The 115343-nt window shown below is 37.6% G+C and carries 98 protein-coding genes and 9 pseudogenes (2 of these 107 only partly in view); 92 read left to right on the top strand and 15 right to left on the bottom strand.

Features of this window, described 5'->3' with window-relative positions:
• Positions 1-6868, top strand: the 3' portion of a protein-coding gene (locus J6L97_RS04015; RefSeq protein WP_216786122.1) for a mucin-binding protein. 5069 nt of this gene lie to the left of the window's left edge; 6868 of the gene's 11937 nt are visible here — the last part of the coding sequence; its start codon lies off the left edge, out of view; it ends in the stop codon at positions 6866-6868.
• A gap of 131 nt (positions 6869-6999) precedes the next feature.
• Positions 7000-8112 (top strand): annotated as a pseudogene (locus J6L97_RS04020) (alpha-amylase family glycosyl hydrolase); the annotation flags it as partial.
• 33 nt (positions 8113-8145) lie between these two features.
• Here J6L97_RS04020 and J6L97_RS04025 read toward each other — a convergent pair.
• Together J6L97_RS04025 and J6L97_RS04030 are read right to left on the bottom strand one after the other, a co-directional pair.
• Positions 8146-9180 carry an IS30 family transposase gene (locus tag J6L97_RS04025; protein ID WP_123811765.1) on the bottom strand — a complete coding sequence of 345 codons (1035 nt, stop codon included), beginning with the start codon at positions 9178-9180 and terminating at the stop codon, positions 8146-8148.
• Between the two features lie 67 nt (positions 9181-9247).
• Positions 9248-10106 (bottom strand): annotated as a pseudogene (locus J6L97_RS04030) (IS982 family transposase).
• A 134-nt stretch (positions 10107-10240) separates the two neighbouring features.
• Here J6L97_RS04030 and J6L97_RS04035 point away from each other — a divergent pair.
• The 22 genes from J6L97_RS04035 to J6L97_RS04140 all read left to right on the top strand — a co-directional run bounded on the left by J6L97_RS04035 (position 10241) and on the right by J6L97_RS04140 (position 30160).
• The gene (locus tag J6L97_RS04035; RefSeq protein WP_057726648.1) at positions 10241-11350 is read left to right on the top strand and encodes a M24 family metallopeptidase; all 1110 of its coding nucleotides are present in this window, start codon (positions 10241-10243) and stop codon (positions 11348-11350) included.
• Positions 11351-11430: 80 nt separating this feature from the next.
• On the top strand, positions 11431-12000 hold the full coding sequence (gene efp / locus J6L97_RS04040) for an elongation factor P (RefSeq protein ID WP_005719407.1): 570 nt from the start codon (positions 11431-11433) through the stop codon (positions 11998-12000).
• A gap of 18 nt (positions 12001-12018) precedes the next feature.
• Entirely contained in the window at positions 12019-12450 is a 432-nt protein-coding gene (locus J6L97_RS04045) for an Asp23/Gls24 family envelope stress response protein (RefSeq protein ID WP_054832802.1), read from the top strand.
• Complete coding sequence (gene nusB, locus J6L97_RS04050) at positions 12450-12845, top strand: transcription antitermination factor NusB (RefSeq protein ID WP_054832803.1); 396 nt, start codon at positions 12450-12452, stop codon at positions 12843-12845. Before J6L97_RS04045 ends, nusB begins: the two co-directional genes overlap by 1 nt.
• A 54-nt stretch (positions 12846-12899) precedes the next feature.
• Positions 12900-13751 carry a bifunctional methylenetetrahydrofolate dehydrogenase/methenyltetrahydrofolate cyclohydrolase gene (locus tag J6L97_RS04055; RefSeq protein ID WP_057726647.1) on the top strand — a complete coding sequence of 284 codons (852 nt, stop codon included), beginning with the start codon at positions 12900-12902 and terminating at the stop codon, positions 13749-13751.
• Positions 13738-15105, top strand: coding sequence for an exodeoxyribonuclease VII large subunit (gene xseA / locus J6L97_RS04060; RefSeq protein ID WP_057726646.1), 1368 nt, complete (start codon positions 13738-13740; stop codon positions 15103-15105). Before J6L97_RS04055 ends, xseA begins: the two co-directional genes overlap by 14 nt.
• Complete coding sequence (locus J6L97_RS04065; protein ID WP_005719397.1) at positions 15086-15328, top strand: exodeoxyribonuclease VII small subunit; 243 nt, start codon at positions 15086-15088, stop codon at positions 15326-15328. Before xseA ends, J6L97_RS04065 begins: the two co-directional genes overlap by 20 nt.
• 2 nt (positions 15329-15330) lie before the next feature.
• Complete coding sequence (locus J6L97_RS04070) at positions 15331-16200, top strand: polyprenyl synthetase family protein (protein ID WP_057726645.1); 870 nt, start codon at positions 15331-15333, stop codon at positions 16198-16200.
• Positions 16201-17013 carry a TlyA family RNA methyltransferase gene (locus tag J6L97_RS04075; protein ID WP_005719393.1) on the top strand — a complete coding sequence of 271 codons (813 nt, stop codon included), beginning with the start codon at positions 16201-16203 and terminating at the stop codon, positions 17011-17013.
• Positions 17014-17023: 10 nt separating this feature from the next.
• On the top strand, positions 17024-18706 hold the full coding sequence (recN, locus tag J6L97_RS04080) for a DNA repair protein RecN (protein WP_057726644.1): 1683 nt from the start codon (positions 17024-17026) through the stop codon (positions 18704-18706).
• Entirely contained in the window at positions 18699-19136 is a 438-nt protein-coding gene (locus J6L97_RS04085; protein WP_005719391.1) for an ASCH domain-containing protein, read from the top strand. The genes recN and J6L97_RS04085 overlap by 8 nt, the downstream gene beginning before the upstream one ends.
• Before the next feature lie 107 nt (positions 19137-19243).
• A complete protein-coding gene (gmk, locus tag J6L97_RS04090; protein WP_005719389.1) occupies positions 19244-19858 on the top strand; it encodes a guanylate kinase in 615 nt (204 codons plus the stop codon).
• Positions 19859-19863: 5 nt separating this feature from the next.
• Entirely contained in the window at positions 19864-20088 is a 225-nt protein-coding gene (gene rpoZ, locus J6L97_RS04095) for a DNA-directed RNA polymerase subunit omega (RefSeq protein WP_003547927.1), read from the top strand.
• Between the two features lie 50 nt (positions 20089-20138).
• Positions 20139-22538, top strand: coding sequence for a primosomal protein N' (priA, locus tag J6L97_RS04100; protein WP_057726643.1), 2400 nt, complete (start codon positions 20139-20141; stop codon positions 22536-22538).
• Between the two features lie 12 nt (positions 22539-22550).
• Positions 22551-23495, top strand: coding sequence for a methionyl-tRNA formyltransferase (fmt, locus tag J6L97_RS04105; protein WP_057726642.1), 945 nt, complete (start codon positions 22551-22553; stop codon positions 23493-23495).
• Positions 23446-24807, top strand: coding sequence for a 16S rRNA (cytosine(967)-C(5))-methyltransferase RsmB (gene rsmB, locus J6L97_RS04110; protein ID WP_005721985.1), 1362 nt, complete (start codon positions 23446-23448; stop codon positions 24805-24807). Before fmt ends, rsmB begins: the two co-directional genes overlap by 50 nt.
• 4 nt (positions 24808-24811) lie before the next feature.
• Positions 24812-25567, top strand: a complete 756-nt coding sequence (locus tag J6L97_RS04115; protein ID WP_005723144.1) for a Stp1/IreP family PP2C-type Ser/Thr phosphatase — start codon at positions 24812-24814, stop codon at positions 25565-25567.
• Positions 25557-27587 (top strand): Stk1 family PASTA domain-containing Ser/Thr kinase, encoded by a 2031-nt coding sequence (gene pknB / locus J6L97_RS04120; protein WP_057726641.1) that lies wholly within the window; start codon positions 25557-25559, stop codon positions 27585-27587. The genes J6L97_RS04115 and pknB overlap by 11 nt, the downstream gene beginning before the upstream one ends.
• Positions 27588-28478, top strand: coding sequence for a ribosome small subunit-dependent GTPase A (gene rsgA, locus J6L97_RS04125; RefSeq protein WP_057726640.1), 891 nt, complete (start codon positions 27588-27590; stop codon positions 28476-28478).
• Positions 28479-28490: 12 nt separating this feature from the next.
• Positions 28491-29141 (top strand): ribulose-phosphate 3-epimerase, encoded by a 651-nt coding sequence (gene rpe, locus J6L97_RS04130; protein WP_005719376.1) that lies wholly within the window; start codon positions 28491-28493, stop codon positions 29139-29141.
• Positions 29141-29815, top strand: a complete 675-nt coding sequence (locus tag J6L97_RS04135; protein WP_005726270.1) for a thiamine diphosphokinase — start codon at positions 29141-29143, stop codon at positions 29813-29815. Before rpe ends, J6L97_RS04135 begins: the two co-directional genes overlap by 1 nt.
• Before the next feature lie 135 nt (positions 29816-29950).
• Positions 29951-30160: a hypothetical protein gene (locus J6L97_RS04140; RefSeq protein WP_005726272.1), complete on the top strand. Its 210-nt coding sequence runs from the start codon at positions 29951-29953 to the stop codon at positions 30158-30160.
• Between the two features lie 116 nt (positions 30161-30276).
• Here J6L97_RS04140 and rpmB read toward each other — a convergent pair whose 3' ends face one another.
• Positions 30277-30462 carry a 50S ribosomal protein L28 gene (rpmB, locus tag J6L97_RS04145; protein WP_005719372.1) on the bottom strand — a complete coding sequence of 62 codons (186 nt, stop codon included), beginning with the start codon at positions 30460-30462 and terminating at the stop codon, positions 30277-30279.
• 167 nt (positions 30463-30629) lie between these two features.
• Between rpmB and J6L97_RS04150 the strand changes: the two genes are divergently transcribed.
• The 10 genes and pseudogenes from J6L97_RS04150 to J6L97_RS04195 form a co-directional block, all read left to right on the top strand.
• Positions 30630-30992, top strand: coding sequence for an Asp23/Gls24 family envelope stress response protein (locus J6L97_RS04150; protein ID WP_005719370.1), 363 nt, complete (start codon positions 30630-30632; stop codon positions 30990-30992).
• A 21-nt stretch (positions 30993-31013) separates the two neighbouring features.
• A complete protein-coding gene (locus J6L97_RS04155) occupies positions 31014-32675 on the top strand; it encodes a DAK2 domain-containing protein (RefSeq protein WP_005719368.1) in 1662 nt (553 codons plus the stop codon).
• 2 nt (positions 32676-32677) lie between these two features.
• A complete protein-coding gene (gene recG / locus J6L97_RS04160; RefSeq protein WP_057726639.1) occupies positions 32678-34714 on the top strand; it encodes an ATP-dependent DNA helicase RecG in 2037 nt (678 codons plus the stop codon).
• Positions 34715-34733: 19 nt separating this feature from the next.
• Positions 34734-35735 (top strand): phosphate acyltransferase PlsX, encoded by a 1002-nt coding sequence (gene plsX, locus J6L97_RS04165; protein ID WP_057726638.1) that lies wholly within the window; start codon positions 34734-34736, stop codon positions 35733-35735.
• Between the two features lie 30 nt (positions 35736-35765).
• A complete protein-coding gene (acpP, locus tag J6L97_RS04170; RefSeq protein ID WP_057726637.1) occupies positions 35766-36008 on the top strand; it encodes an acyl carrier protein in 243 nt (80 codons plus the stop codon).
• Positions 36009-36126: 118 nt separating this feature from the next.
• Positions 36127-37143 (top strand): ABC transporter ATP-binding protein, encoded by a 1017-nt coding sequence (locus J6L97_RS04175; RefSeq protein WP_057726636.1) that lies wholly within the window; start codon positions 36127-36129, stop codon positions 37141-37143.
• Positions 37144-37146: 3 nt separating this feature from the next.
• Positions 37147-38133: an ATP-binding cassette domain-containing protein gene (locus J6L97_RS04180; RefSeq protein ID WP_005723128.1), complete on the top strand. Its 987-nt coding sequence runs from the start codon at positions 37147-37149 to the stop codon at positions 38131-38133.
• 2 nt (positions 38134-38135) lie between these two features.
• Positions 38136-39095 carry an oligopeptide ABC transporter permease gene (opp4B, locus tag J6L97_RS04185; protein WP_005719359.1) on the top strand — a complete coding sequence of 320 codons (960 nt, stop codon included), beginning with the start codon at positions 38136-38138 and terminating at the stop codon, positions 39093-39095.
• A gap of 14 nt (positions 39096-39109) precedes the next feature.
• Positions 39110-40039 (top strand): ABC transporter permease, encoded by a 930-nt coding sequence (locus J6L97_RS04190; RefSeq protein WP_057726634.1) that lies wholly within the window; start codon positions 39110-39112, stop codon positions 40037-40039.
• A 211-nt stretch (positions 40040-40250) separates the two neighbouring features.
• Positions 40251-41876: pseudogene (locus tag J6L97_RS04195) on the top strand (oligopeptide ABC transporter substrate-binding protein); the annotation flags it as partial.
• 63 nt (positions 41877-41939) lie between these two features.
• Here the strand turns inward: J6L97_RS04195 and J6L97_RS04200 are convergent.
• Positions 41940-43118, bottom strand: a complete 1179-nt coding sequence (locus J6L97_RS04200; RefSeq protein WP_005728142.1) for an IS256 family transposase — start codon at positions 43116-43118, stop codon at positions 41940-41942.
• A gap of 132 nt (positions 43119-43250) precedes the next feature.
• Between J6L97_RS04200 and J6L97_RS11330 the strand changes: the two are divergent.
• The 9 genes and pseudogenes from J6L97_RS11330 to J6L97_RS04240 form a co-directional block, all read left to right on the top strand.
• A pseudogene (locus J6L97_RS11330) lies at positions 43251-43382 on the top strand (oligopeptide ABC transporter substrate-binding protein); the annotation flags it as partial.
• Between the two features lie 198 nt (positions 43383-43580).
• Positions 43581-45350: an oligopeptide ABC transporter substrate-binding protein gene (locus J6L97_RS04205; protein WP_054832830.1), complete on the top strand. Its 1770-nt coding sequence runs from the start codon at positions 43581-43583 to the stop codon at positions 45348-45350.
• Positions 45351-45456: 106 nt separating this feature from the next.
• On the top strand, positions 45457-46146 hold the full coding sequence (rnc, locus tag J6L97_RS04210) for a ribonuclease III (protein WP_057726617.1): 690 nt from the start codon (positions 45457-45459) through the stop codon (positions 46144-46146).
• 12 nt (positions 46147-46158) lie between these two features.
• Complete coding sequence (gene smc, locus J6L97_RS04215; RefSeq protein ID WP_057726616.1) at positions 46159-49728, top strand: chromosome segregation protein SMC; 3570 nt, start codon at positions 46159-46161, stop codon at positions 49726-49728.
• The gene (gene ftsY / locus J6L97_RS04220) at positions 49729-51027 is read left to right on the top strand and encodes a signal recognition particle-docking protein FtsY (RefSeq protein ID WP_057726615.1); all 1299 of its coding nucleotides are present in this window, start codon (positions 49729-49731) and stop codon (positions 51025-51027) included. It abuts the gene before it with no gap.
• Positions 51028-51071: 44 nt separating this feature from the next.
• The gene (locus tag J6L97_RS04225) at positions 51072-52493 is read left to right on the top strand and encodes a C69 family dipeptidase (protein ID WP_013086515.1); all 1422 of its coding nucleotides are present in this window, start codon (positions 51072-51074) and stop codon (positions 52491-52493) included.
• A 65-nt stretch (positions 52494-52558) separates the two neighbouring features.
• Positions 52559-52966, top strand: coding sequence for a MarR family winged helix-turn-helix transcriptional regulator (locus J6L97_RS04230; protein WP_057726614.1), 408 nt, complete (start codon positions 52559-52561; stop codon positions 52964-52966).
• 131 nt (positions 52967-53097) lie between these two features.
• A complete protein-coding gene (locus J6L97_RS04235; RefSeq protein WP_013086514.1) occupies positions 53098-53844 on the top strand; it encodes an ABC transporter ATP-binding protein in 747 nt (248 codons plus the stop codon).
• Between the two features lie 14 nt (positions 53845-53858).
• Positions 53859-55685 carry an FtsX-like permease family protein gene (locus J6L97_RS04240; protein WP_005719335.1) on the top strand — a complete coding sequence of 609 codons (1827 nt, stop codon included), beginning with the start codon at positions 53859-53861 and terminating at the stop codon, positions 55683-55685.
• Positions 55686-55741: 56 nt separating this feature from the next.
• Here J6L97_RS04240 and J6L97_RS04245 read toward each other — a convergent pair whose 3' ends face one another.
• Positions 55742-57172, bottom strand: a complete 1431-nt coding sequence (locus J6L97_RS04245; protein ID WP_013086513.1) for an APC family permease — start codon at positions 57170-57172, stop codon at positions 55742-55744.
• 172 nt (positions 57173-57344) lie between these two features.
• Here J6L97_RS04245 and ylxM point away from each other — a divergent pair, with 172 nt between their 5' ends.
• The 9 genes from ylxM to J6L97_RS04290 all read left to right on the top strand — a co-directional run bounded on the left by ylxM (position 57345) and on the right by J6L97_RS04290 (position 64249).
• Positions 57345-57686 (top strand): YlxM family DNA-binding protein, encoded by a 342-nt coding sequence (gene ylxM / locus J6L97_RS04250; RefSeq protein ID WP_005719331.1) that lies wholly within the window; start codon positions 57345-57347, stop codon positions 57684-57686.
• A 3-nt stretch (positions 57687-57689) separates the two neighbouring features.
• A complete protein-coding gene (ffh, locus tag J6L97_RS04255; protein WP_057726613.1) occupies positions 57690-59120 on the top strand; it encodes a signal recognition particle protein in 1431 nt (476 codons plus the stop codon).
• An 87-nt stretch (positions 59121-59207) separates the two neighbouring features.
• Positions 59208-59480: a 30S ribosomal protein S16 gene (gene rpsP, locus J6L97_RS04260; protein ID WP_054832829.1), complete on the top strand. Its 273-nt coding sequence runs from the start codon at positions 59208-59210 to the stop codon at positions 59478-59480.
• A 66-nt stretch (positions 59481-59546) separates the two neighbouring features.
• Positions 59547-60062: a ribosome maturation factor RimM gene (gene rimM / locus J6L97_RS04265; protein WP_057726612.1), complete on the top strand. Its 516-nt coding sequence runs from the start codon at positions 59547-59549 to the stop codon at positions 60060-60062.
• Positions 60052-60771 (top strand): tRNA (guanosine(37)-N1)-methyltransferase TrmD, encoded by a 720-nt coding sequence (gene trmD, locus J6L97_RS04270; protein ID WP_057726611.1) that lies wholly within the window; start codon positions 60052-60054, stop codon positions 60769-60771. The genes rimM and trmD overlap by 11 nt, the downstream gene beginning before the upstream one ends.
• Positions 60772-60884: 113 nt before the next feature.
• Positions 60885-61232 carry a 50S ribosomal protein L19 gene (rplS, locus tag J6L97_RS04275; RefSeq protein WP_005722007.1) on the top strand — a complete coding sequence of 116 codons (348 nt, stop codon included), beginning with the start codon at positions 60885-60887 and terminating at the stop codon, positions 61230-61232.
• A 111-nt stretch (positions 61233-61343) separates the two neighbouring features.
• Positions 61344-62468 (top strand): SLAP domain-containing protein, encoded by a 1125-nt coding sequence (locus tag J6L97_RS04280; RefSeq protein WP_057726610.1) that lies wholly within the window; start codon positions 61344-61346, stop codon positions 62466-62468.
• A 349-nt stretch (positions 62469-62817) separates the two neighbouring features.
• Positions 62818-63477: a uracil-DNA glycosylase gene (locus tag J6L97_RS04285; RefSeq protein WP_023488729.1), complete on the top strand. Its 660-nt coding sequence runs from the start codon at positions 62818-62820 to the stop codon at positions 63475-63477.
• Positions 63470-64249: an SGNH/GDSL hydrolase family protein gene (locus J6L97_RS04290; RefSeq protein WP_013086507.1), complete on the top strand. Its 780-nt coding sequence runs from the start codon at positions 63470-63472 to the stop codon at positions 64247-64249. Before J6L97_RS04285 ends, J6L97_RS04290 begins: the two co-directional genes overlap by 8 nt.
• Before the next feature lie 38 nt (positions 64250-64287).
• Here the strand turns inward: J6L97_RS04290 and lexA are convergent, their stop codons facing one another.
• A complete protein-coding gene (lexA, locus tag J6L97_RS04295; RefSeq protein ID WP_005719307.1) occupies positions 64288-64914 on the bottom strand; it encodes a transcriptional repressor LexA in 627 nt (208 codons plus the stop codon).
• A 156-nt stretch (positions 64915-65070) separates the two neighbouring features.
• Here lexA and J6L97_RS04300 point away from each other — a divergent pair, with 156 nt between their 5' ends.
• From J6L97_RS04300 to J6L97_RS04330, 7 genes and pseudogenes are all read left to right on the top strand, one after another.
• The gene (locus tag J6L97_RS04300; RefSeq protein WP_013086506.1) at positions 65071-65337 is read left to right on the top strand and encodes a DUF896 domain-containing protein; all 267 of its coding nucleotides are present in this window, start codon (positions 65071-65073) and stop codon (positions 65335-65337) included.
• Between the two features lie 69 nt (positions 65338-65406).
• Positions 65407-65625 (top strand): YneF family protein, encoded by a 219-nt coding sequence (locus J6L97_RS04305; protein WP_057726609.1) that lies wholly within the window; start codon positions 65407-65409, stop codon positions 65623-65625.
• Positions 65626-65705: 80 nt separating this feature from the next.
• Positions 65706-67472, top strand: coding sequence for an ABC transporter ATP-binding protein (locus J6L97_RS04310; protein WP_057726608.1), 1767 nt, complete (start codon positions 65706-65708; stop codon positions 67470-67472).
• Positions 67465-69264, top strand: a complete 1800-nt coding sequence (locus J6L97_RS04315) for an ABC transporter ATP-binding protein (protein ID WP_057726607.1) — start codon at positions 67465-67467, stop codon at positions 69262-69264. The genes J6L97_RS04310 and J6L97_RS04315 overlap by 8 nt, the downstream gene beginning before the upstream one ends.
• A gap of 89 nt (positions 69265-69353) precedes the next feature.
• Positions 69354-71297, top strand: a complete 1944-nt coding sequence (locus J6L97_RS04320; protein ID WP_057726606.1) for a M13 family metallopeptidase — start codon at positions 69354-69356, stop codon at positions 71295-71297.
• 44 nt (positions 71298-71341) lie between these two features.
• Positions 71342-71569, top strand: a pseudogene (locus J6L97_RS04325) (FAD-dependent oxidoreductase); the annotation flags it as partial.
• A 34-nt stretch (positions 71570-71603) separates the two neighbouring features.
• On the top strand, positions 71604-72071 hold the full coding sequence (locus J6L97_RS04330) for a Dps family protein (protein ID WP_025006478.1): 468 nt from the start codon (positions 71604-71606) through the stop codon (positions 72069-72071).
• Positions 72072-72518: 447 nt separating this feature from the next.
• Here J6L97_RS04330 and J6L97_RS04335 read toward each other — a convergent pair whose 3' ends face one another.
• Positions 72519-74270: an oligopeptide ABC transporter substrate-binding protein gene (locus J6L97_RS04335; protein WP_057726605.1), complete on the bottom strand. Its 1752-nt coding sequence runs from the start codon at positions 74268-74270 to the stop codon at positions 72519-72521.
• Between the two features lie 179 nt (positions 74271-74449).
• Here J6L97_RS04335 and J6L97_RS11335 point away from each other — a divergent pair.
• Positions 74450-74638 (top strand): annotated as a pseudogene (locus J6L97_RS11335) (hypothetical protein); the annotation flags it as partial.
• A 177-nt stretch (positions 74639-74815) separates the two neighbouring features.
• Here the strand turns inward: J6L97_RS11335 and J6L97_RS04340 are convergent.
• Positions 74816-75658: an SLAP domain-containing protein gene (locus J6L97_RS04340; protein WP_054833043.1), complete on the bottom strand. Its 843-nt coding sequence runs from the start codon at positions 75656-75658 to the stop codon at positions 74816-74818.
• Positions 75659-75802: 144 nt separating this feature from the next.
• On the opposite strand from J6L97_RS04340, the pseudogene J6L97_RS04345 reads away from it, so the two are divergent.
• Positions 75803-76661, top strand: a pseudogene (locus J6L97_RS04345) (IS982 family transposase).
• Between the two features lie 77 nt (positions 76662-76738).
• Here the strand turns inward: J6L97_RS04345 and J6L97_RS04350 are convergent.
• Positions 76739-77773 (bottom strand): IS30 family transposase, encoded by a 1035-nt coding sequence (locus J6L97_RS04350; RefSeq protein ID WP_123811765.1) that lies wholly within the window; start codon positions 77771-77773, stop codon positions 76739-76741.
• Positions 77774-77968: 195 nt separating this feature from the next.
• Between J6L97_RS04350 and J6L97_RS04355 the strand changes: the two genes are divergently transcribed.
• The 6 genes and pseudogenes from J6L97_RS04355 (at position 77969) to J6L97_RS04375 (ending at position 82294) form a co-directional block, all read left to right on the top strand.
• Positions 77969-78409, top strand: a complete 441-nt coding sequence (locus J6L97_RS04355; RefSeq protein WP_057726522.1) for a YSIRK-type signal peptide-containing protein — start codon at positions 77969-77971, stop codon at positions 78407-78409.
• Positions 78388-80010, top strand: a complete 1623-nt coding sequence (locus J6L97_RS04360) for an SLAP domain-containing protein (RefSeq protein ID WP_054832695.1) — start codon at positions 78388-78390, stop codon at positions 80008-80010. The genes J6L97_RS04355 and J6L97_RS04360 overlap by 22 nt, the downstream gene beginning before the upstream one ends.
• Positions 80011-80199: 189 nt before the next feature.
• Positions 80200-80376, top strand: a complete 177-nt coding sequence (locus J6L97_RS04365; RefSeq protein WP_164477100.1) for a hypothetical protein — start codon at positions 80200-80202, stop codon at positions 80374-80376.
• Positions 80373-80720, top strand: a complete 348-nt coding sequence (gene tnpB / locus J6L97_RS04370; protein ID WP_004897519.1) for an IS66 family insertion sequence element accessory protein TnpB — start codon at positions 80373-80375, stop codon at positions 80718-80720. Before J6L97_RS04365 ends, tnpB begins: the two co-directional genes overlap by 4 nt.
• Positions 80721-80808: 88 nt before the next feature.
• Positions 80809-81012: pseudogene (locus tag J6L97_RS11050) on the top strand (transposase domain-containing protein).
• Entirely contained in the window at positions 80966-82294 is a 1329-nt protein-coding gene (locus tag J6L97_RS04375; protein WP_191088329.1) for an IS66-like element short variant transposase, read from the top strand. The pseudogene J6L97_RS11050 and the gene J6L97_RS04375 overlap by 47 nt, the downstream one beginning before the upstream one ends.
• An 80-nt stretch (positions 82295-82374) precedes the next feature.
• Here J6L97_RS04375 and J6L97_RS04380 read toward each other — a convergent pair whose 3' ends face one another.
• The 3 genes from J6L97_RS04380 to J6L97_RS04390 form a co-directional block, all read right to left on the bottom strand.
• Complete coding sequence (locus J6L97_RS04380; RefSeq protein ID WP_057726520.1) at positions 82375-83604, bottom strand: MFS transporter; 1230 nt, start codon at positions 83602-83604, stop codon at positions 82375-82377.
• Positions 83605-83754: 150 nt separating this feature from the next.
• Positions 83755-85287 (bottom strand): YfcC family protein, encoded by a 1533-nt coding sequence (locus tag J6L97_RS04385; RefSeq protein WP_054832696.1) that lies wholly within the window; start codon positions 85285-85287, stop codon positions 83755-83757.
• Positions 85288-85410: 123 nt separating this feature from the next.
• Positions 85411-86190: a hypothetical protein gene (locus J6L97_RS04390; RefSeq protein WP_054832697.1), complete on the bottom strand. Its 780-nt coding sequence runs from the start codon at positions 86188-86190 to the stop codon at positions 85411-85413.
• 136 nt (positions 86191-86326) lie between these two features.
• On the opposite strand from J6L97_RS04390, the gene J6L97_RS04395 reads away from it, so the two are divergent.
• The 3 genes and pseudogenes from J6L97_RS04395 to J6L97_RS04405 form a co-directional block, all read left to right on the top strand.
• The gene (locus J6L97_RS04395) at positions 86327-86659 is read left to right on the top strand and encodes a putative quinol monooxygenase (RefSeq protein ID WP_054832698.1); all 333 of its coding nucleotides are present in this window, start codon (positions 86327-86329) and stop codon (positions 86657-86659) included.
• Positions 86660-86661: 2 nt separating this feature from the next.
• Positions 86662-87084: an N-acetyltransferase gene (locus tag J6L97_RS04400; RefSeq protein WP_057726519.1), complete on the top strand. Its 423-nt coding sequence runs from the start codon at positions 86662-86664 to the stop codon at positions 87082-87084.
• Between the two features lie 448 nt (positions 87085-87532).
• Positions 87533-87721, top strand: a pseudogene (locus J6L97_RS04405) (transposase); the annotation flags it as partial.
• A gap of 22 nt (positions 87722-87743) precedes the next feature.
• Here J6L97_RS04405 and J6L97_RS04410 read toward each other — a convergent pair.
• Together J6L97_RS04410 and J6L97_RS04415 are read right to left on the bottom strand one after the other, a co-directional pair.
• The gene (locus tag J6L97_RS04410; RefSeq protein ID WP_057726518.1) at positions 87744-88919 is read right to left on the bottom strand and encodes an SAM-dependent methyltransferase; all 1176 of its coding nucleotides are present in this window, start codon (positions 88917-88919) and stop codon (positions 87744-87746) included.
• A 123-nt stretch (positions 88920-89042) separates the two neighbouring features.
• A complete protein-coding gene (locus J6L97_RS04415; RefSeq protein ID WP_057726517.1) occupies positions 89043-89657 on the bottom strand; it encodes a lysophospholipid acyltransferase family protein in 615 nt (204 codons plus the stop codon).
• Positions 89658-89721: 64 nt separating this feature from the next.
• Between J6L97_RS04415 and J6L97_RS04420 the strand changes: the two genes are divergently transcribed.
• The 22 genes from J6L97_RS04420 (at position 89722) to dnaJ (ending at position 115248) form a co-directional block, all read left to right on the top strand.
• Positions 89722-90753 carry a GIY-YIG nuclease family protein gene (locus tag J6L97_RS04420; RefSeq protein ID WP_057726516.1) on the top strand — a complete coding sequence of 344 codons (1032 nt, stop codon included), beginning with the start codon at positions 89722-89724 and terminating at the stop codon, positions 90751-90753.
• A 164-nt stretch (positions 90754-90917) separates the two neighbouring features.
• On the top strand, positions 90918-91691 hold the full coding sequence (gene rpsB / locus J6L97_RS04425) for a 30S ribosomal protein S2 (RefSeq protein ID WP_005719291.1): 774 nt from the start codon (positions 90918-90920) through the stop codon (positions 91689-91691).
• 33 nt (positions 91692-91724) lie between these two features.
• Positions 91725-92750, top strand: coding sequence for a translation elongation factor Ts (tsf, locus tag J6L97_RS04430; RefSeq protein WP_057726515.1), 1026 nt, complete (start codon positions 91725-91727; stop codon positions 92748-92750).
• Between the two features lie 144 nt (positions 92751-92894).
• Complete coding sequence (gene pyrH, locus J6L97_RS04435) at positions 92895-93620, top strand: UMP kinase (RefSeq protein WP_005719286.1); 726 nt, start codon at positions 92895-92897, stop codon at positions 93618-93620.
• Complete coding sequence (gene frr, locus J6L97_RS04440; RefSeq protein ID WP_005719284.1) at positions 93620-94177, top strand: ribosome recycling factor; 558 nt, start codon at positions 93620-93622, stop codon at positions 94175-94177. Before pyrH ends, frr begins: the two co-directional genes overlap by 1 nt.
• Positions 94178-94179: 2 nt before the next feature.
• Entirely contained in the window at positions 94180-94914 is a 735-nt protein-coding gene (locus J6L97_RS04445; RefSeq protein ID WP_057726514.1) for an isoprenyl transferase, read from the top strand.
• 2 nt (positions 94915-94916) lie between these two features.
• A complete protein-coding gene (locus tag J6L97_RS04450) occupies positions 94917-95732 on the top strand; it encodes a phosphatidate cytidylyltransferase (protein ID WP_023488787.1) in 816 nt (271 codons plus the stop codon).
• A gap of 12 nt (positions 95733-95744) precedes the next feature.
• Positions 95745-97001, top strand: coding sequence for an RIP metalloprotease RseP (gene rseP / locus J6L97_RS04455; protein ID WP_057726513.1), 1257 nt, complete (start codon positions 95745-95747; stop codon positions 96999-97001).
• A 27-nt stretch (positions 97002-97028) separates the two neighbouring features.
• Positions 97029-98726: a proline--tRNA ligase gene (locus J6L97_RS04460; protein WP_057726512.1), complete on the top strand. Its 1698-nt coding sequence runs from the start codon at positions 97029-97031 to the stop codon at positions 98724-98726.
• A 5-nt stretch (positions 98727-98731) separates the two neighbouring features.
• Positions 98732-103042, top strand: a complete 4311-nt coding sequence (locus J6L97_RS04465; RefSeq protein WP_057726511.1) for a PolC-type DNA polymerase III — start codon at positions 98732-98734, stop codon at positions 103040-103042.
• Between the two features lie 110 nt (positions 103043-103152).
• On the top strand, positions 103153-103629 hold the full coding sequence (gene rimP, locus J6L97_RS04470; RefSeq protein WP_057726510.1) for a ribosome maturation factor RimP: 477 nt from the start codon (positions 103153-103155) through the stop codon (positions 103627-103629).
• Positions 103630-103648: 19 nt separating this feature from the next.
• Positions 103649-104842, top strand: coding sequence for a transcription termination factor NusA (gene nusA / locus J6L97_RS04475; RefSeq protein ID WP_013086493.1), 1194 nt, complete (start codon positions 103649-103651; stop codon positions 104840-104842).
• A 9-nt stretch (positions 104843-104851) separates the two neighbouring features.
• The gene (rnpM, locus tag J6L97_RS04480; protein ID WP_005719270.1) at positions 104852-105148 is read left to right on the top strand and encodes an RNase P modulator RnpM; all 297 of its coding nucleotides are present in this window, start codon (positions 104852-104854) and stop codon (positions 105146-105148) included.
• A gap of 2 nt (positions 105149-105150) precedes the next feature.
• A complete protein-coding gene (locus J6L97_RS04485) occupies positions 105151-105462 on the top strand; it encodes a L7Ae/L30e/S12e/Gadd45 family ribosomal protein (RefSeq protein WP_005719268.1) in 312 nt (103 codons plus the stop codon).
• 4 nt (positions 105463-105466) lie between these two features.
• Complete coding sequence (gene infB / locus J6L97_RS04490) at positions 105467-108070, top strand: translation initiation factor IF-2 (protein WP_013086492.1); 2604 nt, start codon at positions 105467-105469, stop codon at positions 108068-108070.
• A gap of 19 nt (positions 108071-108089) precedes the next feature.
• Positions 108090-108455, top strand: coding sequence for a ribosome-binding factor A (locus J6L97_RS04495; RefSeq protein WP_013086491.1), 366 nt, complete (start codon positions 108090-108092; stop codon positions 108453-108455).
• A gap of 55 nt (positions 108456-108510) precedes the next feature.
• The gene (gene truB / locus J6L97_RS04500; RefSeq protein ID WP_023488779.1) at positions 108511-109404 is read left to right on the top strand and encodes a tRNA pseudouridine(55) synthase TruB; all 894 of its coding nucleotides are present in this window, start codon (positions 108511-108513) and stop codon (positions 109402-109404) included.
• Between the two features lie 5 nt (positions 109405-109409).
• Positions 109410-110360, top strand: coding sequence for a riboflavin biosynthesis protein RibF (ribF, locus tag J6L97_RS04505; RefSeq protein WP_023488778.1), 951 nt, complete (start codon positions 109410-109412; stop codon positions 110358-110360).
• A gap of 137 nt (positions 110361-110497) precedes the next feature.
• A complete protein-coding gene (hrcA, locus tag J6L97_RS04510) occupies positions 110498-111547 on the top strand; it encodes a heat-inducible transcriptional repressor HrcA (RefSeq protein WP_005719259.1) in 1050 nt (349 codons plus the stop codon).
• Positions 111548-111559: 12 nt separating this feature from the next.
• Positions 111560-112144 carry a nucleotide exchange factor GrpE gene (gene grpE / locus J6L97_RS04515; RefSeq protein ID WP_057726509.1) on the top strand — a complete coding sequence of 195 codons (585 nt, stop codon included), beginning with the start codon at positions 111560-111562 and terminating at the stop codon, positions 112142-112144.
• Between the two features lie 16 nt (positions 112145-112160).
• Entirely contained in the window at positions 112161-114014 is a 1854-nt protein-coding gene (gene dnaK, locus J6L97_RS04520) for a molecular chaperone DnaK (protein ID WP_013086488.1), read from the top strand.
• Positions 114015-114096: 82 nt separating this feature from the next.
• Entirely contained in the window at positions 114097-115248 is a 1152-nt protein-coding gene (gene dnaJ, locus J6L97_RS04525; protein ID WP_057726508.1) for a molecular chaperone DnaJ, read from the top strand.
• A 59-nt stretch (positions 115249-115307) separates the two neighbouring features.
• Here the strand turns inward: dnaJ and J6L97_RS04530 are convergent, their stop codons facing one another.
• Positions 115308-115343, bottom strand: the final stretch of a protein-coding gene (locus J6L97_RS04530; protein ID WP_013086487.1) for a bis(5'-nucleosyl)-tetraphosphatase. It continues 420 nt past the right edge of the window; 36 of the gene's 456 nt are visible here — the last part of the coding sequence; its start codon lies off the right edge, out of view — the gene reads right to left on this strand; its stop codon occupies positions 115308-115310.

The following is a 115343-nucleotide window of genomic DNA, read 5'->3' on the forward strand; positions in this document are numbered from 1 at the left end:
ACACGGAACTAAGAATATTACTCCAACTGATCCAAGTGTTAACCCAACTGATCCTAAATACAAGGATATGTTCACTAGTGTAAGTCGTGACATTTACCAAACTAAACCAGGTGAAACTAGGACTAAGATTGATACTCAATACGTTGATTTTGGACGTAATGGTGTTGAAGACCTAGTAACTGGTGTAGTAACTGGTACCGGAGACTGGAAAGTTGGTAAGATTGAAAACAACAAGTTCGTTGAAGGTGGCAAAGCAGAATTTGCTTCAGCTAGCGTAGAACAAATTAAAGGTTATGATTCATACGTAGATGGAACAAAGGCAACTGAAGTTTCAGCAGCTGCAGTAACAGAAAAAGATGGTGTCCCACAAAATGGTGCAGCTGTTAATGTAACTTACACTGCTAACGAACATACTTTAGTAATTAATTATGTTGATGGTAACGGTACTGTAGAAGGTACTTACAATGTTCCTGGTAAGACTGATGAAACTGTTAATGTTGATGTACCTGGACATGTTCCAACTAACTGGAAACTAGTTCCAAATCAACAAACTATCAGTTCTTACAAGTTCGGTTCAGATGATCCACGACCTGTAGATTACAATGTTAAACACGGAACTAAGAATATTACTCCAACTGATCCAAGTGTTAACCCAACTGATCCTAAATACAAGGATATGTTCACTAGTGTAAGTCGTGACATTTACCAAACTAAACCAGGTGAAACTAGGACTAAGATTGATACTCAATACGTTGATTTTGGACGTAATGGTGTTGAAGACCTAGTAACTGGTGTAGTAACTGGTACCGGAGACTGGAAAGTTGGTAAGATTGAAAACAACAAGTTCGTTGAAGGTGGCAAAGCAGAATTTGCTTCAGCTAGCGTAGAACAAATTAAAGGTTATGATTCATACGTAGATGGAACAAAGGCAACTGAAGTTTCAGCAGCTGCAGTAACAGAAAAAGATGGTGTCCCACAAAATGGTGCAGCTGTTAATGTAACTTACACTGCTAACGAACATACTTTAGTAATTAATTATGTTGATGGTAACGGTACTGTAGAAGGTACTTACAATGTTCCTGGTAAGACTGATGAAACTGTTAATGTTGATGTACCTGGACATGTTCCAACTAACTGGAAACTAGTTCCAAATCAACAAACTATCAGTTCTTACAAGTTCGGTTCAGATGATCCACGACCTGTAGATTACAATGTTAAACACGGAACTAAGAATATTACTCCAACTGATCCAAGTGTTAACCCAACTGATCCTAAATACAAGGATATGTTCACTAGTGTAAGTCGTGACATTTACCAAACTAAACCAGGTGAAACTAGGACTAAGATTGATACTCAATACGTTGATTTTGGACGTAATGGTGTTGAAGACCTAGTAACTGGTGTAGTAACTGGTACCGGAGACTGGAAAGTTGGTAAGATTGAAAACAACAAGTTCGTTGAAGGTGGCAAAGCAGAATTTGCTTCAGCTAGCGTAGAACAAATTAAAGGTTATGATTCATACGTAGATGGAACAAAGGCAACTGAAGTTTCAGCAGCTGCAGTAACAGAAAAAGATGGTGTCCCACAAAATGGTGCAGCTGTTAATGTAACTTACACTGCTAACGAACATACTTTAGTAATTAATTATGTTGATGGTAACGGTACTGTAGAAGGTACTTACAATGTTCCTGGTAAGACTGATGAAACTGTTAATGTTGATGTACCTGGACATGTTCCAACTAACTGGAAACTAGTTCCAAATCAACAAACTATCAGTTCTTACAAGTTCGGTTCAGATGATCCACGACCTGTAGATTACAATGTTAAACACGGAACTAAGAATATTACTCCAACTGATCCAAGTGTTAACCCAACTGATCCTAAATACAAGGATATGTTCACTAGTGTAAGTCGTGACATTTACCAAACTAAACCAGGTGAAACTAGGACTAAGATTGATACTCAATACGTTGATTTTGGACGTAATGGTGTTGAAGACCTAGTAACTGGTGTAGTAACTGGTACCGGAGACTGGAAAGTTGGTAAGATTGAAAACAACAAGTTCGTTGAAGGTGGCAAAGCAGAATTTGCTTCAGCTAGCGTAGAACAAATTAAAGGTTATGATTCATACGTAGATGGAACAAAGGCAACTGAAGTTTCAGCAGCTGCAGTAACAGAAAAAGATGGTGTCCCACAAAATGGTGCAGCTGTTAATGTAACTTACACTGCTAACGAACATACTTTAGTAATTAATTATGTTGATGGTAACGGTACTGTAGAAGGTACTTACAATGTTCCTGGTAAGACTGATGAAACTGTTAATGTTGATGTACCTGGACATGTTCCAACTAACTGGAAACTAGTTCCAAATCAACAAACTATCAGTTCTTACAAGTTCGGTTCAGATGATCCACGACCTGTAGATTACAATGTTAAACACGGAACTAAGAATATTACTCCAACTGATCCAAGTGTTAACCCAACTGATCCTAAATACAAGGATATGTTCACTAGTGTAAGTCGTGACATTTACCAAACTAAACCAGGTGAAACTAGGACTAAGATTGATACTCAATACGTTGATTTTGGACGTAATGGTGTTGAAGACCTAGTAACTGGTGTAGTAACTGGTACCGGAGACTGGAAAGTTGGTAAGATTGAAAACAACAAGTTCGTTGAAGGTGGCAAAGCAGAATTTGCTTCAGCTAGCGTAGAACAAATTAAAGGTTATGATTCATACGTAGATGGAACAAAGGCAACTGAAGTTTCAGCAGCTGCAGTAACAGAAAAAGATGGTGTCCCACAAAATGGTGCAGCTGTTAATGTAACTTACACTGCTAACGAACATACTTTAGTAATTAATTATGTTGATGGTAACGGTACTGTAGAAGGTACTTACAATGTTCCTGGTAAGACTGATGAAACTGTTAATGTTGATGTACCTGGACATGTTCCAACTAACTGGAAACTAGTTCCAAATCAACAAACTATCAGTTCTTACAAGTTCGGTTCAGATGATCCACGACCTGTAGATTACAATGTTAAACACGGAACTAAGAATATTACTCCAACTGATCCAAGTGTTAACCCAACTGATCCTAAATACAAGGATATGTTCACTAGTGTAAGTCGTGACATTTACCAAACTAAACCAGGTGAAACTAGGACTAAGATTGATACTCAATACGTTGATTTTGGACGTAATGGTGTTGAAGACCTAGTAACTGGTGTAGTAACTGGTACCGGAGACTGGAAAGTTGGTAAGATTGAAAACAACAAGTTCGTTGAAGGTGGCAAAGCAGAATTTGCTTCAGCTAGCGTAGAACAAATTAAAGGTTATGATTCATACGTAGATGGAACAAAGGCAACTGAAGTTTCAGCAGCTGCAGTAACAGAAAAAGATGGTGTCCCACAAAATGGTGCAGCTGTTAATGTAACTTACACTGCTAACGAACATACTTTAGTAATTAATTATGTTGATGGTAACGGTACTGTAGAAGGTACTTACAATGTTCCTGGTAAGACTGATGAAACTGTTAATGTTGATGTACCTGGACATGTTCCAACTAACTGGAAACTAGTTCCAAATCAACAAACTATCAGTTCTTACAAGTTCGGTTCAGATGATCCACGACCTGTAGATTACAATGTTAAACACGGAACTAAGAATATTACTCCAACTGATCCAAGTGTTAACCCAACTGATCCTAAATACAAGGATATGTTCACTAGTGTAAGTCGTGACATTTACCAAACTAAACCAGGTGAAACTAGGACTAAGATTGATACTCAATACGTTGATTTTGGACGTAATGGTGTTGAAGACCTAGTAACTGGTGTAGTAACTGGTACCGGAGACTGGAAAGTTGGTAAGATTGAAAACAACAAGTTCGTTGAAGGTGGCAAAGCAGAATTTGCTTCAGCTAGCGTAGAACAAATTAAAGGTTATGATTCATACGTAGATGGAACAAAGGCAACTGAAGTTTCAGCAGCTGCAGTAACAGAAAAAGATGGTGTCCCACAAAATGGTGCAGCTGTTAATGTAACTTACACTGCTAACGAACATACTTTAGTAATTAATTATGTTGATGGTAACGGTACTGTAGAAGGTACTTACAATGTTCCTGGTAAGACTGATGAAACTGTTAATGTTGATGTACCTGGACATGTTCCAACTAACTGGAAACTAGTTCCAAATCAACAAACTATCAGTTCTTACAAGTTCGGTTCAGATGATCCACGACCTGTAGATTACAATGTTAAACACGGAACTAAGAATATTACTCCAACTGATCCAAGTGTTAACCCAACTGATCCTAAATACAAGGATATGTTCACTAGTGTAAGTCGTGACATTTACCAAACTAAACCAGGTGAAACTAGGACTAAGATTGATACTCAATACGTTGATTTTGGACGTAATGGTGTTGAAGACCTAGTAACTGGTGTAGTAACTGGTACCGGAGACTGGAAAGTTGGTAAGATTGAAAACAACAAGTTCGTTGAAGGTGGCAAAGCAGAATTTGCTTCAGCTAGCGTAGAACAAATTAAAGGTTATGATTCATACGTAGATGGAACAAAGGCAACTGAAGTTTCAGCAGCTGCAGTAACAGAAAAAGATGGTGTCCCACAAAATGGTGCAGCTGTTAATGTAACTTACACTGCTAACGAACATACTTTAGTAATTAATTATGTTGATGGTAACGGTACTGTAGAAGGTACTTACAATGTTCCTGGTAAGACTGATGAAACTGTTAATGTTGATGTACCTGGACATGTTCCAACTAACTGGAAACTAGTTCCAAATCAACAAACTATCAGTTCTTACAAGTTCGGTTCAGATGATCCACGACCTGTAGATTACAATGTTAAACACGGAACTAAGAATATTACTCCAACTGATCCAAGTGTTAACCCAACTGATCCTAAATACAAGGATATGTTCACTAGTGTAAGTCGTGACATTTACCAAACTAAACCAGGTGAAACTAGGACTAAGATTGATACTCAATACGTTGATTTTGGACGTAATGGTGTTGAAGACCTAGTAACTGGTGTAGTAACTGGTACCGGAGACTGGAAAGTTGGTAAGATTGAAAACAACAAGTTCGTTGAAGGTGGCAAAGCAGAATTTGCTTCAGCTAGCGTAGAACAAATTAAAGGTTATGATTCATACGTAGATGGAACAAAGGCAACTGAAGTTTCAGCAGCTGCAGTAACAGAAAAAGATGGTGTCCCACAAAATGGTGCAGCTGTTAATGTAACTTACACTGCTAACGAACATACTTTAGTAATTAATTATGTTGATGGTAACGGTACTGTAGAAGGTACTTACAATGTTCCTGGTAAGACTGATGAAACTGTTAATGTTGATGTACCTGGACATGTTCCAACTAACTGGAAACTAGTTCCAAATCAACAAACTATCAGTTCTTACAAGTTCGGTTCAGATGATCCACGACCTGTAGATTACAATGTTAAACACGGAACTAAGAATATTACTCCAACTGATCCAAGTGTTAACCCAACTGATCCTAAATACAAGGATATGTTCACTAGTGTAAGTCGTGACATTTACCAAACTAAACCAGGTGAAACTAGGACTAAGATTGATACTCAATACGTTGATTTTGGACGTAATGGTGTTGAAGACCTAGTAACTGGTGTAGTAACTGGTACCGGAGACTGGAAAGTTGGTAAGATTGAAAACAACAAGTTCGTTGAAGGTGGCAAAGCAGAATTTGCTTCAGCTAGCGTAGAACAAATTAAAGGTTATGATTCATACGTAGATGGAACAAAGGCAACTGAAGTTTCAGCAGCTGCAGTAACAGAAAAAGATGGTGTCCCACAAAATGGTGCAGCTGTTAATGTAACTTACACTCAAACTTTGCAACCAACTGATCCAACAATCAATCCAAACAAGCCAGGCGACAACAGTGACATGTTTGCTAGTCCAACTAGAACAATCAATGTTGAAAACCCAGTAACTGGTGAAACTGAAACTACTCATCAAACCGTATGGTTCGGCCGTACCAAGACTGTTTCAACTGATCCAAATGTCAAACCAACTTATGGTAAGTGGCAATTAGGTAAGGTTGAAAATGATAAGTTTGTTGCTGATCCAACTGGTAAAGCTGAATGGCCTGAATTTACTGCTCCAACATTTAGTGGTTACACTCCAAGTCAAAGTACAGTTGCTAAAAAGACAGTATCTGCAGAAACTCCAGCTGAGACTGTAACCATTACCTATACTAATGACAATAATGGTGGTGGAGATATTACTGGCCCAACTGAAGGTCAAGTAACTATTATCTACCGTGATGCTAATGGCAATGAAGTTGGCAGAACTACTATCTCAGGTACTGAAGGTTCAACTATTGATCCTTCAAGTGCCATTAAAAACGGTGTGCCAGCCGGATATAAGATCAAAGATGGTTACAATGCTCCAACTTCAGCTTCAGTAAGTTCATCAATTACTGTTCCAGTTGTTAAGACTGATAATGGAGGTAATACTACACCTTCAGATAATAACCCAACTGATAAGACACCTGAAAAAGATGATAATTCGGGTAAGAAAGTAGATCATCATAAAGCCAAAAATAATGGTCAAAATATTCGGACCGAGACTAAGCATAATTCAGGGAATAATCAGGCCGCAGGATTGAATAGTGAAAATCACAGCTACAATAGCAATGTTCATGGTAAGCGCGCAAACAGTAATAATACTGCTGTTCAAGCTGAAAAGAATGCTAAGACATTACCACAAACCGGTGAAAAACAAGACAGAGTATCTATTATTGGTTTAGCATTAGCTTCAATTGCAGGTCTTTTAGGCTTTGGTGTTGATCGGAAACGTAAGCACAACTAAAAGTTAGTAATTGAATAGAAGAAAAGGCACAACTCAAAAGCGAGTTGTGCTTTTTTGATACCGATAACAGTAGATACGATATTGAAAACGGTTTCTTCAATCCGTTCCACTATGCGTGGAGGAAATTAATTATGGCACATTGGTACGATCACGCAATTATATATCAAATTTATCCTAAGTCTTTTCAAGATAGCAATGGCGATGGCGTTGGTGACCTTAATGGTATTCGCAAACGCATCCCTTATTTGAAAAATCTAGGAGTTAACGCTGTTTGGCTAAATCCGGTGTTTGTTTCACCACAGGTGGACAATGGCTACGACGTTTCAAACTACTTCGCAATCGATCCACACATGGGAACAATGGAAGATATGGAGAACTTAATCAAGGATCTACATCGAGCAGGAATTCACCTCATCATGGATTTTGTCTTGAATCATACATCTGATCAACATCCTTGGTTCCAAGATGCCATCAAGAACCCCGATAGCCTTTATCGAGACTACTATATTTTCGCTGGTCATGATGGCAAGCGACCTAATAACTGGGGTTCATTCTTTGGTGGCAGTGTATGGGAGCCAGATCCAGCAGGCACAGGTCAATCTTACTTTCACTTGTTTGATAAACGGATGCCTGATTTGAATTGGAAAAATCCCGAAGTTCGACATGCTATGTTGGAAGTGGCAGAGTATTGGCTGAAAAAAGGGATTGATGGTTTGCGTTTAGACGCTTTTATCCATATTGGCAAGGCAGATTTGCGACAAAATTATCCAACTGGAGATGGGGACGTGAACAAGCCAATTGTTGCGGAACCATTTTTCGCTAACTTACCACAGGTGCAGGAATGGATGCGGCCTTTCTGTGAGCAGATTAAGCAGGATTATCCAGATACGCTTTTATTAGGTGAAGCTGCAAGTGCTAGTGTCAATCTAGCTGTTGATTACACGACTAAGCGTAATCACCTAATGGATAGTGTAATTACCTTCCGGTACTTTACCGATGATGATTCTAATTGTGATCAGCGTTTTTCAAAGCAATATCAGCCTAAAAAGTTAGACTTGACGGCCTTTAAACAAAATCAAGTGGTTTGGCAACAAACATTAGCAGGCGTATCGCAGCCTACTCTTTATTGGAATAATCATGATATGGCCCGTTTGGCTACACGCGTAGCTAGAACACAGACTCAGGCTAAGAGCTTGGCGATGTTGATGTATTTGCAACGCGGAATTCCAGTAATTTATTACGGTGCCTGAATTGTCAAATTAAGTGCAACAGTTAGGCTATGAGGAAATATATTGCTTGAAGAGTTCTTCTGCTGTGTGATATTGAAGGATTCGACGATGTTTGCGGTTAATGGCATCAGTTGCCTGTTGAACATAAGCAGCTGACTTATCTTTCATGCTTTTGCCTTTAGGGAAGAATTGACGCAGAAGTCCATTGCAGTTCTCATTGGTGCCTCTTTCCCATGGAGAATATGGGTGGGCGAAGTAGATCTGGCAGCCTTTGATCTTGGTCATATCCGCAAACTCAGAGCCATTGTCAAACGTGATCGATTTAAACCAGGCAGGATGTCTGTCAATCTCATTTTGAAGCAGCCTTTGGCATGTGCTTGCCCGATAGTCAGGAATCTTGATAACTACTTCAAAGCGTGTGGTTCTTTCGGTCAAAGTCATTAAAGCAGGCTGATTCTTGCGTCTGACGCCTTTAACCAGATCTCCTTCCCAGTGCAGCGGCGTTTTTCTGTCTTCAATCTCTTTAGGACGCTGTTCAATGGAATTGCCAAGATTCTTCTTGTGCAAAGCATGACCGCTCTGGCCGTGATGACGCTTGTTCCTGCGTCTTTTGAGCTTCATAGGCAGATCAATATTGCTTATGTCCAGCAAGCCCTGATCAATATAGCGATAGACAGTTGGTGTGCTGGGACAAGGGTAGCCTGGCATAGTCCTTTTGAATTCACCAACGAATTCATCGATGCTGGTGGCATCAAATTTAGCTTTGAAGCGTCTGGAGAGCATTCTCAAAAAGACAGCATAATGCTTCAATGGATTGCGCTGATAGCAGTTTTTGCGACGCTTCTCATAATAAAGCTGTGCAGTATCAGCGTAATAGTGCTCATACAATAAATAGCTGCTGTCTCTTTGCAGGACGCTTCCGCGTTTGATTTCGCGACTGATTGTCGACTTATGGCAGCCGACTTCTTGAGCGATAACAGTACGGGAAGTTATGCCGGAATCCAGCATTGCTTGAATTTGTCCACGTTGTACGCTGGTTAATTGATGATAGTGCTTAGAAATGCTAGAATTTGAATTGGTCATGAAGATCTTCCTTTCTTGATTTTTCGTCACTTCAAGTTTAGGTCTTCATGGCCTTTTTGTTTAACACTTAGTGTTGCACTTCAATTTTAAATCGTTCTAGACAATATGCCATATTATAAGCTAAAATAGCTATTTCTAGCCGCTGTTGAAAGCCTACTGGACTTCTTGCTCGATTATTCTCAGCGTTGTAATAACTAAGCAAAGAAAAGTCGCTTTCAATGCTTCTTCTAATTGCCATCAATTGATGATCATTATGCCTTCTAGCTCCTTGCATATTTTTACGATATGGCGTCCAAAGCACATATCCCATGCGCTTTAGATTAGTAGCTAGATTTTTGCCTAAATAACCTTCATCTCCTAAAAGATAATGGTTGGCTGGATGAGCATTGATCATCAATTCTACTGTCTCTTTGGCATCATGTACTGACGCTTTAGTAACTGCATAGTCAAGCAGATAGCCATCATCGCTTACTATTGCGTGGACCTTGAAGCCATAATAATAGACTTTCTTGGTTGCTTTATAACCAATATCAGCTACGCCCCGAAAGATCTTGACACGATAATTGCGAACAGGCTGGGAAACTATCAATAATCAAAAATTCTCCAGCTGTCTTTACTTCTTGATTCCAAGCCTGACGGATACAACGAATTAGAGGCAAGAGCATTCGAGCTCGACGGTTAAAACGAGAATGAGATAAGCCAACGAAGAATTTACAGAATCTTCGTTGAGATTCAATTCCAATTTCAGTTTGCCAAATGAGCATCGCTAAGATAGAACTATTAGGAAGCTTGGTCTGATCAACATTTTTACGATGTTTAAGTCCATCAGGCGCATAAAGCTTATACAGCGAGCGACAAATCACATTTAACCGATTAAAACTAACTTGTAAATGGTGAGAAAAACGCTTAAGCTTGAGATAGTTCATTTAGATCAGACTCTTTTCTATTTAAATTACTTACAACTTGAGTCTAGTCTAATTGGACTTTTTTATTAACTAAAACGATTTAACTAGCACCACGCGTAATTAAACCAATATCATACAAAAAGAGGGTCTCTGAGATGGAAAATAGGCAAGAATTATTATCCTTAATTAACCAGCGAATTGAGCATGTAACTGATTTAATTAAAGAAGCAAATGCAGATGCATTGATTATTTTTAATCAAGCTAATTATCGATATCTAACCAATTTTACAGGGGAAGAAGCACAATTAATTTTGACTGCTAGTGGCGAACGGGTACTTTTATCAGATTCTCGTTTTGCTGGACAGATTAAAGCACAAGCACCTGGCGAAATGGATGTTGTAATGAAACATTCTAGTGATTATGAAGAACTTACTAAGGCCTTGAAAAAAATGGACGTCAAGAGGGTCTTAGTTGAAGGTGAATTCGTTTCAGCGAGTGAATATGAAAAACTTAAGCAACTAAATCCAGAACTTGAATTTGTGATGGTTGAAGAATTGGTTGAACGAGTACGTAATATTAAAGATGATCTTGAAATTGCGGCATTGCGCAAAGCAATTGATATTTCAATGGAAAGCTTTAAAGGTATTTTGCCGATGATTAAGCCTGGCGTTAAAGAACGTGCAATTGGTGCTAAATTGGACTACCTATTTAAAGTTAATGGCGGCGATGGCCCTGATTTCGATACAATTGTAGCTTCCGGTGTGCGTTCGGCCTGGGCTCATGGCGTTGCTAGTGACAAAGAATTAGCCGAAGGCGATATGATTGTCATTGACTTTGGTAGTTTTTATCACGGTTATGCGGCAGATATTACTAGAACTGTTTCATTAGGTGAAGTTGATGCTGAAATGCATAAAATCTATGATATTGTACATAAAGCACAACGCCGTGGCATTGCCGCGGCAGTTGCAGGTAATACTGGATATGATGTTGATAAAGCAGCACGTGATTATATTACAGAACAAGGTTACGGTCAGTATTTTGGACACGGTATCGGTCATGGCATTGGTCTTGAAATTCACGAATTGTGTCAACCAGCTTTACCTTTTAGAACTACTAAATTGGTCAATAATATGGTTCATACCGTAGAACCAGGAATCTACTTGCCAGACAAGGGCGGTGTTAGAATCGAAGACGATATTTTGGTCCATGATCAAACGCCTGAAACTTTATCCACTTTGCCAAAGGATGAATTGATTTCCCTATAATAGCTATTTAATTTATCGTATTTATGGTAAAAACGCTTCAAGATTGGTAAGATAATAATTGTAGAAATGAGGGACTTAATATGACAATGATTTCAGTAAACGAATTCAAGAATGGCTTGACTATTCAATACAACAACGATTTATGGCGCATTGTTGAATTCCAACACGTAAAACCAGGTAAGGGTAGTGCCTTTGTACGTTCAAAGCTTAAGAGTTTGAGAACTGGTGCTGTACAAGAATATACTTTCCGTTCAACTGCTAAGGTTGAAACTGCAGACATTCAAACTAAGTCAATGCAATACTTGTACAATGATGGCTCAAGTTATGTATTCATGGATACTTCTACTTACGATCAATTAGCAATTCCAAATGAACAAATTGGCGATGAAGCTAATTACTTATTGGAAAACATGATTGTTAACGTAGTTATGCACGAAGGTGAAACTTTAGGTATCCAATTGCCTAACACGGTTGATTTGAAGGTTGCTAAGACTGAACCTAACATCAAGGGTGATACTTCATCAGGTGGTGGTAAGCCAGCTACTATGGAAACTGGTTTAGTAGTTAACGTACCATTCTTCATTAACGAAGGTGACGTTTTAACTATTAACACTGCTGATGGTACTTACGTATCACGTGCAAATAAGTAGTTTATTTGAGGTAACAAAATGGCAGATAGTTCAAAAATTCTTTTAAGTGGTGAAGAAAACAGCGAACAAATTAAAATTGATCCAAGTGTTCTAGAAGTTATTTTGGGTATTGCTGCAGAAAAAGTTGATGGTGTTGCCGGAATGCGCGGCAGTTTGAAATCAGGCTTAAACTGGGTTTTCGGTCGTGAAGATCATGGTAAGGGCGTAAATATTAGTGTTGATGACGATGATAAGCTAATTGCTGATATTTATGTTTATCTTGAAAGCGGCGTTAACGTTCCTAAGGTTGCAATGACGTTGCAAAAGAAGTTGAAGGCACAATTATTGCAAATGACTGATCTTGAGCTGAAGGCAATCAACGTTCATGTTGTCGGTTTAGTTTTCCCAGAAGATGAAAATACTGACCAGACTACATCAGAGCTGTTTCCGGAGGACGAAGAAGAAAAATAATGAACCAACACGAAAGTCGAAAAGTTGCTATGCAAGCCGTTTATTTGGCTAATCAGGAGCCAGATTTAACTGCCGAAGAAGTTGAAGCAAAAGTCGTTGCAACGCTTAATTTAAAACAGCTTTCTGCCTATTCTAAGAAGTTAATCGAAGGCGTACTAGAAGATCGCAAAAATTTACAGTCTGAACTAACTAGTCATTTGAAAAAGGGCTGGCGTCTTGAACGTGTAAGTCAAACTGTGGTAGCTATCATGGAAGTCGCTTTGTTTGAAATCAATCATAGTGATGAGATTGATGCTAAGCCAGCAGTTAACGAAGCTTTAAATTTATGTGACGAATTTGCTGAGCCTAAAGAGAAACCATTTATTAATGGGATGTTAGCAAACTTTGTTAAATAGCGATGAATAGCCGGCAGTTTTGCCGGTTATTTTTTTATAAAGGAGACAAAATTAATGGGAGAAATTCTTGATGGTAAAGCATTTGCAAATGAATTGGGACAAAATCTTAAAGAAAAGGTTAAGAATTTAAAAGAAAAAGGAATAACGCCACATTTTTGCGTAATAAATATTGGGGATGATCCTGCTAGCAAGATCTATGTCCGTACTAAAAAACGGCGTGCTAAAAAAATGGGCATCATTCAAGATATTTATCAAATGCCTGCTGATACTGAGCAAGCAGAAGCATTGGCTTTGATTGATAAATTAAATGCCGATCCGACGATTAATGGAGTAATGGTACAGTTACCAGCTCCAAAGCAAATTGATGCAGATGAGTTACTAGAGAGAATAGATCCTAATAAAGATGTTGATGGGTTAACGCCAGCTAACATTGGTCGTTTGTGGATGGAAGATCATTTTATTGAACCAGCTACAGCTGAGGGAATTATTGCTCTATTAAAGCACTATCAAATTAAGCTTGATGGCAAAAATGTTGTGGTTGTTGGGCGCAGTAATATTGTAGGTAAACCACTTGCAGCTCTAATGCTTGAGCAAAATGCAACTGTTACTATTTGTCACTCACATACTCAGAATTTAGGGGAAATCACAAAAAAAGCTGATATAGTTGTATCTGCTACTGGACAAGCATTTTTGATCACTGCTGATATGGTTAAAGATGGAGCAGTTGTTGTTGATGTGGGCATGAATCATGTTAATGGTAAATTAGTTGGTGATGTTGATTTTGACAATGTAAAAGAAAAGGCTAGCTACATTACTCCCGTTCCTGGTGGGGTAGGCCCACTTACAGTACAATTTTTAATGGAAGCAGTAGTTAAATTGACTAGGAGACAAAATGGCCGAGAATAAATATTTAACGGTTACTGATTTAAATTATTATATTACGCAAAAATTTAAGAATGACCCATATTTGCACAAAGTCTTCTTACAAGGCGAGCTATCTAATTTTCGCTATCGCCGTAATTCGCACCAGTATTTTTCGTTAAAAGATGAAAAATCGAAGATTAATGTAGTAATGTTCCATTCGTTCTTTGAAAAGGTGAAATTTAAGCCAGAAGAGGGAATGAAAGTCTATGTGGTTGGCTATGTTAGCGTTTATGGACCACAGGGCTCGTATCAGTTTTATGCTGAGCAGATGGAACCAGCAGGTCTTGGAGCATTATATGAGCAATTGAAGCAATTACAAGCCAAATTAGCTAAAGAAGGATTATTTGATCCTGCTCATAAAAAGCCATTACCCCATTTTCCTGATCGAATTGCAGTAGTTACTAGTGCTTCTGGGGCCGTTATTCATGACATCATGGTTACTGCTAATCGGCGATTCCCACATGCAGAAATTGACCTGTATCCTGCACAAGTACAAGGTGATACTGCGGCAGATTCTTTGATAAGGGCGATGCAGCAAATTGCAGCACAAGGTGACAAGTATGACGTAATGATTATTGGCCGTGGTGGTGGTTCACTAGAAGATTTGTGGCCATTTAATGAGGAAAAAGTTGTGCGTCAAGTCTATGCTATGCCAATGCCGGTAATTTCTTCGGTAGGTCATGAAACAGACACTACTTTATGTGATTTGGTTGCCGACGCACGTGCGGCGACTCCGACTGCGGCGGCTGAATATGCTACGCCAAATACGCTGGATGAACTTGCTCATATTAAGCAATTAACTAGTCAATTAGTTGCTAGTATGCAAAATATTATTCGGTCAAAGCGTGATCGTTTAAGCCGGGTGCAAAATTCTGTTATCATGCGAGAACCAACTAGGTTATATGACCAACAAATTCAGCAGGTTGATCAATTAAAACAACGTTTGCAAAATAGTATGCAAAATCGCGTAACGCATTCTGCACAAAGTTATCAATTATTAAAACAGCGTTTATTTAGTGTCAGTCCTGATAAAAAAATTAATCAGCTGCAGCAGCAAAAACAATTTTTGCAGCAGCGGATGATTGATAATATGCAGCATTATTTAAAGAATAAGCGCAATGTTTTTACTCAAGTAATGCAACAGTTAGATGATTACAGTCCCTTGAAGACATTAGAGCGTGGCTTTGTTTATTCAACTAATGAGCATGGTGAAACAATCAGTTCTGTTAAACAAGTGCAAAAGGATGATCGTTTGTTATTGCATTTTAAAGATGGACAAGTTGATGCGGTAGTTACAAAGATAAAGGAAGAACAAAATGGCAGTAAAGAAAAATAATTTTGAAGAACAGTTAACTAGTTTGGAACAAATTGTACAAAATTTGGAAAATGGTAATGTCCCTTTGGAAGATGCCTTGAAGGAATTTCAAGAAGGCGTAAAGATTAGTCGTGATTTGGAAAAGAAACTCAATAGTGCAGAAGAAACTGTAGCTAAGTTAATTGATAGCGATGGGACAGAACACAAGCTGGATCCAAATAATGCATCAGCACCAGAGGAATAATTATGACAGCATTCACTTATTTTAAAGATCAATGGACACCAATAATTGATGATTATTTAGCTAAGCATTTGGCTAGTGAAGTGAAAGATCAGAAAATTAGCCAGATTATGGCTTATTCAGTGATGGCTGGTGGCAAACGCTTGCGTCCATTATTGTTTTTAGCAACACTTAACACATTAGGTAAAAAAATTGAGGAACCTGAAGTTCGAATTGCCTGTGGAATTGAATTGATTCACACTTATTCACTGATTCATGATGATTTGCCTGCTATGGATAATGATGATTACCGTCGTGGCAAGTTGACCAGTCATAAAAAATGGGGTGAAGCCGAGGCTATTTTGGCCGGGGATGCGCTCTTGCCAATGGGAATTCAATGGATTGCTGAAGGTAGTAATTCAGCTCAATTGGTAGAATTAATTACTAAGGCAGTGGGTCCAAACGGAATGGTTGGTGGACAATATTTGGATATTGATTCAACCAATAATGCTAGTGTTTCTGGAGACGCTAAATTCATTAACAAGATGGAATGGCTAAAAACAGGATGCTTAATTCAAGCTAGTGTCGAAATGGCTGCTATTTTTGCAAAAGCTAGTAACATTGAAAAAGTAAAATTGATTGACTTTGCTAAAGTTTTTGGCCGATCATACCAAATTTATGATGACTTGGTTGATGTGGTTGAGACTAGCGAAGAAGCTGGTAAAGCTACGCACAAGGATGAAGCTGAAGGAAAGAATAATACTTTAACTTTGTTAGGAATTGATCAAAGTCGCAAAGAACTAACTGACTTAATTAAGCAAGCACAAGATGATTTGCATGGACTAAATGGCGAAGTGCTAACTGGCTTTTTAGATCTTTATCAAAAGGTGTTATAAATGACAAAACAAAGAGCAGATATTTTATTAGCAGAACAAGGCCTTTTTCACTCCCGCTCAGCTGCACAAAGAGCGATTATGGCAGGGCTAGTTTCTGATCATAATCATCAACGCATTGACAAAAGTGGAACTAAGTTTCCTGAAGGCGAGAAGTTCTATGTTAAAGATGATGGCAAGAAGTATGTTTCCCGTGGTGGCTTTAAACTGGAAAAAGCATTGAAGGTTTTTAACATTGATTTGACAGATAAAATTTGTTTGGATATTGGTGCATCAACCGGTGGATTTACCGATGTTGCTTTGCAAAATGGTGCTAAGATGGTTTACGCTTTGGATGTTGGTTATAACCAGTTAGCTTGGCAGTTGCGGGACGATCCACGTGTGGTTGTGATGGAAAAGCAAAATTTCCGCTATTCTAAACCAGAAGATTTTGACCAAGGTTTGCCAGATTTTGCCATGACTGATGTATCCTTTATTTCGTTGGACTTGATTATGCCACCAATGTACGCGATTTTGAAAGATCAATGTGATGCAGTTTGTTTGATTAAGCCACAGTTTGAAGCTGGTCCTGAAAATGTAGGCAAGCACGGTATTGTTCATGACCATGAAGTACATAAAGCGGTAATCGAGCATACAATGCGTAAGGCATTAGAGACAGGCTTTAATGTCCTAGGCGTTGATTATTCACCAATTAAAGGTGGCAAAGGAAACATTGAATTTTTGATCTATTTGCAAAAAGATGAAGCAAATGGTGGACGCAACTTATGGCAAGGCAGTCCAGCTGAAGTGGTTGAACGTGCCATAAGTGGCCTATAGGAGTGAAATTATGCTAGTTGAGCTGGATATCAAAAACTTTGCAATTATAAAAAGCTTAAAAGTTCGTTTTCAAGAAAAAATGACAGTGATCATCGGTGAAACTGGTGCGGGTAAGTCAATTATTATTGATGCGGTTTCACTATTAATGGGTGGTCGTGGTCAAAAAGAAATGATTCGTTCAGGTGAGCCCAAGTCAATTATTACCGGCTTGTTTGAATTGGATAATCAAAAAGAGAAAATTGCGGAATTATGTGATCAATATGGATTGCCCCATGATGATGATCAATTAGTAATTAGTCGTGAATTAGCAGTAAAAGGCAGAAATGTAGTTCGCATTAATGGTCAACTAACTACAATTAATGTTTTACGCGAAATAGGTAACTATTTAGTCGATATTCACGGCCAGCATGATCAGCAAATTTTAATGGACCAAGATCGTCAGATTGATTTGGTGGATAACTATGCCCCAGATTCTTTTAAGACGGATTTAACAACTTATCAGAAAGATTTTACTGAATGGCAAAAGTTGACTAGTCAATTGCGACATTTGCGTCAAGATGCTCAAGAATTGGCACAAAAACAGGATATTTTGCAATTTCAAAATAAAGAACTTGAAGCAGCTGATCTAGAGGATCCACAAGAGGATGAAAAGCTTGAAGAAGAATATAATGAGCTGAATAATTATCAAAAAATTGCGGATACTGCCAATTATTTCATGCAATTGTACGATGATGATGAGCATGGTATTGCAACTTTACTTGGAGATGCGCAAAATGCTGCGACTGATTTAACTGAATTTGGTTCAAAATTTAAGGATTTTGCTAAGACAGTTGATGATGGAGTTTATGCTTTAAATGACGCCCGCAGTGAATTATCGAACTTAATGGATGCAATGGACTTCGATGAGGAACGTTTTCAATACGTGACTAACCGCTTGGATACCTTGAATTCATTGAAAAAGAAGTATGGCCCAACCTTGGCTGATGTGTTTGCTTTTTATCAAAAAGTACAAAAAGAACTCAGTCAATTTGAAACAGGCGGCCTTGATGAGGAAAAATTGCAAGCAGAAGTTGCCAAGATTGAAGAAAGAATGACCCAAGAAGCTAGAGATCTGCATTTAATACGCGAAAAAGTGGTTCATTCTCTGGAAGAGCAGATTAAGCAAGAGTTAGCTGATCTCTACATGGAAAAAGCTCGCTTTTCTATTAATTTTGATGAAACAAAGACATTTACCGATAAGGGAACTGATGCGATTGTTTTCTTAATTGCACCTAATCCAGGTGAAGATTTAATGCCATTAGTTAAAATTGTTTCTGGTGGTGAACAATCAAGATTGATCTTAGCTTTGAAGGCAATCTTCAGCCGAGTTGAACCAGTGGGTACCATGATTTTTGACGAAATTGATACGGGAGTTTCTGGCCGAGTATCGGCTGCTATCGGGAAAAAGATGCACTCAATCGGTCGCAACAAGCAGGTAATTGCAATTACGCACTCACCGCAAGTGGCTGCCGCGGGTGATCAACGCTACTTGGTAGCTAAGCAAGTAAAAGATGGTTCAACCTTTACTCAAATAGGCCCACTTAGCAAGGAAGAAACCATTACAGCGATTGCACAGATGATGGCTGGACAAGATGTAACCGATGCAGCAAAGAAGAATGCTGCAGATTTGATTAAGAGTATTAAAGATGACTAGTATTAGTAAATTTTGGCGTGATTTTTGTGTAGAACATCAAGTAAGTCCTACAGCATTAGAAGGTGCTTTTGCTTTTGGAGCTAATAGCCGGGATGCAGATATTCTTAGTGATTTGGTCAAAAGTGGAATTAAGACGGCAACGACTAGCCTGTATTCTGCGCAAGAAGATGTACCGGTTGTAGGGATGTACGCAATTGTTTTAAATGGACGAAATGAACCAGTTTGTGTGATTCAAAATAAGACTGTTGAGATTATGCCATTTAAAAATGTCTCAGCTGAGCATGCCTATTTAGAAGGCGAGGGCGATCGCTCATATGAATCTTGGCGTAAAGTACACGAGAAATTTTTTGCGCGCGAATGTCAAGAACTGGGACGAGAGTTCACAGATGAAACTGAAGTAGTGTGTGAGACATTCGAGAAAATAATTTAGTAAAGGAGCAGACGATTTTGTCTGTTTTTTTGTATGCAAAGAGAAAACTTGAAAAAGAAACAATTTTAGTGCAAACTAGATATATTACAAGTTAAGAGGAGTTCAGCATGGCAGATAAAGGTTTATTACTTGTGCTTTCTGGTCCTTCCGGCGTTGGTAAAGGAACTGTTAAAAGCGCGATTGTTGAAAACAAAGTCTTTCCATTTGAATATTCAGTTTCAATGACTACGCGTCAACCGCGACCAGGTGAGGTTAATGGCCAAGATTATTTTTTTGTTAGTGAAGATCGCTTTCAAGAGGCTATTAAAAATGGTGAGTTGTTAGAATATAATAAATATGTCGGTCACTATTATGGTACACCTCTTGCACCAGTGAAGAAGATGCTTCATGATGGCAAAGATGTTTTACTTGAGATTGATGTTAATGGGGCACAAAAAGTACGTGAAAAGATGCCCGATGGCGTGTTTATCTTTTTAACCCCACCAGATCTACATACGTTACATTTGCGTTTGGAACACCGTGGCACCGAGTCAGAAGATGTAATTCGTGGTCGAATTAAGCAAGCGCGCAATGAAATTTTGGAGATGGAAGACTATGATTATGCAGTAGTTAATGATACAGTAGCTAATGCAGTTGATCATATTAAAGCGATCGTCGATGCAGAACATGTCAGTGTTAAACGTGTAATTGATGACTATCGTAAGATGGTCAAGGAGGATTAATTATTATGAGAATTACTTACCCATCAATTGATAAATTATTGTCACGTGTTGATTCACGCTATTCATTATCTGTTCTTGCCGCTAAGAGAGCACATGAACTTGAAGCTGGTGATCCACCAACTTTGGAACATTTTAAGTGTGATAAGGCTGTTGGTAAGGCACTTGAAGAAATTGCTGCTGGTAAAGTTACTGTTGACCCAGCTCATGCCGAGGTTAACCTCGAAGATTAATTTATTGACCTTCATCCTTTGGGGTGAAGGTCTTTTTTACAGGTGATTAAATGATTGCTCAGGTTATTGTTGATGTAGCTGCACGGCAAACAGACCGTATTTTTGAATATCATATTCCAACAGAATTAGAAAAGGATATTGCGATTGGATCAAGAGTAGTTGTTCCGTTTGGTCCTCGTAAAGTGCAAGGTTTTGTGGTGGGGATCACTGATCAAAGTGAATTTAAAGGTAAACTTAAGGATTTGCTAGTTGTGGTAGATGAGATGCCACCGCTTACGCCAGAGTTGGTAAAGTTATCTGCTGATTTAGCAAAAAATATTTTTTCTTACAGAATTAAAATTTTACAAGCGATGCTACCTTGGGTAATGCGAGCAAATTATCGCAAATTGCTAGTGCCAGCTAATGATAGAGCTGCCAAAATGCCGCTGTTTCAGGGTGATCCAATTGATTTAAATAAAATTACGGATCTGGCGGAGATTAAGCAATTCCGCAAATTATTGCAAGATGATCAAGCAAAGATTGAGTATGTGGTAGAAAATCGAGCCAAGAAGAAAAAAGAAAATCAATATGAACTAGCATTAAAAAAAGAGGAATATCCCAAAATTTACAATACTTTACGTCAAAATGCGGTAAAGCAAAAAAAGTTATTGATGGATATCATTGATAATGCAGCGGATTATCCCAAAAGCCAAAGCCAGCTAGAAAAACAGCTTGGATTGACGGTGGCGAGTTTGAATTCTGCGATTACCAAAGGTTGGTTGAATAAAAAAAGTGTTGAAGTTTATCGCGATCCGCTATCCGGATTTGATGACGGAGAACATAAAACAGCGGTTACCTTAAATGGTGAGCAGCAAGGTGCTTTGAACCAGATCACCCAAGCAATTGAACAGCGCCAGGCTGAGACTTTTTTGTTGGAAGGGATTACTGGTAGCGGGAAGACTGAAGTGTATTTACACGCTATTAGCAAGGCTCTTAAACAGGGGCGAAATGCATTAATGCTGGTGCCAGAAATTTCCTTGACGCCGCAAATGGTTCGTCAGGTTAAGGCACGTTTTGGTCAAGAGGTAGCCGTTTTACATAGTGCCCTATCTGAGGGAGAAAAATATGATGAGTGGCGCCGAATTCGTCGTGGCGAGACTAAGGTGGTCGTTGGCGCTCGGAGTGCAGTTTTTGCTCCACTAGATAATATTGGTTTAATCGTGATCGATGAGGAACATGAGTCTTCATATAAGCAAGAAACCGATCCACGTTATAATGCACGTGATGTGGCTATTTGGCGTAGTAAATTTCACAATTGTCCGTTGGTTTTAGGAAGTGCAACACCATCGTTGGGTAGCCGTGCACGCGCCCAAAAAAATGTCTATCATCTTTTACGGTTAACTGAAAGGGCTAATCAAAAGAAATTGCCTAAAGTTAATTTGATTGATCTAAAGCACGTGCAGTTTGCTGGTGGTCAATTTGATTTATCTGTTGAGCTAGTAGATGCAATAAAAAAGCGTTTGGCAAAAAAAGAGCAGGTTATTTTAATGCTCAATCGACGTGGTTTTGCTAATTTTATGCTTTGCCGTGAATGTGGTTTTGTATTAAAATGTCCTAATTGTGATGTTTCTTTAAATTTGCATAAGGATACTAACAGTATGCAATGTCACTATTGTGGTCATACTGAGCCAGTGCCCACACGTTGTCCTAATTGCCCAAGCTCGCAAATTCGTTTTTTAGGTGCAGGTACACAGAAGGTACAAGAAGAATTAGAAGAGCTTCTGCCTGGTGCACGAATCTTGCGGATGGACGTTGATACAACTAGAAGAAAGGGTAGCTATAAGAAAATTCTAGATGCCTTTGGTGCTCATGAAGCTGATATTTTGTTAGGTACGCAAATGATTGCTAAAGGATTAGATTTCCCTAATGTAACTTTAGTTGGAGTAATCAATGCCGATACAGGATTATGGCTTTCTGACTATAATGCTTCTGAAAAGACTTTTGAATTATTAACTCAAGTAGCTGGCCGTGCAGGTCGTGCTGATAAGGAAGGAGAAGTCTTAATTCAAACTTATAATCCAGAGCATTATGCTATTCAACTAGCTCAAACTCAGGACTACGAACGATTTTATGGCTATGAGATGAATATGCGGCATGCTGGTAACTATCCACCATATTTTTATACCGTGCTGATTTCCATTGCTGCTAAAAAAGAACAGAATGCAGCTCGTGAGGCTTTTAGGATTAAGAGGTATTTGAATGAGCACTTGCATGAGCCAACGATTATTTTGGGACCAACGCCAAGTGCAATTTCTCGTGTAAAAAATCAATATTATTATCAAATACTGGTAAAATATAAAAAAGAACCAAATTTAAATGAATTATTACACCATGTTCAAGATTCCGCACAGGAAGCTAAGAAATATGGTTTAAGTATTTTTATTGATAATGAACCAGAGAGAATTATGTAAGGGGATGCTTTAATGACATCAATAATATTTATGGGAACACCGGAATTTTCAGTTCCAGTACTTGAAGGGTTAATTGATGAAGGCTATGAGATTAAAGCCGTGGTCACTCAACCTGATAAAAAGGTAGGACGTAAGCAGAAAATTACTAAGTCACCAGCCAAGATCGCAGCAGAAAAGCATGATTTGCCAATCTTTCAACCGGTTAAGTTGTCTGGATCAGACGAAATGCAGAAATTAATTGATATGCATGCAGATTTGATTGTAACTGCAGCATATGGGCAATTTTTACCAACTAAGTTTTTGAATTCGGTTAAAATTGCAGCAGTTAATGTTCACGGCTCACTTTTACCTAAATACCGTGGCGGTGCACCAATTCAATATTCACTAATTAACGGTGATAAAGAAACTGGAATTACCATTATGGAAATGGTTAAGAAGATGGATGCCGGTGATATTTATGCTCAAGAAGCAATTAAGATTGAGCCTGATGATAACGCTGGCACTTTATTTAGTAAATTATCAATTGTTGGGCGGGACTTATTGCTTAAGACTTTACCAGCAATTATTGATGGCTCAATTAAAAAAGTTCCACAGGATCCAGAAAAGGTCGTCTTTTCACCTAACATCACTAAAGAACAAGAAAAACTTAATGTTGATATGACAGCAGAAGAGGCCAACGATATGATTCGTGCTTTGAATCCAGATCCTGGTGCTTATTTGATGATTGAAGGCAAACGTTTCAAGATCTGGAAGGCAGAAGTTGCATCTGATTCATCAAGTTTAAATGCCGGCTCTGTTGTTGCTAACAAAGGACGTTTTGCCATTAGTTTTGCTGATAATTCAGTACTTAACTTACTTGAAGTTCAACCAAGTGGCAAAAAGAGAATGGACATCAAGAGCTTTTTAAATGGTCAAGGTAGTAAGTTTGTCCCAGGTGAAGAAATTGTCGATCGATAAGAGTGCACGTGCAGTCAGCTTAGAGACATTGATCAAGGTCTTAGATCAAGGCTCCTATTCTAATATTAGTTTGAATAACAGCTTAAAGCACTCTAACTTGTCAATTGCAGACCAAAATTTAGCTACTAATATTGTTTATGGCACGATTCAGTATCGATTGTTTTTAGAATATCAGTTAAAAGGCTTAGTTAGGACAAAACTGACCGAAAAATATATTAAGCCATTATTGTTAATGTCACTTTACCAGTTGATTTTTTTGGATAAAGTGCCTGATCGTGCTGTACTTGATGAGGCTAATAAACTTGCTAAGCAATATGGCAAGCGACATTCAGCTGGCTTTCGGTTGGTAAATGGAATTTTGCGTTCGTTTACTAGGCGCGGGGTGATTTTACCAGCTGAAAATAATCCAGTTAAATATTTAAGTGTCAAAGAAAGCGTACCTGAATGGTTAGTTCAATATTTAATTGATAACTGGGGCCTAGACAAGGCAAAATCAGTTTTAAACAGTATTAATGAGCCAGCTAAAAACAGTGTACGTATTTCAAAGTTGGCAGATAAAGAGCAAGTTTTTGCCCAGTTAGAGCGGGATAACTATCAACCACAATGGTCTAAGTTATCAAGCGATGATGTGATTTTGAGTCACGGTGGCATTAGCGAAAGTGATTTGTTTGAAGAAGGCAAGTTAACAATTCAAGATGAAGCTGCCAGTTTAGTCGTAGAAGCTTTTGACTTTGAACAAGATGAGCATGTGCTTGATGCTTGTTCTGCTCCCGGTGGGAAAACCGTGCAAATTGCCGAAAGCATTGTTAATGGTGATGTGACTGCCTTAGATATTCATGATAAAAAATTACGTTTAGTACGAGATAATGCCCAGAGAATGCACGTTGCAAATAAGGTAAAGACTAAGGCATGTGATGCACGTAAGGCTACAGAGATTTTTGCGGCGGGTGAATTTACCAAAATTTTAGTCGATGCCCCTTGTTCTGGGCTTGGATTATTGCGTCGTAAGCCTGAAATTCGCTATACTAAGAGACAACAGGACTTACAAAATTTACAAAAAATTCAATTGGCAATCTTAACTGCAGTAAGTTCACTCTTAAAAAAGAATGGCGAGTTGGTTTATTCAACTTGCTCAATTTCAATGGAAGAAAATGAAGAGGTAGTTAAGAAGTTTTTGCAAGCACATCCTGACTTTGAACTAGTTCCATTTAAGTTAACTAAACTTGAATCAAAGACAGGGATGTTGAAAATAATGCCTGATCTAGATGGCAATGATGGATTTTTCATTGCTAAATTTAAGTTACGAGGTTAGATTTTTGATTGAAACAGCATACGCTTCGAGTATTGGTAAGGTACGGAAAAGCAATCAAGATTTTGTAAAAGTTTTTAAAAATCAAAAGGGAATTGTCTTAGCAATTGTCTGTGATGGTATGGGCGGCCATCAAGGTGGTGACGTTGCTTCAACAATGGCAGTCACCCATTTAGGACATAATTTTAGTATGACTGACTTTGCAGATGCTAATCTTGCTCATAAATGGCTTGATGTGCAATTAAATTCTGAAAATGAAACAATTTTAAAGACTGCTGATAAGTTTCCTGACTTAAATGGAATGGGGACAACGATTGTATTGGCGTTTGCATTTGATAAAAATGCCTTAATTGCTCATTTAGGTGATTCTCGGGCTTATAGTTATTCTGAAGGTAAATTTGTCCAATTAACTGAAGATCATTCTTTGGTTAACGAATTAGTTAAGATGGGTCAGATTACTAAAGAACAAGCTAAACACCATCCCCAGAAAAATATTATTACGCAAGCATTAGGCGTCTCAAGTACGATTGATCCTGAATTTGATGAGATCAAGATGGGGGAAAACGACATTATTTTGCTCTGTACTGATGGCCTAACCAATTCACTTAGCGATCCACAAATCCAACAAATTTTGGCAACTAAGGAGCTTAGCTTAAGAGAACGTTGTAATAAATTGATTAGTGAGGCCAATCGATTAGGTGGTGGTGATAATATTACTGTCTGCCTAATTTGGAACAAGGAGGACGAGAGCAGTGATCGATAAAGGTTATCTGCTTGGGGAACGTTACCGCATCATCGATACCTTAGGTGAAGGCGGAATGGCCAATGTCTATCTAGCGGAAGATATTATCCTGCAACGTAAGGTGGCAGTTAAAATTTTACGCCTTGATTTGCAGAATGAACCGCAAACCCAAGCTCGTTTTCAAAGAGAGGCATTAGCTACAAGTGAATTAAGTCATCCTAATATTGTTTCTGTACTTGATGTAGGTACCGATCATGGTTTGCCATACATGGTAATGGAGTATGTTGATGGTCCTAATCTAAAAGAATATATTCAAAAAAATTCACCTTTGGATTTAAATGAAATTATTCGAATTATGGATCAGATATTGAGTGCAGTTGCATTAGCTCATAAGCACAATGTTATTCATCGTGATCTAAAACCACAGAATATTTTGATGGATAAGCGCGGCAATATTAAAATAGCTGATTTCGGAATTGCCGTTGCTTTGAATCAAAGCTCGATTACACAAACTAATTCAGTAATGGGTTCAGTTCATTATATGTCTCCTGAGCAAACGCGTGGCGGAATGGTTACTAAACAATCTGACATCTATTCCTTGGGAATAATTTTATATGAATTGATCACAGGAACTGTTCCGTTTAACGGTGATACACCAGTGGCAATTGCACTGAAGCATGCGCAAGAACCAATTCCTTCAATTCGCAAGAAAGATTCAAGTGTACCACAGGCGCTGGAAAATGTTGTTTTAAAGGCAACCGCGAAAGATCCACGAGATAGATATGCTACAGCTCAGGAAATGAAAGCAGATTTGGATAGTAGCTTGGATCCTGAACGGGCAGATGAACCGGTTTTTGTACCATATCATGGTAATAACGATGATAAAACAATTGTATTGCCTGGATTTAAGCCACAAAAGGAAGAAAAAGAAGTGGTGGAGCCAGCAAAAACCGAATCAGTAGAATCAAGCAAGCCAGTAAAGAAAAAGACTTTTTTACAGAATGTCAAAAGTCACAAATGGTGGTGGCTGATCTCAATTATTGCCGCGGGTTTAATCATTTTTATGATGATTTTCGCTTTAAGTGGTGCTGGAAATAAACGACAGGATGTTAATATTCCTGATGTAACTAATATTGCAGAAAAAGCAGCTGAGAGTAAACTTGAAGCAGCAGGCTTACAGGTTGGAAAAATTATTAGGCGACAGTCAGATGATATAAAAAAAGGCCGGGTTATTGCGACAAAACCAACTGCAGGCAATAGTCTAGAGCGGGGAAAGAGCGTTGATTTAATTGTTTCCAGCGGTTCTAGCATGGTTAAAGTTCCTAATATGGTTGGGAAGAACTATGACGAAGCGGCAGAAAAATTAGAAAATATGGGCTTTAATGTAGTTAGAGAGGACCAATATTCTAATAAAGTTGACGAAAATCAAGTTATTTCTCAAAGCATTGCTGCAGGTGTAGAGGTTAAGCCGACGCAGACTACAATTACGTTGATAGTTTCACGTGGCAAGCAGGCTAGATCACATTCAAATATGGTTACCTTGAAAGACTTAAGTAATTATTCTTTGAAGAGTGCTCAAGACTATGCCAAAGAACATGGCCTGACTTTACAAATCAATCAAGAATATTCTGATGATGTTGAGAAGGGCTTAGTAATTTCGATGGAGCCAGGTCCGGGTACTAAGGTTGAGCGTGGTTCAACTGTTACCATCAAGGTCTCGAAAGGTCCAAAGGAAGACAAGGAAACTACTGTAACTAAGACCTTTACCGTTAACTATGTTGGTGATGATCTTTCTAAGAGTGAGAAGCCTGATAATGATAAAGGAAGCAATGACTCTGAGTCAGAATCCGTTAATGGCAAGGGTGATCATGTCCAGATCTATATTAAGGATGATGATCATTCCTTGAACAATATTTATCGTGACTTGTATATTAAGCATGATATGAGTTTTTCGATTCCATTTAACATTAGAGAAGGCAGTGGACAATTAAAGGTTGTGCGCAATGGCGATACAGTTTTGAATGAAAAGGTGACTAAATAAATGAAACTAGCGCAAGGAACCGTCGTTGGTTTGATTGCTGGTTATTATGATGTAGAAACCGCTGCGGGTATCGTGAGAACGCGTGCTCGCGGCGTTTTTCGTCAAAAAAAGCAAAAACCAGCAGTTGGCGATCATGTGGAAATTCAGATAGATGATAAAGGAATGAGCTATCTGGTGAAAATTTTGCCGCGGATTAATCGAATTGGGCGACCAGCAGTTGCTAATGTAAGTCATGTTTTGTTAGTAATTTCTGCAGTAGAACCGGATTTTTCTGTAGAGCTGTTAGATCGTTTTTTGACTTTCTTTTCTTGGCAAAAAGTTGGTGTAACAATTTACTTGTCTAAAGCAGATTTGCTATCAGAAGCAAAGTTAAACACAATCAAGCAAGCTTTAGCATATTATCAAAAAATAGGTTATCTTGTTTTCACTGATTATCATGAAATGCAAATTCAGATTCCTAAAATGATTGAAAAAAATCAAATTTGGACTTTAGCAGGACAGTCAGGTGCTGGTAAGTCAACTTTGCTTAACCATTTAAAAAAAGATGCTAATCAAGCGACTGGTGCGATATCAACTAGCTTGAATCGTGGGAAACATACTACTAGAAAGGTCGAACTTTTTAAGTTAGGCGCGGGCTTTTTAGCAGATACGCCAGGTTTTTCGTCAATTGATTTGACACCAATCAAGTTGAATGAGTTATGTAATTACTTTGTTGAGTTTAAAAAGGCAAGTATTCACTGTAAGTTCCGCGGATGTCAGCATTTGCAGGAGCCAGGCTGTGAAGTAAAGAAGTTACTTGAAGCCGGAAAAATTCTGGCAAGTAGATATGAAGATTATTTGGCTATGCGGACTGAGATTAGTGAAGGTCGCATACCGGAATATTTAAAATAGAGGTAATAGCTGATGATGATTGCACCCTCAATTTTGAACGCAAATAATATTGATCTTAAAAATGATATTGAAAATGCAGTCCAGGCCGGAATTAGCCGTTTTCATATTGATATTATGGATGGACATTTTGTGCCTAATTTATCTTTTGGACCGCAACTAATCAAAGATTTCAAGCGTGAATTTCCGATGACAGATGCTGAAATTCACTTAATGAGTGATGCCCCAGATAAGTTGGTACCAGCTTTTGTTAGTGCAGGAGCAGATTTGGTCGAACTACACTATGAAGCAATGGACAAGCCTAAGTTATATTATTGGTTTGATTATTTAGCTTCTAATGGCGTTGATGCTGCTTTGGCAATTAGTCCAGATACACCAGTTGAAGTGGTTGAACCGTATTTGCCATTACTGAAACAAGTATTAGTAATGACGGTCAAGCCGGGATTTGGTGGACAGAGTTTTCTTCCTGAATCAGTTAGTCGAATTAAGTCAGTTAGAGAGATTGTCGGCTCTGATTTTGATATTGAGGTCGACGGCGGTATTAATGATCAGACTATTAAATTAGCTGAAAATGCTGGCGCTAATATATTTGTTGTTGGTTCATACTTGTATGAAAATGGTGATGTTGGCAGTCAAGTACATAAATTAGAAAAGATTATTAAGTAATGAAAGCATATGCATTGTTGGGCGGTCCAACTGAATTGTGGCCTGAAGATATTGAAGAAAAGCTGGCTCAAGCTGATTTAGTTATTGGGGTTGATCGTGGTGCCTTGTTTTTAGAAGAACTGGGAATAATACCTGATGTGGCAGTAGGTGACTTTGATTCTTTACACGAAAATGACTTAAGCCAAATAGAAAGTAATGTTCAAGACATTCGTTATTCTAATCCTGTCAAGGATTGGACTGATTCTGAGCTAATGTTACAGATTGCTTTTGAAGATTATCATGTGGATGAATTAGTGATTTTTGGTGCTACAGGTGGAAGATTGGATCATTTTTTGATCAATCTATTAATGTTGCTAAATCCTGAAATGAGATTATATGCGAAAAAAGTAACGTTGATTGACCAACAAAATCTAATTTGCTTTTTTAATGCAGGCACGCATGTTGTTGAAAAAAGAAAAAATTACTCTTATATTGGTTTTGCAGCTTTAACAGCAATCGAAGATTTTAATATTATCGGTGCAAGATATGAGTTGAAGCACTATTCTGGGAACTATCCTCGTGTTTTTTCATCAAATGAATTTTTGCCTAATAGTAATGAATTCAGGATTAGCTTGCAAAATGGTATGATTGCAGCAATTTATTCTAAAGATATTAATCGTTTTCATGATTTATAGGTTAAAATAGAACTATAGAAAAGAAACAAGGGAATTCAAATGAAATATATTGACTTTGAAAAAGATATTGCTGGTTTCGAAAATGGTCGCTACGAAGCAAGACTTGACCGTGCAAAATAAAATGTAGAAGACTACATGTACAAGAACCACGTTCACATTTTTGATAAAAAGAAGAAGAAGGAAGTAGCTACTATCAATGGCTTAGCTAGAAATGTAACTTATCAAGATTTGGACTTGCCAACTAAGTTGGGTGAAATGATTACTGAGTATGCATACACGCCAATTGATGAAAGAATGGCCGACGAAATTCCTGATGACGATAAGCATCACAATATTATGAAGTAAAGTAAAACGGTAAGAAGACAAAATAAAATGGTCTTCTTACCGTTTTTTATATAAATCATTAAAATAAGTAAAAAAATAAGCTTGCAAGATCAGTGATCTAACAAGCTCTTGGTCTATTAGGCACGAGTAACTTTACCAGACTTTAAAGCCTTGGTTGAAACCCATACGCGCTTTGGCTTACCGTCAACAAGAATGCGAACTTTTTGAAGGTTTGGCTTCCAAGCACGACGAGTTGAGTTCAATGAGTGTGAACGTTTGTTACCGAATGTAGTCTTCTTACCTGTTACGTAATCTTTTGCCATTTGCTAAACCTCCTTTATTTGTGATGTCATACTTAATTAGATTATCATATGTTTTCGCGCAATTCAATACTAAAAGGATTTTTTCAGGTGTATTTTAATTATTGATTATGTCGTTACTATGATAAAATAATAAACGTATATATAGATAATAAGACGGAGGACGAAACATGGCTGTTAAGATCAAGACAAAAGATGGTTTGATTGATATTTCAAACGGTGTAATCGCAACTGTTGTTGGTGGCGCAGCTACGTCTAACTATGGCGTTGTAGGTATGGCATCAAAGAATGCCATTCGCGATGGATTTGACGGGATTCTTAATCGTGCCAATTATAAGCGCGGTGTTGTTGTCAAGTCAGAAGATAACGAAATTACGGTTGATGTGTACATTATTGTTGGTTATGGTTTGAAGATTTCTGAAGTAAGTAAGAATGTTCAAGATAGTGTTAAGTTCAATTTGAAGAATCAATTAGGAATAGACACTAAGGCCGTTAATGTCATTGTACAAAGCGTTAAGGTACTTGACGAATAACACAAGCGGAGGTTTTAAATAGTGGTTTTAAATGAGATAGATAGTAAGCAATTTAGAGATATGGTACGTGTTGCCACTCATCGAATTGGTAAAAATGCGGAGTTTGTTAACTCTTTGAATGTTTTCCCAGTTCCTGATGGTGATACTGGTACTAATATGAACTTAACCATTGAAAGTGGTGCTAAGGCTGTTTCGGAAAATCCAAGTACTAGTGTTAGTGATTTAACTGAAAGCTTGGCTAAAGGTATGCTAATGGGTGCCCGTGGTAACAGTGGGGTTATCACTTCACAATTATTCCGTGGCTTTTACAAGGCTACCCAAGGGATGAAGACCTTAACTGCACAGGAATTAGCAAATGCTTTTTCAAATGGTGTTGCTACTGCTTATAAGGCTGTAATGAAGCCAGTTGAAGGTACTATTCTTACTGTAGCTCGTGTTGCTGCACAAGCCGGTGCTACTAAGGCCAATGACACCGACGATGTAACTGAAGTAATGAAAGCTGTAGTTGAAGGTGCTAAGAAGGCTCTTAAGTCAACTCCAGATTTATTGCCTGTTTTGAAGCAAGTTGGTGTAGTTGACTCAGGTGGTCAAGGCCTTTTGTTTATCTATGAAGGCTTTTTGGAAGGCTTAATGGGTGAAAACTTTGCAGATCAATATCAACCTGACGAAAATGAAATGGATGAAATGATCAATGCAATGCACCACCAATCTTCAGTTCAAAGCCAATTGGCTACTCAAGATATTAAAAATGGTTACTGTACTGAAATCATGGTTGATCTTGATGCCGATGTGCCAAATAAAAAGAAGTTTGATTTGGAAGAATTTAGAAAGCACTTGTCTGGCTTGGGCGATTCATTATTAGCTGTTTCTGATGGTGAAATTGCTAAGGTTCACGTTCATACTGAACACCCTGGTGATGTTTTCCAATACGGTAGTCAGTTTGGTCAATTAGGCAAGATCAAGATTGATAACATGAGAATCCAACACGAAAGCATCGTTGACCAAGATGAAGAACAACAAGAAGCAGTTGATTTTGCAGTGATCGCAGTTGCTTCAGGTAACGGTATTCGTAAGTTGTTTGAAAGTGAAGGGGTAAATCGTATTATCTCGGGTGGGCAAACGATGAACCCATCAACTCAAGACTTTATTGATGCAATCAAGAAGTCTGGTGCGAAGAAAGCTATTGTCTTGCCAAACAACGGTAATATTGTTATGGCTGCTAAGCAGGCTGCTGAAGTTAGTGATATTCCGGTTGGTATTGTACCAACTAAGACTATTTCTCAGGGTTTAACCGCAATGCTTTCATTCAATCCAGATGCATCTGTTGATGAAAATGTGGAAGCTATGACAGAGGACTTAGATACGGTTGTTTCAGGTGAAGTTACTCAAGCTACCCGTGATACTGAAATCGATGAAGTAGAAATTCATAAGAATGACTACTTGGGAATTGTTGATGGCAAGATTAAGGTTGACAATGCTGATTTAATTAAGACTACTGTTGATATGATTGAAAAGATGCTGGATGAAGATTCAGAAATTATCACAATTATGTTTGGCCGTGATGCTAGTGAAGAGCAAGCACAAGAAGTAGTTGAACAACTTGAAGCCAAACATGATGATCTTGAATTTGAAATTCATGATGGTGGTCAACCTGTATATCACTTCTTAGTATCAGTTGAATAACAATGATTGATAATGCATTATTTGCTCCTGTCACAGACTTAAAGGGTGTAGGGACAAAGACTACAGCTGCATTAGGAAGCTTAGGCATCTATAGTATTTATGATTTGCTTTTTTACTTTCCTTTTCGTTATGACGAATTACAAACATTACCGTTAGATCAAATCATGGATGGTCAAAAAGTAATGCTAAAGGGAATAGTAGCCACTGAAGCGTTTGTTAGTAGTTTTGGCTATAAGAAAACGCGCTTAAGTTTCAAGATGAGAATTGACCATGATGTGATCATGGTCAATTTTTTTAATCAGCCGTGGTTAAAAAATAAAATTGAGATCGGACAAGAAGTAGCTATTTATGGTAAATACAATGTTGCCCGGCAAAGTTTAACGGCCTTTAAATTCGTAGCAGCCAAAGAAAATGATAGTGGTATGGCGCCGATTTATCCGGTTAATCGACATGTTAAGCAAAAAAAATTAGTAGATCTAATTAATGTGGCTATTGACGATTTTATTGATCAAGTGCAGGATATTGTTCCGGAAAAGTTGCGGCAAGAATATCGTCTTTTAAAAGACCAAGTAATTATTGAAAAAATGCACCACCCTAAGAATAGTCATGAGGCTGAACTAGCTAAGAGAAGTGCAATTTTTCGTGAGTTTTTTATTTTTGAATTACAATTAGCTTTATTGACCCGTAATGATGGTAAACAAATGGGTTATGCAAAGAAATACGATCTGACAGAAATTGCTCAATTAACTAAATCTCTGCCATTTGAATTATCAGATGATCAAAAGCATGTGGTTAATGAAATCTTTGCTGATATGCATTCTGATGGTCAAATGCGGCGACTTTTGCAGGGTGATGTTGGTTCTGGAAAAACTGTTGTAGCCGTTTATGCGATTTTTGCAGCCATTACAGCTGGCTATCAGGCGGCTTTGATGGTGCCAACAGAAATTCTGGCAACTCAGCATTTCAAAAAAATCGATGAATTGTTGCGTCCTTTAGGTGTGCGAGTAGCTCTTTTAACAGGCAATACAAAAACACTGGAGCGGCGTGAGATCTACCGTGAATTAACTGATGGCACGATTAATGTGGTAATTGGCACTCATGCTTTAATTCAAGATAGTGTTATCTTTAAAAAATTAGGTCTAGTCATTATTGATGAGCAGCACCGTTTTGGTGTAGGACAACGACAAGCTTTGATTAATAAAGGCGATCAACCAGATATTTTGGCAATGACCGCTACGCCAATCCCGCGGACGCTGGCTTTGACAGTTTATGGTGATATGACAGTCTCTGAAATACATCATTTACCAGCCGGAAGAAAGCCAATTATTTCCACATGGAAAACAAGTAGTCAAATGAAGGAAGTCTATCGACAAATGCAAGAGCAGCTAAATCAAGGCTTTCAGATTTACGCTGTGACACCATTGATTACCGAGTCAGAGACGTTAGACTTAAAAAATGCAGAAGAATTGCATGAAAAATTAAGCCATGATTTTCCTAATCACAAGGTAGTCCTGCTTCATGGTCAAATGCCAGGTGCGCAAAAAGATGAGATTATGACTGCATTTGCAGCTGGTGAGATCGATATTTTAGTAACTACCAGTGTGATTGAAGTTGGAGTTGATGTGGCTAATGCCAATATGATGGTGATTTATAATGCTGATCGTTTTGGCTTAAGTCAATTGCACCAACTGCGTGGTCGAATTGGTCGAGGACAAACACAAAGTTATTGTGTCTTTCTAGCTGATCCTAAGACCGATTCAGGTAAAGCAAGAATGAAAATTATTGCGTCGACCAATGACGGCTTCAAATTAGCTGAAGAAGATTTAAAGATGCGCGGTGAAGGTGATTTGTTTGGTAAGGCTCAGTCAGGATTGCCAGAATTTCGTGTGGGTGATGTAGTAAATAACTACGATACATTGGTCGTTGCGCAAAAAGAAGCACGAGCTTTGGTTGCGGCTGATCCTGATTTATCAGATCCAGGACATAAGGCACTTAAGCAAGTGCTAGAATATAAGCAATTAGAGCAAAACAGAATTTAGAAAAGATTGTGGTGAATATATGAGAACAATTGCAATTGATGCGATGGGTGGCGAAAATGCCCCAGATGCAATCGTTAAGGCGGTTTTACAAGCTAAAACTGGAATGCCTGAGACTAAATTTTTATTATTTGGTGATAAAGAAGCATTAAGAAAACTAATCCCTGAAGATCAAATTAATGATCAATTAGGAGTTGTACCTACAACAGAAGTTATTGCTGATGAAGATGAACCAGTTAAGGCAATCAGAAAAAAGAAAGACTCTTCAATGGTTGTGGCAGCTAACTTCGTTAAGGAAGGAAAAGCTGATGCGTTGCTTTCCTTAGGCAATACTGGTGCATTGCTTGCTTGTGGAATTTTTATTATTGGTCGAATCAAGGGGATTGTTCGTCCAGGTTTGATGCCTACTTTACCTGTTCAAAATAGTGACGATGGCTTCAATATGGTTGATGTTGGTGCTAATGCTAAGAGTAAGCCAGAATATCTTTTACAATGGGCCGAAATGGCTTCATACTATGCAGAAAAAATCCGTGGTATTCAAAATCCGCGAGTAATGCTCTTAAATAATGGAGCTGAAAGCGACAAGGGTGATGATGTTCACCAAAAGGCCTATGAATTGCTTAAAGAAAGTAATTTGAATTTCTTAGGTAATATTGAAGGTAATGAATTGCTATTAGGCAAGGCAGATGTGGTAGTAACCGATGGCTTTACCGGAAACGCTGTACTTAAGAACATTGAAGGAACCTCTAGCGTCTTGCTTCATTTATTAAAAGATAGTTTATTAAATGGCGGTGTAATGACCAAGTTAGGTGCCTTAATGGTGAAGGGCTCGTTATCAAGCTTAAAATCTAAATTTGATACGGCTAAATATGGCGGTGCAGTTTTACTAGGCGTTAATGCACCGGTAGTTAAAACCCACGGTAGATCAAATGAACGTCCAATTTATTTCACTCTTAAGCAAGTAGATAAAATGGTTAAAGAAAAACTTGTTGCAGATTTTAGAGACGAATTCGCTGAAAAATAGTACAATGTTTTATTAAAAAGGAGAAGTTTTATGTCAGAAGAAGAAATTTTTAATAAAATCAAGGACATGATCGCTGATAATTTTGATGTTGATAAAGACAAGATTACTGAAAACACTAATTTTATGGACGATTTAGATGCTGATTCAATTGATTTGGTTGAATTTATTTTGCAATTGGAAGATGAATTTGGCGCAGAAATTCCTGACGATGAAGCTGAAAAAATTAAAACAATTGGTGATGCTGTTTCATATATTAAGTCTCATCAAGGATAATTTTCTAAAAAAAGCCGTGTCGTGATTTGCATACGACCGGCTTTGTGTTTATATTTAGAAAATAAATAGAAAAGATTAAATGCTTTTAATAAAAAAGCTCGAGATGGAGGAATGACCTTTGGAGAAGCAGAGTGATCTTTTATTAGATATTCAACACCTGCATACGGCATACCGTTTGCAAGGGAAATTCTATGATGCGGCAGACGATGTTAATCTGACTCTGAAGCGCGACGAGATTTTAGCCATCGTTGGTGAATCTGGTTGTGGTAAGAGTACAATTGCCTCAAGTATCATTGGATTGTACGACCATAAAAATACTAAAGTAACAGGGGACATTCTTTACAATGAATTAAACCTAGTTGGCTTGAATGAATCACTTTTCAATAAGATTCGTGGGGACAAGATCGGAATGATCTTCCAGGACCCGTTAGCCAGCTTGAACCCATTGATGCGTGTTGGTGACCAAGTTGCTGAAACTCTTTATTACCACACTGATATGGACGAAAAAACACGTCACGCACGTGTCATTGAATTGTTTAATCAAGTAGGAATGCCAAAGCCTGAAGAAATGTACGAAATGTACCCACATGAGTTGTCTGGTGGGCTTCGTCAGCGTGTTGTAATTGCGATGGCGATTGCATGTAAGCCTGAAGTTATTATTGCCGATGAACCAACAACAGCTTTGGATGTTACTATTCAAGCTCAAATTTTGGATTTGCTTGAAGATATTCAAAAACAATCCCACTCAGGGATTATTTTGATCACTCACGACTTAGGTGTTGTAGCAGAAACTGCTGATGAAGTTGCAGTCATGTATGCTGGTCAAATTGTTGAAAAATCTGATGTAAAGACAATTTTTGAAAACCCACTTCATCCATATACTCGATCATTACTTAACTCAATGCCTCAATCAGACGATACGGATGAAGATCTTCATGTAATTCACGGTACTGTGCCATCTTTGAAGAATATGCCACGTACTGGTGATAGATTTGCTGCAAGAATTCCTTGGATTCCTGCTAGCGCACATGAAGAAGAACCTAAGGTGCATGAAGTTGCGCCAGGTCACTGGGTAAGATGTACTTGCTGGAAGTCATTCCACTTTGAGGATGAAAAGACAGCAAGTGGGGAGTAGTTTATGGCAAAAGAAATTATTCAAATCAAAGATTTAAAGGTCTATTACCCAATTCGCTCTGGATTTTGGAACAGAATTACTGATTATGTCCGTGCCGTTGATGGGATTAATTTCTCAATTGGTGAAGGTGAAACTTACGGTTTAATCGGTGAATCTGGTTCTGGTAAATCTACTACCGGTAAGGCGATTGTTGGGGTTGAAAAAGTTACAAGTGGTCAAATCATGTATAAGGGTTTGGACGTAACTAAGGCAAGCAACCGTAAGAAGCTTGATTATAATAAAGATGTTCAAATGATCTTCCAGGATTCAATGTCAAGTTTGAACCCAAGAAAGAGAATTGAAGATATCATTGCAGAGCCAATTAGAAACTTTGAAAATCTGACTACTGATCAAGAACGTGATCGTGTTCAAGAATTGTTGGATATTGTAGGGATGCCTAGTGATGCGATCTACAAGTACCCACATGAATTCTCAGGTGGTCAGCGTCAGAGAATCGGTGTTGCTCGTGCCGTTGCTACTAACCCTAAGTTAATTGTTGCGGATGAACCAACGTCTGCTTTGGACTTGTCAGTTCAAGCACAGGTTTTGAACTTCATGAAGCACATTCAACAACAATACAACATTGCTTACTTGTTCATTTCACACGACTTGGGTGTTGTTAAGCACATGTCAGAAAACTTGGCAATCATGCACCGTGGTCGTTTGGTTGAATTAGGTAGCCGTGAAGAAATCTACAAGCACCCAATTCACATCTATACTAAGCGTTTGCTTTCCGCTATTCCTCAAGTTGATGTTGAACATCGTGAAGAACACAAGAAACATCGCGAACAAGTTGAAAAAGAATTTGAAGAAAATCAAAGTAAATGGTACGACAAGGATGGTCGTGTATATCCATTACAACAAGTAGCACCTAAGCACTGGGTAGCTTTGCCAAAAGATATGGCCCACGAAGCTAAACTTGAAGAATTAGAAGAAAAGGAGAGTGATTAAGCATGTGGAAAACGATTTTACGGCGTTTGTTAATCATGATCCCTCAATTGATTATCTTGAGTTTGCTGGTCTTCCTTTTGGCTAAAATGATGCCTGGTGACCCATTCAGTGGATCAATTAACCCTAACACCGACCCTAAACAAATTGAAGCCTTAAAACGGGCTGCAGGTCTGTTTGATCCATGGTACGTGCAATACTTTAGATGGGTGGGCAACTTGTTCCATGGTGATCTTGGTACAAGTTACATCCAGCACGTTCCTGTAACTTCATTGATTGCCGATCGTGCAAATAACACCTTCTGGTTATCACTTTTAACTACTATTTTGACTTATAGTATTGCTATCCCTCTTGGTATTACTTCAGGTCGTCACCAAGACGAATGGCAAGATACTAGTGTTAGAATTTTTAACTACATCACCTTGGCTACCCCAGGATTCGTATTCTACATCTTAGGTTTGTGGCTCTTCGGTTTCACCTTGGGCTGGTTCCCAATTTCTGGTTCTGTTTCAGCTAGTGCCTCTGGTTTCTGGGGCGTACTTGGCAGTAGAATCTATCACATGATTTTGCCAGCAATTCTGTATGCCTTGATTACTACTACTGGTACTGTTCAGTACTTAAGAACTGGGATTGTTGATAACAAGGTTGAAGACTACGTAAGAACCGCTCGTAGTAAGGGTGTGCCTGAAAATGTCGTCTTCAACAAGCACATTTTACGTAACTCATTATTGCCAATCGCTGCCTTCCTTGGTAACACTATTACCGGTTTGCTTAGTGGTTCAATGATCATTGAAAGTGTATTTAGTTACCCTGGTATGGGTAAGTTGTTCCTTGACTCAATTGGTCAACGTGACTACACTACTCTGACTGCTTTGATTTTGATCTTTGGTATCTTGACTCTAATTGGTAACTTATTGTCAGATATCATTATGAGTATCATTGACCCACGTATTAGAATTCAATAGGGAGGAGAGAAAAAATGGCTGATAAAAAAGAAAAAGCTACAAAGAAAGCTACTAAAGAAGACGCAAAGCAAAAGGCTACTCTCCCACCTTCTGGATTCAAGGTGGCAATGCACGAAATTGTGCGTTCAAAGTCTGCTTTAACAGCTTTGATTATCATTATCGTAATTTTACTGTTTACATTCGGTGGTTCATTATTCTTGAACCGTGCTCAAGTAACTGAAATGAACATTGCGGATTCATATTATGGTTGGGGTGAAGCAGGCCACTTGTTAGGTACTGATGACGGTGGTCGTGACATCTTGAAGCTGCTAATCATGGGTGGACGTAACTCAATCATGATCGGTATTTCAGTTACTGTAATTACTGAAATTGTTGGTTTGGTAGTCGGTTTGGTTTCTGGTTACTTTGGTGGAACAATTGACTCAGTTATCATGAGAATAGTTGACTTTATCCAGATTTTGCCACAAATGCCAATTATTATTGTTTTGACTACTGTTATTCCTAACTACAATGCCGTAACTTTGGTATTCTTGATTGCGATGTTTGGTTGGACGGTCACGGCACGTTACTTCCGTTCGTTCGTCCTATCGCAGCGTGGTCGTGACTATGTTTTGGCATCTAAGACTTCAGGTTCATCTAACTTTAAGATTATGTTCCGTGAAGTTTTGCCAAACATTACTTCAATGATTATCATTGACGTTGTTTTGAGTATTGCTGGTAACATTGGTATTGAAACTAGTTTGTCATTCTTGAACTATGGTTTACCAAGTACTACGCCATCACTTGGTACTTTGATTGGTTTTGCCAATGACCCAGTTAACGTTATTAACCGTCCATGGTTGTGGTTGCCTGCTACTATCTTGCTTTTGGTAATTTCCTTAAGTATTAACTATGTTGGTCAAGCTCTGCAACGTGCTGGTGACGCAAGACAGCGTGAAAACTAATAAAGTAATAATTAAATTAAAACAGCTCTATCGCTTAGTAGAGCTGTTTTTTGTTTATATAACTAAAATCTTATTTAAAGTAAATAAAATAAATATTAAAAATTATTTCATAAAACTATTGCATTTCTAATTTATGGCGGTATTATTTAATCATCAACTTGATTCAAATAACTATTGAAAAAGAATTGTATCCTAGATGGGGGAAACAAGTATGAAATTATCAAGAGTATTGGGTTCAGTAGGAGTCGTTTCTGCGGCAGCGTTAGCTTTAGTTGCTTGTGGTAAGAGTAGCAATAACAATGCTGGCGCAAAGGATGCCAAGAAGTTTAAGGAAACTACTCCAGTTAAGGCAGTCAAAAAGGGCGGCACTTTATCATATGCTGAAGAAACTGATACACCTTTTACAGGTATTTTTAACAATGAATTATCAACTTCTGCTATTGACACAGATGTAGCACAGTTTGGTAATGAATCATTATTTGATACTGATGACAGTTACAAGATTAATAGCAAGGGACCTGCAACTTTTAAGTTGGACCGTAAAACTAAGACTATCACTATTGAAGTTAAAAAAGGTGTTAAGTGGTCAGATGGTAAGCAGGTTACTGCAAAAGATGTAGAGTATGAATATGAAGTTATGGCTAACAAGGGCACAAAGTCTCAACGTTATACTGCTTCACTTCAAAACATTGTTGGTGTAACTGAATATCATGATGGCAAAGCTAAGACTATTTCAGGTATTGATATGCCAGATGGAGCAAATGGACGTAAAGTTGTAATTCACTTCAAAGAAATGAAACCAGGTATGCTTCAATCAGGTAACGGTTACTTCCTTGAAACTGCAAGTCCATACCATCAATTAAAGAGGATTCCATTTAATAAACTGGAATCTTCTGATGCTGTTCGTAAGAATCCATTGTTCTTTGGCCCTTACAAGATTAGCAAGATTGTTCGTGGTCAATCAATTACTTGGGTACCTAACAAATACTACTGGAGAGGTAAGCCAAATCTTGATAAAATTACTGTTTCAGTAATTAATTCAAATTCTGCTTCTCAAGCAATTAAGAGTCATAAGTTTGATATTGCACAAGTTGTTAACTCACAATGGCAACAAGTTAAGAATACTAAGAAAGTCAACTTTGTAGCTAAGGTTCCACTTCAATATGGTTACATGGGCTTTAAGGTTGGTAAATGGGAACATGGCAAGAACGTCATGAATCCTAAGGCCAAGATGAACAATAAGTCACTTCGTCAAGCTATGGCTTACGCTATGAACATCGATGCTGTTACTAAGCGTTACACTCAAGGTCTGAGCTTCAGAATTCCAACTTTAATCCCAGAACAATTCGGGCAATACTTTGATAAGAATGTTAAGGGCTACTCATACAACCTTAAGAAGGCAAACCAATTGCTTGATAAGGCTGGTTATAAGAAGAAAGGTACTTACAGAGTACAACCAAATGGTAAGCCTTTAACTATTCACCTTGCAGCTATGACTGGTAGTTCAACTCAAGAACCAATCATTAGAAACTACATCCAACAATGGAAGAAGATTGGCTTGAACGTTAAGTTGACTGGTGGTCGTTTGATCGAATTCAACTCATTCTACGATAAGGTTCAGAATGATTCTAAAGATGTTGATGTATTTATGGCAGCATGGTCACTTTCAAGTGAACCATCACCAAATGACCTTTACAACGAGAAGGCTCCATTCAACTTTACTCGTTTTGTAACCAAGAAGAATAGTCAACTTCTTGAAGAAATGGACTCACAAAAAGCATTTAATACTAAATATAGAGTTGATAAATTCCATGAGTGGCAAAAGTACATGAATGATGGAAACTGTCAAATCTTTTGTGTAAATAGATCTTTCTCGTAAATTGATTTTTTAATTATTTATTTAATCAAAGTAGGATTCTAAGGTGTCCTGAACCTGACCAAAGCCTTTATGAATTCGATTGAAATAACGGTCATTGTAGCTCATTGCCTGGATGCCAATAAATGCATCAAGCGACTGTTCAGTTGGAAATTCTGCCTTAGGCTTAGCTTTACGCTTGATGACGTTGTTAAAGGATTCAATCATATTGGTTGAATAAATTGAAGCTCTGATTTGTTTGGGATAATTGTAGAAGACTAGCAGATCGGGCTCAATTTCCTTCAAACCTTTGATGACATGGCTATAAGCTTTATTCCATTTGGCATAGAATTTGTGCAAGACAGCTGCAGCTTCTTTTTTGCTTGTCTGTTGATGTATCTGCTTGAATTCGTTCATGATCTTTTCACGATCGTCGACGCGTACTTTAGCGCAGATATTGCGCATGACATGAACCAGGCAGCGTTGAAAATGAGCTTTAGGATAAGTCCTGGCCAAGGCTGTTTTCATGCCAACAACACCATCAGAAAGAAAAAGCTCAACTTGCTTCAAGCCTCTGGACTTCATGTTTTGAAGCATCTCTGTCCAAACTTCAATGTTCTCACTAGGAGCAATGCAGTAGTCAATGACTTCCTTATGTCCATTAGGTTTAATGCCAATGGCAATATATACTGCTTCACGCTCAAACGTTTCTCGGCGCAAAGGAAGGTATGTCGCATCCAAATAGACACAGAAAAACTTGTCGCTTAGCTTGCGCTTGTGATAAGCCTCAATCTTGGGGAGCATCTGCTTGGAAATATTTGATACTTGAGCTGGACTATAATGACTGCCATACATTTTCTCAATCAAGTCAGCGATTTCTCTGGTAGTTACGCCTTTGGAGTATAGCTTGATAATCGTGCTTTCCAAAACATCAGAGTGCTGCTTGTAGTCAGGCAGCGTGTGCTGATGAAACTGACCGTTGCGGTCTCGAGGCACTTGCACTTCAATTGGTCCAAACTGGGTATCAACCTTGCGGAAATAAGCACCATTTCTAGAATTGCCAGTATTCCAGCCATTTCTGGCATAGGGATCATAGCCTAGAAAGGCAGTCAACTCAGCTTCTAGCAAGTTATTAACAGCCTGTTGTAGCTCTTTGCGCAATAAATCATTTATTTTGTCTGGATTGAATAGAGCTTGAGCAAAATCTTTGGTAAAATCATTCATGAAGGAGTTCTTCTTTCTGTATGTGTTTTTTTGTTCAAACCAATCATACGAGAAAGGAACTCCTTTTTCTAATGTTTAAAGAAATAAATTTAAGGAATCATTCATCCTTACACAAACTATTTTACAGTCTCGAATGATGAAGCTTATGTTGTTCCAACTACAAATGCATACAGCATCCAAGCAGTTAACAGTAAGATTACAGGCTTCTCACTTAAGCCATCAGATGCCAACTCATTATGGTACAAGGTTGGTTACGCTAAGTAATTCATTGATCATTAGTAAAATTAAACTCCAAAATTCTAAACATAAACAAATTCCTTATATTAAATTCTAATAACTAACTAATAGAAAAGACAGGTATCTTAATCCAAATGCCTGTCTTTTTCATGCTATTGTTATGTTTTTGTAATAGTGATAAAATTAAAAGGTCAACTTGCTCCAAGTAATGGAGGAATTTTACTAATGAAAAAGGCGAAACTTTTTGCTGGTATTACACTTTTATCAAGTGTAGCTCTTACTTTAGCTGCTTGTGGTAAATCAGAATCACGTTCTGATGAATCAAAGACAGCTGCTAAATTTAAGGAAACAGTACCTACTAAGGCTACTAAGAATGGCGGTACTGTTAAGGTTGCTGTTGAAGCTGATACCCCATTTACTGGTATCTTCAACGACGAACTTTCAACTTCAGCTACTGATACTGAAGTTATGCAATATGGTGCAGAATCACTTTTTGGTACTGATGATCACTATGTTTTTAACAACAAGGGTGCAGCTACTATCAAGGTTGATCAAAAGGCTAAGACCGTAACTGTTGAAATTAAGAAGGGCGTTAAGTGGTCAGATGGCAAGCAAGTAACTGCTAAGGACTATGAATACGCTTATGAAATTATTGCTAACAAAGACACTAAGTCACAACGTTACACTTCAAGTTTAGCTGATTTGGAAGGCTTGCAAGAATATCATGAAGGTAAGTCAAAGACTATCTCAGGCTTTGAAATGCCAGATGGCGAAAACGGTCGTAAAGCTGTTCTTCACTTTAAGACGATGAAGCCTGGTATGAACACTTCAGGTAATGGTTACATTTGGGAAGCTGCTGCTCCTTACCACTACTTGAAAGATGTTAAATTCAAGGACTTAATGTCAAGTGATAAGATTCGTAAGAAGCCATTGTTCTTTGGTGCTTACAAATTGCAAAAGGTTGTTCGTGGACAATCAGTAACTTGGGTTCCTAACGAATACTACTACAAGGGTAAGCCAAAGCTTTCAAAGATTACTGCTACAGTAATTAACCCTAACTCAGTTGCTCAAAGTATTAAGTCAAGAAAGTTTGATGTTACTCAAGTAATCAATTCACAGTGGAAGAACATTAAGAATACTAAGGGCGTTAACTTTATCGCTAAGATTCCACTACAATACTCATACTTAGGCTTTAAGGGTGGTAAGTGGGATGCCAAGAAGGGCGAAAACGTAATGGACAAGAATTCTAAGATGAATAACAAGGCCTTACGTCAAGCAATTGGTTACGGTATGAACGTTGACCAAGTTTACAAGCGTTACTCATTTGGTTTATCATTCAGAGTTCCAACTTTGATTCCAAAACAATTTGGTGATTACTTTGACAAGGATATTAAGGGTTACACTTACAATATTAAGAAGGGTAATGAAATCTTGGATAAGGCTGGCTTCAAGAAGAAGGGTACTTATCGTGTACAACCTAATGGCAAGCCTTTAACTATTCGTTTAGCTGCTATGACTGGTAGTTCAACTAAAGAGCCAATCGTTCAAAACTACATCCAACAATGGAAGAAGATGGGCTTGAACGTTAAGTTAACTAGTGGTCGTTTGATTGAATTCAATTCATTCTACGACAAGGTTCAAAACGATGATCCATCAGTTGACATGTTTATTGGTGCATGGTCACTTTCAAGTGAACCATCACCAAACGACCTTTATAGTAAGACTGCTCCAATGAACTACTCACGTTTCGTAACCCCTGAAAACACCAAGCTACTTAACGAAATGGATTCACAAAAGGCCTTTAACCACAAGTACAGAGTAGAGAAGTTCCATGAATGGCAAAAGTACATGTTTGATGAAGCTTACGTAATTCCTGTGGCTAATAGTTATTCAATTACTGCCGTTAACAAGAAGCTTACTGGTTACTCACTTAAGCCATCGGATTCAATGGGTAATGGTTTCCCTAACTGGTACAATGTTGCTTACGCTAAGTAAAGTGATTGCTTAGAACTACAAAAGACTGTTTCTAAATTTTAGAAGCAGTCTTTTTTCTGTGACCCGAAAACTGGTATAATTTATAGGTATAAAAAGGGGCATTTTTATGGTAAGTACAAAGTTTTTAAAAAAATTAAAAGACGATTATAATATCGAATTTAACAATGAAAAGCTATTAGAAGAAGCATTTACGCATTCTTCATATTCAAATGAACATCCCAATGATGGAATTCGCGATTATGAAAAGCTCGAATTTCTTGGGGATGCTGTGCTAGAATTAGCCATTTCAAATTATGTTTATCTTCATTATCCTAAATTGAATGAAGGTGAATTAACTCGTTTGAGATCAAATATTGTACGGACTGAAGGTTTTTCAGAATTTGCAATTGAATGTGGTTTCCAAGATGAGATTCACTTAGGTAATGGTGAAGAAAAAGCTGGAGCACGTCATCGTAAAACTTTGCTGGAAGATGTATTTGAAGCTTTCAATGGGGCACTTTTCCTTGATCAAGGGATGCCAGCAGTTGAACATTTTTTGCATTTAACAGTTTATCCATTGATTGATAAGGGTGAATTCGATGATTCACGCGACTATAAGACTGACTTGCAGGAAGTATTGCAGCAAGATGGTCCTGTGAATATCGAATACACCGTTATTAGTGAATCTCAATTACCTTCACACTTTGTTGTTGAACTAAAAATTAACGGAAAAGTTGAATCAAAAGGTGAGGGTCACAATAAGAAAGCAGCTGAACAACAAGCTGCTAAGGTCGCTTTACAAAAATTAGAAAAATAAGGGGATGAAAAAGTGCCATTAACAGAATTAGTGCTCGATGGTTTTAAATCATTCGCTGATAAGACAACTATTCATTTTGATGATGGAATTACCGGAATCGTTGGTCCTAATGGTTCGGGGAAAAGTAACATTACTGAAGCCGTACGTTGGGTAATGGGTGAATCCAGTGCTAAGTCACTACGTGGAACGAATATGAAGGATGTCATCTTTGCCGGTAGTCAATTTCGCAAGCCGCTCAATAAGGCGGAAGTTACTTTAGTTTTTGATAATAAAGAGCGTGAGTTGGCTTTTGATTCAGATCAGGTCTCAATTACTAGAAGATTTCTGCGATCAGGTGACAGTGAATTTTTAATTAATAATCAGCAAGTGCGGATGCGAGATGTGCGGACACTCTTTCTTGATTCTGGAATTTCACCTAATAGCCTAGCGATTATTTCTCAGGGACGAGTTGATCAGATCTTAAATTCTCGTCCTGAACAAAGAAGAGTAATCTTTGAAGAAGCTGCTGGTGTTTTGCATTTTAAACAACAAAAAGAAGCTGCCAAGGCGCAAATGGAGAAAACCAAGGATAATTTAATTAGAATCAATGACTTGGTTAAAGAACTTGAAGGTCGATTGGAGCCGCTGCATGAGCAAAGTTCGCTGGCTAAAGAATATCAATTTCAAAAGAAGGGACTAGATCAGAAATTAAAAAGTCTATTAGCTTTTGAAATTGAGGATTTAAACCGGCAAAAAGAAGAAGTCCAAAAAGCAGCAGATAGGAACCAAATCCTGTTAACAAAACTGGATAATGAAGTAAAAGGTTCGCAAAGTGCTGTTTCTGAAAAACGGGCAGAATATCAAAAAATTCAAAATGAGCGAGAGCAAACGCAGAGTGAATTATTAAAGCTAAGTGACCAATTATCACAGATCAATACTAACTTGCAGGTCGCACAGCAATCACAACAGTTTAATAATTCAACTAGGGTAGAAACTCAACGTCAAGTTGAAGAATTGAAAAATAGCTTGGTTAAGCTAAAGGATGAATTGTCTGAACTGCAGCGGAATAAAAAGCAACTTAAGCAGGAGCAAGATGCTTTACAAGAGCAGCATGATCAATTGACTGGTGAATTGCACGATGATCCAGAAGAATTGAGTAAGCGACTAGAAGATTGTCGTAACGACTATATTCAACTTTTACAAGATCAGGCTACAACTAATAATCAGATTGTTAATCTGAATGCTGAATTAAAACGTAGTCAGGCAGACACTACTTATCAAAATAGTGATGTAAGCAAGCAGCTAAACGATGCTCGGACTGAACTGGAAAAGCTGAGAACTGAAGGCAAGCAGCTGACAGTTAAGCGGCAAAAGGAAAAAGAAAAATTTGCGCAAGTTAATGATCAAAATAATGATTTAACTAAACAGATTAATCAGATTCGGCAAGCCGTTAACGCAGAGCGCAGTCAATTAGAGAAAGTTGAAGCGCGACATGAAGCTTTAGTAAATATTCAAAAGCGGCATGAGGGTTATTACTACGGTGTACGTAATGTTTTGAATCATCTATCTGATTTCCCTGGTGTGATCGGGGCTGTGGGTGAATTGATTACATTTCCAGTTGAGCTAGAAGCTGCAATGACAACAGCTCTTGGCGGTGGCGTACAGGATTTGATTACTGAAAGCAGAGTTAGTGCTAGGGATGCAATTAATCAATTAAAGCGTAGTCGTAGTGGACGAGCTACTTTTTTACCATTAGATGGCTTGCGTCAATACACTATTCCACAGTCAACTATCACTACTTTGCAATCTTTTAGTGGCTTTAAGGGCGTAGCAAGTGATTTAGTTGAAAGTAAAGCCGATCAAGATATTACTGCTGCGATTAATTATTTGCTGGGTAGTGTGATTATCGTTGATACGATTGATAGTGCAATGTCAATTTCACGTCGAGTTAACCGCTATCGGATTGTTACCTTAGATGGCGATGTGATTTCCCCAGGTGGTTCGATGACTGGTGGTCAAAGAAACCAACGTAATAATTCACCACTGCAGACGGCAACTGAAATTAATCAGTTAGAGAAGCAATTACAGACTTTACGACAAAATTTGGCTGAAGATCAAGAACGGTTAGATGAGCTAGTTACTCAAGGTGAAAAAGTTGCGGCTAAATTGCAACAACTGCGTGATACTTTGCAGGAGACTAATCAAGCGATTAATGAAGCTGCTATTTCTTTCCAAAATCAAGAAAAGGAAGTAAAGCGGCTAACTGATGCTAATAGTTTATATAAATCTCGAGTAAAAGAACAACAAGATCGGATTGCTGCTTTAAAGAAAGAAATCACTCAGGCTAATGATCAGCAGGAACAATTGGCTAAGCAAAATGAAGTACAAAAGGGCAAAATGAATTACTTGCAAGAAAAGATTAAGAACTTCAATAGCTTAAGTCAACGTGTACAAGAGGAATTATCAAAGCTTGATCCTCAAATTGCAGTTTATACTAATAAGTTGGAAAACTTAGCTAGTCAGGAAAAAGAAAAAAATAGTCAGATCACTAATAATCAGAAGCAAACTGATAGCTTAGAGCAGAAATTAACTGAATTAAGTCAAAATGGTGAATTATCAGTTAAGAAGAATTCTGATTTACAAACGCAAAAAGCTGAAATTAAGCAAAAGAATGAAACTCTGCAAAAGAAGCTGAATGAACTTAGTGCGCAATTAGGACAAGTTGATGCGCAGATTAATCAACTTGACCAAGTTGCCAGTCGTAATTATGATTTACGCAAAGATGCAGCAATTGAACAAGAAGATTACTCAGTAAAGATTGCGAAGTTTAATTCCGCAATTGATCAGCGCTTGTCAACTTTGAGTGAAGAGTATGCCTTAACGTTTGAAGCTGCTTTAGAGCAAGCAGAAGGCGAAAATACTGAAGAAAAGCGCAATGAACTGGCTAAAAGCGTGAAGTTGCATCGCATGTCAATTGAAGATATTGGCCAAGTAAATCTTGATTCTATTCAAGAATATGAAGATGTGAAAAAGCGCTATGACTTTTTGAATGGTCAGCAAAATGACCTGTTAAAAGCTCGTGATGACCTTGAAAAGTCAATGAACGAGTTAGATGAAGAAGTTAAGACGCGCTTCAAGAGTACCTTTAATCAAGTAGCATCTAGCTTTAAGAGTATTTTTCCAGTTGTCTTTGGTGGCGGTAAAGCTAGATTGGAACTCACTGAGCCTAATAATTTGCTAGAAACTGGAATTGAGATTATCGCACAGCCGCCTGGCAAAAAGCAGCAACGTTTAAGTCTGCTTTCTGGTGGTGAACGCGCGTTAACCGCAATTACTTTGTTGTTTGCCATGTTGCAGGTTAATCCGGTACCATTTTGTGTACTTGATGAAGTAGAAGCTGCCCTGGATGATGCAAACGTTACTCGTTTTGCGCAATTTTTGCTTAAATACGATATGAAAACCCAATTCATCGTGATCACGCATAGACGAGGGACGATGCGGCAGGCTGACCAACTATATGGTGTGGTTATGCAAGAATCTGGCGTTTCGCAAGTATTGTCGGTATCATTAAAAGAAATGAAGAATAAAAATGAGGTGAAATAGTTGGGTTTATTTGATCGAATAAAAAAATCACTCTTTGGTAAAAAAGACGAAGAGGATGAAAACAAAAAAGAAGAAAAACAGACTGAGCAAGAAAATGAAGCTAAGCCTGAATCAGAGGATAATGATCAAGAATCTGAAAAAGTAGTTGATGAAGCTAAATCGAAAACTGAAACTACTGATGAAGAAGAACAAACAGTAGAAGCACAAGAAGACTCTGAGGTAGAAGCTGAATCTGGTGATGAAGAAAAAGCAGTAGATTTAGATTCTAAACAACAGCCTGAAGAAGTTAAAGTAGAAGAGACTACTGAGACTGAAACAGAAGAACAAGTTGAAGAAACTGAAGTTTCTGATGAGGAGCCAACAGAATCACAAGAACAGCTTTATGAAAAGGGGCTAGAAAAGACTAACAAGGGATTTGGTGCAAGACTTAACGCCTTTTTTGCCAAGTTTAGAACAGTTGATGAAGATTTCTTCGATGATCTAGAAGCCTTATTAATTGAATCTGACGTTGGCTATGAAACTGCTGAACAATTAACTGATGAATTGCGTGAAGAGGCTAAATTGCAAAATGCTAAGTCACGTGATGACTTGAAGCGAGTAATCGTTGAAAAGTTGGTTGACCTTTATGATAAAGGCGGCAATAGCGAAGATGAGCAATTGACGTATAATGCTGAAGCTAAACCTAACGTTTACCTATTTGTTGGGGTTAATGGTGCAGGTAAAACTACTACAATCGGTAAGTTAGCCAAACGTTTTAAGGATGAAGGAAAGTCAGTAATTTTAGCTGCGGCCGATACCTTTAGAGCGGGTGCCGTTGAACAGCTAGTTGAATGGGGAAAACGTGTTGACGTACCCGTAGTTACTGGTAAAGAAAAGGCTGATCCTGCTTCTGTTGTTTATGATGCAACTGAACGGGCAATCAGGGAAAAAGCTGACTATCTTTTAGTCGATACTGCGGGACGCTTGCAAAATAAGAAGAATTTAATGGCTGAATTGGAAAAAATTCAAAGAACAATCAAGAAGCTTTTACCAGATCAGCCAACAGAAACCTTGCTTGTGTTAGATGGTTCAACCGGGCAAAATGCGCTTTTGCAAGCCAAAGACTTTGACAAGACCACCAAATTAACTGGGCTTGTTTTAACTAAGTTGGACGGCTCATCTAAGGGTGGGGTAGTTCTAGCTATCCGTAACGAAATGAATTTGCCGGTTAAATTGGTTGGCTTAGGTGAGAGAGCTGAAGACTTAGCTGATTTTGATGCTGCAAATTATGCGATCGGTCTTTTCCACGGCTGGGTCTAGTGATAAAGTTAGAGATGTAAATATAGTTTTATAAGGAGAATTTTATGAAAGAATATAGTGCTTGTACTACTATCTTAGTTGGTAAAAATGCCTCGATTGATGGCACCACTATGATTGCTCGTAATGATGACACTTTTCGTCCAATTACCCCACAAAAGTTCATTATTGAGCCAGCTCGTCATGGTGAAAAGAAACATATTAAGTCATGGTTAAACAAGTTTGAAATGGACTTGCCAGAAGATGCGCAACGTGTACCAGCTGTTCCTAATGTTGATTACAAGCATCGTGGTTACTACGATGAAAGTGGAATTAACCAAGAAAACGTTGCAATGTCATGTACTGAATCAACTTATGGTAATGAGAGAACTTTAGCATTTGATCCACTTGTTAAAGATGGATTAGATGAAGACTGCATGCAGACTTCTGTTTTGCCATACATTCATTCAGCTCGTGATGGTGTGCAATATTTAGGTAAGTTAATTGCTAAGTACGGTTCACCAGCTGGTAACTCAGTTTTATTCAGTGATAAAGATGAAATTTGGTACATGGAAATTGTTACAGGTCACCACTGGGTAGCTGAGCGCATTCCAGATGATTGTTACGCTGCAACTGGTAATCGAGTTGCGATTGAACAAGTTGACTTTGATAATCCTGATTACTTCATGTGGAGTGAAGGTATTCAAGAATTTGTTGAAGAACACCATTTGAACCCAGATCATGAAGGCTGGAACTTCCGTCATATTTTTGGTACCTATACTGAACAAGATCGTCACTACAACACCAACCGTCAATGGTATATTCAAAAATTGTTCAATCCCGAAATTGAACAAGACCCACAAGATGGCGATATTCCATTTATTCGTAAGGCAGCTAAGAAGATCACTAAGGAAGATATTCAATTTGCTTTAGGTTCACACTACCAAGATACCCCGTATGATCCATTTGGTAAGGGTACGGATGAAGAAAAACATCGCTACCGTCCAATCGGTTTGAACCGTACGCAAAATGCTCATATTTTGCAAATTAGAAGTGATGTTCCAGCAGATCGTGCGGCTATTATGTGGTTATGTATTGGTGGTCCAACTTTCACTCCATTTGTACCATTCTTTGCTAATATGAATGATACTGATCCTTCATATAACAATACCTCAATGGATTACAATATGAATGATGCATGGTGGTATTACAAGTCATTTGCAGCTATCGTTGAAAGTCATTACCCACAATTTGTTCAGCTTGATACTACTTATTTAACTGAACTTAACCGCTACTTCAGAGGTCGAGTTGAAGAAATTATTGCTGGTGCAGAAGGTAAATCAGGTGATGAGTTAACTGAATATTTGACTAAGGAAAATCAAAAGACTGTTGCCCATACTCGTAAGGAAACTGAAAAGCTTTGGGGTCAAATGATGATTGAATCAATCAACATGTCCAAACTTACTTTCAATATGGATGAAAATCTTTAATAAATTCAAAACAGCTCGAAAAAGGGCTGTTTTTTATAATATGTGAAATGAAAGGAATATAGACAATGGCAGAAGGTATTATTGGCTCATTTTTTACTAAGATTAACAATGAAGTTGAAAAACAAATGAATGACGATTTAAAAAAATTTGGTATTAATGCTAATGAACTGGAAATGCTTATTGAATTAAATCATCATCAGCATGGCAAAACTTTTGAAAAGTTGGCGAAAGAATTGCATGTAACTAATGACAAGGTCAAATCTTTGACAAAAAAATTGGCTGCCAAAGATTTGATTAGGGTCGATGATGACACGGTTATTGAAACTGAAGCAGGGAAAGATTTGTGCAAGAAAGTTGAAAAGCACCGTGCAGAAACTGACCAAACTATTACAGGGATGCTCAGTAAAGATGAAACTCTTGGCTTGGTTAATGTACTGAAAAAGATGCTTAAGTCGAGTGAAGACAATAAGTAATGTAAAATAGTAGAACTCCAGAAGTTAATTACTTTTGGAGTTTTTTTATGCAAAAATTATTGACAAATCTTTAATATAATATTACTGTATTAAGTAAATAGAACAGTAATATTATTGGTGAAAGGATAAAAATGTCAGAAATTTTAAGAGTGGATCAAGTAACTAAGACTTATGGTAAAAAAGGTGAGAAGCAATACCAAGCTTTAAAAGGAATTAGCTTTGCCATTGAACAAGGTGAATTCGTTGGCATTATGGGTGCTTCTGGTTCAGGAAAGACAACTTTATTGAATATCTTGTCGACGTTAGATAAGCCAACTAGTGGACATGTTTTAGTCAATAAGCAAGACATTACTGCACTTAAGAACAATCAAATGGCAGATTTTCGCGGAAAAGAAATTGGCTTTATTTTTCAAGATTTCAACTTGCTAGATAATTTGACTAATCGCGAGAATATAGCCTTGCCATTATCGCTTCAAGGAGTGAAGGCAAAGGAGATTGACGGAAAAGCAATGGCGATTGCCAAAAGATTGGGGATAGAATCTATCTTGGACAAATACCCAGCTGAAATTTCTGGTGGTCAAAAACAGCGTGTTGCTTCAGCTCGAGCATTGGTCCATAATCCGGCAATTTTATATGGTGATGAACCTACAGGAGCTTTAGATTCACAATCAGCTACGGAATTATTGAAAACAATGGCAGACTTGAATAAGAATGATCAAGTTTCGATTCTGATGGTAACGCATGATCCTTATTCAGCTTCTTACGCTCAAAGAATTTTGTTCATCAAAGATGGAAAAATCGGCAAAGAAATTAAAAAAGAAAATAAGACCAGAGAAGAATTTTATCAAGATATTATTGCTGAATTAGGTAGACGTTAGAGGGAGGTATAGACGTGCTTTGGAAATTATCACTAACAGGGCTAAAAAGTCGCTTTAAAGATTATGCTGTTTTGTTTTCGGGGCTAACTCTAGCTGCTGCAATCTTTTATATGTTTATGACCATTGCAATTAATCCAGCTTTTCTTAAGGGTTCAATGGCCATTGCCTTTTCAATTACCCAGATGGTCTTTATTTTTGGGATAGCGCTATTAGCTATTATTACCCTAGTCTATATTGTTTACGCAAATAGTTTTTTGCTTAGTATGCGTAAAAAAGATTATGGTACTTATATGATCCTAGGAGCGAGAAATAGTAAAATTGGCCGTTTAATTTTTACAGAGACGGTTGTTATTGGTTTACTCGCTACTGCATTAGGAATTTTAATTGGTATCGGCTTGACTCAAGTTGTTTCTCAGTTATTAATCTCTCAACTGGGTTTGCAGCTGCATAAATTCTTAGGCTTTTATTTACCGGCTATTTTATGGACAGTTGTTTTCTTTGTAGTTTTATTCTTCTTGGCTGCAATTTGGAATCGGCACAAATTGGTAAGTACTAGTGTAATCAAGCTTTTGCATGAGGATCAAAAACCAGTTAAGTTACGTAATAACCGAATCTGGAAAGCAACTGAAGTAATTCTAGGCCTTGCCCTTCTAGCCATTGGCTACTGGGCAATGTGGGATTACCATCAGTTGCAAATTAAATCGGTTGAAATTGGTTTTGTCACTATTTTGGCTGGTTCATATTTTGTATTTGATTCTGTATTTACTACAGTTATCAATGCTTTACGGAAAAATAAAAAGTTTAAATACAGTAAACTGCATTCTTTTACCTTAGGTCAGCTAAAATTTAGGTTAGGTGATTACAATAGAGTTTTAACTGTTATTTCCTTGCTTTTTGCTCTAGCATTAGGTGCGATCACTGTTGGATTAAACTTTAATAATATGACAGAGACTGCTCTTCAGGCAACATATTATGATGCTGTGTTGTATAAAAGGGATGCTAAAGTTAATCAACAACTTAAAAAAGTTGCCGTTAGAAAACAAACGACTTTGAATTATAAGGTCAATGGGAAAAAGAAGTTTCCTGTTCTATATGTTACTGACCAAGAAATTGCTAAGAAAAAAATCAAATTCCAATCTGGTCGAAAGAACGGCGACCAAATGAATTGGAAGACAAAGACGATTACAGTTGCAGGTGTAAAGAATAAAAAACAAGAGATGAATTTCCAACTTGCTAGTTTAACACCTTATTCTGATTATGAGGTTAAAGTTGTAACTCCAGCTGAATATGTGAAGATTCCTGGAAAAAACAAACAAGTAACCTTGCTATTAATCAATAACTTTAGAAGTAATTTTAATAATATTGAAAAATTGCAAAAGATGTCACTTGACCAGACAGTTACTAAGGATGCACAAGGAGTTTATGTTTCTCTGAATAATTCTAAATCTGCTCAATATCGCTTAGTAGCAAGCGTTGCGTCAGGTTTTGAATTTATGGGCTTCTTCTTAGGCTTAGCTTTCTTAGCTATGTTAGCTTCAACCTTAATGTTTAAAGTGCTATCAGGAGCAAACAGTGATCGTCCTCGATATGAAATGTTGTGGAAGGTCGGATCAAGACGTAAGTTATTAAAGAGCTCGATTAAAGCGGAGATTGGTACCTTGTTCGCTTTACCGGCTGTCTTGGGTGTGATTGATGTATTATTTGGACTACAATTTTTCAAAGGGATTTTAGCTAATCCATACGATAAAATTTGGATTCCATTTACGATCTTTTTAGTATTGTATTTGCTTTATTACTTAATTACAGTAAAACTCTATGAAGGAATTGTATTGAAAAAATAATGGTACGAAAAAAGATCTGCAAAATGCAGATCTTTTTAACTGTATTTAGATTAATTTTATTTATTTTGCTTATTTAAAATTGAATGACGAACACCATAGCTAAAGTAAATGATTAAGCCTAAAATAAACCAAATACCAGCATAAAGTTTAGCTTGGTAGTCAAGCCCTAAGAAGACAATTAAAGCAGCCATGAAACCTAAAGCAGGTAAAACTGGATAAAATGGCATCTTGAATGAAGGATCATCAATGTCTTTTCCTTCACGTGGACGCAACTTATAAATACCTAAAGAAACAAACATAAAAGCAATTAAAGTACCAGCTGAAACCAATTGTGACAACATGGAGAAGGGGAAAAATGCTCCAAGTAAAATTGCTACGATTGTTAATGTCCATAAAGCATTATTAGGTCGACGATCTGCATTCAACTTGCCCAGCCATTTAGGAAGCATCCCGTCACGGCCAAATGAATAGATCAATCTTGAACCGGCCATACTCATCCCAATCAAAGCAGTGAACATCCCTAAAACAGCAATGGTTTGGACAATGATGGCAACAATTGGATGACCAGCAAACCGTAAGGCTAAACCCACTGGTTCAGCGGAATTAGCATACTTCTGATAAGGCATAATTCCAATTAAAACTAAACTAACTCCGACAAATAAAGTAACAGCAATAGCGAGTGAGCCTAAAATGCCGCGAGGCATAGTTTTTTGTGGATTAATTGCCTCAGCTGAGTTAGCGGCGATTGAATCAAAGCCAATGTAAGATAAGAAAATCATTGAAACACCAGCATAGATTCCTTGCCAGCCACCGAATGGACCGTTAGCAGTCATCTTGTATTTCGGTATAAATGGGGTGAAGTTAACTTTTTTAATTGCAAAAACGCCAACGGCAATAAAGAGTAGAATGGCTAACACCTTTAATACAACTAAGGCATTTTCAACGCGAGCTGCCCTTGAAACACCATGACCAATTAATAAGGCAACTAACAAGATTGAAACTAAAGAAATGATATCAATAATACCACCGTTATTGCCAAAGGCGTTAGATAATGACGCGGGTAGTTTCCAACCTAATGGTGCGATTAGAGCTCTAAAGTTAGCAGAAAGCCCCGAACCGACGAAAGCCAAAGCAATGAAATATTCTGCTAGAAGGGCCCATCCTGCTACCCAACCCCAGAATTCTCCTAAAACTACGTTGATCCATGAATAAGCTGATCCTGCAAATGGCATTGCAGCAGCCATTTCTGCATAGGCAAAAGCCACTAAACCAGCAGCGATTGCTGCTAAAATAAAGGAAATCGCTACTGCAGGGCCGGTATGCTTAGCTGCAACTTCACCAGGTAGAGTGAAAATTGAAGCGGAGACGATTGTTCCAACACCTAGAGCTAAGAAGTCCTTTACTTTTAATGAGCGAACCAGGTGTCCATCTTTATTTTCATAGACGCGTGGATCTTCTTTACTGTTCATTCTCTGCCAAAGATTCACAACGCAACTCCTCCTTATGTTAAAATATATCCATCTAATTATAATTAAAAATACGTTAAAAAATCAATTACTACATATTTGAAATTCCACTTTTTTTAGAAATTGTTATCTAAGATAGGTTAATCTAGCACTAGCTTATGACCTTTGTTATACTAAAGACTGGTGAAAATCAATGGATGAACTAACTAAAAACGAGGAGCTAGGCGATTTATATGCCTACTATGGCTCTTTATTAACCCAGGGGCAACAATCTTATTTTGAAGACTATTACTACAATGATTTGTCTCTAGGCGAAATCGCTGCTAATCATCAAGTATCTCGTCAGGCTGTCTATGATAATCTCAAGCGCTCAAGTAAAATTCTTCAGAACTATGAAGAGAAATTGCATATGAAGCGCGACAACAATCAGGTTGAAGATGTTTTGGCAGATACGCTTTTATCTTTAGATAATGGTGATAGTGAAGCTGCTAAAAAAGAAATAACCAATTTATTAAATCAATTGAGGGGAGAATAGCCCATGGCTTTTGAAAATTTAAGTGAAAGAATTCAAAAAGCATTAAAAAATTTAACTGGCAAAGGTAAGGTCTCAGAAGAAGATATTAATAAGGCTAGTCGTGAAATTCGACTTGCTTTGTTAGAAGCCGACGTTAACTTTAAGGTCGTTAAGGACTTTATTAAAACCATTAAGAAAGAAGCCCTTGGCAAGGAAGTTCAGGAAAGTTTAAACCCAGGTCAACAAGTAATTAAGATCGTTAATGAACAGTTAACGAAGATGATGGGTGAAGAAGCAGTTCCTTTAAACAAGTCTAAGCATATTCCAACTATCATTATGATGGCTGGTTTGCAGGGTACTGGTAAGACTACGACTGTGGGTAAATTAGCCTATCATTTGCAAAAGACCGAAAAGGCCCGTCCGCTGTTGATAGCTGGCGATATTTATCGTCCGGCTGCTGTTGATCAATTGAAACAAATTGGTGATCAGTTAAAAGTTCCAGTATATAGTGAAGACGGAGAAAAAGACGTAGCTAAAATTGTTCAAGATGGACTTGCAGAGGCTGAAAAGAACAAGAATGACTATGTTTTGATCGATACAGCTGGTCGTTTAGAAATCGATGAACCTTTAATGGAAGAATTAGAGCGGGTAAAGAAAGTAGCCCATCCTGATAACATTCTTTTAGTCGTTGATGCCATGACTGGTCAGGCGGCAACAGATGTAGCCAAAGGCTTTGACGAACGCCTTGATGTTACGGGCGTGATTTTGACTAAGTTAGATGGTGATACTCGTGGTGGTGCAGCTCTTTCAATTCGTGCGGTAACTGGTAAGCCGATCTTATTTACTGGTCAAGGTGAAAAATTAAGCGATTTAGATGTTTTCCATCCAGATAGAATGGCATCCAGAATTTTAGGTATGGGTGACATGCTTTCCTTAATTGAAAAAGCCCAACAAGATTATGATGCTAAGGAAGCTGAAAAAGTCGCTGAAAAGATGCGGGAAAATACTTTTGACTTCAATGATTTTGTTGATCAATTGCAACAAGTTCAAAAAATGGGGCCTCTTGACCAAATCATGAAGATGATTCCGGGACTAGCTAATAATCCGCAATTAAAGAATCTAAATGTTGATCAAAAGCAAATTGATCATACTGAAGCAATTGTTTATTCAATGACTCCTGAGGAACGAGAAAATCCTGATATGCTTAATCCAAGCCGTCGCCGAAGAATAGCTGCTGGTTCAGGTCGTCCTGTAGTTGAAGTCAATAGGATGATTAAGCAGTTTAAGCAAATGCGCGACATGATGAGTAAAATGTCTAAAGGAAATATGAAGGGCTTGAGCAATTTGCCTGGAATGGATTCGCCAATGGCTAAGATGGCAATGCGCCGAATGAATAAGAATTTCAAGAAAAATAAGAAGAAGCGTTTACGCAAGGTAAAAAGATTCCATTCTTAAAAAATAAACTGTTAAGGAAAAATACTTTACACCTGTTAAGTTTGGTGGTATATTATTAATCGTTAAGTTTTAGGAGGAAATTAATTTATGTCAGTTAAAATTCGTATGCACCGTGCTGGTGCCAAGAGAAAGCCATTTTACAGAATCGTTGTTGCAGACTCACGTATGCCACGTGATGGTCGCTTCATCGAACAAGTTGGTTACTACAACCCAGTTTCACAACCAAAGGAATTGAAGCTTGACGAAGACAAGGTCTTTGAATGGTTACAAAAAGGTGCACAACCTTCAGACACTGTTAGATCACTTCTTTCAGGTGCTGGCTTGATGGCTAAGTTGCACGATGCAAAATACAACAAGTAATTTTGCTATTAATTAAGAGCTTGATGCCGTGTGCTTCAAGCTTTTTTTATACCTAAAGGAGAAAAAATGGAATATTACGATGTTGCTCGGATTTTAACTACGCACGGTTTGAATGGTGAAGTTAAAGTTAGTGTAATTACTGATTTCCCTGAAGATCGTTTTGCTATAGGGATGCATTTGGCAATCAAAGGTGAAACTTCTCAAGTTTTAACTGTGGCTAAGAGTAGACCTTTTAAGCAATTTTGGTTAATTCAATTTGCAGAGATTACTGATATTGATCAGGCTGAAAAATTAAAAGGAAAAATACTAGTTGTTAGTGAAGCCGACCGCGGTGAACTACCTGAAGGCGTTTATTACTATAAGGACATCTTTGACTGTGATGTCATTGATGAAGAATCCGGTAAGCGCTTGGGTAAAATCACTGATATTGAATCGCCTGGTGCTAATGATATTTGGCTAGTCCATGAAGATAATGGTAAAGAGTATTGGATTCCTAATATTGCATCGGTGGTTAAAAAAGTAGATGTAGCTAATAAAAAAGTCTATGTTGAGTTATTGGAGGGCTTACGCGATGAAGATTAATGTATTGACACTTTTTCCTGATATGTTTGCTCCTTTGCAAGTTTCAATGTTGGGACGTGGGCTTGAAGATAAAAAATGGGAGCTTAATTTAGTTAATTTTCGTAATTTCACTACCGATGTACATCATCATGTTGATGATACGCCCTATGGTGGTGGCGCTGGGATGGTTTTGCAAATTATGCCGATTAAAAAAGCACTTGACTCGTTACCATCCACAGGTAAGGTAATTATTACTGCACCACAAGGTAAAACTTTTAATGAAAAAATGGCGCAAAGCTGGGCCAAAGAAGATGAATTAACCTTTATTTGCGGACATTACGAGGGCTTTGATCAGCGGGTTTATGACTTGGCTGACGAAACTGTTTCAATCGGTGATTATGTTTTAACTGGTGGTGAATTGCCAACAATGAGTATGATTGATGCTACAGTAAGACTTTTACCTGGTATTTTGGGCAATGCAGCTAGTCCAGTTGAAGAAAGCTTTTCACATGGGTTGTTAGAATATCCGCAATATACGCGTCCAGCAGATTTTGAAGGGCAAAAGGTGCCAGAGATATTGACTAGTGGCAATCATCAAAAAATTGCACAATGGCGGCATAAAGAGGCTCTTAGAACAACATATTTGCATCGACCTGATTTGCTCAAAGAACGAGTTTTAACAACTGAAGAAAAGAAAATGTTGGCAGATATTAAAGCAGAGCTTGATTAAGCAAGCTCTACTTGATATACTATTCATCGTGGCGTGACCACAATGAATAAGTTTAGGGGTGTTCCGCTGGCGTTGGTACGTTGATGAATGCCGAAGAAGGAGAAAAGTATATTATGGATCCATTAATTCAAGAATTAACTAAAGAACAACTTCGTGACGATATTCCTGCATTCCGTGCAGGTGACACTGTTACTGTTCATGTACGTGTTGTTGAAGGTACTCACGAACGTATTCAGTTGTTCGAAGGCGTTGTAATCAAGAAGAAGGGTACTGGCATCGGTGCTACTTACACAGTTCGTAAGATTGCTTCAGGTGTTGGTGTTGAAAGAACCTTCCCAGTTAACGATCCACGTGTTGCTAAGGTTGAAGTTAAGCGTCATGGTCGTGTACGTCGTGCTAAGCTTTACTACTTACGTGAACGTCACGGCAAGTCAGCAAGAATTGCTGAAGCACGTCGTTAATCATAACGTCAATCATAAAAAGGTCAGTTCCAGTGGAACTGGCTTTTTTTCTACCCAAAAGTTGTATATAAAATGCTATGATGGAGTTATGGAATGAATGAGGTGAAATAAATGAAGTTCAATTGCAAATTTGTACTTGTGGCAGCAACCGTATTGACAGTAGCACCTATATTATCTTTTCCCAATATCACGACTACGGTACAAGCAACGACGAAGAAAGCCCAAGCAGCTAAGAATACAATCCAGGTAAATAAAGCATCAATAATTTATGATCGTGCAGGTAATTATAATTCGAAATATCATCAAAATATCAAAGCTGGTACTCGTTTAAAATATAGTGGCAAGACTTATATTATTCAGCAGCGCTTTGCAGCTGGGATTCCTGTGCCAACTAGTCGAATTATTGGTGGTAAGCTTTACTATTCGATTGGTAAAGGAGGCTATGTTAAAGAAAGCGATGTGTTAACCTGGCTTGGTAACACAAATACGGTCAAGTTACATTTTCGGCACAAGAAAAATTATATTTATGATAAAAATGGTAAAAAATTAGTTAGCTATAATGGTGGCAAGAATTATTTTACTAGTAAACAAAAACCAAAAATTGAGGTACCATACTATAATTCGCCTAAGCAATTATTTAATATTGGTAAGGGCGGTTATATTGATGCCAGCCAAGTAACTACTTTGAATGGCAAGGGAACCGTGTTTTTAAATAATAATGCACCTATTTATGATGCAACAGGCAAGCAAGTCAAGAATAAAAATCTAAAACAAGGAATGGTTTTAAACTATTATGGTAAACCTAAGAAAGCGGCTGCTAATACTCAATTTTATTATTATCAAAATAAAACTAAGATGACTTTACCTGCAATTCAACAAGGTGATCATACTTATTTTCAGATTAGTAAAACACAATATATCAATGCGGCAGACGTTGCTTTAGTAGATGGTAAGACGTTGTGGGATAAAGGACCTGTGAGTGTGTCTTTAATAAATGATGCATATGCGTATACTGCCAAATTTAAGCAAAATAAAAAGGTGCTTTATCGTGCTGGTGCTAAACTAACGGTTGATAGAACCAAAATAGAAGGTAAAAAATCACCTCAACTTTATTTACATGTTAAAGGTACCAAAAACTATCTTTATTGGGGTAATGAAAAAGACTATGGCGCATCACCATTAGATTATCGTCACGGTTCAACTAATTTAATATTGCAGACATTGTTTCATAATTAGTCTGTGTGTAATACTTTTAAACTGATATCATAAAGGACTATTATCTTAATAGAAGGTGATAGCCTTTTATTTTAAAAAGATCACAATGATAAAATGGCTGTATAGTAGTAATGATGAAAAAAGATTGTGAAAAAATTCAGCTGTGAAACGGTTGTGAAACTAAGATAAAAATCACAAAGCTGGCAGATATCTATTACTAATCTTGATATAAAGGCATTTGTTATTGTGAAGCTATTTTTGTAAAAAATAATATTAAATGTGGAATTAGCGTTAGAACCAATAGTTATCCACATTTGTAAATGTCCCCAGTAAAGTCGAGTAAAACAAAAATTTAAAAGAAGATGGAAAAATGGATTATCCGAAAAAACTGATTGACGAAGTGAAAGAACGATCTAAAGGCATGCAGCTAGAAGGAATTAATTCTGGCTCGGGTCCCCAACATCCTTTATTAATGATTGTCGGTGAGGCTCCTGGTCGAAATGAAATTGTTAATAATATTCCCTTTAGCGGGGATGCGGGTAAGGAATTGGATAAATCATTGAAGCAGATTGGTCTGACACGTGATCAGGTATATATTACATCTGCTGTGAGAAGTCGACCTTTTGCAATCAAAAAGGTTTTTAGCAAGCGTGAAAATAAAGAAGTAATCAAATATCCCAATCGTAAGCCAACCAAAAAAGAGATTCTAGCTCATGCGCCTTTCTTAGATTTTGAAATTGACTATGCTCAACCAAAACTAATTGTTGCCTTGGGTAATACGGGATTAGAACGTCTTTTGGGGTCTGGTCATAAGATTTCAGCTGAACATGGTCAAGTAATTAAAAATACACCAATTTTACGTTTAAATGAAACTAAAGACGGCTATATTTGGTCAAAAGAAAGATACACTATTTTCCCAGAATATCATCCTGCCGCTGTTTTTTATAATCGCAAGCTAACAGATGATATTATTAAAGATTGGGATAAAATCAAGCCGTATGTAGAAAAGGAAAAATCTGAAAATGAGTAATGAAACTTTTTTGATTCCAATTAGACAAAATAATGATTTATCGGATATCGCTTTAAATGAATTACGCATGGATCTAGATGAGCATGCTTTACATCAACGTTATTACACTGATATTGCTTATTTAGCAGGAAATAGTCGTAAGTATAGTCTAAATAGTGTACAAACCGTTGCGAGCCCTTTGATAGGTAAGAAAATTTTATTTTTGGGTTCTTCCGTTACTTTTGGTTTTGGCGCTTTGGGTGAAAGCTTTGTTGATTATCTTTGGAAGCGTGATGGCGTTGCTGCAATTAAAGATGCAGAAAATGGTACGACCTTAGTTGATGAAGATACTTATAAGCCAAACGATTCTTATGTTGCTCGTTTTAGAGAAGAGTTGACCGAATCACAACCTGATGTTTTTGTCTTACAACTTTCAACTAATGATGCAAATCAAAATAAAAAACTAGGCAAAATTACTAATCAAAACTTTGACACCAAAACCATTACGGGAGCTTTGGAATATATGATTTCAACGGCTCAAGCAAGGTGGAAATGTCCAATTTTAATTTATACTAATCCTTATTTTGCTAATCCGTTATACAAACAGATGGTTGAACGAGTACACGAACTGGCTCAAAAGTGTCGCGTTGAGATTCTAGATTTATACGATCATCCTGATTTTCAGCATCAAGACGCTTTGTATATGGCTGATGAAATTCATCCAACTCGTGCGGGTTATCTAAAGAAATGGTTACCATTATTTGAAGAAAAAATAACTGAAATTTTGGCATAAAGAAAGACCTAGATAAATTATCTAGGTCAAAATTGAAATTAGTCAATGTTATTACGATACAAGCTAACTACCTTACCCAAAATTGTAACTTTAGGTAAAATGATTGGAGCCATTGTATCATTTTCTGGCTGTAATCGGTAGTGATCCTTTTCTTTGTAGAAACGCTTAACTGTAGCTTCATTTTCTTCAGTCATTGCCACCACGATTTCACCATTGTTGGCAGATGATTGTTTGCGTACGATTACGCTATCACCGTTTAAAATGCCAGCGTTAATCATACTTTCACCGTGGACTTTGAGCATAAAGAGTTCACCAGCATCACTTTTTAAGTCTGGTGGGAGTGGAAAGTAGTCATCAATATCTTCAACTGCCAGAATTGGTTGTCCTGCAGTAACCACACCGATAACTGGAATTTCCTTTGGCTTGATACCTAACTCTTTTTTACCCTCACGGGTAATTTCCAAAGCACGAGGTTTTGTAGCGTCTTTTACTAGCCAGCCCTTTCTTTCAAGGCGAGCTAAATGACCATGGACAGTGGAAGTAGAAGAAAGACCAACTGCAGAACAGATTTCTCTAACTGTAGGTGGAATGCTCCGTTTCTCAACTGTATCGTAAATATATTGCAAAATTTCTAGTTGCTTTTTATCGCTTGTTTTTCTTGGCATTTTTAATTCTCCGTTTGTATTTATGGTACTTAATATTATAACCTAATTCTACCAGATAATGTCAATATTCTCAAACAGGCGTTCTTAAGAAGTTATACTTTTTTTATGATAAAAAATAAGGTAGACTAATGATTGTTAATGTGAGGTGGAACTATTATGGATAATAAAGATGCAATGAGTAAAGAAGAAGAAAAAAAGGTAACAGATCGAATTAATGAACTTTACCATAAGAAAGAAAAAGAAGGATTAACTCCTGAAGAAGAAGCAGAAAGAAAAGAACTGCATAAGAAGTTTTTAGCTAACTTTAGAGCAGCTTTTAAACAAGATGTTGAAAACATGGTTATCTTGGATAAGAATGGTAAAGAAGTTACTTCAGAACGAGCTAAACGTGCTCAAAGAAAAAAAGGACTTAGAAAAGATTAACTAGCTCTTTTAATAAGTTAGAGGATTATGATAAAATATAAATGTTAGTTAGATGGAGGATTTAATAAGATGAATTTAGGTTTAGCAATTTTTTTGATCATTGTTGCGCTCTTGGTTGGTGCAACAGCGGGTTTCTATGGTGCAAGAGCATACATGAAGAAGTACTTTAAGGAAAATCCTCCTATTAGTGAAGATATGATCGTTGCTATGATGTCTCAAATGGGACAAAAGCCTTCAAATAAGAAGGTACATCAAGTAATGAACATGATGAAACACCAACAAAGGTAATTAATTTAGATTATTTTTGGAAAGAGGCGAAGGATTTTCTTTGTCTCTTTTTTTGTGCAATTTTTAAAATGAGGTGAAATATGGGAATATTTAGCAAACTAGGTTGGTTTTTTAAGGCTGAAAAAAAGCGCTACATTATTGGGATTACTTTCTTAGCGCTGACTTCCTTAGCCAATTTAGTACCACCGCGCGTATTAGGTTTGATGGCTGATCAACTTGATCAAGGACATATTTCCTGGGGCCAATACGGAATGCTGATCATTGCCGTTTTAGCCGCAGCGCTCACTCTTTATATTTTGCGCTATTTCTGGCGTAAGCAAATCTGGGGCGGAGCGGCAGAATTGGAACGGCAGATGCGGTCAAAGTTATTCGATCATTTTATGATTATGGACCGAACTTTTTATCAGCGCCATCGAACGGGTGATTTAATGGCACATGCCACTAATGATGTTTCCGCTATTCAGAATGTAGCTGGAGACGGTGTTTTAACTTTAGTTGATTCTTTAGTTATGGGGCTGTCAACAATGATCGCAATGATTATTTTTGTTGATTGGCGTTTAACAATTGTCGCTTTATTACCGTTGCCATTTTTGGCTTTGGGAGCTTGGAAGCTAGGCGATCATCTACATGATGCTTTTGATAAATCACAAGCTGCGTTTTCAAAGTTGAATAATAAGACACAAGAATCCGTTTCGGGTATTAAAGTGCTTAAAACTTTTGGTCAGGGTAAAGAAGATACTGCAGCCTTTGATCGAATGATTGATGAAACAATCAATGTTAATAAAAAAGTTTTTGTTTGGGATTCATTATTTGATCCTTTAGGTACCATAGTCATTGGTGCTACATATGTAATTACCATTATTTATGGCGGCTTATTGGTAATTAATCGAATTTTATCGATTGGTCAATTAGTTTCGTTTATTGCTTATATTTCTAATATGGTTTGGCCAATGTTTGCAATAGGGTATTTATTTAATATCCTAGAGCGTGGTAGTGCTAGCTATGATCGAGTAGAAAAATTGCTTAATGAAAAGCCATTAATTACTGATGCTCATGCAGATCAGAGTATTACAGTTAAAGATTTGCAAGGTGATTTAAAATATAATATTAAATCATTTGCCTATCCTGATGAACCAGAGATTCCAGTTTTAAAGCAAGTCAATTTCACTTTAAAACCTGGGCAAACTTTAGGGTTAGTTGGTCGAGTTGGTGCGGGTAAAACCACAATTATTCAACTGCTTTTGCGAGAATTTGATCAGTATGATGGTCAAATTACTCTGAATGGCAAAGATATTAGAAATATTCCACTAAAGGTATTACTCAGTCAGATCTCCTACGTTCCTCAAAATAATTTCTTGTTTTCAACTAGTATCGGCAAAAATATTGCTTTCTCTTCTGAAAATGTAGATAAGGATGATATTGCAGCTGCAGCCAAGAAGAGTGATTTGCATGATGATGTTTTGCAAATGCCTAAAGGCTATGAAACTTTAGTTGGTGAAAATGGCTTATCTCTTTCTGGTGGTCAAAGACAGAGAATGTCAATTGCTCGGGCATTGCTAAAAGATAGTCAGATTTTGATTTTAGATGATGCATTGTCAGCAGTTGATGCAAAGACCGAAACTGAGATTTTGTCATCATTAAGAAAAGAGCGAGCAGATAAGACTACGATGATTGCAGCTCACCGCTTAACTTCTGTCATGGATGCGGATCTGATTTTAGTTTTAAAAGATGGGCGAATCGTTGAACGAGGCAATCACCAACAACTTTTAGACGAAGATGGTTGGTATGCAGAAATGTGGCGTAGACAAGAGTTACAAGCAAAGGTGGGTGAAGATGTAGATGAATAACGAAGAACAACATGAATCCGTCTGGTCGAAGACAATTCCGTTTAAAGAACAAGTTGACATTTTTAAACGACTAATGGGCTTTGTGAAGCAATTTAAATTTGAAATGATCATTGCTTTAGTTGGAGCTTTCGTTGTCAGCATAATTAATATTCTTTTACCAAGGGGGTTGCAATATTTCTTAGATCATTTCTTGTTACACCAAAATACAACGGTGCAAGTGATTCTTTTTGCAGGATTATTGTATGCTTTAGGCTCTATTTTAAAGGCAATTATCCAGTTTACTTATCAATATTTCTTTGCCTTAGGCTCAGAGAAAACATTAGAAAGTGTCAGAAGAGCGCTTTACCGTAAGTTACATAAATTAGGGATGCGTTATTTTGACCAAACTCCAGCTGGTTCAATTGTTTCAAGAGTTACTAATGATACAATGACTTTGAGCAATTTTTTGACTGTTCTATCAACTTTTGTAATTGGTGTTTTCTCTGTAGTAACAGCATTAGTAGCGATGTTTACTACTAATGTAGTTGCTGGCTGGTTAATTTTGCTTTTTATGCCAATTCTGTTATTTGTTATTTGGCTTTACTCTCAAAGAAGTTCGCGACTTTATCGTAATTATCGTGAACGCCTTAGTCGAATTAACGCTAATTTGAACGAATCAATTGAAGGAGTCTCTGTTATTCAAGAGTTTAATCAGGAAAAACGGATGACCCACAATTTTGAAGGCGAAAATGGTGGGTTAATGAATACTCGTTTTAATATGATTCGGGTTAATTCACTATTATTGTCGCCTTTAACCTCATTGCTTTATTCATTAGCCTTGGCTGTTTCATTGATGTATTTTGGTTTTCCATTACGTGAGACTTTTGTACCAGCCGGTGTGGTATATGCTTTTTCACAATATATTTCACAGCTGTTTAACCCGATTTCAACTATGATGGACCAAATGACTTTCTTCCAAGATGGGATTGTTGCTGGTAAAAGAATTTTTTATATTTTGGATGATACGCAATATGAACCTAAACAAGATGCACAAGCCGGCTTAACAATTAGCAAAGGGAAGATTGAATTTAAGCATGTGAGTTTTTCATATGATGGCAAGCATGAAATTTTGCATGATATTTCTTTTGTGGTTAACCCAGGCGAAACATTAGGAATTGTTGGACATACTGGTTCAGGAAAAAGCTCAATTATTAATGTGATGATGCGCTTTTATGAATTTGGTCAAGGTGAAGTTTTAATCGATGATGTTGATATTCGTAAATATCCTAAAGAGGAGTTACGCAAAAAACTTGGATTAGTTTTGCAAGAGCCATTTATGTTTTATGGCGATATCGCTTCTAATATTCGTTTATATAATAAGCAGATTACTGATGCTCAAATTAAGGCTGCGGCTAAAGCAGTTCAAGCTGATCAATTTATTGAAAAAATGCCAGGTAAATACTATGCAAAGGTAATTGAAGGTGGAGAGGAATTTAGTCAAGGGCAACGGCAACTAATTTCTTTTGCCAGAACTTTAGTCACAGACCCTAAAGTTTTAGTATTAGATGAAGCAACTGCTAATGTTGATACCGAAACTGAAACTTTAATTCAGCAAGGTCTAAAACGGTTACGTAAAGGACGGACCACTCTAGCAATTGCCCACCGGCTTTCAACTATTGCCGATGCTGATCAAATCATTGTTTTGGATAAAGGACGAATTATTGAGCGCGGTACTCATGAAGAATTATTAGCGCAAAAAGGCTATTACTATAACTTGTATACTTTGCAAAATAATGAAAATAAGGATAATTAATTTTGAGGACGTTTGTTTAGTAACGACGTCCTTTTTGCTATAATAATGAAAAAGTATTAAATAATTATGAATATTTGTAAGGAGAAAAAATGAGAAGATATTTTGCCGTTCGTGGTGGAGCTGGCGATGTTGCACAACCAGATCTTAATGCCAAACCACAAGATAATTTGTATTTAGCTGTCAATTCAGAATGGTTGTCTAAAGCTAAAATCCCTGCAGATAAGACGTCTGCTGGGATTAACTCTGAACTAGATCAACGAATTGAAGATCGGGTAATGAAAGATTTTGCTGATGTTGCAGCGGGTAAAGAAAGAATGCCTGATATCAAGGATTTTGGGAAAGCAATTGCTTTATATAAAATTGCCAAAGATTTTGACAAAAGGGATGCTGAAAAAGCTAATCCAATTCAAAAAGATTTACAAAAGTTATTGGCTTTGAGTAGCTTTAGTGATTTTGAACAAAAGGCTGCTGATTTATTTATGGGTCCATATACTTTGCCATTTGTCTTTGATGTTGATGCTGACATGAAGAATACTGATGTAAATGTGCTTCATTTTGGTGGACCAAGTACATTTTTACCAGATACTACGACCTATAAAACAGCTGATGCCAAAAAACTCTTGGATATTTTACAAGATCAAAGCATTAATTTGTTAATGATGGCCGGGGTTGGTAAGAGTGAAGCACGTACTTATGTTGCCGATGCTTTAGCTTTTGATCAAAAATTGGCTAAGATTGTTAAATCAACCGAAGAATGGTCAGATTACGCAGCAATCTATAATCCAGTAAACTATGCTGAATTTATTGCAAAATTTAAGTCATTTAAGATGGCTGACTTTATGGCTGCTGTTTTGCCAGTTAAACCAGAGCGTATCATTGTAATGGAACCACGTTTTCTTGATCATGCTGAGAGTTTATTAAACGCAGCTAATTTTGCCGAAATTAAAGGCTGGATGTTGGTTAAATACATTAACAATGTAGCTAGATTTTTGTCTCAAGCTTTTCGAGAAGCAGCATTTCCATTTAATCAGGCAATTACTGGTGCGCCACAATTGCCAACTCAAATTAAACAAGCTTATCGTTTAGCAAATAGTGCTTTTGATGAAGTAGTCGGCATTTTTTATGGGCAAAAGTATTTTGGAGCTAAGGCCAAAAAGGATGTTGAAGACATGATTCTTAAGATGCTCAAGGTTTATGAGGAAAGAATCAAATCAAATACCTGGCTTTCTGCTGAAACGAAAAAGAAGGCAGTAGTTAAGTTAAAAGCCTTGGTCTTAAAGATTGGTTATCCAGATAAGATTGAAGAAATCTTTGATTTACTGCAAGTTGATCCTGAAAAGAGCCTCTATGAAAATGAGGTAGCAATGTCGACAGTGCGTACTAAATATATGCTGGCTAAATTAACTAAGCTGGTTGATCGTTCGGTATGGTTAATGCCAGGTAATTTAAATAATGCCTGCTATGATCCACAAAGAAATGATTTAACTTTCCCAGCAGGAATCTTGCAGGCACCGTTTTATGATATTAATCAATCGCGCGGTGCTAACTATGGCGGTATTGGTGCAACTATTGGTCACGAAGTATCACATGCTTTTGATAATAGTGGTGCTAAGTTTGATGAACGAGGAAATATGAATAATTGGTGGACTGATGCAGACTTCGCTGAATTTAATAAACGAGTTGGCCAAATGGTTGATATTTTTGATGGTTTGCAATATAGTCCAGCTAAAGTGAATGGTAAGCAAGTTGTTGGTGAAAATATAGCTGATTTAGCTGGACTTGCCTGTGCTGTCCAAACTGGAAAAGATGATGGTGCTGATTTAAAGGATCTTTTTGAAAACTATGCTCGTAGCTGGATGCAAAAACAACGTCCTGAAGCAATCAAAACAGAAGTTCAAACCGATGTCCATGCGCCGCAGCCAACTAGAGTAAATATTCCGGTTCAATGCCAAGATGAATTCTATGATGCATTTGGCGTTAAGAAGACAGATGGCATGTGGCTTAACCCAGAAGATAGAATTACAATCTGGTAAAAATAACAAGAATCTATATTGGCTTAAGTGAATAAGATGAAGATAACCCATTAGGTTATGTAGCATTGACCTTTGATAAGCTTAACCACCAAATTTTAGGTGGGGCAGTAATGTCTACTTATGATTTAACAGGTCAAGGAAATGTCCTTAGTTTAGCTATTAGCCATAGACTTACTTTAGAAGATCTTGCAGAATAAGATTTCTTCTTCTCACCAAGTTTTGACCGTCAATGGAGTCTACTTAACTTGGCGGCCCAACATGCCTTAGGCTGAGCTAAATTCTAATTTAATGAAAGTAGGTCTCAATATGAAGTATCCAGAAACAAAAGAAAAGTTAAATGAATTAGTCATTAATTTATTGCATATGCACATGATTGTTCGCCGTCACCATTGGTATATGCGCGGCAGTCAATTCTTGAAGTTGCACCCATATCTTGATGACTTAATGGATGAACTAGATGATCAGATTGATGGTCTTGCAGAAAGATTAATTACCATCGATGGTTCACCTGTTGCCACTTTAAGGGAAGTTGTTCAATTAAATAAAATTCCTGGTGAAAAGGGGAGTTGGGACTTCACTAATACACAAAGACTTGAAAAGATCATTTCAGGCTATCGTTATTTAGATAAGCTCTATGAAGAAGCGCTTGAAGCTTCTGATAAAGAAGGAGATTACTCGACTAATGATATTTTGACTGGTTTCCATACTGATCTTGAAAAGCGGCTTTGGATGTTAACGGCTGAACTTGGTCAAGCTCCAGATATTGATGCATAAGTCGTAAATTTAGAGAAAATAGCGAATCTGTAGTGGTTCGCTATTTTTTATGGCAAAAAGCTCTATTACAATTTACGTAAGCACCTGAAATTTGGACTATAATTTCGAGGCTTTTGTTATGTCTAAATTATCTGAACGAGACATTAATTATTTCTGAAACTTGCGAACTCTGTTCGCGGGTGTGTCATTGTTTCATAGCTTCTGCTTTAGTTTTACGCTTTCCTTCAGGTCTTTGTCTGTGTTGCAGGTTTATCCGTCATTTGGCCCGACTAGACATCTGTACGCGCACATGAAAAAATTGATAGTCAATTCCTTCGTTAATAACGTCACTATTAGTGATACACAAGAAAAATGCTACCAAATCAGTCAGATTTAGTAGCATTTTTTTAGATTAATTAAAGTAAATTTTAGAAAAGATATTTATTAAGCAAGACAGTTAGGTAATGTTTATTTTACAAACCCTGCACTAAACCAGTTAGTTGCGCTTGGTTTAAGTGACCATCCAGTTACTTTTTTATTAACAGCGGTTATTGAATATGAATTAGTGGTAGGTACAACATAGGCCTCATTGTACATCCATTTTTGCCATTTTCTGAATGCGTCAACACGATACTTATGGTTGAAAGCTTTTTCTGAGTCAATATCAGCTAAAAGCTTACTTTGTACAGGGGAAACAAAACGTGCCATATTATATGGTGCAGCAGCGCTATAAAGATCATTAGGAGAAGGTTCACTTGAAAGTGACCAGCCACCTTCAAAGACATCAATTTTTGGATCATCAGATTGAACTGCTTGTACCCAATTGTTAAATTCCATTGGACGACCGCCAACAAACTTAACGTTCAAACCGATTTTCTTCCATTGTTGGATATAATTACGCCATACGGGCTCTGCGGTAGTAGCATTGTTTCTAACAGCTAAATTAATAGTAAGCTTCTTTCCGTTAGGTTGAACTCTGAATTCGCCTTTCTTTTTATATCCGGCTTTATCTAGTAATTGGTTGGCTTTCTTCAAGTTATATGGGTAACCTTTAATTGAACTATCGGAAAAGTCACCAAATTGTTCTGGAATCAAAGTATTAACACGGAATGCTAATCCTTGGTAATAGCGTTTAGCAACAGCATCAATATTCATTGCATAGGCCATTGCTTTACGTAATGCTGGATTATTCATCTTGGCATTCTTATTTTCAACATTCTTTCCTAGCTTCTTATCCCATTTACCAACTTTAAAAGCTAAGTAGCTATAACTAAGTGGAACTTCACCAATAAAGTTAGTATCAGTTGCATTCTTAGTTTGATCCCATTGTGTATTAACCACATCAGCAATATCAAATTTATGACTTTTAATGGCTTGGGTAGCAGAACTGGAGCTGATAACAGATGCAGTTACTTTTTCAAAGTTTGGTGTACCACGCCAGTAATAAGGATTACCCTCCCAAGAAACAGATTGACCACGAACAATATTAGATACACGGAATGGTCCAAAAAATAGTGGGGATTTTCTGACCTTGTCACTAGATAAAAGCTTTGAAAAAGGTACATCCTTTAAGTAATGATAGGGTTCAGCACATTCCCAGAAATATCCATTACCTGATTGAAGCATACCAGGCTTCATTTGCTTGAAATGGAGTACGACTTTGCGTCCATTTTCACCATCAGGCATTTCAATTCCAGAATTTTTCTTGCTTTTGCCTTCATGATATTCAGCTAAGCCAACAATATCAGCTAAAGATTCAGTATATCTTTGTGATTTAGAGTCTTTATTTGCAATAATTTCATAAGCAAGTTCAACGTCTTTAGCATTCACTTGCTTACCATCTGACCACTTAACTCCTTTTTTCACTTCGATTGTGATAGTCTTAGCTTTCCGATTTAGTTTAAAAGTAGCAGCTCCTTTATTATTAATCTTATATTGATCATCTGTTGAAAATAAAGATTCTAGACCTGGGCTTTGTACCTCACTATCAATTGTAGTATCTGATAATTCTGGTAAGAAAATACCAGTGAATGGACTGTCTGATTCAACAGCATAGGTTAAAGTTTTAATACTTTTTACGGGAACAGTTTCGCTAAACTTATGATTAGTTTTATTTGCATTACTACTGTTTGTATGTTTGTTATTACCACATGCAACTAAACTTAAAGTTGCTCCAGAAATAAGTGCTAATGCACCAAAATATTTTCTTGCTTTAGTCATGGTAAAGCGCACCTCTAAAGAAATTTTATTAAATTATATTTAAGCTTTATTATATGATTATTAAAAAAGCAAATTGTTTTATCTATTTTTGTTAAAAAATATAAATAAAATTAAAAAGATTAGATCTTAGGATACCTAAAACATAATAGAGATAAGTCAGATCTCTGAACTCTATATAGCAGAATATGCAAGGTGCTAAGGAACATAACGATCGTAAGTTGATGAAAATTAGGAAGGATAAATGAAAGTGTTTTTTCACTTTTAGCTTATTATAATGCGGAAAATAGAACACGCATTTTAGTAGGATTTCAAACCGCTTAGAAATGACAATATTAACATATAATGGTGTATGGATGGACAAGCTTTAATTAGCACCAAGCGTACATCTTATTACTACAATTGTGATAGTATCAAGACATTAGAAAAACCATACTCCGATAAAATATCGAAATATGGTTTTAGAATAGAGTGATCTAAAATATGTCCCAAATTTGGCGTTCGCATCAAATTCGACTGGCCTTAAATTTAAATTAATTATTTGAATTTTATTCTTCTGGTGCAACAGCCAAGTTTGGCATAGTTGCAATGTCGTTCATATCAATGTATGACTTTTGACCCTTAATGCCGTATAAAGTCAAAGTTTGGTCGCCATTTTTAATAGTCTTAGTGCGGTCAACACTAACTTTGCTGCCAGCAGTTAATTCTTGGCTAACTGTTTTACCTTCGGCATCGTAAACAGGGACTTTAGATTCATTGCTATGCTTACCTAAAGTTACAGTTTGGTATGCAGCATATAATGGTTCATTATTTACGTAACTTACGTTAGATACGCGGATATATGCGTTTTTACCGATGTTGTAATATTGGTGGCCCTTAATAGTCTTAGTTGATAAAGCCATCTTTTTGCCATCATTTACTAAGAAGCGGTATGCATCACTTGCAGCTGTTTTAATCGAGCCGGTGTAGTTTACAATTTGAGATCTACGCAATAAAACACGCTTAGAGTTCTTAGTTACGCGCTTACCATTTTTGTCGTAAACATATGAATTATTAGCAATATATAAGACGCTCTTGCCGTTTAATGTTGAAATTGCGGAAGTCGGAACGTACTTGTTTTTAGCGATCTTATAAGTATATTCATAGTTGATTAACTTAGGAGCGCCGTAGTATTTAAAAGTAGTGCCGTTCTTAATCCTTTGATTCTTTTGTTTGCCAGCAGCATTGTAGACACCGATTACACTACTATTGTTATTGCCAACAGTAATTGTGCCAGTTGCCTTTTTAGTAGCAGCTTGAGCAGTAGTGATTGATGGATTTACAAGTGCAATAGCTGGTGCTGTTAAAGATAATGCGGCAGCAGCTAAGCTGATTGATTTAATGAGTTTCATGGATATTCCTCCCTTGAAAATATCAATGTTTTATTTACTATTATTATACGCGTGGTGCTAGTTAAAGCGTTTTAGTTAACAAAAAAAGTCCAATCTTGTTAGACTCGACTTGTAAACATATTAATAGAAAAGAGTTTGACTAGATTGAACTACCCTAAGCTTAAGCGTTTTTCTCATCCTAACACAAGTTAGTTTTAGTCGTTTAAATATAATTTGTCGCTGTTTGTACAAACTTTATGCCCCAGATGCATTAAAGCAAAGACGGAATATCAATCGATGTAAAATATCTGACAGTTCTATTCTGGCCTTGCTTATTTGGTAGGCTTCATTGGGCGTTGAATCTCAAAGAAGATTTTGTGAAAAGCTTGTTAATTTATCTCACTCTCGCTTTAATCGCAGAGCACGCATGCTTTTGCCATTGATCTATTTAATTCAACATGGCCTTAATGAGGAAGTAGATCTGTCAGGCGACATTTTGATTATTGATAGCTTTCCTGTGCCAGTCTGTCAGCCAATTCGCAATCGTCGAGCAAAGATCTTTCGCGGCTATGCCGATATTGGCTATAAGGCAACCAAAAAAATCTATTATTATGGTTTTAAGGTTCACGCTATTGTTAGCGACGACGGCTACTTGCTAGATTATATCGTAACCAAGGCCTCAGTTCATGATGCTAAGGAAACAGTAGAACCGATTACTAACGCTCATCCTGACAATAGTTACCTTTTGGGCGATGAAGGATATTTGGGCAAAAAACTGCATCAACGCTTAGAGCAAATGGCCTATACGCTTTGGACACCATATCGTAAAAACATGAAGAATGCTCAAAAGCACAATAAGCACTATTTAATGGCACTCAGAAGGACCATTGAGAGTGATTTTTCGCTTTTGTCTTACTACAACGCTGAAAATAATCGAGCTAGAAGTTTAGCAGGTTTTCAAGAGAGACTCGAAGTTGCCATTTTAGCTTATAATATGGCATATTGTCTAGAACGATTTAACTAGCACCACGCGTATAACTTATGTAAATATGATTAAAAAATTAATATTCCTGAATTGTCAAATTAAGTGCAACAGTTAGGCTATGAGGAAATATATTGCTTGAAGAGTTCTTCTGCTGTGTGATATTGAAGGATTCGACGATGTTTGCGGTTAATGGCATCAGTTGCCTGTTGAACATAAGCAGCTGACTTATCTTTCATGCTTTTGCCTTTAGGGAAGAATTGACGCAGAAGTCCATTGCAGTTCTCATTGGTGCCTCTTTCCCATGGAGAATATGGGTGGGCGAAGTAGATCTGGCAGCCTTTGATCTTGGTCATATCCGCAAACTCAGAGCCATTGTCAAACGTGATCGATTTAAACCAGGCAGGATGTCTGTCAATCTCATTTTGAAGCAGCCTTTGGCATGTGCTTGCCCGATAGTCAGGAATCTTGATAACTACTTCAAAGCGTGTGGTTCTTTCGGTCAAAGTCATTAAAGCAGGCTGATTCTTGCGTCTGACGCCTTTAACCAGATCTCCTTCCCAGTGCAGCGGCGTTTTTCTGTCTTCAATCTCTTTAGGACGCTGTTCAATGGAATTGCCAAGATTCTTCTTGTGCAAAGCATGACCGCTCTGGCCGTGATGACGCTTGTTCCTGCGTCTTTTGAGCTTCATAGGCAGATCAATATTGCTTATGTCCAGCAAGCCCTGATCAATATAGCGATAGACAGTTGGTGTGCTGGGACAAGGGTAGCCTGGCATAGTCCTTTTGAATTCACCAACGAATTCATCGATGCTGGTGGCATCAAATTTAGCTTTGAAGCGTCTGGAGAGCATTCTCAAAAAGACAGCATAATGCTTCAATGGATTGCGCTGATAGCAGTTTTTGCGACGCTTCTCATAATAAAGCTGTGCAGTATCAGCGTAATAGTGCTCATACAATAAATAGCTGCTGTCTCTTTGCAGGACGCTTCCGCGTTTGATTTCGCGACTGATTGTCGACTTATGGCAGCCGACTTCTTGAGCGATAACAGTACGGGAAGTTATGCCGGAATCCAGCATTGCTTGAATTTGTCCACGTTGTACGCTGGTTAATTGATGATAGTGCTTAGAAATGCTAGAATTTGAATTGGTCATGAAGATCTTCCTTTCTTGATTTTTCGTCACTTCAAGTTTAGGTCTTCATGGCCTTTTTGTTTAACACTTGGTGTTGCACTTCAATTTTAAATCCGGGAAAAATTAATATTTGTCATAGTTGATGCATTTTCCTATTCAAGAAGGATAAGATATAGTAGAATAATTTCATTATGACAATTTTTTGAGGTGAATGACTTGAAATATTTTAGAAACGATAAACTGGATTTAGTTAATAAGGAAAAACAACGCTTTGGTTTTAGAAAATTATCAAGCGGAAAAATCGCTTCAGTATTATTAGGGGTAACTATTTTTGGTAGTTTTGCTCTTAATGGCCAAGTTGTTAAGGCTAATACAACTACTGATGGCAGTCAACTAACTGCTGTAGTTGATGAGGCAGAGAGTACGCAAAATAATAAAGAACAAGGTGCTACTTTTAATGAAGAACAATCTGGACAAGATACTTCTGCACAAAATGATGGCAGCCACAGTTCTTTAACTATTACTAGGGACAACTTAGGCCGTGAAGAAACTACTGAAGCTGGAACTGGTAAGACCCAAGCAGATAGTACGACCCAAAATGCAAATAGGGGGGTACAACCTCTGATACAAACGGTGTGGGGGATGCTGCTAGGGTAATACGAACTCGTGCATTAGTTCTTGCACAGCTTGCAATACCAAAGGATGATCAACGAACTGTTCAGGAACAACCTACTGCTGCAGAATTGGTTAAGACATATCCTAAATTAACCGAAGAAAGTGCTCAAAAGTTGCTTGACTACTACAACAATTTAGGTACTGTTACTGCAATTTTAGATCTGGATGCTACAAGCTATGGTTCTGGCTGGCTCGAACAAGTCCTTCAAGGACAAGGCTCGGCATTCTTAACCGATGCCTTTGTAAACAAAATGATTAAAACAAAAACTGGAAATATGGTTACAGCTGCTAAGGATAAAATTGACGACCAAATTAAGAAACTAACAGATCTGGCAAGTCAATATCCGGATAACCAAGAAATAAAAGATGCAATTGCCAAGTTAAATGCAGCTAAAGATAGCATGAACGAGGACAGTGTAACAAATGCTGCAGCTATGAAAGATGCTATTGATGCATTAAATAAATATGGTTCTAAGGATGCATATAAGAAATTAGAAGATGCTGCAAAACATCCAGCAGTAGTTGATAAAGATGGTTTGAAGAGTGCCGTAGCTGAAGCCGATACAGTCAAAGGCGATTCTAAGTACTACAATGCGAAAAATAAGGATGACTATGACAAGGCCTTAGCAGCAGCCCAAAAGGTAATCGACAACCCAGCTGCGACCCAACAAGAAGTCGACGATGCCAAGAAAGCATTAGCCGATGCCAAGACAGCGTTGAATGGATCAGCAACCGATAAGGATGCCTTGCAAAAAGACGTTGATGATTCACGCTTCACCAAGACAAATGACAAATACTACAACGCTAGCCAAGACAAGAAGCAAGCTTACGACAAAGCGCTTGCTCAAGCAGAAAAATTGTTAAACGACAAGACTGCTAGCCAAAAGGCAGTAGATGATGCCGTAGCAAACTTAGAAAAGGCTAAGGCAGAGTTGAACGGTGAACCTAACTTCATCGGCGGCGACTACACTCCATCAGAGCCATCAACCCCATCTATTGAAACTCCAGCAGAAAAGACCACTGAAAAGATCTTGATGCACGCAGCTTACCTCTACGATAACAAGGGTATTAAGATTGATAAGCCAACTGTTAAGAGTTATGTAACTGTTGTAGTTGCAGAAAATCCTGTAACCATTAACGGTATTAAGTACTACAAGGTTGCTGGTAAAGATGAATATATCAAGGCTGGAAATATTGATGGTACTTTAAGAGTAATTACCCATAATTCATACATTTACAACAATAAGGGTAAGGCCACTCGTAACAAGGGCATCAAGCGCTTAGTCAAGAAGACTCGTATCGTAAGAACCTACGGTGCCCCAATCAATATCAAGGGTCACATGATGTACAGAATCGGTAAGAACAGATACATCAAGGCTAGAAACTTTGAAGGTACTTTGAGAAGACTTTCCCACAATTCATTCGTTTATGATGAAAATGGTAAGGCAACTCGCAATAAAGGTATTAGACGCTTATTGAAGAAGTCACGTGTAGTAAGAACCTTTGATGCTCCAGTTAAGATCAACGGACACATGATGTACCGGGTTGACAATGGATACGTTAAGGTTAAGAACTTCAAGTAATCAGTTTCATTAAGCAAACACACAAATACTTTAAAAGAACCGAAGCAAAATTCGGTTCTTTTTTGCGCTTACTTAGTTCCCACTTTTCGGTTATCCTTGTCTCATAGTAAGCGTCAAATAACCGGGTATCTGTTTTAGCCTTCATTTTTCAGGTATTCTAATCTCATCAAATTAATGGAGGTTACGAATATGATCGAAAAACAACAACCCATTGTGGCACTTGGACATTTAACTAAGCCTAAAAAGGCTCGTCCACCACGTAATAATTTATTGCTTAATCTAAAAAAGGATGACTTAGAACTGAACTTATACAGTAGTTTAGATACTGAAATTATGAATAAGCTGCTTGAGAAAGTCTTATTATGATTAGGCTCAGTGATTTGGGTCAAGTCTACATCGTTTGCGGCAAGACGGATCTGCGTAAAGGCATTGATGGCCTAGCAACTTTAGTTAAAGAACAGTTTGAACTTGATCCTTTTAGTGGTAAAGTTTTCCTCTTTTGCGGCGGAAGCAAGGACCGCTTCAAAGCCCTTTATTGGGATGGGCAAGGTTTCTGGCTGTTATACAAAAGATTTGAGAACGGAAAATTGAACTGGCCTCGAAATCAAAATGAAGTTCAAGCTTTATCTTCTAAGCAGGTCGACTGGCTAATGAAGGGCTTTGCAATTAGTCCTAAAATAAAGAACACGAAAGCGCGCGAATTCTACTAACACTTGACATCGCGCGCTTTTTTGATATTCTTTTAACTAATAAATTTAGGAGGAAGTTTATTAGTTAAAAGAAAATTTAGAAAAGACTATTGCACAACAAGCAACTACTATTCAAAACTTAACTGATGAAATCAAGCTCCTCCGTGAACAAGTAGCTTACTTGACGCAGAAGCGTTATGGCAAATCTTCAGAATAAATGCCTTTAAATGGGCAAACAAGTCTCTTTGATGAACCTGATGCTCAAGATGATGGAGAACGTCCCCGACGCCGCCGTTCAGACTATTACTTATAAGCGTAAAGCTCATAAAAGAAAACGTGCTGATTTATTGGAAAGTATTCCAGCCGAAAAAGGTCATCATGAATTAGGCGACAAGCATTGCCCTGATTGTCATCATGAACTTACTGAGATTGGCAAGCAGCCAGTGCGCCAGGAAGTAATATTTATTTCAGCTCAGCTTAAGAAACTAGAGCACATCCAGCATGTCTACAAATGTGAATACTGCGGTCAAAGGGACTTGACTGATAAGATTATCAAAGCCAAATTGCCTAAAACTCCGTTGAAGCATGGCCTGGGCTCAGCCTCATTGATTGCTCATACTCTATATCAAAAGTATGAAATGAAGGTTCCTGATTACCGCCAAGAAAACGATTGGCGCAAGCTAGGACTAGATCTGTCACGGCAAATGCTCAATTACTGGGGATTGAAAAGCAGCGACTATTACTTTAAGCACATGTATAATCTGCTAAAGCAAAAACTATTAAAGCGCCCCATCCTGCATGTCGATGAAACCTACTATACTGTCTTAGAAAGCGAAACAATCAAGACCTACTATTGGGTCTTCCTTTCAGGCAAACATGATCAATACGGAATTACGCTGTATCATCATGATTCACACCGCAGCGGCCAAGTGGCACTTGATTTTTTAGGCAATTACAATGGCTACCTGCACTGCGACATGTGGCAGGCTTATATGCAATTGTCTCAGGCAACCTTGGTTGGCTGCTGGGCACATGTAAGAGGCAAGTTTGATGAAGCCGTGCCCCAAACCGCTTCGGATAAGTCGTTCGCTAAAAAAGGACTTAACTATTGCAATCGGATGTTTTATTTAGAACAGACCTGGGAAGCTTTAAACAAACAGGAGCGTTGCCGGTTAAGACAGGAAAAGCTCAAGCCTTGGATGAAAGAGTTCTTCAACTGGTGCAGGCAAAATAAAGCAACAGTCTTGCCCGGCTCTAAACTTGGCAAGGCTATCAGCTACTCGCTTAAGCATCAAGAAACTTTCGAGAATGTTTTGCTCGATGGTCATTTAGAATTGTCCAATAATAAGGCTGAACGAGCTGTGAAATCACTCGTTATGGGCAGACGCAATTGGCTCTTTTCGCAGAGTTTTGCTGGAGTTAAAGCCAGCGGCATTATTTTGAGTTTAATAGAAACAGCCAAAAGAAATGGGCTTGATCCAGAAAAATATTTGAAATATTTGCTAGAAAAATTGCCAAATGAAAAGGACCTAGAATCAAATACACTTGAAGCTTATTTGCCATGGCAAAAAGAGGTCAAAATCCTTTGTAAATAAGGCATGCGAAAAGGCCACCCCTGGGATGACCTTATTTTTCGTACTTTCAGGCACGCCTGGTTATTTGACGCTTACTTTATTTAATCGTTATTGCTTAATTCTTTAAGGCCTGGCAAACTCATCATAACAATGAAACTAATGATGTAGAGGGCTGAAAGAAAGCCCATGACAACCGTTAAATTGTAGTGATCCATCAAGATACCGATGACAACTGATGAGAAACCACCGATTGCACGGCCAATGTTAACGATGATGTTGTTAGCTGAAGAACGAATCTCAGTTGGGTAGAGGCGACTGATTACTGCACCGTAACCACCAAACATCCCATTTGAGAAGAAGCCCATGACTGCACCGATGATGAGTAGAGTAGCCATGTTTTGTGCAAGTGATAAAACATAAACCATGACAGCTGAACCGATCAAGAAGATGGCGAAGGCTCTACGTGGACCGAAGTGGTCGAAGATGTTACCGAAGGTCATCATACCGATGCTCATGCCGACGATAGTTGAGATCATCCAAATACTTGAGCTAGATACGTTTAAGTTCAATTGCTTTTGCACGATGGTTGGTAACCAGTTCATTAAGCCGAAGTAACCAGCGATTTGGACGGTCATCATGACCATCAAGCCTAAGCTTTGAAAAGCAAGACGTGGGGTTGAAAACATTTTTTTAATGACATCACGTAATAATGAACCTTTTTCATCTTTTTTAGCTTGGAGGAATTGATCGCTTTCATGCAAATGTCTTCTGATAAAGACTGTTAAAATTACTGGGACAATTCCGACCAAGAATAGTGCGTGCCAGCCAGCTGTTGGAATAATCCAAGCCGCAATTAATGCCGCAAAGATCGCACCGATTTGACCACCGACTGCCGCAATTGAGGTCATCTTACCAATTTTGTCGCTTTCAAAGTTTTCGGCGATTAAGGCAATGCCTACGCCATATTCACCGCCGGCACCAATACCGGCGAGAAAACGTAAAGCGTAAATCTCATAGATGTTGTTGGCAAAAGCCATTAAACCGGTAGCTAGGGCGAAGATTAAAACCGTGTGTGAGAAAGTTTTAACCCGGCCAATCTTGTCACCTAGGATGCCGAAACAGATACCGCCGACTAGCATCCCTAAGTTAGTGATTGAGGAGATCAACCCAGCGGCTCCACCAGAGAGGTGCAAATCCGCAATCATTGAACTCATTGCAAACGATAAAAAAAGCACATCCATGTTTTCAAGCGCAAAACCTGATGAAGTAGAGGCGATAACCCACTTCTGGTTTTTACTTAGTCCATGACTGTGCTGCGTAATATATTTCATATTTAATTCCTCCAAAACGAATGCTCTCTGTCATCCAATTATTTCTTCGTCTGTATATGATACGCTTTTTGAATAAAGAAACAAGGGTTGCTATGAGAAAAAGATCATCCTCTCGTGCTGAAAGAATGATCTAAAAACTTTGTTTTAAATCTAATATACTAACAATCCGACGCCTAATGCGACTAGACACAAGACAAATTCGATTACCAGTAATTTCCAACACCACTTGAACCATTTGTTAAAGTCGATGTTAACCATCATCAAACTCATCAAGATTAATCCGGTTGGGGCAACCAAGGAAATAAAGCCAAGGCCCCAGTTGTAGGCATCAATTACACTAGCACGGTCGATTCCAACTACATTGGCAAGTGGTGCCATGATTGGCATGGAAAGTACGGCCAAACCAGATGATGATTGAATGAAGAATCCCAGAATGATGTAGACGATGAACAGGAACCAAATGAAGATTAATGGACTCATGCCAGAAATCTGTTGGCTGAAGAAGTGCATGATGGTGTCACTGGTGTGACTGTCGTCCATAACAATGGAAACGGCTCTCGCCAACCCGATTGTCAAAGCAACACCAAGCAAATCGCTAGCACCATCAACGAAGGCTTGCACAACTTTGTGCTCGGAAAGTCCTGAGAAGATAGCCATCAAGTAGCCGGCAGTTAAGAAGACTACCGAAATTTCGGTGAAGTACCAGCCTTTTTGTTGTACACCCCAGATCATGACGATAAAGGCAATGCCGAAGATGATCAATGATAATTTTTGTTGCCAAGTAAAGTTGGCTGGTTTGTTAAAGTCGGCATCGTTTAAGTACTTTTCACGATCTTCTTCGTATTGGTCGTAAACAACAGATTTAGTAGGATCTTTACGTACCTTTTCAGCGTAGCGAATGACATAGATCATACCAACTACCGTACAGATGGCCCACATGGTAATTCTGAGTGGTAAAGCTCTGGCGAAGTTAACACCGGCAGTGTTAGAAGCGATGATCGTTGAGAATGGGTTAATGGTTGAAATCATGGTCCCAATACTCGTTCCCAGGAAGATCGTTCCTAGAACTGTCATCGTATCATACCCGGCTAGCAGGAAGACTGGAATTAGGATTGGGTACATGGCCATCGTTTCTTCGGCAAGACCAAAGGTTGTACCACCAAGAGAAATTAGGCCCATCACAAGGATGATCAACAGAACTTGCTTACCTTTGATTTTCTTAGATAAAGCCTGCATCCCCGAGTTGATCGCGCCGTTTGCGTGAACGACACCAATACATCCACCTAGGATCAAAACGAAGGCGATGATGTCGACACTTTGAGCGATACCTTGTACCTGTGAGGTGAAGAACTGATTGATCGCCTGCCACAGGTTAGGCTTCTTTAAATTGATTCTCTCGTAAGAATTTGGAATAGCGACTGGCTTGTAGATTGTGCCATCCTTAAATTTCTTGACTGCAATGTTGACCTTGTACTTCTTTAAAGTGGCCTGAGTAGCAGGTTCTTTGTACTTTTTGCCACTTGGTCTGGTAACTACGAAATCTTTATTGCTGGTATCATAAGCAATCGTCGCATAGTTACCGGCAGGAATAACAAAAGTCAATAGTTGAACAAGCAAAAGTACAATTATGATGACGGTATAGGCCGTCGGAAATTGGTGCTTTTTCTTCTTTTTAGTAGCCATAATAAAACCTCCTTACTTGTATAACTATTGATTTATAGTTTTATTATACAGTTAAGGTGGTATCTTTTGATAGCGATTTCATATAAATATAATAAAAAAGCCGAGCTTGCCTCGACCTTCTTGTTATTCAGCGTGTTTACCGCGATTTCTGTGCCAGAACTTACGTGTAATATAGATTGCGGCAATTACTATAATCACCAATGGAGTAACCACGAATTTCAAGATGTTACTGTTACGTTCAGCTTGTACATTAGCATGATTTTTGGCAGTAGCAGGTTTGTTCTTCTTACTTGTTGCCTTTTTCTTATTAGGCTTACTGCTGGTAGCTGCCTTACTTGGACTAGCATTTTGCTTTTTGTTTAAATTAGAAGTAGCAGAATTTGGCATCTTGTGTTGGTGACGCCATTTGTCTGTTTTCTTGATTGCTGAATGGCTGTTGTGATTATTCTTTGTTACATTCTGTGAATGTTGTTGATTATGGGGAGTGGTTGCGCTACTACTATCCTTCTTATTTGGCAAATAGTAGGCACAATCGATGTAGGTGACACCACTTGGATTGTTAGGATCAACTTCAAGGGCACGTCCACCATAAGAGGGATTGCCAGCTATCTCAAAGTCACCAATTCTCTCTGGTAATTGCCCCATGTTAAAGAATTGCCGCTCAGGGACACCGTTAACCACTTTTACCGTATCGGCATACATGACTTGTAAGGTTTGACCAGTATATTGATTTATGCAACGCCAATATAATGATTGGTATGTTACATTTTGTTTATTTGTTTCAGATGTTTGTGGTTGATTAGTTTGATCATTTTCATCAGCTAAAACTGGAGTAGTCGTTAAAAGCAGGGCAGCTGGTAACGCTGCACACAGTTTGATGAGGAATTTTCTTTTGTTTAACATTTGTCTCACCTCTAAATAATAACGCTTACTTTCTACTTAAATTTTAGCGATAACTTTCGATGAATACAAGTTGAGAATAAGCAAAGATTATAGTAAAGTAACTAATGAAAGCGATTTTACAAAGGGAAGACGAATTATGAGTTTGACTGTTAATCTTTATTACAATGGTAAAAATGGTGATGCCAGAAAGTTCGCACAAGAAATGGAAGACAAGGGTATTGCAGGTCGTATTCGTGCCGAAGAAGGCAATGAAAAATATGATTACTTTATCCCAATGGATGATCCTGAGACGGTTTTATTAATCGATAGTTGGCGTGATCAAAAGGCGCTTGAGGCTCACCATGCTTCACCTATGATGAAGGAATTGGCTGACTTGCGTGAAAAGTATGACTTGCATATGCGCGTTGAACGCTACATCTCGGATGACAGCGGCGTGCCTACAAGTGATCAAAAGTTTATTCGGAAATAAAGATGATTAGAAAATATCAAAAGAGCGATTTAGATGCGTTGATGCAGATTTGGCTTGAGGGTAACCTTGATGCACACGATTTTATTGATCCAAGTTATTGGCATGATAACTATGAATTGGTGAAAAAAGAGTTGCCGAATGCTCAGCTGTATGTAGATGAAGAAGAGGGCGAGATAGCTGGTTTTGTAGGGATGCAAGGCGACTATATTGCCGGCATCTTTGTTAAAAGAGATCATCGGGGCCGCGGTATTGGCGAAAAGCTGATTCACTTTTTGAAGCTAAAGCATGATAAATTGCAGCTGTCGGTGTATGAAAAGAATGAGGCGGCTATTAGTTTTTATCAAAACCGTGGTTTTAAGTTAGTGAAAAAAGAGATTGATCAAGAGACTAGTGCAGCCGACTGTTTAATGGAGTGGGATGCATAAAAGTTATGCCTAGGAATTTATAATAAGTATTTTTTCACAATGGACTAGCGGTATTAAGCTTAAAGTAATAAAAGTCAGGAAAAGCATGGTGTTGAGATGTCAGAAATTGCTTTAGCTTGGGAATAGGCTAAGGGTATCACTGCTCCAATTGTTGGTTCAACGAAGATCAAACACCTTGAATTAGCTGTGAATTCGATGGACGTAGAGCTCACACTAGATGAAGTAAACTATTTTGATGAATTGTATGTGCCACACCCAATTATCGGTGCAATTAATCAAAATCCACCTGAGGGCACAGTGGTTTTAGATAGGAAATAGAGTAAAGAAGTGTCTGGGAAAAAACTAACTTCCAGGCCATGAAAAAAGCGATGAACTTTATAAGAAGTCATCACTCTTTTTGTATACTTTAAACCCATTCCTTGATATTATTTAATCACCACAAAAAACAATAGAAAGTGGGCTTAAATTAGATTTTTCTATCCCTGCAAAGCACATTGCCAGTGTTATCAGTGAATTCGTTGATTCTATTCCTAACGAAGTTATCTTAGAAACCACTTCTAATACAGGCAGACCTGCATATCACCCGGCAATGATGCTTAAGATTTTACTCTTTGCTTATTCTAGAAGAGTTTTTTCCAAGACACGTTAATATTTTTAAATTACTTAAACATGTAATCTCTAGTCATTGGCAAGTTCTTACCAGAAGGGCCCTTAGTAAGCAAGTATTGGATGACATCGATATTGCCTGATTCAAATGAAGCAGCACAAGCATTTAAGTACATGTCCCACATACGAGTGAAACGTTCCCCCATTTTATCTTCAACTTGATTACGAACAGCATTGAAGTTCTTGTCCCAAATTTCAAGAGTTCTTTGGTAGTGACGACGAAGAGCTTCCATATCAGTGATTTGCAAGCCACTGTCAACGATGTCGCCGATAATTTCTGGCAAACCTGGAATGTAACCACCTGGGAAGATGTATTTGTTGATCCAAGCGTTAGTAGCACCGCCTTGTTGGCGAGTAATACCGTGGATCAAAGCAATACCATCTTTGTTTAAGTACTTGTAAACATCTTGGAAGTATTTAGGTAAGTTCTCTGAACCTACCTGTTCAAACATACCAACTGAAGTTACATAATCCCACTTTTGGTCACCGAGTTCACGGTAGTCTTCAAGTCTAACTTCAGCAACATCTTGCAAGTTTTCATCATAGATACGCTTTTGAACTAACTTGTATTGTTCTTCACTCAAAGTAACACCGGTAACCTTAAGACCGTATTCCTTAGCAGCGGTGAGCATCAATGTACCCCAACCACAACCGATATCGAGTAAAGTCTTGCCTTTTTGTGGGTCTAATTTATTTAAAATGTGGTGAACTTTAGCAATTTGTGCTTGTTCAAGATCGTTTTCGTTGCCCTTTTCAAAATAAGCACAAGAATAAGTCATAGTAGGATCAAGCCATAACTTGTAGAAGTCGTTACCGATATCGTAGTGACTTTGCACGTCTTCTTCACTTTGCTTTTCTGTATGCTTTTGTTTTGGCAAGAATTTGCGGAACTTTGAAGAACGCATGAAACTGTCGGCACTTTCGTAAGCACCAAAAATTAATTTTTGAATATCCCTATAGATTTCAATCTTTTTATCCATGTATCCTTCACCAAGTGCGAGTGAAGCATTTCTAGTAATATCGCCCATAGGGATCTTTCCGTTAAAGACAATTTCGATTTCAGGAGTACCATTACCGTAGACTTCGCTTTTACCGTCCCAGTAGGTTACTTTAACGGGAAAAGGGAAGGACTTGCTAAGCATCATTTTGTAAAATGTTTTTTCTAACAATTATCTTTCCTCCAATAATTATTAAACCTAATTATTTATTTTAACACTAAAAAATTTATGCAATAAAAAATACTCAGCTAATGATCATAGTTTAAAAATTTAACCATTAACTGAGCATTGATGTTATTTAGCTACATAGTGGAAATTAGGGTCTAGTTCATCATCCAGTTTATTCCAAGCATCTTCTAATTGCTTATAAATAATTTGTTCATTTTCGTGAGTTAACTTAGTCTTTTTATCAATCGTAATTGGATTGCCGAAGTTAACTTCCATTGGCTTTCTTTTCAATAAACCTTTAAAAGTTAATGGACCCTGGTAAACTACTGGAACCATTGGCTTTTGCGACATTTTAGAAATTAAAAGTGCACCACCTTTTAATTCAGCAGAGTGTCTTGTGCCCGATGGAAAAATGATTAATGATAATTCCCCTTTTCTTAATCCTTTTACTGGGATTTTTAATGCAGATGGTCCTGGATTTTTTCGATCGACAGGAAAGGCATGGGCATGATCTAAAATAAAACGTAAAACCGGATTTTTGAATAGTTCGATTTTAGCCATGAACATAAATTCCATTGGACTAGCACCTAAGGCAAACAAGATAGGTTCCCACCAGGTACGGTGAGGTGCAACTAAGATATAGTTACCTTTAGGTAAACGATTCTTGTGATGAATATGTAAGTGTCCATTTAGTACCCATACGATAAAGCGGGCAATCGGACGAATTATTTTATAAAACATCTTTTTGTTCCTCCAATTGTTGTAATATTATAAAAATAGATAGACGAGAAAGGCAAATATTTTTATGGTTGAGCTTAAAGATAATGAACGAATCGATTATATGTACAGTGATAATTTGCGAATTATCCAAGATAAAACAGCCTTTAGTTTTTCAATGGATACCTTATTATTAGCATATTGGGCTAAAGGATTAATTCGCGATAAGGATAAAGTAGCAGATTTATGTGCGGGTAACTGTGCCGCAACTATTTATATGGCATATTTTAACCGAGCACATTACGATGCAATTGAAATTCAAGATGAAATTTATTCTCAAGCTGTGCGTTCGATTGAATTAAACGATATGGAGAATCGAATTTCAGTTTATCAAGATAATGTGCTAAATGCTCCGCATTTTTTGCGTAAAGATAGTTATGATGTGGTGACGGTAAATCCACCGTATTTTAAAGCTCCAGAAGGTCATGAAGTTAATCCAGATCGCAAAAAGGCAATCGCTCGCCATGAACTTTTGATTAATTTAGAGCAAATAATTGAAGTGGCTAGTGGCTTGCTTAAGATGAAGGGCAAGATGTTCATGGTACATCGACCAGAGCGACTAAGTGAGATTGCTTACTACTGTATAAAGCATGATTTGAGTATTAAAATGGTGCAGCCTTTTGTGCCACATCGCGGTGAAGATGCCAATTTAGTGATCGTTGAAGCTGTTAAACATACAGGGACTGACGGAACTGTTTTAAAAGATGCAGTTGAAGTTCATGAAGCAAACGGTGATTTTACGCCATTAGTTCAGCGAATCTCTCGAGAAACTGAAGAAGATAAGGCTAAGCATGAAGCACAAGGCAAATACTATTTTTATGTATTATTGTGCAATGATGGCAGTTTTTATGGTGGCTTTACCAATGACTTAGAGCATCGCTTAAAAATGCATAATTCTGGGAAGGGTGCTAAGTATACCAAAACGCGGCGTCCTGTACGGATGATTTATCATGAACAGTTTGACGATAAGCGTTTAGCTTTGAAACGAGAATATTGGTTTAAACATCATTCACGTGCTTGGAAGGAAAAATTTTTGCATGAGCATAATATAAAGTTTTAATCCTTGCATACTGTAATCTTTTCTTGTAGAATATTTGAGTATGCTGTGTCAGCATATGAAACTTAAAACACATCAAGAGCGATCATCATCGTGGTGCCCAGGGTAGTGGTTAGATGATGAAATGAACGCTTGAGAGGATATAAAACCATAGGAGGAATTTAAATATGGCAGACGTTGTTACAATGAAGCAATTGCTTGAAGCTGGTGTCCACTTTGGTCACCAAACTAGAAGATGGAACCCAAAGATGGCTCCTTACATTTTCACTCAAAGAAATGGTATCTACATCATTGATTTGCAAAAGACTATCAAGATGTTAGATGATGCTTACAACTTCATGAAGGCTGTTGCCCAAGACGGTGGCGTTTTCTTATTTGTAGGTACTAAGAAGCAAGCTCAAGATTCAATTGCTGAAGAAGCAACTCGTGCAGGTCAATACTACGTAAACCAACGTTGGTTGGGTGGTACTTTGACTAACTGGTCAACTATGCAAAGCCGTATTAAGAGATTAAAGCAATTAAAGCAAATGTCAGAAGATGGTACTTTTGATGTTCTTCCAAAGAAGGAAGTTGCTCTCTTAACTAAGGAAATGGACAAGCTTGAAAAATTCTTTGGTGGTATTGAAGATATGCCAAGAATTCCAGATGTATTGTTCGTAGTAGACCCTAAGAAAGAAAAGATTGCTGTTCACGAAGCTAACATTTTGGGTATCCCAGTTGTAGCTATGGTTGATACCAACACTGATCCAGACCCAATCGACGTAGTTATTCCATCAAACGATGACGCTATTCGTGCTATTCGTTTGATTGCTGGTGCTATGGCTGATGCTGTTGTTGAAGGTCAACAAGGTCAAGATGATGAATCAGTTGAAGTTGACTTCAAGGAAAATGCAGACGGTTCAGAAGAAATCGTTAGCGCTGAAGAAAACCCAGAAGACTAGATTTTACTATTAGTTCCGTAGGAGGATCTATTAATGGCACAAATTACTGCAAAATTAGTTAAAGAATTACGTGAACGTACTGGTGCTGGCGTTATGGACGCTAAGAAGGCATTAGTAGAAGTTGACGGTGACATGGATAAGGCTGTTCAATACCTTCGTGATAAAGGTATGGCTAAGGCAGCTAAGAAGGCTGACCGTGTTGCAGCTGAAGGTTTAACTGGCGTTTACGTTAATGGTAATGTGGCAGCTATTACTGAAGTTAACTCAGAAACTGACTTTGTTTCTCAAAACGACAAGTTTGTTAACTTGGTAAATGAAGCTACTAAGACTATTGCTGAAGGTAAGCCAGCTGATATGGAAGCAGCTAAGGAATTGAAGATGGCTGATGGTACTACTTTAGACCAATCATTCGTTAACGCAACTGCTACAATTGGTGAAAAGATTGTTTTACGTCGTTTTGCTTTAGAAGAAAAGAATGACGATCAAGAATTTGGTGCTTACCAACACAATGGTGGTCAAATTGGTGTTATCACTGTTTTAGAAGGTGCAGATGCTGCAACTGCTAAGCACTTGGCTATGCACATCGCTGCTATGAGCCCTAAGGTTATTTCACCAGACGAATTAGATGATCAATTTATCATTGATCAATTAGCTGTGATGAACCACAAGATTGACCAAGACAATGAAAGTCGTGCATTGGTACATAAGAAACCATTACCTCACCTTGTTTACGGTTCAGCTAAGCAATTAACTGATGATGTTTTGGCTAAGGCTAAGGAAGACATCAAGGCTGAACTTAAAGAAGAAGGTAAGCCAGAAAAGATTTGGGACAGAATTATTCCTGGTAAGATGCAACGCTTTATTGATGATAATACTCAAGTTGACAAGCAATTTGCAGTGTTATCACAAGACTACATTATGGACGATAGCAAGACTGTTGGCGAATTTTTGAAGGAAAAAGGCGCTAAGTTAGTTGCTTTCCAACGTTACGAAGTTGGCGAAGGTATCGAAAAGAAGCAAGAAGACTTCGCTGCTGAAGTTCGTGAACAAATGAAGTAGTCATTATTACATAATTATCATAGAAAGGAGGAGTACACCGTGTGCTCCTTCTTTTTTTCTAAAAATTTTGTAGTGTTTTAAGTGTTAAAAGACATTGCGGCATTAGATATGGTAGAATAATTAAAGCTATTAGAGGAGGTCATTATGAGTCAAGTTAAATATAAACGTGTCATTTTAAAAATATCAGGTGAAGCTTTAGCAGGTGACAAGGGTACGGGTATTAATCCTACTGTAATTGGTCACTTAGCTAAAGAAATCAAATCAGTTCATGATTTAGGTGTTGAAATTGGTATCGTCTGTGGTGGCGGTAACATGTGGCGTGGTGAAACTGGCGCTAAGTTGGGTATGGAACGTGCTCAAGCAGATTACATGGGTATGTTAGCAACTATCATGAATGGTTTAGCTTTGCAAGATGGTCTTGAAAAAATAGGTGTTCCTACTAGAATGCAAACTTCAATTGAAATGAGACAGATTGCGGAGCCTTACATTAGAAGAAGAGCTTTGCGTCACCTTGAAAAGGGTCGTGTAGTCATTTTTGGTGGTGGTACTGGTAATCCATACTTCTCAACTGATACTACTGCAGCCCTTCGTGCAGCTGAAATTGGTGCTGATGTAATTTTGATGGCTAAAAACGGTGTTGACGGTGTTTACTCAGCTGATCCAAAGACTGATCCTTCAGCAACTAAGTTCTCAGAATTAACTCAACTTGATTTAATTTCAAAGGACTTGAAGGTCATGGATAGAACTGCAAGTTCACTTTCAATGGATACTGAAATTCCATTAATTGTCTTTAACGTTAATACTCCAGGCAATATCAAGAAGGTTGTATTGGGTGAAAATATTGGTACTGTTATTAGAGGTGATAAATAATGAATAACGAAACTATTGAAAAAGCAAAAACTAAAATGACGGATTCTATTAAGGTTTATCAAAAGAGATTAGCTTCTATCCGTGCAGGTGTTGCTAACGCTGCTCTTCTTGATAATGTCCAAGTAGAATACTATGGGGCACCAACTCCATTGACTCAAATGTCTAGTATTACCATTCCTGAACCACGTGTATTGCTTATTACTCCATATGATCAAAATTCATTAGATGATATTGAACATGCATTGTTGGCTTCAAACTTAGGATTAACTCCGGCAAATGATGGTAAGGTAATTAGATTAGTAATCCCTCAACTCACTGGTGAAAGAAGAGAAGAAATTGCCAAAGAAGTTGGAAAATTTGCGGAAGAAGCTAAAATTGCTGTGAGAAATGTTCGCCGTGATGCCATGAATACTTTGAAAAAAGATGAAAAGAATGGTGATATTACTGAAGACGAACAACGTAACTTAGAAAAGCAAGTACAAAAAGTAACTGATGATGCTGCTAAGCAGATTGACCAACTTGCTGATGAAAAGCGTAAGGAAATTACTCAAGGTTAAAGATGAGTAATAAGGATAATGAATTAAATCATTTAGCCATTATTATGGATGGTAATGGACGTTGGGCAAAAAAGAGGCATAGACCTCGTTTTGTTGGCCATCGAGAGGGAATGGATAATGTTGAGCGGATTACTTTAGCTGCTGATAAATTAGGAATTAAAGTTTTGACACTTTATGCTTTTTCTACTGAGAATTGGGCTCGTCCTAAAGAAGAAGTAGCTTACTTAATGAACCTCCCTGTTCGCTTTTTTGATAAATACATGCCAACATTGATGGAAAATAATGTTAAGGTAAACATTATGGGCTATTTGGATGAATTGCCTGAAAAGACTTATCGCATTGTTCAACGTGCAATGTCAGAGACGGCCAATAATACAGGCTTAATTCTGAATTTTGCTTTTAACTACGGGTCAAGAAGAGAAATTACGTCTGCTATGCAGGAGCTCGGTGGAATGATTGAAGCTGGTTCACTGAAAAGCAAAGAAATTACTGAAAAAATGATTTCAGATCATTTGATGACTAAAAACTTTGGTCCATATCAAGATCCGGATTTATTAATTAGAACGTCCGGTGAACAGCGAATTTCTAATTTCTTGTTATGGCAATTAGCATATTCAGAACTTGCCTTTAGCGAAAAAAATTGGCCAGATTTTGATGAAAATGATTTAAAAAAATTTGTAGAAGATTATAAGCACCGTAACCGGCGCTTTGGTAAAGTAGACGAATCGGATAGTTAAATATGAAACAACGTACAATTACGGCAATTATTGCCTTATGTCTTTTTATTCCAATTGTGCTCGCAGGTGGCCTTTGGATGGATTGGCTGACTGTATTATTCGCAGCAGTTGGCATTAGCGAAATCTTTTTAATGAAGAAACAAATCTTAGTTTCTTTTAATTTCTTGTTAGCCTTACTTGCAACTTTAACCTGGACAGTTCCAGACTCATTCTTTAAAGTATTTCCTTCAAATATCACTAAATTAGGTGTGTTTTATGGAATTATTATGTTGTTCTTGACTTGGACTGTTCTTTCAAAGAATAAAACCACTTTTGATGATGTAGGTGTATATATTTTGGCTGCACTTTACATTGGAATAGGTTTTCACTATATGGCAGCCATTAGAGCATACCCACAAAACGGTTTAGCATTGCTGGGTTATGTTTTTGTTGTTGTTTGGTCCACTGATATCGGTGCCTACATGATTGGACGTAAGATTGGAAAACATAAATTGTGGCCAGTTATTAGTCCTAATAAAACATGGGAGGGCTCGATCGGTGCAGTTATTTGTGCCTTAATTTGTAGTGCCATCTACATGGCGATTCTTGGCAGCTTTGGTATTAACTTTGGTGTATCTGAATTAACGATGATTATTCTGGCCTTTTTCTTATCAATTGTTGGTCAAATGGGTGATTTAGTTGAATCAGCTTACAAGCGTTTCTATGGTGTGAAAGATTCCGGAAAGATTTTGCCGGGTCATGGTGGTATCCTGGATCGCTTTGATAGTATGCTGTTTGTATTGCCAGTAGTGGCTACAATTTTAGGTATTGTTCATTAGGAGAATTTTTTATTGAAGGGTATACTAATCTTTATCGTCGTCTTTGGTATATTGGTATTTGTCCATGAATTTGGGCATTTTATCGTAGCCAAAAAGTCAGGTATTTTGGTTAGAGAATTCTCAATTGGAATGGGTCCAAAGCTTTTTCAAATTAGACGTAACCCCACCACTTATACCATTCGTTGGTTACCACTTGGTGGGTATGTTCGTTTAGCAGGCGCTGACGATGAAAGCAAGCTGGATCCTGGTATGACGGTTGTTTTACAATTGAATGAACAAAATGAAGTAGTGAGAATTGATGCTTCAGAAAGCGAAATACCAATTGAAGGAATTCCCGTTCAAGTAACAGAGGCTGATCTAGTAGACGATTTAATAATTAAGGGTTACGAAAATGGCGATGAAAATGATCCAGTAACTTATCACGTAGCTCATGATGCAACTATTATTGAAAAAAACGGAACTGAATTAATTATTGCGCCTCGAGATACACAATTTAATCAAGCTAATGTTTGGCAAAAGTTGGCAACTAATTTTGCTGGACCTTTTATGAACATTCTTCTTGGGTTTGTAGTATTTTTAATCTGGACATTTACAGTTCCAGGTCCAGCAACAACTACAGTTGGATCAACTCAGGCTAATTCACCAGCGCGTGATGCAAAAATTGTGACTGGTGATCAGATTGTGGCAATTAATGGACAAAAGATTAATAATTTTGATCAAGTGTCACAGCAGATTAATCAAAGTAAAGGCAAGGCCTTACACTTTGAATTAAAGAAAAATGGTCAAATTAGGAAAGTTACAGTTAAGCCAAAAGCTCATAAAATTCAAAAACAAACAGTTTATCAAATTGGTATTGTAGCTAAGAGCAATGAGAATGCAGTTGTTAAATTAAAACGTGGCTGGGATACAGCTGTTTCAACTACCGGTCTGATTTTCAGAGCCGTAGGTAACTTATTTAGCCACTTTAGTTTGAATAAATTATCAGGTCCAGTTGGAATTTATTCTCAAACTTCACAAGTTTCACAAATGGGCTTTACTTATGTATTAGCCTTTTTAGGAATGATTTCGATTAATTTGGGAATTGTCAATTTAATTCCAATTCCTGGGCTTGATGGTGGTAAACTTTTATTGAACTTAATTGAATTAGTTCGCGGTAAACCGATTTCTGAAGAACATGAGGCAATTGTTGAATTAATTGGTTTCGGCTTATTATTAGTTTTAATTATTGCAGTTACAGGTAACGATATCTATCGCTATTTTATTAAATAATTATATTTTTTACTTTAGGAGATAAGAATGCGTCAATCAAAATTTTTTATGCCAACTTTGAAGGAAGCACCATCAGATGCAGTGGCTGAAAGTCATAAGCTGATGATTAGAGGTGGGTATATTCGCCAAGTCACAGCTGGAGTTTATGCTTATCTTCCATTAGGCTACCGTGTTTTACGCAAGGCTGAGGGAATCATTGAACAAGAAATGGATAAAATTAATGTTCCAGAAATGATTATGCCTCATTTACTTCCTGCAACTTTGTGGCAAGAAAGTGGCCGTTACAAGAAATATGGTGCAGAAATGTTCAAGTTAAAAGATCGTCATGGACGTGAAAGCTTGCTTGGACCTACACATGAAGAAACTTTTACCGAAATTATTGCTAAGAACTTAAAGAGTTACAAACAAATGCCACTTGCTTTGTATCAAATTCAGACTAAGTTTCGTGATGAGAATAGACCTCGTTTTGGCCTTCTTCGTGGGCGTGAATTTGTAATGCTTGATGGTTACAGTTTTGCTGCAACTCGTGATCAATTGGATGAACAATTTGATGATCAAAAAAATGCATATAAGCGTATCTTTAAACGTGCCGGTGTTACTGTTCACCCTGTAATTGCTGACTCAGGTACAATGGGAGGTAAAAACTCTACTGAATTTCAAGCCCCTGCTGCTATCGGTGAGGATACAATTGCTACTAATGAAAAAGGAACATATGCTGCCAACCTTGAAATGGCTAAGAGTATTGATACTTTCAAGCAAGAACCAGAAGATGCTAAGCAATTAACTAAGGTAGCTACGCCAGGCTGCGATACAATTGAAAAATTAGCTAAATTCCTCGATGTACCAGCTACTAGAATTGTTAAAAGTATTTTATACATTGCTGATGAGCAAAAAGTTTTAGTATTAATCCGTGGTGACAAGCAAATCAATGAGGTTAAGTTGGGGCATATCCTTGACGCTGATGAGGTTCATGAAGCAAATACTGCTGATTTAAAGGAAATCACTGGTAGTGAAAAGGGTGGCGTTGGTCCTGTTAATGCAGATTGGGCTGATAAGATTATTGCAGATGAAACTGTTAAGAATCTTTACAACGTTGTAGTTGGTGCAGGTGAAACCGATTATCAATTTGAAAATGCTAACTTAGACCGTGATTTCAAGGTGGATGAATTTGCTGATATTCGGACTGCTAACGAAGGTGAACCAGATCCTGTTGATCATTTACCGCTTAAGTTCACTACTTCAATTGAAGTTGGTCACATTTTCAAGTTGGGTACTTATTACACTAAGACCATGGGTGCAGATTTCTTAGATCAAAATGGTAAAGCAAAGCCTGTCATCATGGGTTCATACGGTATTGGCGTTACTAGAATGTTATCAGCAGCTGTTGAACAACACTTAACTGAACGTGGTGTTGCATGGCCAAAGGAAATCGCTCCATTTGCAATACATATTGTTCAAATGAAGATGAATAAAGAAGATCAAACTGAATTAGCTGAAAAACTTGAAAAGAAATTCAGTGAAAAGTATGATGTTTTATACGATGATCGTAAAGAGCGTGCTGGTGTTAAGTTTGCTGATGCAGATTTAGTCGGTGCACCAATTAGAATTACGATTGGTAAGAAGGCTGCTGATGGCATTGTTGAAGTTAAGCGACCAACTGATGACAAAGCAACCGAAATGTCAATTGATGAATTAGATAAGTTTGTAAATCAAGAGTTAGGATAATTTTTGTGGCAAATAAAAACGATCTTTTCTTAAAATTGCTCAAACAGGTTCAATTTCCTGATAGTTTTGAAGACAATGCGCTTCTACAAAAAGGGAAAATTGAAAACGTGGATGTTTACGCTAAAGAACACAGGTGGGATATCCACGTTTTTTTTGATACTCCCTTGATGTATGACACCTATGTAGCATTAAGAAAAGCTGTAGAAGAAACTTTTTCTTCTTTTGTAAATGTAAGATTTTATGTTGGAACAGCTGATGGTTCTGATCAATATTTACCAGATTATTGGCATTATGTAGTTCAAAATTCAAATATTTTGCAACCTGTGGCTCGTGAATTTTTGGCTGGCCAAAAACCTAAAAAAGTTGATGGCCGCTGGGTTATTCCAGTTGATAATAATGTGATTGATGGTTTAATTGAGCAGAAGGCTTTAGATGATTTAGCTGAAGAGATGCGTGATTATGGCTTCTTTAATTTGAAATTTATAACTCAGCTGGATCAGACAAGTTCTAAAAACAATTTAGAAAGTTTGCAGGAGTTGCAACAAGAGCATGAAAAAAGCATGCAGGAAGTCTTTGAGAAGACGCCAGACAAACCTAAACCGCAACAACCTAAACAGTATCCAACTAGACGTACTAATTATGGTAAACGTAAATTAGATGAAAATGCTCCAATTACACAAATTAAAGAGCTGGAAGATGGCGTACGTAATGTAGTAATTGAGGGAAATATTTTTAATGTTGAAACTCGTGAGCTTAAATCTGGTGCAATCATTTTTTCTGGCGAAATTACGGATTATAGTGATTCAATTGCATTTAAGAAATTTGTTTCTAATAAAGATGAAATTGAAGAGCTATCTGCAATTAAACCAGGAACTTGGGCTAAAATGCAGGGGTCAGTTGCTGATGATCAATATATACATGATGTAGTTTTTAATATTAGTAGCTTAGAGACTGTCGAGCATGTTGGGCGAACTGAAAAATACGAAGGTGAGCCTAAACGAGTTGAACTACATGTTCATACTAATATGAGTCAGGTTGACGCAACTAATACTCCGACGGACTTTATTAAAACTGCTAAGAAGTTTGGACAAAAGGCAATTGCGATTACCGATCATGGTGATGTTCAATCATTCCCTGAAGCATATAGCAGTGGTAAAGCACTGGACATGAAAATATTGTATGGTGTAGAAGCTAATATGATTGATGATCATGCTTTACTAGTTTTGAATCCTGCACCGATGACCTATGAAGACCGCGAGTTTGTAATTTTTGACGTTGAAACTACGGGGTTGTCATCTGTTTACGACACAATTATCGAGATTGGTGCGGTTAAGATGAAGAACGGAGAAGTGCTTGAACGCTTTGATAAGTTCATTAATCCGCACCATCCTTTAAGTGAGCAAACTATTAATTTGACTTCAATTACAGATGAAATGGTTGGCGCAGCCGATGATGAAGCAGTTGTCATTAAGCAATTCCAAGACTTTTATGGCGATCGACCACTGTGTGGACATAACGTTCAATTTGATGTTGGGTTTGTTAATGCAGCATTAAGACGTGCAGGGCTAAAAGAAATTACTCAGCCAGTAGTTGATACACTTGAAGTATCGCGTTTACTACATCCAGAGCAGAGTCGTCATACTTTAGATTCATTAGCTAAGAAGTATAATGTTTCTTTGGAACACCATCACCGGGCAAATCAGGATGCTGAAGCAACTGGCTATTTAATGTTTAAATTGTTAGATGCTTTTAATAAAAAGTATCATGAAAATAATTTGAATAATTTGAATGGCTATGCAGCACATGGTGAAGTTTATAAACGAGCCCGTCCTTCCCATATGACAGTTTTGGCAAAGGATCAAGCTGGATTAAAGAATCTTTACAAATTAGTATCAATTGCCAGCACGAAGGACTTTTTCCGTATTCCTCGTACGCCGAAGTCAGATTTGGCTCGTTTGCATGATGGTTTACTTTATGGTTCTGGTTGTTGGCAAGGCGATGTCTTTATCGCAATGATGCAAAAAGGTTACGACGAAGCAAGAGAAAAAGCTAAATTTTATGATTATCTTGAAGTTCAACCTCCAGCAACCTATTCGCAATTAATTGCTGATGGTTTGATTAAGGATGAAGATCAATTACATGAAATTATTGAAAATATTATTAAATTAGGGAAGGAATTAAATAAGCCTGTAGTTGCAACTAGCGATGCCCACTACGTTGACCAAAAGGACGCTATTTATCGTAAAATTTTGATTGCGGCTCAGAGATCAAACCCTAGTCGAAATAAGCCGCAGCCAGATTTGCATTTCTATTCAACACAGGAAATGCTAGATGCATTTTCATTCTTAGGCGAAGATGTGGCTAAGGAAATTGTTATTGACAATACCAATAAAATTGCTGATGAATTGTCAGAAATTCAGCCAATTAAAGATGGGTTATACCCACCACATATTGAACATGCCGATGAAGAAATGAAGAAGTTGACCTATGATAAGGCTTATGAATTATATGGTAAGCCATTACCGAAGATTGTTAAGGATCGAATAGATTTGGAATTAAATTCCATTATTTCGAATGGTTATGCGGTTATTTACTTGATTTCTCAGCGTTTAGTAGCTAAGTCAAATAAAGATGGCTATTTGGTAGGTTCTCGTGGTTCTGTTGGCTCTAGTCTAGTAGCAACGATGTCAGGAATTACTGAAGTTAATCCGTTAGCTCCACACTATCGTTGTCCTAACTGTAAGTATTCACAATTCTTTGAAAATGGGGAATATGGTTCTGGTTTTGACTTGCCTGATAAAGATTGTCCAAAATGTGGAACTCCATTAGTTAAAGATGGACAAGATATCCCATTTGCGACTTTCTTAGGATTTCACGGCGATAAGGTTCCTGATATCGATTTGAACTTCTCAGGTGACTATCAACCAGTAGCCCATAATTTTATTCGAGTAATGTTTGGACCAGATAATTCATATCGTGCTGGAACGATTGCGACTGTTGCGGATAAGACTGCTTACGGTTATGCTAAACACTACGATGAAGAGCATGATTTAAAGCTAAGAAATGCGGAATTAGACCGTTTGGCAGCTGGTGTCCGTGGTGTCAAAAGAACTACTGGTCAACACCCTGCAGGAATTGTTGTAGTGCCCGATGATATGGACATTTATGATTTTACGCCGGTATCGTATCCAGCCGATGATGTAAATGCTGCTTGGTTGATTACTCACTATGACTTCCACTCTATTCATGATAATATTTTGAAGTTTGATATTCTGGGACATGATGATCCAACTATGATTCGTCACTTGCAGGATTTATCTGGGATTGATCCATTGACTATTCCACCCGATGACCCTGGAGTCATGTCATTATTTTCTAGTCCTGATATTTTAGGTGTTACTCCAGAGCAGATTCAATCAGAAACTGGAACTTTGGGTGTTCCAGAATTTGGTACCCGTTTTGTTAGAGGAATGCTTGAGGAGACTAAGCCAACGACATTTTCTGAATTATTACAGATTTCAGGTTTGTCCCATGGGACTGATGTATGGCTAGGAAATGCTGAGAACTTAATCAATCAAGGAATTTGCAAACTGAAAAATGTAATTGGTTGTCGTGACAACATCATGATGGACTTAATTCACTGGGGCGTTAAGCCAGAAGTTGCCTTTTCAACAATGGAATCCGTTCGTCATGGTCGTGGTATCAGCGATGAAAATATGGCTATTTTAAAGAAAAATAAGAATATTCCAGATTGGTATATTCCTTCTTGTCTGAAGATCAAGTACATGTTCCCTAAGGCTCACGCTACGGCTTACATTTTAATGGCTCTACGAATTGCTTGGTTTAAAGTATATTATCCTGAAATCTATTACACAGCTTACTTTTCAGTTCGTGCCGATCTATTTGATTTGGTTGCAATGAGTCATGGTAAGAATACTGTTAAGGCTGCAATGAAGGAAATTCAGGATAAAGGAAACGATGCATCAGCTAAGGATAAGAGTTTGATGACCGTGCTAGAAATAGCTAATGAATGTCTAGAACGAGGGATTAAGATCAAAATGGTTGATATTGATCAATCTGAAGCAACTGACTTTAAGATCTTAGATAAGCATACAATTTTAGCACCGTTCAATGCTGTTCCTGGTTTAGGGGATAATGCAGCTAAGCAGATTGTAGCTGCTCGTGCAGAAAAGAAGTTTTTGTCTAAAGAAGATTTAGCTAAGCGCGGTAAAGTATCACAAACAATTATGAATTATTTCGAAGAAAATGGTGTCTTGGAAGGGATGCCAGATGAAAATCAATTATCACTTTTCTGATAGTTAAATTTTACAAGATCAGGTAAAACATGGTATACTACGTATGAAGTTCGAATAGGTAAATTCGAGTGAGCAGTGATGCTCACTCTTTTTATTACGGAGGAAAATTTTTGTCTAAAGTTATAGATTCTGTTCGTCCAGTTGTCGAAACAATTATTGATGAACATGGTGACATGTTGGTTGATATGGAATACGTTAAAGAAAAAGGGCAAAATTATTTACGCATTTATGTTGATCGCCAACCAAACGGTATTGACATTGATGAGATTGCAGCTTTAAGTGAACTTGTTTCCGAAAAGCTGGATGCTCTTGATCCTGATCCACTTCCAGATCTTTATGTTTTGGAATTATCATCTCCAGGGGCAGAACGACCAATCAAAACAAAAGCTGATTGGGAAAAAGCTCTGAATGATTACATTCATGTCGGTCTTTATCAAAAGATTGAGAATAAAAAAATGTATGAAGGTACACTCAAGTCTTATAATGATGACGAAGTTGTATTAGAAATAAAAGATAAGACAAGACGAAAAACATTAACTGTTCCCCGTAAGTTAATTGCAAATATTCGTTTTGCAATTGAATTTTAGAAAGGTTGATCAAAAACTTATGTCTAAAGAAATGCTAGAAGCGTTTGCTACTTTGGAAAATACCAAGGGCATTAAGCAAGATGTTATTGTTGATGCAATTAAAGCCGCTTTGGTAGCTGCATACAAAAAGAATTATAATCAAGCACAAAACGTTGAAGTTGATTTTGATGAAAGAAAAGGTAACTTCAAGGTAATGGCAGTTAAAACTGTTGTTGACGAAGTGCAAGATGACCGTCTTGAAGTTAGTTTAAAGGATGCTTTAACAATTAATCGTGCTTATGAGGTAGGCGACGAAATTCGTTTTGAAGTAACACCTAAAAATTTTGGTAGAATTGCCGCCCAAACTGCTAAGCAAGTTATCATGCAACGTCTACGTGAAGCCGAAAGAAACCATATTATTGATGAATATTCACAATATGAAGATGAATTGGTTACTGGTACCGTGGAAAGACGCGACAATCGTTTCGTTTATGTAAAGATTGGTAATGTTGAAGCTGTTATGCCTCACCGTGATCAAATGCCAAATGAGGTTTACAATCCCCAAGACCAGATTCGTGTACTAGTAACTCATGTTGGCTCCGATAGCAAGGGTGCACAAATTACAGTCTCAAGAACTGCTCCTGACATGGTTAAACGATTGTTTGAACAAGAAGTTCCAGAAATTTATGATGGAACCGTTGAAATTGTTTCAATCGCACGTGAAGCAGGTGACAGAACTAAAATGGCTGTTAAGTCAAATGATCCTAACATCGATCCGGTAGGTACCTGTGTAGGCCAAAAGGGTGCTCGTGTACAAAATGTAGTTAACGAACTTGGCGGTGAAAATATTGATATCGTTAAGTATGAAGAAGATCCATCTGACTTTATTGCTAATGCATTAAATCCAGCAGAAGTGATTGCGGTTCAATTTGGTGATGATGAAGAAGAAAAAAGTGCTTTAGTTATCGTACCAGATTACCAGTTATCACTTGCAATTGGTAAGAAAGGTCAGAACGTTCGCTTAGCTGCTCGTTTGACAGGCTATAAGATTGATATTCGTCCTGAATCTGAAGTAGAATTTGTAGATGAAAAAACAAATGATACAGCTGATGCTGCAGATAGTAGCGAAACTTCTGAAAATGTTGAAAGTACAGATGACGCTGCTGACGTTGAAAGCTCAGATGATACAACTACTGTAGAAGATTCAAGTAAAGAAGATAAAACTGAAGAATAGGTGATTTTTTTGAAAAAAAGAAAAATCCCAATGCGGAAGGATTTATTAACCGATACAATGCAGCCCAAGAAGGAATTAGTACGTATTGTTATCGATAAAGAAAAAAATGTGTCAGTTGATCCAACAGGTAAAAAGGCTGGTCGCGGCGCATATGTTTCCCTTGATCCAAGTAAGATTGAAGCTGCTAAAGAGAAGAATGTATTAGAACGTAGTTTAGGTGCGAAAGTTCCAGATACTTTTTACGATGAGCTTTACTCTTATGTTGATCATCAAAAGGCAAGAAAAGAATTATTTGGTGATAAATAAGATTGCAAAATAGACAAAAAGCAATTAATTTGTTAGGTTTAGCTGAGCGTGCTGGTAAGTTAACTACCGGTACAGAGACAGTCATTAATGAACTTAATAAGCATAAAATCAAAGCGGTTATTATGGCTAGTGATGTTCAAGACAACACGGCAGAAAAAGTAAACCGCGCTGCCAGAAAAGACAATATTCCTATGATAACTATGTTTACTGCCATTGAATTGTCAAAGGCAATTGGCAAAAAACGCAAAGTTTTAGGATTAACTGATGCTGGTTTTGCTAAGGCGTTAGTTAAAAAAATAAATGAAGGAGTGTGATTGGATGGCAAAGAAAAGAATTTATGAAATCGCAAAAGAAGTCGGCGTTGATAACAAAGTTGTAGTCCAAAAAGCAAAGGATTTAGGCTTAGATGTAAAGAACCACATGTCATCAGTAGATGATTCACAGGTTGCAAAGTTAAAGAATAGTTTCCAAAACTCCGCTCCTGCTGCAAAATCTTCTAATAAAAAGAATAAAATAAAAATCTCTGTTTCTTCTATTCGCAAAAATGAAAAGAAGCAAGAAGATAATAATAGTTCTAAGAATTCTAAGAGACGCAATAATAAACGTCGTTCAAATAATCACGGTCATGAGAATAAAAATGATCGTAGAAATAATACAGGTAAGCCAAAGGCAGCTGCTTTGTTACAACAATTTAAACAAAAGCAACGGGCAGAAGAAGGGCAACTTAATCGTGAAGCCCAAAAAGCCAGAAAAGAATATCATGAGCAATTAAGACATCCAAAACAAGAACAGCCAGTGAAAGATAATAAGAAAACAACCAACCACAAAGATAACAAGAAGAAAGCAGAACCAGTAGAAAAGAAAGTTATTGGTCCTAAGATTTTAAAGCCTTCTCCAGCTCGTTTGAAGAAGCAACAGCCTGAAGCGACTAAAGAACGAGTTCAAGTTACTATTCCTGAGGCTCCTAAGGAAGAAAAACGCGGCAATAATCGTGGTCGCAACATGGGAAAGCCAGGACGCAAGGGTAAAAATCAATTTGGCAATGGTCGTAGTGACCATTCAGATCGTTCAGAGAGAAAGCGGCGTAAGAATAAAAAACGTCAACAAGAGCAAAAACCAAAGAAAACACTTACTAAGCGTAAGGAACGTCCATTACCAGAAACATTAGTTTACGAAGAAGGTATGAACGCTCAAGATATTGGTAAGTTAATTCACCGTGAACCAGCTGAAATTGTTAAGAAACTCTTCATGCTTGGCGTGATGACTAACCAAAACCAATCTTTGGATAAAGATACAATTGAACTTTTAGCTGCTGAATATGGTATCAATGCTGAGCAAAAAGTTCATGAAGACATCTCTGATATTGATAATATCTATGACAAGAGAATGGAAGAGTCAAAGGAATCTAAAAACCAGGTTAAACGCCCACCAGTTGTTACAATCATGGGACACGTTGACCATGGTAAGACCACTTTACTTGATCGTCTTCGTCATACTCATGTTTCAGCTCATGAAGCTGGTGGTATTACTCAAAAGATTGGTGCTTACCAAGTTAGATTAGATGATCGCTTAATTACATTCTTGGATACACCAGGACACGCAGCATTTTCTAACATGCGTGCACGTGGTGCTGAAATTACTGATATTGTTGTACTGGTTGTTGCTGCAGATGATGGTGTAATGCCACAAACTGTAGAAGCAATTGACCATGCAAAGAGTGCTAATGTTCCAATAATTGTAGCAATTAACAAGATGGATAAGCCAGGTGCAAATCCACAACACGTAACTGAGGAATTAATGAAATACAATTTGATTCCTGAAGATTACGGTGGTGATACTATCTTCGTTAATATTTCAGCTAAGACAGGTCAAAATGTTGATGACTTATTACAAATGATCTTGTTGCAATCTGATGTGATGGAACTTAAGGCTAATCCAACTGAAATGGCAATTGGTACTGTGATTGAAGCTCGTTTGTCACGTGGTCGTGGACCTGTAGCAGACGTTTTAATCCAACAAGGTACACTTAATGTTGGTGACCCGATTGTTGTTGGTAACACTTTTGGTCGTGTTCGTACTATGACTAATGATCGTGGACGTCAAGTTAAGAAGGCTACACCATCAGAACCTGTTGAAATTACTGGTTTGAACGATGTGCCTGAATCTGCTGATAAGTTAGTTGAATTTAAGGATGAAAAGACCGCTAGAAGTGTTGGTGAAGCTAGAGCACAACAAGCTTTACAAAAGTCTCGTGAAAATGTTCAACACGTAACTCTTGATAACCTCTTCGATACTATGAAGAAGGAAAACATGAAGGAAGTTGACATTGTCTTGAAGGCTGATGTTCAAGGTTCTGTAGAAGCTTTACAACAATCGCTTGAAAAGATTGAAGTTGAAGGCGTACGTGTAAATATCATTCACTCAGGTGTAGGTGCCATTAATGAATCAGATGTAACTTTGGCTGGTGCATCAAATGCATTTATTATTGGGTTCAACGTTCGTCCAACTGCTACTGCTAAGAGCCAAGCTGAAACCGATGGCGTAGATATTCGTCTTTACAGCATTATTTACAAGGCTATTGATGATGTTACTGCTGCCATGAAGGGTATGCTTGAACCAACTTATGAAGAAAAGGTTATCGGTAATCTTACTGTTCGTGAAACTTGGAAGGTTTCTAAGGTTGGTACAATTGCTGGTTCCTTCGTTGATAAGGGCTTGGTTAAGAATGATTCTAAGATTAGAGTTATTCGTGATGGTATCGTTAAGTATGATGGTGAAATTGCTTCACTTAAGAGATTTAAAGATGATGTTAAGGAAGTTAAGCAAGGTAACGATTGTGGTTTAACGATTAAGGACTACAACGACATTAAAGTTGGCGACGAATTCGAAGTTTACGAAATGCAACAAGTTGAGCCTAAGTAATTACTATTAGGAGGAAAACATGAAGCATAGAATTGGTCGTGTTGAAGGTGAAATTCTACGCGAATTAACCAAGATTTTACAAAAGAATATTCGTGATCCGCGCTTAAGTGGTGTAACTATTACCGCAGTTGAATGTACGAATGATCTTTCATATGCAACTGTTTATTACAGCCTGCTAACTGAAGATGAGCATAAGGAAGAAGAGGTTCAGGCAGGTTTTGAAAAGGCAAAAGGCATGATGCGTCATTTGCTTGGTCAAACATTAACTGTTTATAAGGTTCCTGAATTAATTTTTAAACGTGATAATTCAGTTTTGTATGGTAGTAAGATTGACCGTTTGATTGCAGAAGTTAAGAAACAAGATGCTAAGCGGGAAAACAAATAAAAAAGAGGGCGCCGTGATGGTGCCCTTTTTTTGTTGAAAGGAATAGGGAATAATTATGTTAAACGGAATTTTAGTTATTGATAAAGATAAAGGGATGACTAGTGCAGATGTAGTTTATCATTTGCGCCGCGTATTAAATATTAGAAAAATAGGACATGCTGGTACGCTTGATCCTGAGGTGACAGGCGTTTTACCAATTGCTATTGGTCAGGCTACTAAATTAATTGAAATGATGCATACTAGGCCAAAAGAATATATTGGCACGGGACTATTTGGTTATAGCACAGATAGTTATGATGCAACTGGAACTGTTTTAAAAGAAAAAAAGTTGATTCAGCCTTTTTCTGGTGCAGAAATTCAAGAAAATATGAATAAATTTGTAGGAGAAATTGTTCAAGTGCCTCCAATTTATTCTGCTGTTAAAGTGAATGGTAAACATCTTTATGAATATGCGCGTGAAGGAATTGAAGTTGAACGGCCTCAGAGAAGGGTTGAAGTCAAACAATATGATCTAACTAAAGAACCAGTTTTTGATATAAATACTGGACAAGAAAGCTTTGATTTTAAGATTAAATGCAGCAAAGGCACTTATGTTAGATCGTTAGTTAATGATCTAGGTGAAAAATTAGATTGCCCCGCAACGATGACTTATTTGAGAAGAACAGCTAGTTCTGGCTTTGATATTACACAAGCAGTAAAATTAAAGGAGATTGAAGAGAATCCGGAAAAGGCCACTGAACTTATACAGCCGATTGATGCATTTTTTAAGGAATACACTCAGGTTGATTTAACTGAAGAAAAGTGGCTTAAAGTTAAAAATGGAGCAGGTATTTCGCTTGAAACTAATGCGAAAAAAGTTGCACTACGATACAATAAAAAGGTGAAAGCAATTTATGAAAAAAAAGGAAAGCTTTATCGCCCAAGCTTAATGCTGTTGCAAAATGAATAAATGAAATGAAGGAATTAGCTGTGAAAATCGTTCATTTAACATATCCTGTTAAGGAAAATATTTTATCTACTAGAATTGTGCTTGCCCTTGGCTTTTTTGATGGGGTTCATTTGGGACATCAGCGCTTAATTAATCAGGCTAAAGAAATTGCATTACAGAAGAAATTGTCATTAGTTGTGTTGACCTTTGATCGACATCCTAAGGAAGTTTATGAGTCGAAACGAGATTTTAAATACTTAGAAACTTTGGAAGAAAAAGCTAACAAAATGGCGGAATTAGGAGTAGATTATTTGGCTGTTTTACCATTTACTAAAAATTTCAGTCAAATTTCTGCACAAGAATTTGTCGATAATGTAATTGTCAGATTAAATGCTGATACCGTTGTTGCTGGCTTTGATTACACTTATGGTCCTAAGAATATTGCAAATATGGCTAATTTACCCCAATTTTCCAAAGGGCGTTTTAATATTGTAGTGATGCCAAAGCAAACTTTTAACGGTAGAAAAATTGGCTCAACTGAAATTCGTCAAGCAATTAAGGATGGTCAGATGGAATTAGCCACTGAATTAATGGGGCACCATTATGTAATGAGTGGTATCATTGGGCATGGTAAACGAAATGGTCATAAGCTAGGCTATCCAACAGCTAATTTGATTTGGGCAGACCATAAGGTGATTCCTAAAATTGGAGTTTATGCTACCAAGACTAAAGTAAATGGTAAGTGGTATAACTCCATGACTAGCGTTGGCTATAATGTAACCATTAATCAGGACAAGAAGATATATATTGAATCTAATATTTTTGATTTTAATGAAGATATCTATGGTAAGCCAATGAAGATCAAATGGTATAAATATACCAGAGGTGAGAAAAAATTTGCCGGATTACCTGAACTGAAAGAGCAACTTGAACGAGATGAGCAAGAAATTAGGGCTTATTTTAAGCAAAAGGGTTAAGAAGCTACGTACTTTGAAAAAAGTGCGTATTTTTTTGAATAAAATTAGCAATCTACTTGATTTAGTGCTAATTTCTGGTATCATATTAACTGTTAGCACCTGAGAGATGTGAGTGCTAAAAGTGAGGGCGATATAATATGTTGACCGAGCGTCAAGAGCTTATTTTAAAAACAATAATTACAGACTTTACACAAAGTCATGAGCCAGTAGGTTCAAAGACCGTAATGAAGCAGTTGCCAATTAAAGTTTCAAGTGCAACGATTAGAAATGAAATGGCCGTGTTGGAAGAGCAGGGGTTAATTGAAAAAACTCACTCTTCAAGTGGTCGAATTCCTTCAAGCGAGGGCTATCGTTATTATCTTGATAATTTAGTTGAGCCGTTGCAATTACCAGAGTCTGTTTATAATACAATAGGAAGTCAATTAGATCGACCTTTTCATCAAGTAAATGAAATTGTACAAGAAGCTGCACGAATTCTGTCAGATTTAACTAACTATACCGCATTTGCGGAAGGACCTGAGAGTCATGATGTTAGAGTCACAGGATTTAGAATTGTACCGCTGTCTCAACGACAGATTATGGCAATTTTGGTTACAAGTGATGGTAACATTCAAAATCAGGTATATGCTTTGCCACATAATATTCACGGCGAAGAAATTGAAAAGGCTGTCCGCATGATTAATGATCAGTTAGTCGGAAAGAGCCTAAATGAAATCAACGTTTCGTTGCTAAGTGAATTAGCTAAAAACGAATTAGGCGGCGAACATGTGACTGAATTGCTTAGTTTAGTTGAAGATGTCGTAAAAGATGCAGCTAGTGAGCAGATGTATGTGGATGGACAGATTAATTTGCTCAATAATACTTCTGAACATGATGTAAATGACATTCGTTCTTTGTACGAGTTGATTGATCATAATAATCTGTTCACTAATTTAATGGATGCAAAGGTGGATCCAAAGTCTGGAAATTATCCAGTAAAGGTAAAGTTGGGATCTGAATTACCCAATGATTTATTAAAAAATTATAGTTTGCTGACAGCTGAGTACAGCGTTGGCTCCCATGGTAAAGGAACTATTGCTTTACTTGGACCAACGAATATGCCATATTCACAAATGATTGGGTTGCTTGAATATTTTAGAAATGAACTAGCTAAAAAGTTGCTTGATTATTACGGCAAGTTTCAATAAAGGAGGTTAGCCGTGAGTAAAGAAGAATTTCCAAGTGAAAAAAATCTAGAGCAAAAAGAAAAGACTTCTGAGCCTAAGGCTAAAAAAGAAGCCGATAAAGGTGAAGAAAAGAAGCAAGAAAAAAATAAACAAGATCAAAAATTAGCTAAAGAATTAGCTGATTTAAAAGATAAGAACAAGGATCTTGAAGATAAGTATTTGCGTAGTGAAGCAGAAATTCAAAATATGCAAAATCGCTACACTAAAGAACGTGCTCAATTAATTAAGTACGAATCTCAAAGCTTAGCGAAGGACATTTTGCCAGCAATGGACAATTTGGAAAGAGCCCTAAGCGTTGAGGCCGATGATGATGTGTCTAAGCAGTTAAAGAAGGGCGTGAAAATGACCCTGGATGCACTTGTGAAGGCAATGAAAGATCACGGTGTAGTTGAGATTGAGGCTGATGGCGTTAAATTTGATCCGACATTACATCAAGCTGTTCAAACAGTAGCAGCTGAGAATGATGATCAAAAAGATCACGTTGTTCAGGTTTTACAAAAAGGATATCAATATAAGGATAGAACACTAAGACCAGCAATGGTTGTAGTTGCTCAATAAGAGAGGAAGCTAATATATGTCAAAAGTTATTGGGATTGACCTTGGGACTACTAACTCAGCAGTTGCAGTTCTTGAAGGTAAAGAACCAAAGATTATCACTAATCCAGAAGGTAACCGGACTACTCCTTCAGTAGTTGCATTTAAAGATGGTGAAATTCAAGTCGGTGAGGTAGCAAAGCGTCAAGCTATTACCAACCCTAATACCATTGTTTCAATTAAGCGTCACATGGGTGAAGCTGATTATAAGGTTAAAGTTGGTGATAAGGAATATACACCACAAGAAATTTCAGCATTTATTTTACAATATATTAAGAAATTCTCAGAAGATTACTTGGGTGAAGAAGTTAAGGATGCTGTTATTACTGTTCCTGCTTACTTCAATGATGCTCAACGCCAAGCTACTAAGGACGCTGGTAAGATTGCTGGTTTGAATGTGCAAAGAATTATTAACGAACCAACTGCTTCAGCATTAGCCTTCGGTTTAAATAAAGACCAAGATGAAAAAGTCTTAGTATACGACCTTGGTGGTGGTACTTTTGATGTTTCTGTATTGCAATTAGGTGATGGTGTCTTTCAAGTATTGTCAACTAATGGTGATACTCATCTTGGTGGTGATGACTTTGATCACCGTATCATGGATTGGTTAATTAAGAACTTTAAGGATGAAAATGGTGTTGATTTGTCGAAGGACAAGATGGCAATGCAACGCTTAAAGGATGCTGCAGAAAAAGCAAAGAAGGACTTGTCAGGTGTATCAAGTACTCATATCTCACTTCCATTCATTTCTGCTGGCGAAGCTGGTCCATTACACCTTGAAGCAGATTTAACTCGTGCTAAGTTTGATGAATTAACTGCTGACTTGGTAGAAAAGACTAAGGTACCATTTGACAATGCATTGAAGGATGCAGGTCTTACTGTTAATGACATTGACAAGGTTATTTTAAATGGTGGTTCTACTCGTATTCCAGCTGTTCAAAAGGCAGTTAAGGAATGGGCTGGTAAGGAACCTGACCATTCAATTAACCCTGATGAAGCTGTAGCTATGGGTGCAGCAATTCAAGGTGGTGTTATCTCAGGTGATGTTAAGGATATTGTTTTACTTGATGTTACCCCATTGTCACTTGGTATTGAGACCATGGGTGGTGTCTTCACTAAGTTAATCGACAGAAACACTACTATTCCAACTTCAAAGAGTCAAATCTTCTCAACTGCAGCAGATAATCAACCAGCTGTAGATGTTCACGTATTGCAAGGTGAACGTCCAATGGCTGCAGACGACAAGACTCTTGGCCGCTTTGAATTAACTGATATTCCACCAGCACCACGTGGTGTTCCTCAAATTCAAGTTACCTTCGATATCGATAAGAACGGTATTGTAAATGTATCTGCTAAGGATATGGGTACTGGCAAGGAACAAAAGATTACTATTAAGAGTTCATCCGGTTTATCAGATGAAGAAATTAAACGTATGCAAAAGGATGCTGAAGAACACGCTGATGAAGATAAGAAGCGTAAGGAAGAAGCAGACCTTAGAAACGAAGTAGATCAATTAATCTTTACTACAGATAAGACTTTGAAAGATACTAAGGATAAGCTCTCTGATAGCGATCGTAAGCCAGTTGAAGATGCTCTTGAAGCTTTGAAGAAAGCTCAAAAGGATAACAACTTGGATGAAATGAAAGAAAAGAAAGATGCTTTATCCAAGGCTGCTCAAGACTTAGCTGTTAAGTTGTATCAACAAAATGGTGGTGCTGCTGGTCAAGCTGGTCCACAAGCAGGTCCTCAAGGCCCACAAGGTGGTAATTCAAATAATGGCAACAACGGTGATGCCCAAGATGGTGAATTCCACAAAGTAGATCCAAATAAGTAATGGGTTTATAATTAAACAAAAGGAGAAAAGAACTACCCATTGAGTAGTTCTTTTCTTTTGAGAATACAAGGAGTTCAAATAGATGGCACAAGAAGATTACTATAAAGTACTTGGCGTAGATCGTGACGCCAGTGATCAGGAAATAAGTAGGGCATATCGTAAATTAGCCAAAAAATATCACCCAGATTTAAACCATGAACCTGGAGCTGAAGAAAAGTATAAGCAGGTTAACGAAGCCTATGAGGTTTTGCACGATAAGCAAAAACGTGCGCAATATGATCAATTTGGTTCTGCTGGTGTAAATGGTCAAGGTGGCTTTGGTGGTGGAGCTGGTCAAGGCTTTGGCGGTGCCGGATTTGATACTTCTGGCTTTGGTGATTTTGGCGATATCTTTGGCGATATTTTTGGTCAAGGCCGTCAACAGAGGGTTGATCCAACTGCACCACAACGTGGCCAAGATTTGGATTATCAATTGACAATTGATTTTATGGATGCCATTAAGGGCAAAAAGACCCAGGTCAGCTATACTCGAAGCGAAACTTGTGAGACTTGTGGCGGTAATGGTTGTGAAAAAGGTACACATCCAATTACCTGTGATAAATGTCATGGAACTGGTTATATGACAATTACTCAACAATCAATGTTGGGCATGATCCGTCGTCAAACCACTTGTGACAAATGTCATGGTCGTGGTGTGATTATTGAGCATCCATGTAAAACCTGTGGCGGTAAAGGAACAGTTGACCGTAAGAATACTATTGAAGTGGATATTCCAGCGGGAATCGACAATGGTCAACAACTTAGATATCAAGGCCAAGGCGAAGCAGGTATAAATGGCGGACCATATGGTGATTTATATATTAACTATCGAATTAAACCATCTAAAGATTTTGAGCGTCGTGGCCAGACTATTTATACAGAAGTACCAATCTCATTTGCTCAGGCTACTTTAGGAGATGAAATTAACGTTAAGACTGTGCATGGTGATGTAAAGCTAACTATTCCAGCTGGTACGCAACCTAATAAGAAGTTTACTTTGCGTGGACAGGGTGTGCCATATCTTCGTGGTAATGGCAATGGTAATCAAATTACTACAGTTAATATTGTTATTCCAAAGCACATTAATGATAAGCAAAAGAAAGATTTGACCAACTTTGTTCATGATGGTGGTGGCAATATTACACCACAAGAAAAAGGATTTTTTGAACGCTTAAAAGATAAGTTTAATATGTAAATGCTAAAAAAGGTTTCTACTTTGTCGGTAGAAATCTTTTTCTATGAAAAAATATTATTTTATTTTGTTTTGTTTAGAAGATAACTGTTTGCTTT

Origin of the sequence: Lactobacillus crispatus (assembly GCF_018987235.1) — a bacterium.
GTDB classification, from domain to species: Bacteria; Bacillota; Bacilli; order Lactobacillales; family Lactobacillaceae; genus Lactobacillus; species Lactobacillus crispatus.

Bases quoted from the DNA above. Each gene is read 5' to 3' on its own strand.
- gmk (WP_005719389.1), top strand. From the start codon at position 19,244: ATGGCAGATAAAGGTTTATTACTTGTGCTTTCTGGTCCTTCCGGCGTT.
- J6L97_RS04235 (WP_013086514.1), top strand. From the start codon at position 53,098: ATGTCAGAAATTTTAAGAGTGGATCAAGTAACTAAGACTTATGGTAAA.
- J6L97_RS04365 (WP_164477100.1), top strand. From the start codon at position 80,200: ATGATCGAAAAACAACAACCCATTGTGGCACTTGGACATTTAACTAAG.
- infB (WP_013086492.1), top strand. From the start codon at position 105,467: ATGGCAAAGAAAAGAATTTATGAAATCGCAAAAGAAGTCGGCGTTGAT.
- J6L97_RS04290 (WP_013086507.1), top strand. From the start codon at position 63,470: ATGAGTAATGAAACTTTTTTGATTCCAATTAGACAAAATAATGATTTA.
- rpe (WP_005719376.1), top strand. From the start codon at position 28,491: ATGATGATTGCACCCTCAATTTTGAACGCAAATAATATTGATCTTAAA.
- J6L97_RS04375 (WP_191088329.1), top strand. From the start codon at position 80,966: ATGATGGAGAACGTCCCCGACGCCGCCGTTCAGACTATTACTTATAAG.
- priA (WP_057726643.1), top strand. From the start codon at position 20,139: ATGATTGCTCAGGTTATTGTTGATGTAGCTGCACGGCAAACAGACCGT.
- J6L97_RS04385 (WP_054832696.1), bottom strand. From the start codon at position 85,287: ATGGCTACTAAAAAGAAGAAAAAGCACCAATTTCCGACGGCCTATACC.
- J6L97_RS04055 (WP_057726647.1), top strand. From the start codon at position 12,900: ATGGGAGAAATTCTTGATGGTAAAGCATTTGCAAATGAATTGGGACAA.
- ffh (WP_057726613.1), top strand. From the start codon at position 57,690: ATGGCTTTTGAAAATTTAAGTGAAAGAATTCAAAAAGCATTAAAAAAT.
- J6L97_RS04380 (WP_057726520.1), bottom strand. From the start codon at position 83,604: ATGAAATATATTACGCAGCACAGTCATGGACTAAGTAAAAACCAGAAG.
- J6L97_RS04305 (WP_057726609.1), top strand. From the start codon at position 65,407: ATGAATTTAGGTTTAGCAATTTTTTTGATCATTGTTGCGCTCTTGGTT.
- recN (WP_057726644.1), top strand. From the start codon at position 17,024: ATGCTAGTTGAGCTGGATATCAAAAACTTTGCAATTATAAAAAGCTTA.
- rplS (WP_005722007.1), top strand. From the start codon at position 60,885: ATGGATCCATTAATTCAAGAATTAACTAAAGAACAACTTCGTGACGAT.
- rpoZ (WP_003547927.1), top strand. From the start codon at position 19,864: ATGAGAATTACTTACCCATCAATTGATAAATTATTGTCACGTGTTGAT.
- rpsP (WP_054832829.1), top strand. From the start codon at position 59,208: ATGTCAGTTAAAATTCGTATGCACCGTGCTGGTGCCAAGAGAAAGCCA.
- J6L97_RS04035 (WP_057726648.1), top strand. From the start codon at position 10,241: ATGGAAAATAGGCAAGAATTATTATCCTTAATTAACCAGCGAATTGAG.
- acpP (WP_057726637.1), top strand. From the start codon at position 35,766: ATGTCAGAAGAAGAAATTTTTAATAAAATCAAGGACATGATCGCTGAT.
- ribF (WP_023488778.1), top strand. From the start codon at position 109,410: ATGAAGGAATTAGCTGTGAAAATCGTTCATTTAACATATCCTGTTAAG.
- xseA (WP_057726646.1), top strand. From the start codon at position 13,738: ATGGCCGAGAATAAATATTTAACGGTTACTGATTTAAATTATTATATT.
- rnc (WP_057726617.1), top strand. From the start codon at position 45,457: ATGGTAAGTACAAAGTTTTTAAAAAAATTAAAAGACGATTATAATATC.
- dnaJ (WP_057726508.1), top strand. From the start codon at position 114,097: ATGGCACAAGAAGATTACTATAAAGTACTTGGCGTAGATCGTGACGCC.
- J6L97_RS04350 (WP_123811765.1), bottom strand. From the start codon at position 77,773: ATGACCAATTCAAATTCTAGCATTTCTAAGCACTATCATCAATTAACC.
- J6L97_RS04395 (WP_054832698.1), top strand. From the start codon at position 86,327: ATGAGTTTGACTGTTAATCTTTATTACAATGGTAAAAATGGTGATGCC.
- opp4B (WP_005719359.1), top strand. From the start codon at position 38,136: ATGTGGAAAACGATTTTACGGCGTTTGTTAATCATGATCCCTCAATTG.
- tnpB (WP_004897519.1), top strand. From the start codon at position 80,373: ATGATTAGGCTCAGTGATTTGGGTCAAGTCTACATCGTTTGCGGCAAG.
- dnaK (WP_013086488.1), top strand. From the start codon at position 112,161: ATGTCAAAAGTTATTGGGATTGACCTTGGGACTACTAACTCAGCAGTT.
- J6L97_RS04075 (WP_005719393.1), top strand. From the start codon at position 16,201: ATGACAAAACAAAGAGCAGATATTTTATTAGCAGAACAAGGCCTTTTT.
- J6L97_RS04045 (WP_054832802.1), top strand. From the start codon at position 12,019: ATGGCAGATAGTTCAAAAATTCTTTTAAGTGGTGAAGAAAACAGCGAA.
- rsgA (WP_057726640.1), top strand. From the start codon at position 27,588: ATGAAACTAGCGCAAGGAACCGTCGTTGGTTTGATTGCTGGTTATTAT.
- J6L97_RS04065 (WP_005719397.1), top strand. From the start codon at position 15,086: ATGGCAGTAAAGAAAAATAATTTTGAAGAACAGTTAACTAGTTTGGAA.
- J6L97_RS04340 (WP_054833043.1), bottom strand. From the start codon at position 75,658: ATGAAACTCATTAAATCAATCAGCTTAGCTGCTGCCGCATTATCTTTA.
- rsmB (WP_005721985.1), top strand. From the start codon at position 23,446: ATGGTCAAGGTAGTAAGTTTGTCCCAGGTGAAGAAATTGTCGATCGAT.
- J6L97_RS04445 (WP_057726514.1), top strand. From the start codon at position 94,180: ATGAGTAATAAGGATAATGAATTAAATCATTTAGCCATTATTATGGAT.
- J6L97_RS04190 (WP_057726634.1), top strand. From the start codon at position 39,110: ATGGCTGATAAAAAAGAAAAAGCTACAAAGAAAGCTACTAAAGAAGAC.
- hrcA (WP_005719259.1), top strand. From the start codon at position 110,498: ATGTTGACCGAGCGTCAAGAGCTTATTTTAAAAACAATAATTACAGAC.
- J6L97_RS04230 (WP_057726614.1), top strand. From the start codon at position 52,559: ATGGCAGAAGGTATTATTGGCTCATTTTTTACTAAGATTAACAATGAA.
- J6L97_RS04205 (WP_054832830.1), top strand. From the start codon at position 43,581: ATGAAAAAGGCGAAACTTTTTGCTGGTATTACACTTTTATCAAGTGTA.
- pyrH (WP_005719286.1), top strand. From the start codon at position 92,895: ATGAGTCAAGTTAAATATAAACGTGTCATTTTAAAAATATCAGGTGAA.
- recG (WP_057726639.1), top strand. From the start codon at position 32,678: ATGATTGATAATGCATTATTTGCTCCTGTCACAGACTTAAAGGGTGTA.
- J6L97_RS04330 (WP_025006478.1), top strand. From the start codon at position 71,604: ATGAAGTATCCAGAAACAAAAGAAAAGTTAAATGAATTAGTCATTAAT.
- J6L97_RS04180 (WP_005723128.1), top strand. From the start codon at position 37,147: ATGGCAAAAGAAATTATTCAAATCAAAGATTTAAAGGTCTATTACCCA.
- J6L97_RS04335 (WP_057726605.1), bottom strand. From the start codon at position 74,270: ATGACTAAAGCAAGAAAATATTTTGGTGCATTAGCACTTATTTCTGGA.
- J6L97_RS04415 (WP_057726517.1), bottom strand. From the start codon at position 89,657: ATGTTTTATAAAATAATTCGTCCGATTGCCCGCTTTATCGTATGGGTA.
- J6L97_RS04085 (WP_005719391.1), top strand. From the start codon at position 18,699: ATGACTAGTATTAGTAAATTTTGGCGTGATTTTTGTGTAGAACATCAA.
- nusA (WP_013086493.1), top strand. From the start codon at position 103,649: ATGTCTAAAGAAATGCTAGAAGCGTTTGCTACTTTGGAAAATACCAAG.
- nusB (WP_054832803.1), top strand. From the start codon at position 12,450: ATGAACCAACACGAAAGTCGAAAAGTTGCTATGCAAGCCGTTTATTTG.
- J6L97_RS04450 (WP_023488787.1), top strand. From the start codon at position 94,917: ATGAAACAACGTACAATTACGGCAATTATTGCCTTATGTCTTTTTATT.
- J6L97_RS04135 (WP_005726270.1), top strand. From the start codon at position 29,141: ATGAAAGCATATGCATTGTTGGGCGGTCCAACTGAATTGTGGCCTGAA.
- frr (WP_005719284.1), top strand. From the start codon at position 93,620: ATGAATAACGAAACTATTGAAAAAGCAAAAACTAAAATGACGGATTCT.
- lexA (WP_005719307.1), bottom strand. From the start codon at position 64,914: ATGCCAAGAAAAACAAGCGATAAAAAGCAACTAGAAATTTTGCAATAT.
- J6L97_RS04200 (WP_005728142.1), bottom strand. From the start codon at position 43,118: ATGAATGATTTTACCAAAGATTTTGCTCAAGCTCTATTCAATCCAGAC.
- rpmB (WP_005719372.1), bottom strand. From the start codon at position 30,462: ATGGCAAAAGATTACGTAACAGGTAAGAAGACTACATTCGGTAACAAA.
- J6L97_RS04025 (WP_123811765.1), bottom strand. From the start codon at position 9,180: ATGACCAATTCAAATTCTAGCATTTCTAAGCACTATCATCAATTAACC.
- fmt (WP_057726642.1), top strand. From the start codon at position 22,551: ATGACATCAATAATATTTATGGGAACACCGGAATTTTCAGTTCCAGTA.
- J6L97_RS04320 (WP_057726606.1), top strand. From the start codon at position 69,354: ATGAGAAGATATTTTGCCGTTCGTGGTGGAGCTGGCGATGTTGCACAA.
- J6L97_RS04495 (WP_013086491.1), top strand. From the start codon at position 108,090: ATGAAGCATAGAATTGGTCGTGTTGAAGGTGAAATTCTACGCGAATTA.
- J6L97_RS04225 (WP_013086515.1), top strand. From the start codon at position 51,072: ATGAAAGAATATAGTGCTTGTACTACTATCTTAGTTGGTAAAAATGCC.
- J6L97_RS04285 (WP_023488729.1), top strand. From the start codon at position 62,818: ATGGATTATCCGAAAAAACTGATTGACGAAGTGAAAGAACGATCTAAA.
- J6L97_RS04400 (WP_057726519.1), top strand. From the start codon at position 86,662: ATGATTAGAAAATATCAAAAGAGCGATTTAGATGCGTTGATGCAGATT.
- efp (WP_005719407.1), top strand. From the start codon at position 11,431: ATGACAATGATTTCAGTAAACGAATTCAAGAATGGCTTGACTATTCAA.
- tsf (WP_057726515.1), top strand. From the start codon at position 91,725: ATGGCACAAATTACTGCAAAATTAGTTAAAGAATTACGTGAACGTACT.
- rpsB (WP_005719291.1), top strand. From the start codon at position 90,918: ATGGCAGACGTTGTTACAATGAAGCAATTGCTTGAAGCTGGTGTCCAC.
- plsX (WP_057726638.1), top strand. From the start codon at position 34,734: ATGAGAACAATTGCAATTGATGCGATGGGTGGCGAAAATGCCCCAGAT.
- J6L97_RS04390 (WP_054832697.1), bottom strand. From the start codon at position 86,190: ATGTTAAACAAAAGAAAATTCCTCATCAAACTGTGTGCAGCGTTACCA.
- J6L97_RS04420 (WP_057726516.1), top strand. From the start codon at position 89,722: ATGGTTGAGCTTAAAGATAATGAACGAATCGATTATATGTACAGTGAT.
- J6L97_RS04070 (WP_057726645.1), top strand. From the start codon at position 15,331: ATGACAGCATTCACTTATTTTAAAGATCAATGGACACCAATAATTGAT.
- J6L97_RS04280 (WP_057726610.1), top strand. From the start codon at position 61,344: ATGAAGTTCAATTGCAAATTTGTACTTGTGGCAGCAACCGTATTGACA.
- J6L97_RS04140 (WP_005726272.1), top strand. From the start codon at position 29,951: ATGTACAAGAACCACGTTCACATTTTTGATAAAAAGAAGAAGAAGGAA.
- J6L97_RS04315 (WP_057726607.1), top strand. From the start codon at position 67,465: ATGAATAACGAAGAACAACATGAATCCGTCTGGTCGAAGACAATTCCG.
- rimM (WP_057726612.1), top strand. From the start codon at position 59,547: ATGGAATATTACGATGTTGCTCGGATTTTAACTACGCACGGTTTGAAT.
- ylxM (WP_005719331.1), top strand. From the start codon at position 57,345: ATGGATGAACTAACTAAAAACGAGGAGCTAGGCGATTTATATGCCTAC.
- J6L97_RS04460 (WP_057726512.1), top strand. From the start codon at position 97,029: ATGCGTCAATCAAAATTTTTTATGCCAACTTTGAAGGAAGCACCATCA.
- trmD (WP_057726611.1), top strand. From the start codon at position 60,052: ATGAAGATTAATGTATTGACACTTTTTCCTGATATGTTTGCTCCTTTG.
- truB (WP_023488779.1), top strand. From the start codon at position 108,511: ATGTTAAACGGAATTTTAGTTATTGATAAAGATAAAGGGATGACTAGT.
- J6L97_RS04150 (WP_005719370.1), top strand. From the start codon at position 30,630: ATGGCTGTTAAGATCAAGACAAAAGATGGTTTGATTGATATTTCAAAC.
- J6L97_RS04300 (WP_013086506.1), top strand. From the start codon at position 65,071: ATGGATAATAAAGATGCAATGAGTAAAGAAGAAGAAAAAAAGGTAACA.
- J6L97_RS04310 (WP_057726608.1), top strand. From the start codon at position 65,706: ATGGGAATATTTAGCAAACTAGGTTGGTTTTTTAAGGCTGAAAAAAAG.